A 113,241-nucleotide genomic window follows, 5' to 3' on the forward strand; every position below is an offset into this window, starting at 1 on the left:
ACGACCATAGAGCATTGGAACCACCTGATCCCATCCCGAACTCAGAAGTGAAACGATGCATCGCCGATGGTAGTGTGGGGTTTCCCCATGTGAGAGTAGGTCATCGTCAAGATTAAATTCCGAAACCCCATCTGCGAAAGCAGATGGGGTTTTGTTTTGGGCGGTCGAAAACCCAAAACCGACACTTGATCCCCTGACAAATTTGCACAGTTATTTCTGAACTAGACCACTAGAATAGGCACCTAACCTTTTTTAGAGTCCGAGCCCTATCTATGCCCGATCCGGTTGATGCCCTTGAGGTGTCGGATTTACCACTGGACGACCTGGTGGCATGCCACGAGTGCGACTTGCTGATGCGCAAGCCAGTGCTCGCCCTCGGCGAAAAAGCCCAATGCCCCCGTTGCGGTTACGAGCTGTATGCTCACCGCCACAATGTCGTTGAACGTAGCCTTGCCCTGGTACTTGCGGCACTGTTGCTGTACATCCCCGCGAACTTTTTACCCATCATGCAGCTCAATCTACTCGGGCAGTCCTCTGAAGACACCGTCTGGAGCGGCGTTGTTGGCCTTTTTGATACAGGCATGCAAGGCGTGGCTGTGGTGGTGTTCCTGTGCAGCATGGGCATTCCGTTGCTCAAGCTGCTCTGCCAGTTGGCAGTGTTGCTCAGCATCCGTTGGAACATCGGCCGCAGCTATGGACTGCTGCTGTACCGCATCTACCATCACATGAAGGATTGGGGGATGTTGGAGGTCTATTTGATGGGCGTGCTGGTGGCGATCGTAAAACTCGCCGACATGGCCTCCATCACAGTCGGACTGGGCCTGGTCTGTTTTGTCAGCCTACTAATGGTTCAAGTGTTGCTTGAGGTGGTGATGTCGCCCCACCAGATCTGGCAAGCGCTCTCAGGAGAGGACGATCATGCGGGCGATTGATGCAGGCATTCTGATTTGTACCGAATGTCATGAATTGAACAAACAAGACGCTGATTCGGATGAGCAGATCTGCACGCGTTGCGGTGCGCTGATCCATGCCCGCCGTCCCAACAGCCTCACACGCACCTGGGCGTTGCTGGTCACGGCAGCGATTTTGTATATCCCGGCTAACCTGCTGCCCATCATGACCATCAATTCCTTGGGGCAAGGTGATCCCAGTACCATCATGGCCGGTGTGATCCAACTGGTGCAGCACGGTATGTTCCCGATTGCGGCAGTCGTATTCATCGCCAGCATCCTAGTACCGACGTTCAAGTTGGTAGGCATAGGTCTGCTACTGTTCTCGGTGCAGCGTCGCCAACCGCTGTCCGCGCAACAACGCATTGTGATGTACCGCTTTATCGAATTCATCGGTCGCTGGTCCATGCTGGATATCTTCGTGATTGCCATCTTGGTGGCCGTTGTAAATTTTGGACGACTTGCCAGTGTCGAGGCCAATCTCGGTGCTGCAGCGTTCGCCAGTGTGGTGATCTTGACGATGCTTGCCGCAGTAACTTTTGATCCCCGACTGATTTGGGATAACACGGAGTCGGACGACGACCATGAGTGATTTGCCTAAAGCTAAAACCCGCCCGGCCTCCAATTGGTCGGCCATTTGGGTGCTGCCCCTGATTGCCCTGATCATTGGTGGCTGGCTGGGATGGCGTGCCTATTCCCAGCAGGGCATCGATATCCAAGTGCGCTTTGAAAGCGGCGAAGGTATCCAAGTCAACAAAACCGAAGTGGTCTACAAAGGTATGCCGGTGGGCAAGGTCAAGGCCCTGGCCCTGGACGACGAAGGTAATAATCGAGGGGTGATTGCCACCATCGAGATGAACAAGGACGTCGAGCAATACCTCAAGACCAATACCCGCTTCTGGTTGGTCAAACCCAGCGTCAGCCTTGCCGGCATCACCGGCCTGGAAACCCTGGTATCGGGTAACTACATCGCCGCCAGTCCAGGCGACGGTGAGCCCTCGCGCAAATTCAAGGCGCTCTCTGAAGAGCCACCCTTGTCCGACGCCAAGCCCGGTCTTCACCTGACCGTCAAGGCCGACCGTCTTGGCTCGCTCAACCGTGGCAGCCCGGTGTTCTATAAGCAGATACAGGTTGGGCAAGTCAAAAGCTACCTGCTTTCCGAGGACCAGAGCACCGTCGAAATCAAGGTCTATATCGAACCGACCTACGCCAGCCTGGTGCGCAAACACACCCGTTTCTGGAACGCCAGTGGCATCAGCATCGACGCCAACCTGTCCGGGTTGAAGGTGCGCAGCGAATCGCTCTCCAGCATCGTTGCTGGTGGCATCGCCTTCGCCACGCCCGAGAATCGCAAGGACAGCCCGCCGACCGATCCAAGCCTGCCTTTCCGGCTCTACGAAGATTTCGACGCCGCCGCCGCCGGGATCAAGGTGAAGGTTCAGCTGGCAGATTTCGAGGGGCTGCAGGCCGGGCGTACTCCGGTCATGTACAAGGGCATCCAAGTTGGCAGCCTGAAGACCCTGAAAATCAACCCGGATCTTTCCAGTGCCAATGCCGAACTGACACTCGACCCCTTGGCCGAGGATTACCTGGTTCAGGACACCCAGTTCTGGGTAGTCAAACCCTCTATCTCCCTGGCCGGCATCACTGGCCTTGAAGCCTTGGTCAAAGGCAACTACATCGCCATTCGCCCAGGTGACAAAGGCACTCCACCACAACGCGAGTACATCGCCCGCGCCAAAGCGCCACCGTTGGACCTGCGTTCACCGGGCCTGCACATGGTGCTGTTTACCGATAACCTCGGCTCCCTGGATGTCGGCAGCCCGGTTCTCTACAAACAGGTCAAGGTCGGCTCGGTGCAGAGCTACCAATTCTCGCGCAAGAACAAACAGTTGGTGATCGGCGTTCACATCGAGAAGGAATACGAAAATCTGGTCAACGGCTCGACGCGCTTCTGGAATGCCAGCGGTGTCACCCTGACCGGTGGGCTCACCGGTGGCATTCAGGTGAAAAGTGAATCCCTGGCCAGCTTGATGGCCGGCGGTATCGCGTTTGAAACCCCGCAACCGAACGTACCGCTGAAAAAACGCATTCCGCGTTTCCGTCTGTTTGCCGACCGAGACGCCGCCAACCAACATGGCACTCTGGTCACTATCAAAGTCGACCGCGCCGATGGCATGCGCCCTGGCACCCCGGTGCGCTTCAAGGGCCTGGACGTGGGCAAGATCGAAAGTGTCGACCTCAGTGCGGATATGCAGTCGGTAGTGCTCAGTGCACGTATCACCCAGGTAGCGGACCGCATTGCGCGCGTCGGCAGCCAGTTCTGGGTAGTCAAGCCTGAGCTGGGCCTGATGAAAACCTCCAACCTCGAAACCCTGGTTACCGGGCAATACATCGAAGTGCAGCCGGCTGCGAAAAACGCTGGCCCGCAAAAGAGCTTTGTCGCGCTGGACCAGCCTCCTGAAGCCGCCCACCAGGAAGCTGGCTTGAGCCTGACACTCAGCGCCGCACGCCGCGGTTCGCTCAAGGAAGGCGTACCGGTCACCTATCGCGAAGTTACCGTCGGCAAAGTAACAGGTTACGAGTTGGGCCAAACGGCGGACCGTGTACTCATCCATGTCCTGATCGAGCCCAAGTACGCACCCTTGGTACGCAGTGGCAGCCGCTTCTGGAACACCAGCGGTTTTGGCCTCGACTTCGGCCTGTTCAAAGGCGCCACCGTACGCACCGAATCGCTGGAAACCCTGGTTGCCGGCGGCATCGCCTTCGCCACCCCAGACGGCGAGCGCATGGGCAACGCCGCTCGGCCGCAGCAAACCTTCCCGCTGTTCGACAAGTTCGAAGATGAATGGCTCACTTGGGCGCCTAAGATTCCACTCGGTAAATAGACCGAGTCGCGGCCATCGCGGGCAAGCCCGGCTCCCACATTTGACTGCGTTCCTACAGGATAAACGCAGTTAGCTGTGGGAACGGCTTGCCCGCGAAGGCGCCGGCACAAACAACACAAAAAAAGGCCCTTGGATTCTCATCCAGGGGCCTTTTGCATTTCAGCGCAAAAACTCAGACCTCATCCAACTCCGGCTCATCCGCCTGCACATTCACCGTCGCCTTCACCGCATCATGACGACGGATATACTTCCAATCCGCCTCATCGATATAAATCCCGTTTGGCCCGCTACCGCCTTCCAGGTCGATCGCCACCTGGGCGGACACCTGCGGCTTCACACTGGCGAGGATCGGCACAAAGCCCAGCTGCAAGCTGGTTTCCAGCAACGCCGCCTGGTTCTTCTCATCGATATCCGCCGCCTCGTCGAGGTAGTACGGCAAGCGCACACGCCCGGCCTGGTCGCGGTCCATCAAGTGCAGCAACAAGTACATGTTGGTCAGCGCCTTGATGGTCATGGTGGTGCCGTTGGACGCCGCGCCATCAATGTCGGTATGGATCACGGGTTGGCCATGCACCTTGGTGATCTCGAAGGCCAGCTCGAACAGGTCCTTGAGGCCCAGCTGGTTATGGTTGGCAGCCACCAGGCGCGCGAGGTATTCCTTGGCTTCTTCGTTCTTGTTGTCCTGCTCGGCGCTCTGGCTGAGGTCGAACACCGACAGGGTCTCGCCCTCTTCGTATTGACCGGCACTGTGGATAATCTGGTCGATATGCTTGAGCGCTTCCTTGTTCGGTGCCAACACGATCCGGAAGCTCTGCAGGTTGGAGACCTGACGCTTGTTGATCTCGCGGTTGAACAACGCCAACTGGTGCTCAAGGCTGTCGTAGTCGCTGCGGATATTGCGCAGGGTACGCGCAATGTCAGTGACCGCCGCGCGACGTGCCTTGCCCAACGTCAACGCTTCATCGGTGCGATGCGCATACGCATTGATCAGCAGTTGCAGGCGACGCTCGACATCATCTTCACTGTCGAACTTGGCCACGCCCTTGAGGCGCACCTGCGCATACAACGCCTCGATCTGGCCATCGGCGCGCAGCAACCCTTGCCAGCTGTCCTGATAGTCGTTGAGCAGCGGCAGCAGGTTGTCCATGGAGTCGTCGACCGGGTCCATGAACGGTGTGCCGAACGGCAAGTCCGCCGGCAACAGCTGGCGACGGCGCAACGCGTCATCCAGCGTACGCTGTTTGGCTTCCATATCGCCGATCTGGCGGCCTACCAGTTGCAGCTTGGCCGACAGTTGCTGGACGCGCTCGGTGAACGCATCGCTGGAGCGTTTCAACTCATCTTGCGCCGCTTCCATCTGCGCCAGGTTTTCCAGCTTCTCGCCTTCTTCCGCGCTTAGGGTTTGTGCGCGGCGGAAGTCTTCGAGGGCCTTCTGTGCGTCAAGTACCTGCTGGTACAGCGCTTCGGTCTGGGTCTTGCTCGCGGCGCGGTCAGACGCGACAGCCTGCTGGGTTTTCAGCTGCTTGAGTTCTTTCTCCAGTCGCTCTTTCTGGTCGCGCAACGCAGCGCGATCCGCCAAAGCCTGTAAGGCCGGTGGTTCGATGTGCGAGATGTCGATGGACAGCCCCGGCACTTCAAAACGCTCGCCCTTGAAGCCATCCAGGATCTGCTCCAGGGATTTGACCCACTGGCCGTCCTCATCCAGCGTGATGCCATGCTCGCCCAACGGCAGGCTGAACAACGAGCTGTTGAACAGGCGCATCAGACGCTCGACATCCTGCTGTGAGAATTCTTCCCGCAGTTTGGCGTAGCTGTTGTTGTCGGCGTGGTCGAGCTGCTGCTTGACCGACTTCAAGCGCTTTTCCAGGTCGCGCAGACGCTCGTCTAAATCCTCGGCGCTGAACTGCCGCGACTGCGCGAGGGCGCCCGCCAATTCATCGTGAGCATCCTTGGCCGCCAGCAGCTGTTGCTCCAGTACTTTCACGTCATCCACGAGCGCAAAGCGATGCTTGAGCACCGACAGCTCGCCCAACCAACGCTGGATCCCGCTGATTTCCCGCTCCAGGCGCATCAGCTCCTGGGTGCCGCCACGTTGGTCGTTCTGCAGCGCATCCTGCTCATTGCGGTAGTGCTCGGCCTGGATCGTCAGCTCTTCTTTGCGCGCACTGGCGTAGTCCGACCAGGTGCCCAGCAACGAATCCAGCAGTGGCGACAGGCGATGCAATTTGCCGCGCAACACGTCGCGCTGGCGAACGCCATTGGACAGCGCTTCAACCAGCGGGCCGGCCGCTACCAGCGAGTTGTAGTCCTGCTCCATGCGTCGCACATCGCGGAAGGCTTCTTCGCACGCCGCGATGTAATCCACGCTGCCAGAACGCAGGCTGTGTTCAAACGCATCCAGAAACAGTTGCTTGAGCTTGGCCGCCGTGATTTCGCGCATGTGCAGCAGGTTGATAAACAGCGCGCGGAAGGTCTTCAGGCTCTGCTCGCTGGTGGATCGCAGCGGGATTAGCGTCAGGTCCAGCGGGATCGAGGTATGACCACCCACCAACAACCGGCGCAGTTCATCCGGCTTGAGTTCGTAGGCTTTCAGGCCTTCGCGTTCCAGGTTGGTGAACAGCTCTTTCTGACGCAGGCAGGTGTCGTTCTTCTGGTAGTGAGCCAGGTCCAGCTTACCGGCGTAGGCAAAGAACTGGTGCCCGAAACCGCCGCCAGGGCCGCGCCCGACCACGCCGATCACGTGCGGACCGTGGGGCAGGGAGACTTCCACGAGGATGTAGCTGGTGTCGGTCGCGAAGTAGAAGCGCCGCGATTGCTCCAGGGTGTACTTGCCGAAACTCATGTCTGACATGCGCGCCAGGATCGGGAACTGCAAGGCGTTGATCGACGCGGATTTACCCAGGTTGTTCGCGCCATACACCGACAGCGGTTCTTCCAGCGGGAACAAGCCCAGGCTGTAGCCGGCGGTGTTCAATAGGGCGAAGCGGCGGATGCCGTAGCGTTCCTTGCTCATGCGTCGGTCTCCTGTTCTTCGGCAATGGCACGTGCCAGGGCGTCTTCTTCGCTTTCATCCGCGAAGTCGCTCAAGTCGAGTGGGTCATCGGTTTTCAGCAATTTCTCATCGCTGTCTTCGTCGATGATCACCGGTGCCGGCAGCGGCAACACGCTGTGCACGCTGGCTGCGAGGTCGCGGTCTTGTTGCACCGACAGGCACACATCGAGGAAGCGGTGCATGGGCGGCAGGAAGCGATAAATGCCGTTGTCTTCGCTGGCAAAACCCAGCTGGGTCATACGGCGCATGATTTTCTCTTCGAGTTCTTCCTGGGTCTGCACCTCGGCCTGGATAAACAGGTCGCGGTACTTCTCCAGCAGCGACGGCAACTCATCACGGCCCAGGCTGCCACCATCCAGCACGGCAATCGGGTCGCGGCCCTGATCGGCCAGATGCTCGACGATGATGAAGGTGAACAACGCCAGGCGCTGGGCGGTCTTGTTCACCTGCGCACTGGCGATGGCCGAGTCCGGCACGAAGTAGTAGAAACCACGGGTATCGCACACCAGCTCAAAGCCCAGGGCCTTGAACAGCGTGCGGTACTGGTCCTGGAAATTCGACAGTTGTGCGTACAGCTCCGGGTCGCGGCGGCTGACGTGGTAACCCTTGAACAGCTCGCGAAAGATCGGTGCCAGCTGGGACAGTTCGGATAGATCAAGATGCATAAGGCGTGCTCGCAGAATTCTCGGCGGAGTCGGTGCTGGCCGGGAGCAGGGCGAATGAGCGCAGGCTGACCTGGTGCTCGTGTGTGTGGTAATCGCGGCGTTCCAGGCGTTCGCGCTTGAAGCGCTTTTCGCGCGAGAGGCGCGAGAACCAGTACAGCAATTCGTCGGTGGCGCCGTCCGGTTCCTGCTCCAGCAGCCAGGTCATCAGGTCCGGCATCGGCAGTGCGTCTTCGCAGCGCTCGAGCATTTCCTTGACCGTGCGCGGTGCCCGCTGGGCGTCGCCCTTGTGGGATTTGTGCGCCTTGGGGAACCGCGCCGGCTTCGGCTCGAAGTTCGCCAGGGCATACACATAGGCCTCGACCTGGCTGGCACTGCCGAGGAAGGTGCTTTGCGGCCGGGTAAACATCGGCATCGCCGCCTGTGGCACCGCGTCCAGGCCTTTACGTCGGATGGCCGACAAGGCCAACGCCGCGCCACGGGTCACAGCATTATGCCGGCGCGCTTCTTCGCGCAGCGGCAGTAGCAGCTCGCGGGCATGACGCAGGGTCAGCTGGGCGCTGGTCTGCATCTCGAGGATGCGCGCGTGGGTGCGCAGCAGCATGTCGTCGTCCACCAGGTGGCCGAGGCGCTGCTGCTCGGTGAGCATGCGCAGCAGCACGTTCTCCACCTTGCGCACGCCTTGCTCGAAGGCGCCGTCGGCGTTCACCAGTTGGATCATCGGTTCGACGTATTCGTCCCAGGTCGCCAGGACTTCGGCGTAACGCTGGCGTAACGGAATCTGCCGGTCGCTGGTCTTGGCGCGGTCGGCCACGGCGGCGAGGGCCTGTTCGTCGTTGGCGAGTTTTTTCAACACGTCGCGCACGCGCATGTCGAGCAGGCGCAGCTGGCGGGCCAGGTCGTGGCCATCACGGATGTCGAAGGCGTCCTGGATATAACCGGCCAGGCGCTCGAGGTGGCGCAGGTAGGCTTCGATTTCCAGGCACAGGCCAAGCCGGTGCTCCTTGCGAAGATACGCCAGGAAGTCGTGGATCTGCGCGTTGAGCTCGAAACGGTTCGGGCTCTTGGCGACAGGCACCAGGATATCCAGGCGAATCCACACGTCCAGCAGGCTGGTGATGTCCTGGGGCGTGCTGTCCAGTTGTTGGGCCGCCAATTGCGCGCGCAGTTCGCTCAGGCTCAGGGTGCCTTGGTCGAAGTGTTCGCACAGTGGCTCAAGCAGGGCCCAGTGTTCGGCGAGGGCGCGCAAGACGCGCTTGGGTTCGATCATCGGAATGGCCGGCTGGTTGGCGATTAAAAGTCGCGATTGTACTGCATCGGGCGCGGGATTTATCCACAGCCGGTCAGTGTGCAGTGGGCGATTGTTGCCGAACAGCGGTAGAATCCCCGCTCTTTAGTTATCCACAAGTGGCCGAGCTGTGCTTATCGAGTCCCGACGTCGCGCTTACTTGACCGCCATGCAGGTGGTCAACTGGCTGCCCCGCACCGAACTGCCGTTTGCCGCGCCGTCGCGGCCCGAGCTGTTGCAGGCGCCTGAGCCCTATGAGGCGTTCGAGTCGTCGGGGGAGGAGGCGGCTGCACCGGTGGCGGTGGTCAAACCCACTCCGGAATCGCGCCCGGCCGTCGAACGGGCGAAGATCGAAGTGCCGCGCCCTTCGCCGGTGGTCAAGGCGGCCAAGGTGGTCGAGGAGGCCGCCCCGGTGGTCAAGGCCCCGGTGGTGCCGCCGCCGCGTTTCGCCCTGCAATTGCTGCGGGCCGGGCGCTGCCTGCTGCTGGTGGAGTTGCCGACCGGCGAACGCTTCCAGACCCGCGACCCCGCCTACATGCTGCTTAAGGACATGCTGCGCGCCGCCGGCCTGCCCGACAGCCCGCAAATCGTCGGCGACCCCGTACGTTGGCCGCTGCTGGTGCGTGGCACCATGGACCAGGGCCCGGAAGCCGCGCGGGACTTTGTGCAAGGCTTCGTCTCGGCACGCCTGGAAGACGAACCCTGTGTGTGCCTGTGGCTGATCGGCCTGCCCGCCGTGCGCTTTGCCGGTGAAGCCAATGCCGAAGCCTGGTACCGCGAGCTGCAGGTCGACAGCCTGGGCACGGTGTGGGCCCTGCCGGGCCTGGAATTATTAATGGAAGAGCCACAGCGTAAGGCTGATGTCTGGCAAGCCATGCGCCGGCTGATGGCGCGCTGGAAAACAACCGATGAGTGAGGCTTTATCCTTCCGCCCGATGACCGAGGCTGACCTCGACGCCGTGCTGAAAATCGAATACGCGGCGTTCAGCCACCCCTGGACCCGTGGGATCTTTCTCGACGGGCTGGGCAAGTACCAGATCTGGCTGATGTTCGAAGGTGAGCAGCAGGTGGGCCACGGCGTGGTGCAGATCATCCTGGATGAAGCGCATTTGCTGAACATCACCGTGAAGCCAGAAAACCAGGGCCGTGGCCTCGGCCTGGCGCTGCTGGAGCACCTGATGTCCCGCGCGTATGCCGCCAATGCGCGGGAATGCTTCCTGGAAGTGCGCGACAGCAATACCGGCGCGTTTCGTCTTTATGAACGATATGGCTTCAATGAAATCGGCCGTCGGCGCGACTACTACCCCGCCGTGGGTGGCCGCGAAGATGCGGTCGTGATGGCCTGCACCTTGGTCGACTAAGTCACAAAAACCACTGTGGGAGCGGGCTTGCTCCCGATGGCAGGCTGTCAGTCAATGCAGGTGTCGACTGATCCACCGCTATCGGGAGCAAGCCCCCTCCCACATTTGGATCTACGGTATGTCAGCGGTTGCCGTCGACGGGGTCGATATCCGCCAGCTCCGCCTCATCCAACCCATTCCCGCCGCCAATCTCATCCTCATCCACGATGCTCAAATCCCAGTCGGCCGGTTCACTTTCGCCGGCTTCCTGGGCATCCCGCGCACCGTCTTCATGGATCAGCGTTTCGGGGCTCATGTCATCGTCGGTCGATTCATGATCATCCGTCGAAGCGCCGGTCATCCCGGCCTCTCGCACCCGTTCGTCGGGCATCAAGTGCTCGCGCTCGCGGCGCGGGATCTCATCGCCGATCTCTGCGGTCGGTTGCTTATCGTCAAAATCCAGCTCGCGCATCGAACCCATGCGATCTTCGTTGTCATCAATGGGTTCGGGCTGGGTAGCGCCGTAGGGACGTCGTGATTCAGTCATGGCCAATCCTCATACTGTGGGGCTTATAGTGTGTGGACAGGCTCGGCTCCCCAAAGATTCAAGCTAATTTGCGTGCGGCGTGACCTGGACGAGGGGTTGTCAGTCACAAAACTGCGCATCATTCCTGAGGCTTTCCCTGATGAACGAACTACAAGACCTGCTTGATAACAACGAACGCTGGGCGGATGCGATCAAACAGGAAGATCCCGAATTCTTCGCCAAGCTCGCCCGCCAGCAAACCCCGGAATACCTGTGGATCGGCTGTTCCGATGCCCGCGTACCAGCCAACGAAATCGTCGGCATGCTGCCGGGTGATCTGTTCGTGCACCGTAACGTTGCGAACGTGGTGCTGCACACCGACCTCAACTGCCTGTCGGTGATCCAGTACGCGGTGGACGTGCTCAAGGTCAAACACATCCTCGTCACCGGCCACTACGGCTGCGGCGGCGTACGCGCCTCGATGCAAGACCGCCAGTTCGGCCTGATCGACGGCTGGCTGCGCACCATTCGTGACCTTTACTACGAAAACCGCGACGTGTTGGCCCAATTGCCTACCGAAGAAGAGCGCGTAGACCGCATGTGCGAGCTGAATGTGATCCAGCAAGTGGCTAACGTCGGCCACACCAGCATTGTGCAAAACGCCTGGCATCGCGGGCAGAGCCTGTCGATTCATGGCTGCATCTACGGCATCAAGGATGGCCGTTGGAAGAGCTTGAACACCACCATCAGTGGTTTCGAGCAGTTGCCGCCGCAGTATCGCCTGCGTCCGCTGGGCGAAGCCTAAGGGCGTTTGCGCTCGCGCCACCGGGTCATGAACGCTTGTCCCTCGGCGTTCAATGGCTCATCGCGACCGGTGACCCAGCCTCGGCAGTTCAGCTCGCGGCATTGGCAAGCGAACTGCCGGAACAGCACGTCTTCGGTGCTGGCGTAATCCATGGTCAGGAGGTCGCCGGCGAGGATCTCATGCAGGGTCCAGACCTCCAGGTAATGCAGGTCGAGAAACACGTTCGGTTCGCAGGAATGAGAGAGCAGGCCAGTGAACCAACAGTCATAGAGGTGCAGGCGGGATGACAACTGCAAAGTATGCAGGCGTCGTTCACTGAGGGCATAGCCGGAGATCTTGGCGATGCAGACGCGACTATCGAAGGCGACTTGCGCTTTGATACCGGCGCCCATGCCATCGACTGCGTGCACCACTTCGAAGTGTTTCGTCGAAGGGTAGCCCTTTCCCAGTGTGGAGTTGAAGGGGTAAAGGCACTCGCTTGCAGTGGTTTTAGCCTTTTCCATGGCTTGAGTTTTCATAACTCTCCTGGTTCAGGCTGCATCGACCTGCGGGTGGTGGCTGACTACCAGTCTTGCAGCGGATGGGTGCGGCTCAAGACTCGCTCAACATGGATCCGATTTCTACTGTCAATGTTGACAGTAGAAATCGGTTATTTGTGTACCGGCTACAGTGCCGGGGCTGCGATGGCTGGAGCAGGGGCGGCGCTTTTCAGCTGCTTCAACTGGGCTTTTATGGCCGGGGTGGCACATTTCGCGTTGGCTTCTTCCGGGGACAGGTTGCGCACCGAGGTATAAAACAACTCACAGGTTTGCTCCTTGCGCGTGACTTGCCAGGTATTTATGCACGCCTTGAGCAGCACGTTCGCATCACTCGCCGGTTTTTGGCCCATCCCGGCCTGCCAGCACGCGGCGCTCAGATCCTGGCCCATCACCTTCAGACCGGCTTCGTCGGCCTTCTGCTCGTTGCCGTCGTAGGTGTCGGGGCTGGCTGCATACCAGATGTAACTCGGGTGGTTGGCGCCCAACACCGAGACGGTTTTGCCGGCGGCCGGGCTGATCTGCGCCAGGCCCAGCACTGCCACGCTCTGCCCGTATTGTTGTTTGATCCAGCTGCGCACCGGCGCGCCGAACGCCACCATCGGCAAAGCGCCTTTGGCGGGCAGGCTCAGTTCTTGAACCATGCGCGTCTGGTAATCGGTGAAGTAGCTGTAGACGTTTTCCAAGTCCTTGCCCGCATTGGAAGGCGCGGCGATGGGCGCGATATCGATGATGGTCTGGTACGCCGGGGTTTCGGTCGCCGGGATGCCATTATCCGTGAGCAGGGTGGCCCAGCGGTCGGTGGTGGCCGATTCGAGGTAATCCTGGGCTTGAGTCAGCGAGTAGTCCGGCGGGAAATGCAGCAGCTCGATGCTTTTACGGTTTTCCAAGGCCATGCCCAGTGGCAGGAACAAGTACCAGTTGTAGGCCCACTTGCCGTCGCTGTTGAGGTTGCTGGCACCTTGATAGGCCAGGTCTGCGGTATTGAGCAACGTGGTCAGGGGCTGGCCATAACTGTCAGGCACACCGCTGAAGGTCGCCGATACCTGCCCGTCATGGGTCTTGACGCTGACTTTCGCCCGGCTGTAGCCATCCCGTTGCAGGCTCTGGTTCAGATAGTGCTCGGCAGTCTGCTCCAGCGTCCATGGCCGAAAGCAGATCACATTGCAGTTGTTGGGGAAGGCAAACAGTTGGGTTACGCGCTGAGTGCTGCCCAGCGGTACCTCGATATCGGCCTGTACGACCGCACTCGCCATCAGTGCGGCCAGGGTGAAGCACAACCTGGTCGGTTTAAACATTGTTGTTTCCTTGTCAGCGAAAGCCCGTCTGCGCGGGGTGAAAGCCCACCTCCACACAGTAGCGGCTGACCAGGGAAACCGCGTGCTAAATCAGCCGCTGTGTCGCTATTGGATAAGAAAACCTACAGGTTGAACTGTAAGGCGTTGCTTAAGTCCCCCATCGGTTTCTGGCCGCGGGCGATCATTGCGTCATCACGTTGCTTAAGGCCGTCCAGGGTCTCCAGCTGAAACACCCGGGTGATCAGCCGCAGAATCGACGCCGTGTCGTACACCGTATGGTCCACCGTGCCTTTGCGCGCGAACGGTGACACCACGATCGCTGGCACCCGCGTACCCGGCCCCCAACGGTCGCCCTTGGGCGGCGCGACGTGGTCCCACCAGCCACCGTTTTCATCGACGGTCACCACCACCACCATGTTTTTCCACTGCGGGCTCTCTTGCAGCACTTTCAAGGCGCGCGCGATATGACGGTCGCCCGAGGCTACGTCGGCATAGCCCGCGTGCATGTTCAAGTTGCCCTGGGGTTTGTAGAAGGTCACGGCGGGCAGTTTGCCGGCCTCGGCATCGGCAAAGAACCGGTTGGTGTTCGATTCATCCCCCAAACCGCCATCGCGCAGGCGTTTGTCACGCTCGGCGCGGTTTTCCGGGCCCTGCTGCTTGAAGTAGTTGAACGGCTGATGGTGGTACTGGAAGTTCGGAATCTTCGGGATGCCGCCCGAATCCTTGAATTGGTCCAGGGTCGCTTGCCACGCACCGGCGTACCAGGCCCAATCGACATTCTTTTTCGACAGCTTGTCACCGATGTGTTCGTGGGTTTGCGGCACCAGCACGTTAGGCAGATCGGCCTTTGCGTAATCCGGGTTTTCCGGGTCGCGGATCCAGGTCGGCCAATAGGGCGGGGCCAGGGTATTCACACCGTAACCATCCGGGGTCAGGGCGCTCGGACCGAACTGCGGCGGACCGGTCATAGCGCTGGCCGGGGATTTGTCCAGCGGCTTGAGACGCGGGTCGGTGGGGTCATCGCTCTGCAGCGTGGCGATCTGCGCCTTGGCTACCGATTGCGCGGCATTCGGGTAAAACGGCGCGGTGGCGCTGATCAGGTATTGATGGTTGAGGAACGAGCCACCAAACGCGCCCTGGAAGAAGTTATCGCAGAGTACAAACTCCTTGGCCACGTCCCACAGGCGCAGGGAATAACGGCTCTGGGCGTAATGGCCCATCACCAGGCCGCCTGAGTCTGCCCAGGCGACAAAACCGTCGTTCTTGCCGCCGTTGATCTGCATCTGGTTCTGATAGAACACGTGCCACAGGTCACGCGTGACCAGGCTCAAAGGCAGGTCTTCGGCATTCGGGCCCTTGAGGGCAAATGGCGCGTTGGGCAGGTTTTCCTGGAATTGCACTTCGCTGGGGTAGGTCACCCCGTCCACCGTTTGCGGGCCGACCTGCAACACGCCGCCCCAGGCCGGAGGCAGGGTGGTCAGCACACTGCCGTCGCGGTCGCGTTGCTGTGTATCGGCAGCGGAAAGCGCCGACAGTGGTTTCTCCACACCAGGGAAATCTGCAAACAGGTTGTTGAAACTGCGGTTCTCGGCATAGATCACCACCACGGTTTTCACCTGGTCGTGCAACGCCTTGTCCAGCTCTTGTGGCGTGAGCGGTCGCGCCACCGGTTTACCCGGTGCCTCGCTGGTATTGCCGCAGGCACTCAAGGTCGCGCCGACCCCCAACACCGCCGCGCCCCCGAGGAAACGCCGACGGCTGGTGTCCACCGACGGTTGCGTTACGGAATCGGGGGAAAGGCGGTCTTCGTGATCGTCACTCATTGCGCGGGAGTCCTGGCGAGATGTTGCAAGATATTTCGCAGGACGGTAGCAACGCAATGTGACGGAACGAAGACAGTGATTTGAACCAGAGGGTCACAGCAGGCGCAGTGCCAGCTGGCTGCCCGCCCGCAAGTACTCCACCTGGGCCGTCACCGCATCTTTGACAATGGCCTCACCCGTATCGGTCAGCCTGGCCTTTTTTGCATCGATCACACTGGTCTGCAACAGCTGCATGGCCACGTCGATGGATTTCTGGAAGGCGGTCACGTTGTTATGCAGGCCGAACTCTTCGATAACCGAGGCCATGCGGCGATCGGCGTCGTCTCGCAGGGTCCTGTATTCAGTGAATGAAACGTTGTCGTCCTGATAAATATCAGTGATCAACGTTTCCAGTGATTTGGAAAGGGGCGTCATCGGATCTCCTGGGTGTTAAGTGAGTAGGTGTCCGAGTCAGGTTAATCAAAGGTTTGGGTGGAGGGAGTCAGGGGTTGTCGTCGTCTGGAGTAGGACAACCCCACGCATTACATCAGAAGGAGCTTTTAGGGCATCACAGGCGGCAAATACTTCAACGTCGTCCCCAACGCCCACAGCAGGAACAACACCAGCGGCGTGTGCACCAGCAACTGCACGAAGGAAAACCCGATCAAATCCCGCGCCTTCAACCCCAGCACCCCCAGCAACGGCAGCATATAGAACGGGTTGATCAGGTTCGGCAGCGCCTCGGCGGCGTTGTAGATCTGCACTGCCCAGCCCAGGTGGTATTGCAGGTCATTGGCCACTTGCATCACGTAAGGCGCTTCGATAATCCACTTGCCGCCGCCCGACGGGATAAAGAAGCCCAGTACCGCCGAGTACACGCCCATCAGCAGTGCATAAGTGTCGTGGGAGGCGATGGAGGTGAAGAAGGTCGAGATATGGTGCGCCAGGGTCTGGCCGTCGCCACCCTTGACCACGGTCATCAGCGCCGCGATGGAGCCGTACAGCGGAAACTGGATCAGCACGCCGGTGGTGGTCGGCACCGCGCGTGCCACCGCGTCGAGGAAACTGCGCGGACGCCAGTGCAGCAGGGCGCCGGTCATGATGAACAGGAAGTTATAGGTGTTCAGCCCCGAGATCGCACTGATCGCTGGCTTGGTCGAGAACTCATGGAACAGCCAGCCCGCCGCCAGCACCGCCAGCAGGATGGTCAGCAGCGGGCTGTGTTCCAGCCATTCACCTGGACGTGTGGGGGCTTGCAGCTTGGGCAGGTTGAACGCCGGGTCGACGCCGCAGGCCTTGGCATCGCGGGCGCTGTTCGGGCCGGGTGCGGTGGCGTAGGCGATGATCAGCGACACCACGATCAACGCCAGCAACAGCACGCCGGATTGCCACAGGAAGATAGTGTCCGTGAACGGGATCACCCCGGTGATCGACAGAATCGATGGCGGCAGGCTGGCCGGGTTGGCCTGCAACTGTGCGGCCGACGACGACAGCCCCAACGCCCACACCGCGCCAAGCCCCAGGTAAGCCGCAGCCCCGGCCGCGCGATAATCCATGCGCAAATCCGTACGACGCGCCAGCGCCCGCACCAACAAACCGCCAAACACCAGGGACAGGCCCCAGTTGAGCAAGGACGCGACCATCGAGATCAACGCCACCCAGGCCACGGCGGAGCGGCCGTTCTTCGGGATACGCGCCAGGCGGTCTATCAGTTTTACCGCCGGCGGCGAACTGGCCACGACATAACCACCAATCACCACAAAGGCCATCTGCATGGTAAACGGGATAAGGCTCCAGAACCCATCGCCAAAAGCCTTGGCGGCTTCGGTCGGTGCGGCGCCCATGCCCAGGGTCGCCACGGCGACGATGATCACGGCGAGCGCGGCAAATACCCAGGAGTCGGGAAACCAGCGTTCGGCGAAGTTGGAACAGCGCAGGGCAAATCGGGCATAGCGGCTTTCTTCGATAGCATCGGCCACGAGTCTTTCCTCTTGTCTTTATTATGGTGTTGGCAGTTTTACGGCATGTTCCGCTACGGCCATTGATATGGGAATGCAGTTATCTTCATCGATCCATGAGGAAAACAAATATATCTGCCGTGATTGCCATCATCCTGCTCACCTCATAACCTGCACGCCATTTTGTTTGTCTGCCGAGCCTTCATATGACTGCCACCTTTCCCCTACAGGCGCAGCGTTTTTCCCGCTCCGACTACAAAACCCTGGGCCTGGCCGCCCTGGGCGGTGCCCTGGAAATCTACGATTTCATCATCTTCGTGTTTTTCGCGCTGACCTTGAGCCAACTGTTCTTCCCGCCGGAAATGCCCGAGTGGCTGCGCCTGCTGCAAAGTTTTGGCATCTTCGTCACCGGCTACCTGGCCCGCCCGCTGGGCGGCATCCTGATGGCGCACTTTGCCGATCACCTGGGGCGCAAGCGCGTGTTCAGCCTGAGCATCCTGATGATGGCCTTGCCCTGCCTGCTGATCGGGATCATGCCCACCTATGCACACATCGGTTATTTCGCACCGCTGATCCTGCTGGCGCTGCGCGTGCTGCAAGGCGCAGCAGTGGGGGGTGAAGTGCCCAGCGCCTGGACCTTCGTTGCCGAACACGCTCCCGCCCCTCATCGCGGCTACGCCCTGGGCTTCCTGCAAGCCGGCCTGACCTTCGGCTACCTGCTCGGCGCGCTCACCGCGACCTTGCTGGCGCAAGTCTTCACCCCGGCCGAAATCCTCGACTACGCCTGGCGCTTCCCCTTCCTGCTCGGCGGGGTATTCGGCGTGATCGGCGTGTGGCTGCGCCGCTGGCTCAATGAGACCCCGGTGTTCCTCGAAATGCAGGCCCGCCGCCAGGCGGCCGCAGAGCTGCCTTTGCGCACCGTGCTTCGCGACCACCGCGCCGTCCTGCTACCCGCGATGATCCTCACCTGCGTGCTCACCTCGGCGGTGGTCGTCCTCGTGGTCATCACCCCCACCATGATGCAAAAAACCTTCGGCATGAGCCCCAGCCACACCTTCGCCTTGAGCGCCTTGGGCATCGTGTTCCTGAATATCGGCTGCGTACTGGCCGGCCTGCTGGTAGACCGCATCGGCGCCTGGCGCGCGGTGCTGGTCTACAGCCTGCTATTGCCGTTAGGGATTGGCATTCTGTACGCCAGCTTGATCAACGGCGGCGTCTGGCTGGGCGCGGCGTATGCCGTCGCAGGCTTGAGTTGCGGCGTGGTGGGCGCGGTGCCGTCGGTGATGGTCGGCCTGTTTCCGGCGCAGGTGCGGGTGTCGGGGATTTCCTTTACCTACAACATTGCCTACGCGCTGTGGGCAAGTACGACGCCGTTGATGTTGATTGCACTGATGCCGACCAGCCCCTGGATTTGCGTGATTTACTGCGTGGTGATGGGGGCGGTGGGCGTGGTGAGTGTGGGGCTGTTTGGTAAGCGCCACACCTTGGCAGCCTAGTTTTAAGTCAAGAAGTGCCACATCAGCAACGTACCGATCAAGCCCACGACGGACACAATCGTCTGCAATACCGACCACACCCAGATCGTCTGCTTCAACTGCAAGCCAAAGTACTCACGCACCATCCAGAACCCGGCATCGTTGACGTGGCAGAAGAACACCGAGCCGGCGCCAATCGCCAGGGCCACCAACGAGCTTTGCGTCGCCGCTAACCCCGCCATCATCGGCGCGAGGATGCCTGCGGTCGTGGTGGTGGCGACGGTGGCCGAGCCGGTGGCCTGGCGCAGCGCTACGGCGATCAACCAGGCCAGCAGCAGATACGGCATGTGCGCGCCTTCGGCGACCTTGCTGATGGTCTGGCTGACGCCGGCGTCCAGCAGGGTTTGCTTGAGGCCGCCGCCGGCGCCGATGGTCAACAGCAACACGGCGATGGGGGCGAGGGCTTTGCGCAGAGTGTTGCCGACCTCGGCACGCGGCATGCCGGCGGCCCAGCCCAGGCAGATCACGGCGGCGATCACGGCCAGGCCGAGGGCGATCAGCGGTTCGCCGAGGAACTTCAAGGTCAGGCCGACCGTGCTTTCGGCCGGCAGCGCGACCTTGGCCAAGGTGCTGCCCAGCATCAGAATCACCGGCAACAGAATGATCAGCAACGACACACCAAAGCTCGGCTGGCGCGGCGCTTTGGGCGGTGCGCTGAACAGCGCGCCGATGTCGGCCGGCTCATCCACATGCAGGCGCTTGGACAGCCAGTTGCCGTAGAGCGGGCCAGCGAGGATCACCGCCGGCACCGCCAGGCAGAAGCCCAGCAACATGGTCAGGCCCAGGTCGGCGTGCAACGCGCCAACCGCAATCAGCGGCCCCGGATGCGGTGGCATCAGGGCGTGCAGGGTGGTCATGCCGGCCAGCGCCGGAATGGCGATTTTCAGCAGCGGCTGGTTCGAACGTTTGGCCATCACAAAGATGATTGGCACCATCATCACCAGGCCCACTTCAAAAAACAGCGGCAAGCCGATCACCATGGCCACCAGCGCCATCACCCACGGCAGTGACTTACCCTTGCCCAGTCCTAGCAGGGTGGTGGCTATGCGGTCGGCCGCGCCGGATTCCGCCATCAACGCGCCGAGCATGGAACCCAGGGCAATGATGATCCCCGCTTCACCGAGGATCGCCCCGGCGCCTTTGCTGAACGCCTTGGCCACTTCTTCCGGCGGCAAGCCGGCGCCGACACCGGCGATGAAGGTGCCGATCAGGATCGACAGGAAGGGCGGCAGTTTGGTCGCGCTGATCAGCACAATGATGCTGGCGATGGCCAGCAGTACGCAGAGCATAAGGCGGGTGTCGTGAACCATCCACGCGGCAGTCGATAACTCCAAAACGGGACTCCTTATCGAACAGGTTGGGAAAATTGTTTCTTTTTGTTTCCTGTTCGAAAAGCATACCTGATACAACTGTGCCAGAGCGTTCAAGCGCACTTTTGGTGCATTTAAAGGTAACAATGGCTTGGCGTGCAGATGACAATTTTGCAACCCATGCCGATGGATCCGGCCTATCGCTCTATGATCCTCGTGCCCCTGCGTAAGAGCCCGCTCGCCGGCAAGGCCCACGAGAACATTTACCACCACGAGGATTTTCCATGAGCGCAGGACACAACCACGCCAAGGTACGCGCCGGTCACGAGCGTCTGTTATGGCTCGCCCTGGGCCTGACCGGCAGTTTCATGGTTGCCGAGGTCATCGGTGCATTTATCACCGGCAGCCTGGCGCTGTTGTCCGATGCCGCGCACATGATGACCGACGCCCTGGCCCTGGGCATTTCCCTGGTGGCAATCCAGGTGGCCAAGCGTGCCGCAGACCGCAAGCGCACCTTCGGCTATGCGCGTTTCGAAATCCTTGCCGCGGCGTTCAATGCGCTGCTGTTGTTCGTCGTTGCGTTCTACATTCTCTACGAGGCGTATCAGCGGCTGCAGGCGCCCGCCGAGATACAGTCCACCGGCATGCTGGTGATTGCCGTACTGGGGCTGATCGTCAACCTGATTTCCATGCGCCTGCTGAGCGCCGCCAGTGGTGAAAGCCTGAATGTGAAGGGCGCATACCTGGAGGTCTGGAGCGATATACTCGGTTCCATCGGCGTGATCATCGCGGCGCTGGTGATCCTGTACACAGGCTGGGGCTGGGTCGACTCGCTGGTCGCCGCGGCCATTGGTTTCTGGGTGTTGCCACGCACGTGGACGTTGCTCAAGGAAAGCATGAACGTGCTGCTGCAAGGCGTGCCGGACGGCATTGACATCGAACAGGTGGAGCAGGCTATTCGCGGTGTGCGTGGGGTCAAGGATGTACACGACCTGCATATCTGGGCGCTCACCAGTGGCAAGAATGTGCTGAGCACCCATCTGGTGGCGGATTCGGCGCTCGGCACGGAACAACAAATCCTCGTCCAAGTGACGGAACTGCTGCATGAGAAATTCGATATTTCCCATGCGACCATCCAGGTCGAAGGTGCCGGCTTTGCGCATGACGAACATGACGAGGTGCATGCCTGATCCTGGCTAACGGATTTGTAATGTTCTGCACACCGCTCTGATAAGTACCGAAAGCTACAGTGCCCCGGCTTGGATTTATCCGCCATTTCATGGGCCTGGAACTCTCGTTATGCCAATTCGCGCAAGAACATTTCTGTGGTCGATCGTCGTGTTTCTGGCGACGGCACAAGGGGTCGGTGCACAAACCCTGACCCTCGATGCGGCCCTGCAAACCGCCTTTGCCAACAACCCTGACCTGGCGGCCGCGCAATGGGAAATCGACATTGCACAGGGCGGCCGCCAGCAGGCGGGGTTGATCCCGAATCCGGTGGCCTCCTGGGATGCCGAAGACACCCGTCGTAACTCCCGCACCACCACCGTTAAGCTCAGCCAGACCCTGGAACTGGGCGGCAAGCGCGGTGCGCGCATCGACGTTGCCACCCTAGCCCAGAACGCCGCCGCGCTGACGTTGGAACAGCGCCGCAACACCCTGCGCGCCGAAGTCATCGACAACTACTACGGCGCGCTTCGCGCCCAGGAACGCCTCGACCTGGCGCAGCGGTCCATGGCCGTGGCCGAACGCGGACTGGCCGTCGCCAACGGTCGTGTCACCGCTGGCAAAACCTCGCCGGTGGAAGCGACCCGCGCGCAGGTGCAGTTGTCGGAAATGCGCCTGGAATTGAACCGCGCTCAGATAGGCCTCACCGATGCTTATCGCCGCCTTGCCGCGAGTACCGGCAACGCCGTGCCGGACTTCCAAGTCGTTGCCACACACACCCAATCCACGCCTGCCTTGCCGCCCGCTACCCAATTGTTGGCGCACCTCGAACAAACCGCTGAACTGCGCCTGGCCGAACTGAACATCCTGCAAAACGAAGCCAGCGTCGGCCTGGAAAAAGCCCAGCGTATTCCCGACCTCGACGTGTCCATCGGCAGCCAATACGACGCCAGCGTGCGTGAGCGCGTGAACCTGGTGGGGGTGTCGATGCCGATCCCGCTGTTCAACCGCAATCAGGGCAATGTGCTGGCGGCCACGCGCCGCGCCGATCAGGCCCGCGACCTGCGCAACGCCGCCGAACTGCGCCTGCGCACCGAAACCCGTCAGGCCCTCGACTTGTGGCAAACCGCGAATACCGAAGTGCGCGCCTTCAACCAGCAGATCCTGCCCGCCGCGCAAGAGGCGGTGGACAGCGCCACCCGTGGCTTTGAGATGGGCAAGTTCAGTTTCCTCGACGTGCTCGACGCCCAGCGCACCCTGATCGCGGCCCGCACCCAGTACCTCACGGCCACCGCCCAGGCCACCGACGCCTGGGTGCGTATCGAACGAATTTACGGCGACCTCGCCCGGTTTTGATTTTTCCTGGAGTCCCCTATGAACAACACCCACGGCGTGGCGCTTGCCGTCGCCTTGAGCCTGATGCTGTGCAGCTTTGCTAAGGCCGAGGAAGAAGAAGGCGAACTGGAACTCACCGAGCAGCAGATTCAGGCCGCCGGCATTCAGGTCGCCCAGGCTCAACCGCGGTCTATCAGCACGTTGCTGGTGCTGCCGGGAGAAGTGCGTTTCGACGAAGACCGTACCTCCCACATCGTGCCGCGTGCGGCGGGCGTGGTGGAGTCGGTCAAGGTCAACCTCGGCCAGTCGGTGAAGAAAGGGGAGCTGTTGGCGGTGATCGCCAGCCAGCAGATTTCCGATCAACGCAGTGAGTTGGCCGCCAGTGAGCGGCGCGTCGAACTGGCCCGCACCACCTTCCAGCGAGAGCGGCAGTTGTGGCAGGACAAGATTTCTGCCGAGCAAGATTACCTGCTGGCGCGCCAAGCGCTGCAAGAAGCCGAAATCGCCCTGAACAACGCCCGCCAAAAGATGACCGCATTAAGCGGCAGCGCCGTACTGGTCGGCGGCAATCGCTACGAACTGCGTGCGCCCTTCGCCGGCGTCGTGGTGGAAAAACACCTGGGCGTCGGCGAAGTGGTGAGCGAGACCAGTAATGCCTTCACCCTCTCGGACCTGTCCCAGGTGTGGGTGACCTTTGGTGTATTTCCCAAGGACTTGAACAAGGTACGCGTCGGCAAGCCGGTCAACGTCAGCTCCACCGAAATGGGCACCGAGGTGCTCGGCACCGTGGCCTATGTCGGCAACCTGCTCGGCGAGCAGACACGCACCGCCACTGTGCGCGTGAGTGTGCCCAACCCCGATGACGCCTGGCGGCCTGGCCTATTTGTCAGCGTACAACTGGCCACCGACACGTTCCAGGCCAAGGTTACCGTGCCCCAGGAGGCGATCCAGACCGTCGAGGACAAACCCTCGGTATTCGTGCGCACCGAGCACGGTTTTGTCACCCGTCACCTGGAACTCGGCGCGAGCGAAAACGGCTACGTCGAAGTGCGCCAGGGCCTCGATGCCGGGGCGCAGGTGGCCACGGTTGGCAGCTTCATCCTCAAGTCCGAACTGGGCAAAGGCTCGGCCGAGCACGCCCATTGATCCTGCGAGTGATTTCCCATGTTTGAGCGCCTTATCCAATTTGCCATCGAGCAGCGCATCATCGTGCTGCTGGCGGTGCTGTTGATGGCCGGTGTCGGCATCGCCAGCTATCAGAAGTTGCCCATCGACGCGGTGCCCGACATCACCAACGTGCAGGTGCAGATCAACTCGGCGGCGGCCGGGTTTTCACCGTTGGAAACCGAGCAGCGCATCACCTTTCCCATCGAAACCGCCATGGCCGGTTTGCCCGGCATGCAGCAGACCCGCTCGCTGTCGCGCTCCGGTTTGTCCCAGGTGACGGTAATTTTCAAGGACGGCACCGACCTTTTTTTCGCCCGGCAATTGGTCAACGAGCGTCTTCAGGTGGCGCGCGAGCAATTGCCCGCCGGCATTGAAACCGCCATGGGGCCTATTTCCACCGGCCTCGGGGAAATTTTCCTATGGACCGTGGAAGCCAAGGACGGCGCGCTCAAGGACGATGGCACGCCCTACACCCCGACCGATCTGCGGGTCATCCAGGACTGGATCATCAAGCCGCAACTGCGCAACGTGCCGGGTGTGGCCGAGATCAACACCATCGGCGGCTTTGCCAAGGAATACCAGATTGCGCCCGACCCCAAGCGCCTGGCCGCCTACAACCTGACTTTGAATGACTTGGTCACGGCGCTGGAGCGTAACAACGCCAACGTGGGCGCGGGCTACATCGAGCGCAGCGGTGAGCAATTACTGATCCGTGCGCCCGGGCAGTTGGCGTCCATCGATGACATCGCCAACATCGTCATCACCAGCTCGGACGGCACGCCGATCCGCGTGCGCAATGTGGCGCAGGTCGACATCGGCCGTGAGATGCGTACCGGCGCTGCCACGGAAAATGGCCGCGAAGTGGTGCTGGGCACGGTGTTCATGTTGATTGGCGAAAACAGCCGCAGCGTGTCCCAGGCCGTGGCGAAAAAACTTGAAGAGATCAACCGCTCGCTGCCCGAAGGCGTCGTCGCGGTCACCGTCTACGACCGCACCAACTTGGTCGAAAAAGCCATCGCCACCGTGAAGAAAAACCTCTTCGAAGGTGCGCTGCTGGTGGTGGCGGTGCTGTTCCTGTTCCTCGGTAATATCCGCGCTGCGCTGATCACCGCGATGGTGATTCCGCTGGCGATGTTGTTCACCTTTACCGGCATGTTCACCAACAAGGTCAGCGCCAACCTGATGAGCCTCGGCGCGCTGGACTTCGGCATTATCGTCGACGGCGCGGTGGTGATCGTCGAGAACGCGATTCGTCGCCTCGCGCATGCGCAACAGCGTCATGGCCGCCTGCTGACCCGCAGCGAGCGCCTGCATGAAGTCTTCGCCGCCGCCAAGGAAGCGCGGCGGGCGCTGATCTTCGGGCAACTGATCATCATGGTGGTGTACCTGCCGATCTTCGCCCTCACCGGGGTGGCCGGGAAGATGTTCCACCCGATGGCGTTTACCGTGGTGATTGCCTTGTTGGGCGCAATGATTCTGTCGGTGACCTTCGTGCCGGCGGCGATTGCGCTGTTTGTGACCGGCAAGGTCAAAGAAGACGAAAACTTCGTCATGCGCAGCGCACGCCGGGTCTATGCGCCGGTGCTCGATTGGGTGATGGCGCGCCGGCCGCTGGTGTTCGGCTTGGCCGTGTTGACCATTGTCGCCTCGGGCGTTGTCGCCAGCCGCATGGGCAGCGAATTTATTCCCAGCCTCAGCGAAGGTGATTTTGCCCAGCAAGCCTTGCGTGTGCCAGGCACCAGCCTGACGCAGTCGGTGCAGATGCAGCAGCAACTGGAAAAAACCTTGATGGCCCAGGTGCCGGAAATCGAGCGGGTATTCGCGCGTACCGGTACCGCGGAAATTGCCTCCGACCCGATGCCGCCGAACATTTCCGACAGCTACGTGATGCTCAAGCCCAAGGACCAATGGCCCGATCCGGACAAGTCCCGCGAGACCCTCATCGCCGACATCCAGCGCGCCAGTGCGATTGTGCCGGGCAGTGCGTACGAGTTGTCGCAACCGATCCAATTACGTTTCAACGAGCTGATCTCCGGGGTGCGCAGCGATGTGGCGGTGAAGGTGTTCGGCGACGATATGGACGTGCTCAACAAGACCGCCGGTGAAATCGCCGAGACCCTGCAAAAGCTCAGCGGCGCCTCGGAGGTCAAGGTTGAACAAACCTCCGGCCTGCCGGTGCTGACCATCAATATCGACCGCGACAAGGCCGCGCGTTTTGGCCTGAATGTGGGCGATGTGCAGGACACCATTGCCGTCGCTGTCGGCGGGCGCCAGGCCGGTACGTTGTACGAAGGTGATCGACGTTTTGACATGGTTGTGCGTTTGTCCGACGCGCTGCGCACCGATATCGATGGGCTGTCACGGCTGTTGGTTCCGGTGCCGGGTAACGCGTCTGGCCAGCTGGGTTTTATCGCCTTGTCCCAGGTCGCCAGCCTGGACCTGGTGCTCGGCCCGAACCAGATCAGCCGCGAGAACGGCAAGCGCCTGGTGATCGTCAGTGCCAACGTGCGTGGGCGGGATATCGGCTCATTTGTGGAGGAAGCCGAGGCGGCGTTGATTGCCCAGGTGAAGGTGCCGGCGGGTTACTGGACCACCTGGGGCGGCCAATTCGAACAATTGAAAGAAGCGTCCGAACGCTTGCGCATCGTGGTGCCGGTGGCGTTGCTGCTGGTGTTCGGGCTGCTGTTCATGATGTTCAACAACCTCAAGGACGGCTTGTTGGTGTTTACCGGGATTCCGTTCGCCTTGACCGGTGGGATCATGGCGCTGTGGCTGCGGGATATTCCGCTGTCGATCTCGGCGGGGGTCGGCTTTATTGCCTTGTCCGGCGTGGCGGTGCTGAACGGCCTGGTGATGATCGCCTTCATCCGCAACCTGCGCGAGGAGGGGCGTTCGTTGTCGATGGCGATCAACGAAGGCGCGTTGACCCGGCTGCGTCCGGTGCTGATGACGGCGTTGGTGGCGTCCCTCGGGTTTATCCCCATGGCACTCGCCACCGGCACCGGCGCCGAAGTGCAGCGGCCGCTGGCGACGGTGGTGATCGGCGGGATTATTTCGTCTACGTTGCTGACCTTGCTGGTGTTGCCGGCGTTGTATCAGTGGGCCCATCGCAAGGAAGAGGAAACACCAGGCGGAACCGCGTAAAACGGCCCGGCTGGCTGCTGACGTCGGCGTGCCCCTGATGCAGGTGCATGATCGACTGCACAATCGCCAGCCCCAGGCCGGTGCCGCCTTCGGCCCGGGTGCGGCTGCTGTCGGCGCGATAAAAGCGCTCGAACAGGTGCGGCAGATGATGGGCTTCGATACCGCGCCCCGGATTGCCCACCGACAGCGACACACTCTGGTCGTAGCGTTCCACCAGCAGCAATACGCTGGAGGCACTCGGGGTATGGCGAATGGCATTGGACAGCAGGTTGGAAATGGCGCGCTGGATCATCAGGCGGTCCCCCGTTACCCAGGCATCGCCGCGCAGGCTCAGGGTGACGTGTTTGTCCTCGGCGCTGAGGGCGAACAACGCCATCACCCGCTGCGCTTCCTGTGCCAACGACACCGGGGCAAACTCGGCCCGCGCCGCCGGGTGGCTGACCTGAGCCAGGAACAACATGTCGGAGACCATCCGCGACAGGCGCTCCATTTCCTCGGTACAGGATTCCAGGCTGGCCTTGTATTCCTCCGAGGGCCGTTCACGGGACAGGGTCACCTGCGCCTTGCCCATCAGGTTGGTCAACGGTGCGCGCAGCTCGTGGGCGAGGTCGTCGGAGAACTGCGACAGTTGCTGCACGCCGGCATCGAGCCGGTGCAGCATGAAGTTGATACCCTGGGCCAATTCGCCCAGCTCCTTGGGCAAGTTGTCCAGCTCCAGGCGATGGGTCAGGTCCTGGGTGCTGACCTTGGCCGCCACGCGGCTGAACTGCTGCAGCGGCGCGAGCCCGCGTTGCACCAGCCACCACGCGCCCATGCCGATCAGGATCAGCAGCATCGGCAGAACGATCACCGTGGAGCGCAGGTAGGCACTGAGTAACGCTTCATCGTCGGAGCGGTCCAGCGACAGCAACACACGCACGTTTTCGCCACTGCTCAGCGGCATCAGGCGGGTGGCGCTGAGGATGCGATTGCCTTGGCCGTCGACCCAGTTCAAGTACGCCAGGGTGTTGCTGGCGGGCACGTCCAACAACAGCGGCTGCTGCGGTTTGGCACCGACACTCAGCAGCACCGGCGCATCCGGTCGTGCGCCGATGATGGTCAGGTAGATGTTGTCGTGGCCCATCACCAGGTCCAGCAGCGAATGGGGGCGGTCGCTGATGTCGTGGGCGTCGAGGCCCTGGCCGAGGCTGTGCTCCAACTGCTCCATTTTGTTTTCCAGGCCTTTGCGCGCGAGCTTGTCCAGCTCGTGGGTCAGGGCCAGGTACGCCAGGGTCGCCAACAGCACGACGAGGCCGGCGCCCATCAGGCTGACCGTCAACCCCAGGCGCATCGACAGGCTGCTGGTCCTCATGGGCGCGCCTCCAGCACGTAACCCACGCCGCGAATGGTGTGGATCAACTTCACCTCGCTCTGGTCATCGACCTTGCCCCGCAGGCGGCTGATCGAGACTTCCACGACGTTGGTGTCGCAGTCGAAGTTCATGTCCCACACCAGCGAAATAATCTGCGTGCGGGTCATCACTTCACCGGCCTGGCGCATCAGCACGTGCAGCAGCGCGAATTCCTTGGTGGTCAGGTCGATCCGGCGGTCGCCGCGATAGGCGCGATGCCGGCGCGGGTCCAGTTCCAGGTCCGAGACGCGCAGGACGTCCGGCACTGGGATGTGTTCGCTGCGTCGCAACAGGGTGCGCACTCGGGCCAGCAGCTCGGGAAACTCGAAGGGTTTGACCAGGTAGTCATCGGCGCCCATGTCCAGGCCCTTGATCTTGTCGGCCAGCCGGCCGCGCGCGGTCAGCATCATCACGCGCTGGTTGCCGTCGCGGCGCAGTTGTTCCAGCACTTCCCAGCCGTCGGTGTTGGGCAAGTTGACATCCAGGATCACCAATTCGTAGCGGTGTTGCCGGGCCAGGTGCAGGCCATCAATACCGCTGGCCGCGCAATCGACGACATAACCGCTTTCGGTCAAGCCTTGCTGCAGGTAGTCGGCGGTTTTCTGCTCGTCCTCAACCACAAGGATACGCATGGGGGGTTACCTTCAAAGAAAACGGAAAGGGGGCATGGCCTCATAGCGAGGCTGGGTAGGCTGTAGGAAAATTCTGAACCGTGAAGTAGCTTTAGGGTCAAGCCACGTCAGGCGGGTGCGACGATTCGTCACTGAGTCGGCGCACAAAAAAAACGCCCCGTCCGGGGCGCAAAAATTCATCTCTGTTCCAAAGGAGCTACACAAAAGCCGCAGAGATGAGATGTGTTCGGTGTGCAGTGTAAAAAGTGCAACTTAACGAGAAGGTGAGGCCGATATTACAGTTCTGACAGACTTCAACCTGTGAACAGATGTAGGCCATCGGCAAGTGAATGTAAGCGCTGTGCCTTAGAGCACCGCCATTGGATACTCGACAATCAATCGAACTTCTTCCAGGTCCGACTCAAATGCACTGGAGCGCACTGTGGCCTGGCGAAGTCGCAGCGATAAGTCCTTTAAGTTGCCAGCCTGTACGACATATTTGGCCTCGATATCCCGCTCCCAGCGGCGCTGATCGGTGAGTGGATCACCTGCCGCATCGCGACGCATGTACACCGCGTTGGCGTTGCTGTAGTCGGCGCCAGTGCCTTTGCCATAGCGGGTCATGAACGACAGGCCGGGGATGCCGAACGCCTGCATGTCCAGGTCGTAGCGCACCATCCACGAACGTTCCTTGGGCGAGTTGAAGTCGCTGTACTGGATCGAGTTGTTCAGGAAGATCGAGTCCGACTGGCGCAGGTAATCGAAGTCGTCATCGCCGTTGTTGCGCTGGTGTGATACGGCCAGGCTGTGGGCGCCGACCTTCACCCCAAGCCTTGCGCTCCAGATGTTGTTGTCGAATTCACCCAGGCGTTTCTTACCTTCGTCCACGGCTTTGTAGTAGTTGAAGTCGCCGAACAGCGAGACGTCTTCATTCAGCGGATAACTGGCGGCGCTGCCGAAGTAGTACTGGTCCCAGGCATCCTTCAGGCGGCTGCTGTAGAGGCTGACACTGAGGTGTTTGTTGACGCTGTAATCACCGCCGAAATAGCCGACCCAGGGCGAGTCGACCTGCCCCGCGTAAAAGGTCGCAAAGCCTTTGTTCATGCCGCTTTCGGTCGGTTGGCTCATGCCGCTCAAGCGTCCACCCTGCAGGGTCAGGCCCTCCAGGCTGGTGTTTTGTGCGGTCACGCCACGAAAGCTTTCCGGCAAGACGCGCGAATCGCCGTAAGCCACCACCGGGGTCAGCGGGAATACGTCGCCGGCCTTGATCACGGTATCCAGCACACGCAATTTCGCGGCGCCGCCGAATTTGCTGTAGTTGTCCTCGGGGTGGTTTTCGCTGTCCACTGGTAGAACGCCGAACGAACCCTTGCCGCCGCTGCGACCGGTGCCCGAGTCGAGTTTTACCCCGACCATGGCGAACGCATCCAGGCCGAATCCTACGGTGCCTTGGGTAAAGCCGGATTCGAACTTGCCGATCAATCCCTGGGCCCAGGCTTCGGAATAGCCATTGCCGGTGGGACTGGACTGGCCCTTGCGGTCATCGCGGTTGAAGTAAAAATTACGCGCCAGCACGTTGAAGCTGCTGCCTTCGATAAAACCTTCGGGTTTGTCTTCCACGGCCACGGCGGCCAGGGGCAAGGCGGCGCACAGTGAAAGGGGAAGGCTGAAGTGACAGATACGCATGGTTTGCTCCTCGGTAATGGCAGTTATCAGCTTCTTATGAGCGGGCGTTCTTATTGATCTGGCCCGGGCTGATAGTTGCAAACCGTGGATAACGATGAAGTGGCAAGAACATTACAATTCTGGAAGCTCACGCGTATCTAACAAATAAGTAATGTTCTGGTGAAGGTGGCGTCAGGGTCCGCTGGTTAGTCTCGGCACTTAACGATCAGTCGAGGAACTAACCATGAACTTTTATACCGTTGGCCTGGGTGTGTTAACTGCAATCTTGTCGTTCGGCGCATTGGCCGAAGGTGGGGGCGACCGTACGTTTGCGCTGATGATGGAGCGCAATCAAAAAGCCATGGCCGACTACGCGGCCAAGAAAGGCAAGCCGGCACCTGAGGTACAGGCCTATCGCTATGGCATGGCGCTGGACATCGCCAAGGTGGTCAATGTCACGCCGCCGATCCGCTCGTGCAACCCGGTGCCGTCGCGCATGACCTATGAAGACTCCAGCGGCAAGCTCAATACCCTTGAGTATCAAGTGATGGGTGTGTGCCGAAATAACGGCAGTTGATGGATCCAAAAATATAGTTGGGGCCGGGGCTCAAGCCCTCTTAAGAAAATCCTGGAAGCGCCGATGCAGGTCAGATTCATCTCCCCCCATTTGGTCATCGGTGCCCCATGTTTAACACCCGTTTGAAGCAGGAGCTGTCGGCTCTTCGCGAAGAATTGTCCAGCTTGGATCAGGTCAAGGAGAGCCTGGAAAGTGAAATGCTGTGCCTGACGCTGGACGCCGAAGGCCGGGTGGAGTGGGCGAATGCCAACTTCCTGCAGGAATTGGCCTACCAGAGTGGCCAACTGTTGGGGCGCGCGATTGAAGACCTGGTGCCGACGCATGTGCGCCAGGATGAATACCAGCTGCGCTTCAAGAACGCCCTGCTGCGCGGTGAGCATTTCGCCGGCACCGTGCGCCTGATGCGTGGCAATGGCCAGGAAGCCTGGCTGCGCTCGATTGTGCAACCGGTGCGCAGTTCCGATGGGCGCATCAAGCATTTTTCGATGTATTCCAGCGACCTCACCCGCACCATCGAGGCCTCCCGCGAGCATGAAAACCTCATGAACGCATTGGTGCGCTCTACGGCCGTGATCGAGTTCGACCTGAACGGCCACGTGCTGACCGCCAATGACCGTTTTCTCGGCGGCATGGGTTACAGCCTGGCGCAGATCCAGGGCAAACATCACCGGATATTCTGCGAGCCGGAGGAATACAACAGCACCGAGTACCAGGACTTCTGGAAACGCCTGAACGCCGGTGAGTTCGTCGCGGCGCGCTTCAAGCGGGTCGACAGCCATGGCCGTGTGGTGTGGCTGGAAGCGACCTACAACCCGGTGCTGGACGCCAATGACCGGCTGTACAAAGTGGTCAAGTTCGCCACGGTGATCACCGACCAGGTCAACCAGGAACAGGCGGTCGCCGAAGCGGCGAGCATTGCCTACAGCACCTCGCTGCAAACCGACAATAGCGCCCAGCGTGGTACCACTGTGGTGACCCAGGCCGTGGATGTGATGCGCGACCTGGCCAGGCACATGCAACAGGCCGGTGACGGCATCGAGGCGCTGAACGCTCAGTCTCAAGTGATCGGCAGCATCGTCAAGACCATCAGCGGTATTGCCGAGCAGACCAACCTGCTAGCGCTCAACGCTGCCATCGAAGCGGCGCGCGCCGGTGAGCAGGGCCGTGGTTTTGCGGTGGTGGCCGATGAAGTGCGGCAGTTGGCATCGCGGACCAGCAAGGCGACCGAAGAGATCGTCGGCGTGGTACGTCAGAACCAGGACATGGCCCGTGAGGCGGTGGCCCTGATGACCGACGGCCGCCTGCAAGCCGAGCAAGGCCTGGCCCTGGCCGCCGAAGCGGGCACGGTGATCGTGGAAATCCAGGACGGCGCCCAAAAGGTGGTCAGCGCAGTCGGGCAGTTTGCCAACCAACTGTCCACCTGACCCGTGGGGCGCTTGCTTGAGGTTGCGTAGGTTTTTTCCGCGCCGAAAGCCGCCTGCGCTGTTGTGCTCCTGATGCCCTGCGCAGCCCGCACTGAGCGCATTTCACGTCGGGATTTCAGCGCCCGAGCATCTTCACCCAACGCGACGGTGGCATGCCGTAGGTGCTGCGAAATTGCCGGGTCATGTGGCTTTGGTCGGTGAAGCCGGCGGTCAACGCCGCGTCCACCAGCGATTGGCCCTGGGCGAGCAGGCTGCGCACCAGGTCCAAGCGGCGCATGGTCAGGTAGCGGTAGGGGCTGGTGCCGAACAGCAAGCGAAAATCCCGTGACAAGGCCCAGCGGTCGCGGCCGGCGTGGTCGGCCATTTCATCCAGGGTGATGCTGCGGCCCAAGGCGCTGTGGATAAATTCCCTGGCGCGTTCGGCGGCGACGTAATCGAAGGCCTTGCGGCTGACGATCCCACCCGAGACGTTGCTGAGCGCGTGGGCCAGGTCGAACAGGGCGTCCTGCTCCTGCAACGGGTCGAGAGGGTTATCCAGGTTCTGCAGCAGCACTTCGCTGGCACGAAACAGCCTGGGGTCCGTGGAGAGGCCACTGGGGATAAACGGCAACGGCTTGCCGCCGAGGATCTGCTGGATCAGCGACGGCTCTACGTAAATCATCCGGTACTTGAAGCCCTCGTCACTGCCGGCGTGACCATCATGGGTTTCATCGGGGTGCAGCACCATGGTCATGCCGGGCAGGCTGTGGATCATGTCGCCGCGATAGTGAAAGCTTTGCACGCCAGTCAAGGTCCGCCCGATGGCGTAGGTGTCATGGCGATGCGGGTCGAAGGCGAAACCGGCAAAGTACGCCTCGATACGGTCCAGGCCACTGGCATGCGGGGCGCGGTGCAGCCAGTCGAGGGTGGCGGTGGGTTTGCCCATGGTGACTTGTCACAAAAAAGAGGTGGGAACACGTTAACTGAGTCTGCACCCCTTGTCTGCCGGGGTCTTGTACGATTGTGCAGGGCGGGGGCGGGGCCCATGATCGCCGTTCCTGCCTTGTGCTGATGGACCTGCCGCCCATGGAATTCCTCAACACCGCGCAATTGGCTCGACCGCTTTGCTGGGGGTTGCTACGTGCTGTTCGGTGCACATTTGGTAGCGAATCGCTGACGGCCCGTGGTAAGAAGCCTTACTTTCAACAGTGAGGCCGATCATGAGCAAGGTGCGGGTAGGTATTATTTTTGGTGGCCGTTCGGCGGAGCATGAAGTCTCGTTGCAATCGGCGCGCAATATTGTCGATGCGCTCGACCGTACGCGCTTCGAGCCGGTGCTGATCGGTATCGACAAGGCCGGCCACTGGCACCTCAACGACACCTCGAACTTCCTGCTCAACCAGGAAAATCCGGCCCTGATTGCGCTCAACCAGTCCAATCGCGAACTGGCTGTCGTGCCCGGCAAGGCCAGCCAGCAACTGGTGGAAACCTCAGGCACGGGCCTGTTGGAACATGTCGATGTGATCTTCCCCATCGTCCACGGCACCCTCGGCGAAGACGGCTGCCTGCAAGGACTGTTGCGCATGGCTGACCTGCCTTTCGTCGGCTCCGACGTACTTGGCTCGGCGGTGTGCATGGACAAGGACATCAGCAAGCGCTTGCTGCGCGATGCAGGCATCGCCGTTACCCCGTTTATCACGCTGACCCGCAGCAATGCCGCGCGCACGTCCTTCGATACGGCGGTGAACACGCTCGGCCTGCCGATGTTCGTCAAACCGGCCAACCAAGGTTCGTCTGTAGGCGTGAGTAAAGTCGGCACCGAAGCCGAGTACCACGCTGCCGTTGAACTGGCCCTGGGCTTTGATGAAAAGGTGTTGGTTGAGTCCGCCGTAAAGGGCCGTGAAATCGAATGCGCCGTGTTGGGCAATGAGCACCCCATCGCCAGCGGGTGTGGTGAGATCGTGGTGAGCAGCGGTTTCTATTCCTACGACAGCAAATATATCGACGACCAGGCCGCCCAAGTGGTGGTGCCGGCCGCTATCAGCCATGACGCCAGCGAGCGCATTCGTGGACTGGCCATTGAGGCGTTCGAGGTGCTGGGCTGTTCCGGTTTGGCGCGGGTCGACGTGTTTCTCACCGACGACGGCAACGTGCTGATCAACGAAATCAACTCACTGCCCGGCTTCACCCGTATCAGCATGTACCCCAAGCTGTGGCAGGCAGCGGGCATGAGCTACAGTGAACTGGTGAGCCGCTTGATCGAGCTGGCGCTGGAACGGCATGCGGGGCGCAAGGGGTTGAAGATCAGTCGCTGAACCACCCCGGGGGCCATGTAGTGAGCGGGCTTGCCCCGCGCTGGGCTGCGAAGCAGCCCTAAAACCATCCCCCTCAAATTTTCCTGACCCACCTCAGCGGTCCTCCTAGGGCTGCTTCGCACCCCAGCGCGGGGCAAGCCCGCTCACTACATGCTCAGTCGCCGACTGCTTCGCCTTCACGTCGAGGGTCGGCGCCGCCGCTCAGCGACACCTTGCCTTGGGCATCCCGCGTGCGGACGATGGCCTGTATGCCGCTGGTCATATCGATCTCGCTGAGCATATGGCCCTTGTCCTTGAGTGCCTGCTTCAACGCTGGGCTGAACATACCGGTTTCCAGCTCGGTCGCACCGTTGCGACTGCCGAAATTGGGCAGGCTGATCGCGGCTTGGGGGTCGAGTTTCCAGTCGAGCATTGCCACCAGGGACTTACTCACGTACTCGATGATTTGTGAGCCGCCGGGAGAGCCTACCGTGGCCAGTAATTCGCCGCTTTTGCGGTCGAACACCAGGGTCGGTGCCATGGCCGAACGCGGGCGCTTACCGGGCTCCACACGGTTGGCAACACGTTGGCCGTCCTCTTCGGGGATGAACGAAAAGTCAGTCATCTGGTTGTTGAGCAAAAAGCCCTGGACCATGACGTGGGAGCCAAACGCGGCTTCCACCGTCGTGGTCATCGAGACGGCCCCGCCCTGGTCATCCACCGCCACCACTTGCGACGTGGAGATGCGCAGCGGCGAACGGTCCGGCGCGTACGCCACCTGGATGCCTTCAGGCGTGCCCGGCTTGGCGATGCCCATGCTGCGCTCGCTGATCAAGGCGGCCCGTTTGGCCAGGTAGTCCGGGGCGACCAGGCCAGCGACGGGCACGGGGACAAAGTCCGAGTCGGCCATATAAAGCGCGCGATCAGCGAAGGCCAGGCGACCGGCTTCGGCGAGCAGGTGCACGGCTTCGGGTGTGGGTTCCAGGCCTGCGGGTGATGGGCTTTTCACGGGTTGCATCGCGGCGATGGCCAGGCTTGGATCCTGGGCTTGCAGTGCTTGCAAGGTACCCAGGATTTGCGCGATGGCGACCCCGCCCGAGGACGGTGGTGGCATGCCACAGACTTTCCATTGCTGGTAGTCAGTACACAGCGGCGTGCGTTCCTTGGCGGTGTAGCCCTTCAGATCCGCCACGGACAGGCTGCCCGCATTGCGATGACGCTGCACCTTGCTGGCGATCTCCTCAGCGATCGAACCGTGGTACAGCGCGTCCGGTCCTTCCTTGGCGATGCGTTTGAACACCTCGGCCAACGCCGGGTTTTTCAACAGCGTACCGGTGGCTTTCGGCGTGCCGTCGGCATTCAAAAAGTACGCCGCCATTTCGGGCGATTGCGCGATGTAGCGGTCGGCCGCGATCAAACTGTGCAGGCGTGCAGAGATGGCGAAGCCGTTTTCCGACAGCCGGATTGCCGGTTCGAACAGCTTGGCCCATTGCAACTGGCCCGTCTTCTTGTGTGCCATCTCGAGTGCACGTAGTACCCCAGGCGTACCGACTGAGCGCCCGCCCACCTGTGCGTCGGGAAACGCCATCGGCTTGCCGTCGGCCTTCAGGAACAACCGCTCGGTCGCCCCGGCCGGTGCGGTTTCACGGCCGTCATACGCATGCACGCTTTCGCCGTCCCACAGCATGATGAACGCGCCGCCGCCGATGCCGGATGATTGCGGCTCTACCAGCGTCAGCACCGCCTGCATCGCAATCGCCGCATCAATCGCCGAACCGCCCTGGCGCAACATCTCGCGCCCCGCCTCGGCGGCCAGGGGGTTGGCCGCTGCTGCCATATGGCGCTCGGCGTGTTGGGCCGTCAGGTCGGTGCGATAGCCGGAACCCAGCTCGGGTGCCGGCGGCTGTTCGTTGACGGGGGAATGGCAGGCAGTGAGCGCGAGGGCTGCGGCAATCACTGACAGTTGACGGCGGGAAATTGAAAACACGCGCTGAACTCCGTTCATTTTGAGAATGATCTGTTGTCCTTGGGGACTGCGTTTTACCGGTAAATCGTGCCGTGCGGGTTGGCTCCGTGTGGCGGGAAATCACCCGCGTACAGGTGAACGGTCTGTTCGAGTGCATGAAGCTGCCGTCGTGATTAGTCACACGTGGAACCAAATAAAGCCGGGGCCCACTAGACAGCTGTGATTGATTTCGTTCGGGAGCACTACCATGCACATAGAACTCGACCCTCTTAAGAAATTACAGCACGACCTTAGCAAGTTTTTGCCGAGGTGGAGCCAGGAGTCCCACCCGCGCAGCCCCCCGCCATTGTTGCCGAACATGTCGCTGAACCACTATCGAACGCTGCAACCGACCTCGATGCAGTTCTATGTCGGTCTCAAAGACGGGAAGGTACAGGCTGATACGACCCTGGCAGGGCGTGATATCGCCCATCACCTCAACCAGCCGAATAAACATTATGTGACCGACGGTCCTTCTGCCGCTGGCAGCCAGACCTTGCGGATGAAGGATGAGCGCCAGTATCTGTTTCATATTCAGTCCACGCCGGCGGTTGCTGCGGTGTTCAAAAGCAGTCTTCCTGATGCTTGCGGCGGTGCCGTCGATAGCCCCGGTCGTGCTCATATCGGGAGTGTCAGCGCTGTTCAAACGACTGTAGAGGGCCAGCAGTTCCGTCTGGAGGGCGGGCGACTGTTTCGCTTTGAACCCCTCACGTTGTCCTGGACGCCCGACACGGATGCCCGTGCATTCAGCCGTATTGGCCTGACGAAAGAAGGGCAGTTGCTGAAGACCCCCGAGGGGTTTGCAGACAGCAGCGCGCAAGGGCGCATGACGGCGCTGCTGAGTCAGTCCCAGCAGGGTTCGTGCGTGCATCTTCAGGGCGTTGGCGCGCAGGTCCTGCACCCCGTCGATGAGGCTGGATTAGCTGTGCAGCTCACGCGTATTGGGGTGTCGGGAAGCACGTTGTACGGCGCTACCTCGGACGGTGAGTGCGTCTTTGCAGACCTGCGCACGGCGCAGGGTCACGCGCTGCCGATGGTCCCGCAACCGGTCGACTCGCTGGAGCGGGCGTTGAAGGGGGCCGTCAGTGTGGAAGGTTTCTTTCATGATGACGCGGGGCAACTCAATGCCCAGGTTCGCGACGCACGCCAGCAATTGCACAGCGTACCCTTGAGTGAGGGCAACGCACTCAGCCCGCAATGGAACCTCAGCGATGTGTTGGTCAAGGGGATCGAGAAAGGTCTGCCGCTGCCCGGCCTGCAGGCGCTGGCGGCGGCGGTTGATCTCGGGCAACGGGGCAAGGTTGCGCTGGATGCCGGCAGTCTGCTGACGTGGGATGACGCGGCCCAACGCTGGGAAAACGCGGCCCAACCGGATCTCGAGCATCTGGAGCGGGGGTTGGATGGTCGCGCCTATGTACTGCAAGACGGGCAGTTGAAAGCGGTGGCCATCAGTAAAGTGCGCGACCCGTTGATTGAAGGGGCCAGCCATGATCTGGCGGCTCTTCCTGCGCCGCGCCCGCACGTCTCCCTGGACGAGGTACTCGCGGGGGATAGCCACCGGCGCGTGACGGGATTCGCCGTGGCGGATGGCCGTAATTTTGTCACCGTGGACCAGGATAACCAGCTTCAGGTCCATCAAGACGGGGTCTCCAGGCCGTTGCCCCTGTCCCCGCCGATTGACATAAAGACACTGGCGTTGGATCACGAGGGCAATCTTTATGCGCACACCCGGGGTGGCGAGTTGTTCAAGGCGGATCATCAAGCCTGGCAAGGCAATACCGCGATTGCGCAAAGTTGGCGCAAGGTTGAACTCCCGGATCGACACCCTTTGGAGTCGCTGCGGATGGGCGCCGATAAGCACTTGGTGGGCGGTTGGAATAAGCAGCTCCACCGACTGGATACGGCCACCGCCAGTGCGATGGAGTGGGGCCCGGTGTTATCGACCACCCCGGCACCGTCACTGGCCGACAAGTTGGCGGGCATGCAGGTGCGTGCACCGTTTTCCGGCGGTGCGCTGACGGTAAGCAGCAACGTCATGGGGCAAACGCGGGAGGGCATGCCGCTCAAGCGCGATTTTTTCCAAGGGGTCAAGGCGCACTTCCACCCTTTGCAATCGCTCAGCCAAATGGGTAGGGATATACAGCAACACTTCAAAGGCCGGCGGGGGCTGGAGCCGGTCTATGCGGACGGTAAGCGCTTGCACGACCAGCTCCAGCCCCTGGCCCAGAGCAAGCCGGTGCCAACTGATCTGGAGGCGCGGCTCACGTCCCTGAGCGGGCCGGGGCCGCGGCAGGCAGTGGCCGGGCAGATCCGCGACGCACTGACCACGGTCGAAAAAAGCAGCCAGTCCAGCGCTCGCCGCCTGGGGGATACACACGGGGTCGCGTTTGACCCTCGGCCCACATTGAGCAGGGCGACGATTAACCCTGGTTCAACGCTGCATCAGCTGTATGAGGCGTTCAAGCGGGTCTCTCCGTCGGCGGAAAAGTCGACCGCTGTGATGTTGGCCAACTTTGAGGGACAGAACCTTGCGCTTCCCGCTTGGCAGCCAGGACGCAAGCGCGACCTGGACCATCCCTCGGCACTTATCGAGGGCGACCTGATTCATCATGCGAACACGCTCAAGCAATTGGCGGACCTGGCTCAAGCGCTTGACGGTATGTCAGGTCATAGCCCAACTGCCCTGGCGCGTATTGAAACGTCGCTGAACGACATCATGCAGGCGTTTAAAGACAGCCCTGTACACACAATGGCCAGCCAGGGTATCGCCAGTTACGGTCAGGCGGAGTCGCTGTACGGTAACTTCAAATTGTTGGCCAAGGACCTTGGAACACCAGGATCGGCTCTTCACTGGCATCTCTCGGGCCTGTTGGGGATGCCCTCCGATGCGTCCATCAAGGAGGCAATGACCCAGCAGGTACAGCAACTGGGCAGTGGCCAGGCACTTGCGCCTAGCCGCACCCAAGGTAAAAGCCTGGGGTTGATGGTGACGGGGATAAAGCCCATGGCATCCGTGGAGTTTTTTTTGGGAGCCTCCAAGTCTCACACCCACGGCGTGAGTATCAGCCGTACCGACAAAGGTGCTCGGGTTGAGATCAGTGCGGACGATATGCGGCGACTCGCCGGTTCGGTGGGCTGGGGGCAGACACTAGGCACCCGGCCGGGGCCGGTGGGTCCTGGTTTCAGGGTCGCTGGGGAACTGACCGCGGCGGTGGCCAAGACCACCGGGGCGAGCATCGAATTTGACGTCAAGGAGGCAGATTTTGGCAAGATGATGTCGATCCTGACCGGCGAGAAGGGCACGGTCTACGACTTGCTGGCGCTGGGTGACGAGCACGCTGCCGGCACGAGTTCGAAGCTCAGTGGTGATGTAAGCCTGGACGCGCTCGCGCAATTGCGCTTGATATACAGCCCGCAGGAAAACATCGCCGAGCTGGACTCAGTGATTCGCGCCGGCATCGGTTGGGTGGGCAACCTCAATCTCGCGCATGCGGACAAGAGTCAGTCCACCACGCACACCGCAACGGGCGCCAGCCAATCGACGTCAACCAGTGCGCAACTACTCAGGCAGGGCGGCATGGGGGCCAATTTCGCGCCGGTCAATGTATTGACGTTTGGCAATCTCGAAAGCGGTGGGCCGAGCGTGGTTGGGTTTGCGTTGCCGGAGCTCTCGGTCATGGTGAAGTTTGATCGGGGGGAATCGCAGGCCTTCAGCTTTACTTTCAAGCATCCGGAGCCGGTCACTCAGTCGCAGATTGATGACCTCAAACGCAGCGTCTCGGCCTATTCGTCGACCTTCAAGCATGATTTGGCGGGCATTGATCAGTCGGGCACTACAGCGGATCAACAGTTGGCTACAGTGCAGCGATTTCTCGCGGCCCATCCGCCCATGGCGACCAAGCCGGACGCTTACCATGCCATCAGCCAGTCGCTGGATAAGTTGATGACCCAGCAAGACCTGGTGAAAAACGGGCTGCGCCAACTGGCGTCGGTCGAGTCCTCCGTCACACGCGTGGGGCTACGCGACGATGGGCGTCATGCCTGGCTGGATGATGTGGCGCCGGCCAATAAAGCGGCCATTGAACAGTGGTTAAAGGACGACCCTCAACTTGCCCGGGTGATCAATCAGTTGCAGCACGGTGAGGGCACCTCGGTGAAGCTCGGCATGGAGCTCAAGCCGCAGGTCCTGCGCACGATAGAGCGTCGCCATCTTGCCGGTGACAATACCGAGCCGCTGATCCGGCAGGCCCTGAGTGATCGTCGCAACCTGCGGGTTAAAAGCATGAGCCTGAGCTACACCGCCACCCAGTCCCATGGCATGTCCATACCCGCCGGGGCGAATCTCAGCTTTTCCAGCAGTGCCGGCTTGAGTTACACCCAGAAGCGTGTGAATGCTGACCTTGAATACGGAGTGGACCCCGATAAACCGTTGCGAATGAACCTGAACGATACGTTGGACAGCTTGCCCAGGCATGACCTGACCATTGACTTGGCAGACCAGCGCGTGAGGACACAAAAACCAGCAGTGATCTGAATCACCTCCTCTCTACGGCGGCACCGGCACTTTTCACGAGGCATAAAAAAACGGCTTACCTTTCGGTAAGCCGTTTTTAGTACTTGGTGGCTACACAGGGACTTGAACCCCGGACCCCAGCATTATGAATGCTATGCTCTAACCAACTGAGCTATGTAGCCAAGTGGCGCGCATTATTCGCGTAGAACGGGAATGCGTCAAGTATTTATTTTGAGTTTTTATCTGCGCTTTCAACTGTTTAAGCGAAATCACGGGTTCGGACGACGAGTGGTTCGCGATTCACCCTGTCGCGTACCAGAAAAGCCTGATCGCGTTGGGCAGATATCCCTGCCGCCCAACGCGTGGCCTGACGTTAAGGAAACTTCGGGTTTTGAGTGGCGCGTTTGAGCTGTTCGCGCGCCCTTGATAGGCGCGAGCGGACGGTGCCGATAGGAATGTCCAGTGCGTCAGCGGTGTCCTGGTAGCTGCCGTCGGTTTCCAGTGAGGCGTAGAGCGTCTTGCGCATTTCGATTGGCAGGTGGTCGATGGCACTCAGGGTTTTTTCCAGGCGCCGGTTGATTTCAAACTCCCAATCCAGGTTGTGGTTATCCTCTTGGCCATGCCAGAGCGACTCGTCAAATTCGCAATGCACCGGCTTGGCGTACAGGCGCCTGAAGTGGTTGCGTATGAGGTTTTGCGCGATGCCGCACATCCACGTGCTGAGCGTGGCATTCCCGCTGAAGCGCTCGCGGTTGCGCCAGGCTTCCAGGTAGGTCAATTGCAGAAGATCGTCTGCATCTTCGGGGTTGAGTACGCGTTTGTGAATGAAACGCCGAAGTTTTTTTTGTTGGTCGTCTGTCAGGTGATGCATGAATTGAGGCGAGCTGCCAACGAGGTGCGCTAAGGCTTCAATAGGGATATTCATGGTTTTTTCCTTGGTGTAGACGCAGTCGAAAGGGTGTCGACGGGAACCCCTTTTGCACTGGCTGTGCCAAAGAAAATTTTTTATTAACGTATTGATTTATATAAATAAATATCTTGTATTGATGCGATTTTGTGCAGCGCCTTGCATAGACCATTGAAGGCTTGTGCAAGTCTTTTCAAAATGGCCGTGCAATCGTCTATTGATGGAACCGCATGGTCGGGTCTTGCCACACAGGGAAACACTCTTCCTGTTCGGGCCTGTCCATGAAAGTTGAATTTTCCCCCGATGTGCAACCGGTCCAACAGCTGGATCAGCCTGCTGTCATCCAGTCCTCCGTTCCTGCGCCCGTCAAGGGCATGGATGAACTCGCTTTGCTGTTCAACCAGGAAGTGGACACTAACAGTCGCACGTTGGGTGAGAGGAAGATTGGCGTGCGCGTACTCCCATCCGAGCAGCTTGCGCATATCTATGATCAGTTGGGCCATCCAGCCCAGGCGACCCTGGCAAGTTTTTCACGTCGCATCCGCTGGCAATTGCTGCAGCAACCGAATGTCGACAAATTGCTGGAACTCGCGGGCGGGGACCCGGCACGCGCGTTTGTGGTGCTCAAGTATGTGGCGGCCCAGGCGGACACCGAGGTGCGCCCGTCGGAAGCGGCCTTGGCGCGTGATGCGATTGCCAAGTTGGAGGTCCGTTACAAAGGGGAAATCCAGGCGGGCCTGAACATTGCCGTGGCGTTGCAGGCGGCCTCTGTCGACCCTCAGGAGCGCCAGGCGCTACGCACGCTCTACTATGCCAGTGTGGTCACACGTCAATCGTTGGCGACGATGATGCATGCGCTGCTGGGCGTGTACGGCGGCGACCGGTTTGCCGACGGGCTGAAGGTGATGCGAAAGGCCTTGGCGGACGATATCGCGGCCAAGGTGTCGTCAATGCCGACACCTCTGTTGCGTACTTTGCTACTGGGCCTGCAAAGCTGTGGGCAGTTGAGCGGGGTGCTGGCGGGGTGTCACGCGCTGCTTCAGCGCCTGGGCATCGATCATGACGCTGTGGGTCTGCTGCAGCGCCTGTTGGGTTTCGCCGGCAGCGGCATTTCGACTGCCGAAATCCTAAGGTTTGGGGATGATTTTGGTGGGGCGTCGGAACGCCAGAAATTGTTGTCTCTGAATGCGCTTTACCCCTTGGTCCAGCAATTGCCATTGGCGTTGTGGCTCGATAGCCGAGTACGTGAAGAAACCCTGCGTGGCTTCCTGGCAGTGATGGGAGAAATGGAGCGGATTGCGCGTGGTCCTGCACGTTTTCCCGATGAGCTGGGGCCCCTGGCGTGACTGCGCTTTCGGCCATCAACCGGTTTTTGCTCAAGGTAGCGCAGCGCGCCGAAGTGCTGGGCGCCGTGGTGGTGATGGCCATCGTATTCATCTTCATCGTGCCGCTGCCTACCTGGCTGGTGGACATTCTGATTGCGCTCAATATCTGCATTTCGTGCCTGTTGATCGTATTGGCGCTGTACCTGCCGGGCCCCCTGGCATTCTCGTCGTTCCCCTCGATTCTGCTGTTGACCACCATGTTTCGCCTGGCGCTGTCGATTGCGACAACGCGCCTGATCCTGTTGGAACAGGATGCCGGTGACATCGTCGAGGCCTTTGGCAATTTCGTGGTCGGCGGCAACCTGGCGGTGGGGATGGTGATCTTTCTGATCCTGACCCTGGTCAACTTCCTGGTGATCACCAAAGGCTCGGAGCGGGTGGCCGAAGTGGCGGCGCGTTTCAGCCTGGATGCGATGCCCGGCAAGCAGATGTCCATCGACAGCGACTTGCGCGCCGGTTTGATTGACGGCATGCAAGCCAGGGACAAGCGGGAGCAGTTGTCCCGTGAGAGCCAGTTGTTCGGTGCCATGGACGGGGCGATGAAGTTCGTCAAGGGCGACGCTATCGCCGGCTTGATCATCGTCGTGGTCAACCTGTTGGGCGGTTTCTCCACGGGCATGTTCCAGCACGGTTTGAGCGCCGCCGACTCGATGGCGCTGTACTCGGTGCTGACCATTGGTGACGGCCTGATTGCGCAGATCCCGGCGCTGCTGATCTCCCTCACTGCCGGCATGATCATCACCCGTGTGGCGCCGGATGGGCGCAAGGGCGTCAGCAATATAGGGGCCGAAATTGCCCGGCAGATGACCAGCGAACCCAAGAGCTGGATGATCGCTTCGGTAGGGATGCTTGCCTTTGCCGCAGTACCCGGCATGCCTACCGGGGTGTTTATCCTGATAGCGCTGATCACCGGCAGCTTGGGGTATTACCTGGCGCGTCAGCGCCAGCGGCAAGAGCAGCCGGAAGCTGAAGTCGCCGACGTGGTGCGTCCCGAAGAGAACGGTCGTGAGGACTTGCGTGGGTTTGATCCATCGAGGCCCTACCTGTTGCAGTTCTCCCCAGCGCTGCGGGGGACGCCTGAGGTGGCTGATCTTGTGCACTCGATTCGCCAGGCGCGAAATGCGCTGGTCGCGAACATTGGCCTGACACTGCCACCGTTCGAGGTGGAACTTGATGACTCGCTGGCCGACGAGGAAATGCGCTTCTGTGTGCATGAGGTACCGATGGTCAAGGCGTCGGTGGTCAACCTCGTGGCGGTTGAGCGTAAGGCGCTGACGGTTGAGCCTGAACACGGCATACCGGGGCTGGCAGAGCGCGATGAACAACATTGGGTCTGGTTACCGCTGGGCGATCCGCTGCTCGATGATCCGCAGTTGGAGCGCTTCACCGCCGCGAGCCTGATTGTTGAGCGCATGAAGCAGGCCATGATGCTCAGCGGGCCGCAGTTCCTGGGAATTCAGGAGAGCAAGTCAATCCTCAGTTGGCTGGAGCACAACCAGCCGGAATTGGTCCAGGAGCTGCAGCGGATCATGCCGCTGTCACGTTTTTCGGCGGTGTTGCAACGCCTGGCCAGCGAGGGTGTGCCGTTGCGCGCGGTGCGGCTGATTGTCGAGTCGCTGATCGAGTACGGTCAGCATGAGCGTGAACCGGACGCGTTGGCCGACTATGCGCGCATTGCGCTCAAGGCGCAGATCTACCATCAGTACAGCGAAGCCGACGGCCTGCATGCCTGGTTACTGTCGCCGCAGGCGGAAAACATCCTGCGTGAGGCTCTACGCCAGACCCAGACTGGGGTGTTCTTTGCACTCGACGACGAACACAGCGCGGCGTTGGTCAACTTGCTCAATCAAGCCTTTTCGGTGCGCCCCAAACTCAAGAGCGTGATGCTCGTCGCGCAGGACTTGCGCAGCCCTTTGCGTACGTTGTTGCTGGAAGAATTCAACCACGTACCGGTGCTGTCTTTCGCCGAGCTGGGCAGTACCTCCAAGGTCAAAGTGCTGGGGCGCTTCGACCTTGGCCAGGACGAGTTGATGCGCGGGGCGGTGGCATGAGCGCTGGACGATGTCCCGCAGGGAGGGCGCGATGATGTTTGAGTTGCGAGTGCTCGATGGGCTGCATCAGGGCGCTGCGTTGCCCTTGTTTGGGGAGCAGTGGAGCATCGGTGCCCACATCGATGCTGACCTGGTGCTGAACGATCCGGGTATCGCCGAGCACCATGCGTGGCTGAGATTCATCGACTCGAACTGGTCAGTGCAGGCCGAGGCAGGACTGTTGCATGGGGCTGATGGTCAGTTACTGGCACAGATCGCACGCTTGGCGCCGAACGTCACATTTTCGGTGGGAGGCGTGCGGCTGTGTGTCACCTCGGCCGATCAACCCTGGCCCCAGGCGCCGGCCCCTGCACCGGTAGCGTCGTCCCAGGTCAATGACCCGGCGCGGGTACTTAAGTTATCGACCATCACGCACTCGCAGCAAAAACGCCTGATTACCTTGGTATTGGTGGTGACGGCCATCTTCATCGTGGTGGGGATGGCCTCCACTGGAGAGCCTGAGGCCCAGGCTTCCTTGATGCCGCCGGTTGTTCAGAAACAGGAACTGGCCTCGCCGTTCGAAGTGCGCCAACAGTTGTTGAAGATGCTCGGCGAGCGTGAATTGAGCCAGCGCGTCAATTTGCAGGTCATCAATGGGCAGGTCGCGCTCAGTGGGGATGTCTCACAGGATGATGTCGAACTGGTCGCGCGCATGCTCAACCGTTTTGGCGAGCAATTTGACAGCGCGGTGCCGGTGATCAGCCGTGTGCGCGTACGGGATGGGGCGTTGCCGTTCAAGATTGTGCAGATCGTGGGTGGGCCCAATGGCCATGTGGTCCTGGAGGAGGGCAGTCGGCTGTTTGTCGGGGATGAAGTGGATGGCCTGCGCCTGGTGCTGATCGACAACAGCAAAGTGGTTTTTGACGGCGTACAGCGTTATGAGGTGCGCTGGTGAACGCGCAACTGCAAGCGCGTCTCGACGCCTGGCAGCAGCGCCAGGCCCAGTCGCTGGCGACCTTCGCGCCCGTGACGATGCGGGGCCGCATCCAGCGCGTAAATGGCATGTTGTTGCAGTGTCGACTCCCCCAGGCGCGTATCGGTGATTTATGCCGTGTGGAGAAAAAGCCGGGCGACTATATGCTCGCAGAGATCATTGGTTTCGATCAGCAGGATGCTGTGCTCAGTGCGCTGGGCAACCTGGAAGGGGTCCAGGTGGGCGCCGGCGTCGAGCGCCTCGGGGTCGCGCATCGGGTGCAGGTCAGCGAGGCACTGCTGGGCCAGGTGCTGGATGGTTTCGGGCGGCCGATCTCGGGCGAAGGTCCCGGTGCGTTTGTCGAGGCCGACTTGCCGGACACCAGCGCGGTGTTGTGTGAGGCGCCGTTGCCCACCGAGCGGCCACGGATCCACCGCGCGCTGGCCACTGGGGTGCGTTCCATCGATGGCCTGTTGACGCTGGGCGAAGGCCAGCGCGTGGGCCTGTTCGCCGGGGCCGGTTGCGGCAAGACCACCCTGTTGGCCGAGATCGCCCGTAACGTGGAGTGTGATGTCATCGTGTTCGGCCTGATCGGCGAGCGGGGGCGCGAGCTGCGTGAGTTTCTCGACCACGAGCTGGATGAGCAACTGCGTTCCAAAGCGGTGCTGGTGTGTGCCACCTCCGATCGTTCCAGCATGGAACGAGCGCGTGCCGCGTTCACGGCGACGGCGTTGGCTGAGGGTTATCGGCGCAAGGGCCTGCGCGTGTTGCTGCTGATCGACTCCCTGACCCGTTTCGCCAGGGCCCAGCGCGAAATCGGCCTGGCCGCCGGTGAGCCCCTGGGCCGTGGGGGGCTGCCGCCGTCGGTGTACAGCCTGTTGCCGCGGTTGGTCGAGCGCGCCGGGTTGACCCGTGACGGCGTGATCACGGCGATCTACACCGTGCTGATCGAGCAGGACTCAATGAACGACCCGGTGGCCGATGAAGTGCGCTCGCTGCTCGACGGCCATATCGTACTGTCCCGTAAGTTGGCCGAGCGTGGGCACTATCCCGCGGTGGATGTGCTGGCGAGCCTGTCGCGGATTTTGAGCAACGTCGCCCAGCCCGAGGATATTCAGGCGGGTACGGCGTTGCGACGCTTGTTGTCGGCCTATCAGCAGATCGAGCTGATGCTCAAGCTGGGGGAATACCAGCCAGGGAGTGATGCCTTGACCGACCTGGCTGTGGACAGTCGCCAGGCTGTCGATGGTTTCTTGCGCCAGGACTTGCGTGAGCCTGTACCGATGGCCGCGACGCTTGCGCAACTCAAGGAGCTGACCACCTATGTCCCATTCTGATGTGCTGCTCAGTGAAGTGGAGACGCTAAGGCGCCTGCGCCGGCACCGTGCGGATCGGGCCGAGCGCGCCCTGCGTGAGGCTAAGCGTGCCCAGCAGGCCCTGCTTGCGAATATCCAGCAGGCCCAGGATGCGCTTGAGCACACTCGGCAAGAGGAGGCCCTGCAAAGTGCTCGGTTGCTCAGCCAGCACCAGGGGCAGGTACTGACCTTGAAAGCCCTGAAGTCCTGGGGCGGCCAGGAGCGTTCCTTGTCTGCCAATACCCGGCGGGACATGGGGCAGTTGGAGGCCTTGCAGGGGCAGCGCGAAGAGAAGCAAACCCGCGTCGGCACAGCCCAGAAACAGGTCACTGAGTGCCTGCGGCAGGTGGAAAAACTTCAGGAGCTATCCCTTTTATTGGCGCAGGAGCCGACATGACCCAGGTTTCAGATAAACCCGCTGAACGTCCACGCCGACGTGATCCGCGAGAGGAGCGAGAACCCGGGGGCGCAGATGGGGTGCCGGCGGAGCTGACGCGGTTGTTTGCCCAGTGCTGGGCCGCTGACGATGAGGGCTCAGGGGCGCAGGCGTCCCTGTTCGGAACCCGGGCGTCGGGCGATGCCGTCATGATCGAGGCGCTTGCCGAGCAACTGGCGCCGCGTCTGCAGGCCGCGCCCCAGTGGCCGCTCAAGGCGGTCTTGTACTTGCCCCGCCTGGGGCGGATCAACGCCAGTGTGCGCCGCGAACAAGGTGCCTGGAGTATCGACCTGGAGGCGGAGGAAGCTGCGACGGCGCGTTGGTTAAGCGGCGTGCGGCAACAGTGTGAGGATCGGTTTGCGGCCACGCTGGGTCAGCCGGTCAGCCTGCATCTGCCCACTGTCGGCTGCGCATGATAGTGCCGCTGCTGACAGTGCCTTTGGTTAAGAGCAGCACGGTTGCCGCGCGACGTCGACTGGGCCGTGGCCTGAGCCTGGCGTTTCAGGTGGCCGGGCAGGGTGGCCAGTTGCGGCTCGAGCCTGGGCGTGCCCCCGCAAGAGGCGAAGCGGTGTGCTTCGAAACGGTGTGTGGCGTGCTGGCGCTCGCCGAAGCCGGTCCGTTGCTCAGCCTGCTGGGCGAGTGCCCTGTGACGTTGGCCCCCTCCGGCAACGATCCGGATTCCTGGTTCTGGGAGCTGTTCCAGCTTCACCTGAGTCCTCAGGTGCGAGCCTTGTTGGGCTATGTGCGATTGCTGGAGACCGACCGACCCAAGGCGTTTGGCTGCCGACTCAGTGTGACCCTGGGGCAAACCCGGGTCGAGGGGTATGTGTGGCTGAGCCCGGAGAGTTTCCTGGCGTTGTGCGATGCCGGCCCGTGGCGTGGCCGCGCCGGGCCGATGCCCGCGTCGTTTCGACTGGCTATCGCGGTGACCCTTGGGCGTTTGCAGTTACCGATCGCGCAAGCACGCAGCCTGCGGGTCGGTGATGTGCTGGTGCTTGAGCAGAGCTTTTTTCTAGCCCAGGGCAATGGCTACGTACAGGTTGGCACACACCGATTGCATGGGTGCATTGACGATGACAGTGGGCCGTTGTGCCTGACCCTTACTTCAATCGAGGAGACGTCTGTGGACGAAGAATTCATAGCCCCCCACTACGCCGGGGAAGAAGACGATGAACCCGTGACGGACGTATTCGGTCACGAGCCATTTGATGAACTGAGCATGGCGCTGAACGTACGCTGCGGCACGTTGAACCTCACCCTGGGCGAGTTGCGCAACCTCGCGCCGGGCGCGGTGCTGGGCATTGCCGGCTACGCACCGGGCATGGCGGGCCTCTATTACGGTGATCGGCCTATTGGCCAGGGACAGTTGGTGGAAGTCGACGGGCGCCTGGGTTTGCAGTTGTCGCGCGTGATGTTCGGTCGATGACATTTCAGGGGGTAGACCCCCTCATCCTCGCGCTATTCATTGGCGCGTTGTCGTTGATGCCTATGCTGTTGATCATCTGCACATCCTTCTTGAAGATTGTCATTGTGCTGATGATCACCCGCAACGCTATCGGTGTGCAGCAGGTGCCGCCGAGCATGGCCATCAATGGCATCGCGTTGGCTGCCACGCTGTTTATCATGGCGCCGGTCGGTTACGAGATTGCCGAGAGCGTCAAGGTTGCGCCCCTGGACACGAGCAGCGTGAAGATGTTCCTGCAGACGGGGCGTGAGGCGATCCAACCATTGTGTGCCTTCATGCTGCGCAACGTGGACCCGGATGTGCTTACGCATCTGTTGGAAAATACCGCGCGCCTGTGGCCCGCGAAAATGGCCCAGGAGGTACAGCGCGAAGACCTGATCCTGCTGATCCCAGCGTTTGTTCTGTCGCAACTGCAGGCGGGCTTCGAGATCGGCTTCTTGATCTACATCCCCTTCATCGTCATCGATCTTATTGTCTCCAACCTGCTGCTGGCGTTGGGCATGCAAATGGTCTCGCCGATGACCATTTCCCTCCCGCTCAAACTGCTGTTGTTCGTGATGGTGTCCGGCTGGTCGCGTCTGCTCGACAGCCTGTTCCTTTCCTATCTTTGAGGGGCTTATGGAACCGATTGTGCTGTTCAAGCAGGGCATGTTGCTGGTGGTGGTGCTGTCGGCGCCACCGTTGATTGTGGCAGTGGTGGTGGGGGTGATGACGTCGCTGGTGCAGGCGCTGATGCAGATACAGGACCAGACGCTGCCCTTTGGTATCAAGTTGGTGGCGGTGGGTATCACGTTGGTCATGACCGGGCGCTGGATTGGCGTGGAGTTGATCCAGCTGATCAATCTGACCTTCGACATGATCGGCCGCTCGGCCCTGAATTGAGGTATCGCCAGTGCTGCTATACCTCGAGTTTCTACCCAGCCTGCTCATCGGCATGGCGCGTATCTACCCCTGCGCCCTGCTGGTGGCCGCGTTCTGTTTTCAACATATACGCGGCAGGCTCCGGGGCACCATTGTGATGGTCATGGCGCTGCTGCCTGCACCGGGTATTCATGCGGCCTTGGAGGGGCAGGACTACTCGGCGCTGATACTGGCCGCGCTGGTGCTTAAGGAGATGGCGCTGGGGTTGCTGCTGGGGGTACTGCTGTCGATGCCGTTCTGGATGTTCGAGTCAGTGGGGGCGCTGCTGGATAACCAACGCGGCGCTCTGGCTGGCGGTCAGCTAAACCCCTCGTTGGGGCCGGATGCGACGCCGATTGGACATTTGTTCAAGCAACTGGCGATTTTCCTGCTGATGGTGAGCCTGGGGTTGGGCACGTTGACCCAGGTGATCTGGGACAGCTACCTGATCTGGCCTCCCACCGCATGGTTCCCGCTGCCGGCGGCGAATGGCATGAGCGTGTTCATCGACCTGTTGGGTGACACCTTCACGCACATGTTGCTCTACGCCGCGCCCTTTATCGCGGTGTTGCTGTTGCTCGAATTCGGTATCGCGCTGCTGGGCGTCTACAGTCAGCAATTGCAGGTCAGCACGCTGGCGCCACCGGTCAAAAGCCTGGCGGGTATCGGCATCCTTCTTCTCTACTTTGCGCTGCTGCAGGACCTGATCGTCGGGCGCATGAGCCTGCTGGGCGACCTGAGACACTCACTCGGGCTATTGATCAAGGTTGCAATCCCATGAGTGACTCGGGCGAAAAAAAGCACCCCGCGTCAGCCAAGAAACTGCGTGACCAGCGCAAAAAAGGCCAGGTCGCCCAAAGCCAGGACGTTGCAAAGCTGCTGGCATTGACGGCCATCAGCGAGATCGCTTTGTTCACCGCCGAGACCAGCCTGCAACGTTTCCAGCAACTGATGCTACTGCCGTTGTCACGCCTGACCCAGCCCTTTGCACGAGCGCTGGAAGAAGTGCTGTTTGAGGGGATGACAGTGTTTTTTTCGTTCGCCCTGTTGATGGTCGGGGTGGCGATTACCACGAAGCTGATCAGCAGTTGGATGCAGTTCGGGTTGCTGTTCGCTCCCGAGACGCTGAAGCTGGATTTCAATCGCCTCAATCCTATCAGCCAAGTCAAGCAGATGTTCTCTGCCCAGCAGTTGATGAGCCTGCTGATGAGCATTGCGAAGGCCTGCCTGATTGCTTCGATTCTGTATGTAGTGATCTGGCCCTCATTGGGTACGCTGATCAACCTGGCCACCAGCGATCTGCAAAGTTACATCCTGGCGTTGATTGCGCTGTTTCGTCACTTGCTGCATGTCTGCCTCGGTATGCTGCTGGTGCTGGCGCTTATCGACCTGATCATGGTGAGGCACTTTTTCGCCAAGCGCATGCGCATGACCCAGGTGGAGGTGGTCAAGGAGTACAAAGACATGGAGGGTGACCCCCACGTCAAAGGGCAGCGGCGTTCGCTGGCGTATCAATTGGCCCAGGAAGAACCCAAGGTCAAGCTGCCCAAGCTGGAGGAGTCCGACATGCTGGTGGTCAACCCGACGCACTTTGCTGTTGCCCTGTATTACCGTCCCGGTAAAACGCCGCTGCCGATGCTGGTGAGCAAAGGTACCGACGATGAAGCGCGCACATTGATCCGCCGCGCCAAGGCGGCCGATGTGCCGGTGATCCAATGTGTATGGCTGGCGCGCACGCTCCACACGAACAAGCTGGGCGCAAGCATCCCTCGCGAGACCTTGCAGGCGGTGGCGCTGATCTACCGCACCTTGCGCGAGCTTGATGATGAGGCCAAACGCGAAACCCTGGAGTTGCCGGAGCTTGAACGGCGCTGATCAGCGGATCGAACCAGTATTCAAGGCTTGCAGGCCGGCCAGTGACAGCATCCGGCTGAGGATCCTGTCGAGCGCGCTGTTGGAGGCAGGCAGTGCATGCCAGATCACCAGGGCGTACTGGGCGTCGAGGTAAACAAAACAGCCATCGAACGCCCGTGCGTGCTCACAGCGAAGCTCCAATACCCGCTGCAATTGCCCGGTCTGCAGCGCTTCGCGAGCAACTTGCAGGGCGAGTCCCGGGCGATCTCCAGCGTGCAGTGCGCTTACCTTGATACCGGGCGCGAGCGGCAGGTGAGCAGCAGTGCCGCTCACCAGGTTGTCCAGAAATACCTTGCGTTGATCGTCGGGCATTTACGAGGACCTCACCGTTCCAGCGATACCGTCTGGTAATCCGCACGTTCGCCGGCGGGGCCCGGCTCAACGCGCATTTGCGGCGGCCACCAGATCACCATCTTGTCCTTGGTCGATTGTGGGCGTGAGCACGAGTCTCCCTTACAGGTGGGGGTGCAGCCGGCGACGAGCAGTGCCGCGCCGATCAGCATGACGCACAGTACAGGGTGTTTCATGGCGTGGCCTTCTGAGTGGGAGTGATCAAGGAGGGGCGGGGCACACTGAGGTGTTCATCCTTCACCACGGGGCGCATGGCAATAAACACCTCGGCTTCTTCACCCGGCTTTAACCAGGCACGCGGCCACACGGTGACCGCCAGGGTCTGCGAGTTGCTGCATTCCTTTTCATCGATACGCACATTGCGTTTGAACTGGTTGCGCAGTACCACGACCGCCACGTTGTATTCAGGGCCGGCGTACCACTGGCTGCGTTCGGTATTCAGCGCCAGCAAGTCACGGGTGTTGCACAAGGTGTTCAGCCCCAGCGGCATCGGCGCGGCGTTGAACGCTTTGGGCACTTCCCCACTGACCAGGCGGGCCAGCGTAGTGATGATGTCACTGCGTTTGATCACAGGCTGATGCGGCGAATAGCGCCTGGCCAGTGGTGTGAGGGCCGCTTGTAACTCAGCCTGGTCGTCCTGTGGCAAGTAGCGCGATGGGTCGTCCTGGTCGCCGATGACGCGGGGTGTCAGGATAAACAAGCGTTCACGGCGATTGTTGTGGCGTTCTGTCGAAGAGAACAGCGCCTTGCCCAGCAACGGAATATCCCCCAGCAGCGGAATCTTCTTTTGCTGGTCGGAACTGTCTGTGACATGGAAGCCACCCACTACCAGCGAACGCTTCTCCTGCATCACGGCCTGGGTGCTGACCTTGCCCCGGCGAACGTCGGGGTGATTGGGGTCTCGCTCGGGATTGGTTTCGTCGAAATTACCGTCTTCGATATCGACGACCAAATGGATCTGGTGAACGCCGCGGCCCGTCGTTACCCGGGGAACCACTTGGAGGCTGGTGCCCACCGTGACAGGCAAAATGGTTGCGTAATCTCTACCGGGGGTGATGTATTGGGTGCGGTTGAAGTCGATCACCGCCGGCTGGTTTTCCAGGGTGAGCACCGAAGGGTTGGAGACCATGGTTGCCAGGCCCTTGGCCTCCAGTGCGCGGATGTCGGCGTAAAAACGATCACGGTTTTCAATCGAAACTTGCGACGAGGTGCCAGGTGCCATGTTGACGCCTCCGCGGAAGCGACTGTTCTGGAAACCCCAGTTCACCCCGAATTCACGCAATTGCGTACGTTCGATATCGAGAATGATTGCGTCGATTTCGATCAACTTGCGCGCGACGTCGAGTTGAGTGATCAGGTCGCGGTACATGGCCTGGCGTTCCGGCAGGTCATAGATCAGCACAGCGTTATTGCGCACATCGGCTTCGACGCGGATCCGGCTCTTGGAGACCGGGGCGCGTGGCGTGACTGTCGGACCCGTGTCCAATTGTCCTGCGTTGCCATTTGCACCGAGCATTTGGCCCAGTAACGGATTGCCCAGCCGAGGTACATTGGGGGTTAGAGGGGACGGCTGGGATGAATCGGGTTGGCTCATCCCCGTTAGCGTCGAGGCTGAGCGGGGCTCCAAGAGTCCCCGCAAAATGTTCGCGACGCCGGGGACAATGAGCTTTTCACCGCGGTAGTCCACTTTGCGGTCTGCGGCATTGGCGAACTTGAGTGGGAAGCTGAGCACGCTCTGTTTTTCATCCGCCGAGCGGCGTTTGCTGCTGAACTGTTTGATCTGTTCGATGTAGGTTTTGGGGCCGGAGACCAGTACGACACCGTCTTCAGGCAATTCGCCCCAGCCGAAACGACTATCAAGCAGGCCGATATCGGTCAGCGCCTGCTTGAGGTCGCTGATGGTCTCCGAAGAAACCTCCAGGCGCGCGGACTCTTGCTGGTCCAGCGTGCTGATGAACAGGGTGTTGTTGTAGAGATACCACTGAAAACGGTGCTCAACGCCGAGTCTATCCAGCATGGATTGCGGGGTGTTCGCGCGGATCTTGCCGTTGACGTCGCCCTCCAGCAGCCCCTCGATTTGCAGTTGCGTGCCGAAGGTCCGGGCAAAGTCTTCGAGCACTTCGCGTAGCGGTTTGTGCTCGGCCTCATACGCGTAGGCGGTGTTTTTCCATTCGGCGGGGATGGCGGCGACGGACGGATGCACCGGGGTCAGCAAACAGGCAAATGCAATCAGGCATCGCCAATCGGCACGGCGGGATGACGTTTCAGGCCGTTTCATGCGCAAGCTGCTGCGCTTGTTGATCTTGTTATGCATAGGGGCTTCCCTGATTAGTGCAACAACGAACGTAGCGAGGTCGGTTTGAGTTGATGGGCCGGCTTATTCAGGCGCGCAACGGTGGCGCGCCAGGTATCGCGTTGGTTGAGCAGGGACTCCATACAGCGCTGCAGATGCTGCTCGTCCTGTGGGTTATGCACGCAATGAGTCAGCCAGAGTTCACCACTGGCTGGGGCTTGAGCGAGAGCACCTTGAAAGTGAGCGAGGCTGATTGCCCCCAGGCGCATCCAAGTCATCAGCATTGATTTGTCCGGGGGGTGTTGAGTCAGTTGAACACTTAGCACCAGGGTGTCCGAGCAGTGACGTAGGACAATTTCGTCATTGTTCTCGAATAATCTGAATTCCCCGGCGCCACTCATCAAGTACGCCGCAAACCATTCTTTCAATTTACGGCACGCTATCCAGGCCGGATTTGAGTAGCATGTGCTTCACTCGATTTTGCTCTTGCACGATATATTCTGAGGTGCGGTGTTGCTTTAGCAGGGTAAAAAATAATTCGACATCTTCCTCTGATCCAGAGTTGTTTTCTGCCGCGTAGTTGTAGTCTCTTTTAACGAGCCTTGCATCGCTTAGAACTCTATCTTTGAAACCTTCTAAATATTTCATGGAAATTTCCTCTGACGGTATATTCCTTCTTGGTTTGTATTTCCAAATGGTTCCATTGAGAGCCATTTATATTTCATTAAATGTGCTTCAGCTCCGTTCATCCGAAGGGCTGCCATCGGTTTTCATCAGCGCATTAACCATGGAGATCCAGTCAATACGAAAATCGCTCTCTTCTGTGTTCAATAGGAGCGTTTGAGGGGCGAGGGTGTTTTCCGTGCGCAGCGTCCAATGATGACTACCGACACTGTCAAGGCATCGCCTCACCGTCTCAAGTTCATGTGGGTTACAAACCAGCGTTGCCTTGATTGCAGGAACGTGGCATGCGAGTAGTTGCTTGATCAGTGCGTTAATACGTTGCGGGGCAGGTGTTTCTTCAAGCAAGAGGTAAATAGTCTGGTTGGCAATTGAAGTGGCATATTCCTCGAGGTTGTCACACAAGGACTGGCGGTCGACTTCCCAGCGTTTGAGTTGGGCATTGGCACGTTGCCATATTTCAAGCCCCGCTTTTTCAAGCATGCCTTCCTGTTGTTCTTTCGCCGCCCTCAGTAATTGCCTGGCCTCCGCCTTCGCCCGCTCTACTACGTCACCGGCTTGGGTGTAACTTGCCAGGGTTTCGCAGGAGATAAGGCTTCCCGGCACGGTCGGCGTTCCACCGGGTGAGGTGATTGTGCGTCGACATAACATTGTTAATCTCCCGGCGCCCATGAATCAGGAACGCTACTGTTGTCGTTTATTGCGCCTATACGCCACACCACGGCATGCCAGAGCGTATCGAGACGGCTCTGCGAGCCATTGAGCGTCAGTGGCTTTTCTTCCAAATCAAGTACGCGTCGTCGAGGAAAGCGCAGCCTGATCCTCTGCCAGGTCGCAGGGGGGATCCAGGCGCGTAGCAATTGCAACGGATCGTTATCAGGCTGCACGATATCAAGGGGTAGCGCCTTGGACAGTCTGTTACACCACAGGTGATGATGTTCCTCTAAAGGGGTTGCATAGGCAGGTCGGCAGATGCCGTCGATCAGCGCAAGTCCCAGGTCAAGCTGGTCTGCTGAAGCAGTTGCCAGTTGAAGCAATGCGGGGTCGGGCATTGAAGGCAGGCAGGGAGTGACGCCGTAATGTGTCGCCGTTACTACTTGCCCGCTGCGATGAAGTTCTACAAGCGCTGCATAGTTATTTGTACTTTTCCAGTCTTCATGCGCATATAACCAGGGGGCCGCCCACCATTGGGCCCATGAAAGATTACTCATTGCTTGAATGAGCAGGCACGTCCAGGGAGGGCCCCTGTGTTTGAGCCGGTAAGACAGACTCCTGCATACCCCGTTGCTTTCGCTTTTGCCAGAACATGCCTGCCGTAATCATCAGCACTAAGGCAAGCAGCGAGACAGTCAGACTGGTTCGCCAAAAGCCGAGGTCATCTCCCGGAACCAGAAACGGCCCGAAGTAAGCCAGACGTTGTTGTTCCAGATAAGCTGTCGCCGGCACGAATACGACAGTCAGTTTTTGTGGGTTATCGACCGCCGTGGCCATCCCCGGAATACTACTTGCAACCATCCGGCGAACACGTGCCCTGATGTTGTCGGGATCAAGCCGCGGATCATGTTTGATAAACACCGACGCAGAAGCGGGTTGTACCGGCTCACCCGGAGCAACACGCTCGGGCAGTACCACATGCACGCGGGCCACGATAACGCCGTCAATGTTCGATAACGTTGTTTCCAGTTCCTGGGACAATGCATAGATATAGCGCGCTCTTTCTTCAAGCGGCGTGGAAATAACGCCTTCTTTACGAAAGGTGCCGCCCAACGTCGCGCGTGCCGCTCTAGGGAGCCCTACAGCCTCCAGCGTTCGTACGGCGCGCGCAATATCGGTTGCATTGACGACCACGATAACGCCATCTTTTGCGGGAACTTTAGTGGCGCGGATATGTTTGTCAGCCAGCTCCGCTACAACTTCGTTGGCTTCCTGTTCGGTTAGCTGGCGATGTAGTTCGACCCGTTCACTGCAGGCCTGCAGCGTGAACGAGAAGCCTATAATTAATAAGATAAGTCGCAGGCGATTCATTTTAACCTACTGAAGGCTGCTGATTTTATCAATGCATTGAGCCGTTTTACCGACACTTTTTGACAGCATTTGCTGGAGCAACAGTGCGTCAGAAAGCTGGCCCGGATATTTCCGAGCTTCCTCAAGCTTATTCGGACTGCTCAATGCACGCAGGCTTTTGGTCATCCGGTCTGTCACGGTGCTTAGTTTACCTACGGCCTCGGAAAGTAAGCTCGGTGTGCTTGGGAGACTTACTCTCAGGTTCGGGCGTGACGGTGGGGCCATGGCTGAGTTGAAAAAGTTCACATCCGTACTTGAGGAGAGGCTCTCAGGTAGAGTGGAAGTTTCAGTAAAGTAGTTGACTTCAGAAGATTTTATAATGGCTATCATTATATGGCCCTGTTACGCACAGTTAAACATCGCATTGTTCATTGTTGCTGGTGGTAAGGTTTGCTCCTTTTGTTAAAGTAACCTTCTCGCACAGGATGTCGGGAAGGTTACTAGGGGTTTAACCGGTCATACTTGAAGCTTATCGGATGCTGCCTTTATGCCAGCGGTGTTTTGGTTCTCCGCACTCTTAAATGCGTTTTTTACGCCGTCCGCACGCTTTTTCGCCTCTGCGGCCTCAAAGCCAGCATCAGCGTCTTGAGCGGACATACCGCCACTGCCGTAACCGCCCGAATAAGGTGAATAGGATGATCCGCTAGGAATAGTCATAGTGTTTCTCCGTGTATAACGTTAATTTTGCTGGGCTTAGCAAAACTTCAAGTCTTGTACAAAAAGTAGAGCCGTCCCGTGATTTATGTGGTTCAAGAAATTTATACGTTCCATGTATTTCTGGATGCTCTGTTTGGAGAAATGTAACCACTTATGCTGGGCGCTGGTTGATGGGGGCACTCTCAGTTCAGTGATACCCCCAGGTGCTTAATCCGGTGATAGAGCGTTCTCTTGGCAACACCCAGTTCTATTGCCGCCGTGTCAACACAGTGGCTGTTTTGACGAAGAGACGCTTCAATCAGCGACTTCTCCACCTGATGCAAACGGGCCTTCAGGTTCATTACTATTTCTTGGTGGGTTATCACGGTCGCGCAGAGCGGCGGCAGCCCCAATACGAAGCGCTTCGCCGTGGAGCGTAATTCGCGGACATTGCCCTTCCAGGTGTGGCACAGCAACTGTTGTAACAACTGCTTGCTGGGAGGCAGGGGGACGGGGAGTTTGAAGTGATCAGCCTCCTGCTCAATCATGTCCAGGAACATCGGTATGATGCGCTCTCGCCGATCTCGCAACGCTGGCAGCTGAATGCTGACGACATTCAAGCGAAAGTACAGGTCGCGTCGGAAAGTGCCTTGCTCGACCATCTCATCCAGGGCGTGCTGGGCAGATGCGATCACGCGCATGTCCACCGGGATAAATCGTGTCGAACCCAAACGCTCCACCCCACGGCATTCCAATACGCGTAATAGCTTGGCTTGCAGCGTCAGCGGCATGCTGTCGATTTCATCGAGGTATAAGGTGCCCAGATGGGCCGCTTCAACGAATCCGGCCCGGGACTGCAGGGCGCCCGTATAGGCGCCACTGTTTACGCCGAACAATTGACTTTCGGCAAGGCTTTCAGGGATGGCGGCGCAATTAACGGCAATGAAGTTTCCTTTGCGACGGGACAGGTGGTGTATACGTTGCGCCAAGGTATCTTTACCGGTGCCGGTTTCTCCCAGTAAAAGAATATCTATATCGAGAGCGGCCGTGTTGTTTACAGTCGATTCGATGCTCGGACAATCAGAAAAAGTTATACCCGTTATAAGCCTGTTCTGGCTGAGCGTCGACATAGTGGTGTGCTCCGATGCGGTGGCCACTGTATGAGGGCATATCTCCATATGTGCTCAGTTAAACAGGATTTTTTTATATTGTCATGATCCCCTTAGGTCTTCAGATGCAATGAAAAACGCAAGGAGGGGGTGATTAAGTAAGTTTTAAGTGTTGGGCAGTGCAGTTGGCGGTATTTTATGTAAGAGGAGTCTTAATTTTGTAGGGAATAGTTTTAATAAGGTGGCTTTTTATTGATATTTTATGAGGAGGGGCTTTAGCTGATACTGGTTAAAATGTATGAGTAAATATCTCACTCATGAATTCTTTCGTATTGAACTGGGGAGGGCTATGCGAGCTGTTTTTAATGAGGACCGTTCACGTCTAAACGCTTGACGAGGATCAAGCGCCCACAAAAAAGCCGATGCACTGCATCGGCTTTTTTATTCGCGGTATAAACCGCAGTTAACGTTTACACGTTAAAACGGAAGTGCATCACATCGCCATCTTTAACAATGTATTCCTTACCTTCCAAACGCCATTTACCCGCTTCCTTGGCACCGGCTTCACCCTTGAACTGGATAAAGTCGTTGTAGGCGATTACTTCGGCGCGGATAAAGCCCTTTTCGAAGTCGGTGTGGATCACACCGGCGGCCTGTGGCGCAGTAGCGCCGACCTTGACGGTCCAGGCGCGGACTTCTTCGACACCGGCGGTGAAGTAGGTTTGCAGGTGCAGCATCTCGTAACCGGCGCGGATTACACGGTTCAGGCCAGGCTCTGTCAGACCCAGGGCCTCAAGGAACATGTCCTTTTCTTCGCCATCATCCAGCTCGGCAATTTCCGCCTCGATCTTGTTGCACACCGGCACCACGATCGCGCCTTCCTCGTCGGCGATGGCCTTGACCACGTCGAGCAATGGGTTGTTTTCGAAGCCGTCTTCAGCGACGTTGGCGATGTACATGACTGGTTTGGTGGTCAGCAGATGGAAGCCTTTGATCACCGCTTTTTCATCGGTATTCATGCTCTTCATCAGGCTGCGTGCTGGTTTGCCCAAGGTGAAGTGAGCGATCAACTGCTCCAGCAGGCCTTTCTGGACCACTGCGTCCTTGTCGCCGCCCTTAGCGTTACGCGCGACTTTTTGCAGTTGCTTTTCGCAGCTGTCGAGGTCGGCGAAGATCAGTTCGAGGTCGATGATCTCGATGTCGCGTTTCGGGTCGACGCTGTTGGAGACGTGAATCACGTTTTCGTCTTCAAAGCAGCGGACCACGTGGGCGATCGCATCGGTTTCACGGATGTTGGCCAGGAACTTATTGCCCAGGCCTTCACCTTTCGACGCGCCGGCTACCAGGCCCGCGATGTCGACGAATTCCATGGTGGTCGGCAGGATGCGCTTGGGATTGACGATCGCCGCCAGTTCCTGCAGGCGCGGGTCCGGCATGGCCACGATGCCGCTGTTGGGCTCGATGGTGCAGAAGGGGAAGTTCTCCGCTGCAATACCGGACTTGGTCAGGGCGTTGAACAGGGTGGATTTGCCGACGTTGGGCAGGCCGACGATGCCGCAATTGAATCCCATGGTGTTTCCCCTCGGTAAGAGTCAGGCCTTCTGGCTGTGCAGGTTTTTCATCGCGCGGTTCCATTCACCGGCGAAGATATCCGGCAGCACGCCGAGGGCAAAATCGATGCTGGCATCGAGTTTTTCCTGTTCGGCGCGTGGCGCACGACCCAGGACGAAATTTGAAACCATACTGGCAACGCCTGGGTGGCCAATGCCGAGCCGCAGACGGTAGAAATTATTCTGATTACCCAGCTGCGCGATGATGTCGCGCAGGCCATTGTGCCCGCCATGCCCGCCGCCCAGCTTGAGCTTGGCTACACCGGGTGGCAGGTCCAGTTCGTCATGGGCCACCAGGATTTCCTCGGGTTTGATCCGGAAGAAGCCCGCAAGCGCTGCGACAGCCTGGCCGCTGCGGTTCATGTAGGTGGTGGGAATCAGCAGACGAACGTCCTGACCCTGATGCGAGAAGCGTCCGGTCAGGCCAAAATACTTGCGATCGGCCACCAGGTTTATACCCTGGGCGTGGGCGATGCGCTCAACAAAAAGGGCCCCCGCGTTATGCCGGGTCTGTTCGTATTCGGCGCCTGGATTTCCCAGGCCAACGATCAGTTTAATGGCAGTCACGACAGGGGCCCTTCCTTTGGAGTTGTGGATAACATCGCCGCAACCTGCGTGCGGCGAAAGTGGACGACATTACATCATTTACTCAAGAGTAAACGCCGCGTTATCGCCCGCTTTCTCGCTACGTTCCGGTCCGCGATGTTTCCTCAAGCTCCGACGTCACAGAGAGTATTACTCTGCAGCGGTTTCGCCTTCTTCATCTTCAGCTACAACACGTGGCGCGTGGACGTTGGCAACAGCCTTGTCGTCGTTGTGAGCCAGTGCAACGAACTCAACGCCTTTAGGGGCCTTGAGGTCGGACAAGTGAATGATGGTGCCGATTTCAGCGGCCGACAGGTCGACTTCGATGAACTCAGGCAGATCTTTCGGCAGGCAGGTTACTTCCAGCTCGGTAGCAGTGTGGGAAACAACGCCGCCTTTCTTGACCGGAGCGTCTTCACCAACAAAGTGCACAGGCACGATAGCGGTCAGTTTCTGGCCAGCAACAACGCGAACGAAGTCAGCGTGCATGATGAACTGCTTGGACGGGTGACGCTGCATCGCTTTAACGATGACGTTCTGCTTGGTGCCGTCGACGTTCAGTTCGATAACGTGGCTGTAGGCAGCTTCGTTTTCGAACAGTTTGGCGATTTCCTTGGACAGGATGGTCACGGATTCAGCAGGCTTGTTACCACCGTATACAACGGCTGGGATGTTGGCGGCGTGACGCAGGCGGCGGCTCGCACCTTTCCCCAGGTCAGTACGCGCTTGGGCGTTCAGAGTAAAGTCATTCATGTTGTATCTCCAAAATAGCCATCATCGAGCGGCGTTTGCGACCAGCGCCAGACTCGACATGGGCAAAAAAGCCCCGCCCCAACAACATGTCGGGGCGGGGCGCTTTTCGTCAGTGAGATGGACCGAAGGTTTGACCCTTAACGGAACATCGCGCTGATCGATTCTTCATTGCTGATGCGGCGAACCGCCTCGGCAACAACCGGTGCGATATCCAATTGACGGATACGCGAACAGGCTTGAGCAGCAGCGGACAACGGGATGGTGTTGGTCACCACCAGTTCGTCCAGCATGGAATTTTCGATGTTCTCGATCGCTCGGCCAGACAACACAGGGTGTGTGCAGTAGGCGAAGACTTTAGCGGCACCGTGCTCTTTCAAGGCTTTCGCCGCGTGGCACAGGGTGCCGGCGGTGTCGACCATGTCATCAACCAGAATACAGGTACGCCCTTCGACATCACCGATGATATGCATCACTTCAGAGTGATTGGCTTTCTCGCGGCGTTTGTCGATGATCCCGAGGTCCACGCCCAAGGATTTGGCAACGGCCCGTGCACGCACGACGCCACCAATGTCCGGGGACACGATCATCAGGTTTTCAAAGCGCTGGTCTTCGATGTCATCCACCAATACGGGGGAGCCGTAGATGTTATCTACCGGAATATCGAAGAACCCCTGGATTTGGTCAGCGTGCAGGTCAACCGTGAGAACACGGTCGATGCCTACCACGGTCAGCATGTCAGCAACGACTTTCGCGCTGATAGCCACACGTGCGGAGCGCGGACGGCGATCCTGACGGGCATAACCAAAGTAAGGGATTACAGCTGTGATTCGAGTCGCTGAGGAGCGGCGGAAGGCATCAGCCATCACGACGAGTTCCATCAGGTTATCGTTGGTCGGAGCGCAAGTCGGCTGAATAATGAAAACGTCTTTACCGCGAACGTTTTCATTGATCTCGGCTGTAATTTCGCCGTCGGAAAATTTACCGACAGAGATGTCACCGAGAGGGATATGCAGCTGACGTACGACACGTCGAGCCAGATCGGGGTTGGCGTTCCCCGTAAAGACCATCATCTTGGACACGCGCAGTACCTAGAGGCTGAGGGTAACCTGGATGAGTATAGGAAAATGGCAGGGGCGGCTGGATTCGAACCAACGCATGGCAGGATCAAAACCTGCTGCCTTACCGCTTGGCGACGCCCCTGTATCTGTTGCAACGAGTGCCTAACACTCGGTTCCTTTAGAGCAGACTTTGCAGCTTGCGATGCAACATCGAAACGTTGCTTCCCTTTGCTACAAACCCTGTAAGGGTCTCTGTAAGAAGGGCCGAGACTTTATCAGCTTCAGCTTTGCTTGGGAAGCCCCCAAACACACAACTTCCAGTTCCGGTTAATTTTGCTTCGGTAAATTTACCTAACAAATTCAAAGCGTTACGTACCTCTGGATAACGCCTTGCTACAACCGGTAAGCAGTCATTTCGACTGTTTCCCTTGGGAACGGGGCGCACTTTAATGGGAGGAGAGTTACGTGTCAACAGCGGATCTGAAAAAATTTCTGCTGTACTTACAGATACTTGCGGAACAAGCACGACATACCACGGCTCTTCGGGGTATTCCGGGGTGAGTTTTTCGCCCACACCCTCGGCGAAAGCGGCGTGCCCGCGCACGAAAACCGGGACGTCGGCGCCCAGCGTCAGGCCCAGCGCAGCCAGGCGATCATCGTCCCAGCCCAGGCGCCACAAGTGGTTCAGGCCCAGCAAAGTCGTCGCGGCATTCGAGCTGCCGCCACCGATACCGCCGCCCATGGGCAGGATTTTATCGATCCAGATATCGATGCCGAGCGGGCAACCGGATTGCGCCTGAAGTTTTTTCGCCGCCTTCACAATCAGGTTGCTGTCGTGAGGTACGCCTTCGAATTCGGTATGCAGCTGGATCACGCCATCGTCGCGCACGGCGAAGGTCAGCTCATCGCCGTAGTCGAGAAATTGAAACAGCGTCTGCAGTTCGTGATAGCCGTCTTCACGGCGACCCAGAATGTGCAGCATCAGGTTGAGTTTGGCCGGGGAGGGCAGGGTCAATGTTTGTACCGACACGTTATTGCCCCAGTTTGCGCGGTTGCCAGTCCTTGATCACCAGCGTGACATCAAGGTCGGGGCCGTGCAGCTTGATGCGCTCGGGCAGCCAATAACCGCTTTGTTCCACATAGCTCAAATACTCGACCTGCCAGCCATCCTGCTCCAGCGTCGCCAAGCGGCTATCGCCGTTCAGGCTCAGGCGACTCTTGCTGTCCGGTGCGGGTAAGCCGCGTACCCACCAGACCAGATGAGACACCGGCAGCTTCCAACCAATCTGTTGCTCAAGCAGTTCTTCCGGCGAGGTGGCTTCGTAGCGACCCTGGTTGGCTACTTCAAGGCTGACGTGTCCCGGTCGACCGGTCAGGCGCGCCGCGCCACGGCCCAGGGGCCCCGACAGGCGAATATCGTAGTAGTCCTGGCGTTGCAGCCAGAACAAGGTACCGCTGCCGGAGTCCTTGGGGGCGCGGACGCCGACTTTGCCTTCAATCTGCCAGCCATCAATGCTGCTGAGCTGGTCCTTGTGTTGCTGCCATTGCGCCGGGTTGCCCTGGCCTTCGACGGATTCACGGGAACCGAAGCCTGCGCAACCGGCGAGCAGGGCAATGAAGCTGAAAACGATAACGTGGCGCAAGAACATAAGCTTAAAGGGTCTCGGATCCGGTCAGGCGCTTGATGGTGCCGCGCAGGATAGGGCTTTCGGGTTGTTCCTTGAGGAATTTTTCCCAGATTTGGCGTGCTTCGCGCTGCTTGCCATTGGCCCACAGCACTTCACCCAAGTGGGCGGCAACTTCCTGGTCGGGAAAGCGCTCCAGTGCCAGGCGCAGCAGGCGTTCAGCTTCGTCCAGGTTGCCCAGGCGGTAATTCACCCAGCCCAGGCTATCGAGTACGGCAGGGTCTTCCGGGTTGAGCTTATGGGCTTGTTCGATCAGCACCTTGGCTTCGGCGTAGCGCGTCGTGCGGTCAGACAAGGTGTAGCCCAGGGCGTTGAGGGCCATGGCATTGTCCGGGTCGCGCTTGATGATCAGGCGCAGGTCTTTTTCCATCTGCGCCAGGTCATTGCGTTTTTCGGCCTGCATGGCGCGGGTGTACAGCAGGTTCAAATCGTCAGGGAACTGCAGCAAGGCTTGTTGCAGCAGTTTCCAGGCACGCTCGCCCTGTTTGTTGGCCGACAAGGTCTCGGCCTGGATCAGGTACAGCTGGATCGCGTAGTCAGGTTCGGCATCCCGCGCAGCGGCCAGGCGTTTTTCCGCCTCGTCGGTACGGCCGTTGCTCATCAGGATATCGGCCTGGCGCAATTGGGCCGGCAGGTAATCGTTGCCGGGGCCGACTTGTGCGTATTCGAGCAGGGCAGCTTGTGGGTCGTTGCGTTCTTCAGCGATACGGCCGAGGTTCAGGTGGGCCGAGTCCACATGGCTTTCGCGCTGGATCAGCTCTTCCAGATACCCCTTGGCCTCGTCCCAGGCCTTGGCTTCCAGGCATACCAGTGCCAGGGAATAACGCAACTCGTCGTCGTCCGGGTATTGCTGGACCAGGTTGGCGAACTGCACTTTGGCGTCCTCCATGCGGTCCTGTTCCACCAGCATGCGGGCGTAAGTCAGGCGCAGGCGCTTGTCGTCCGGATACTTCTTGATATTTTTTTCCAGCAGAGGAATCGCTTCCTTGCCGCGATTGAGGTTCTGCAGCAAGCGTGCGCGCAGCAGGATCGGGGCGATTTCGCCTTCTTCCGGCGGGTTCTGCTCGAGCAGCTTCAGGGCTGCGTCGGCTTCGTCGTCCTGTTGCAGCAGCAGTGCCTTGCCGAACACCAGTTGGCTGTTCTTCGGATGTTTTTGCAGCAAGCGGTCGAAACTCTTCATCAGGCCATTGCGCGTGTCCTGGTCGGTGTCGGCAGCCGACAGCGCGAGGAAGTCGAAATGGGTGTCGCCCTTGCCCTGCAGGACTTTCTCCATATAGACCATGGAGTCGTCATAGCGCCCGGCGCGCGCCAGCTGAATCGCTGCCGCCCGTTGTGCTTCCAGATCGTCCGGGGCGTTTTTCGCCCAGATCAGCGACGTGTCCAGCGCAGCCTGGTCGGCGCCCAAGTATTCGGCGATGCGGAAAGCCCGCTCGGAAATGCCCGGATCCTGGGTGTTGATGGCCTGGGTCACGTAGTTATCCAGCGCAATGTCGAAGCGATTGCGTTGGCCGGCCAGCTCCGCGGTCAGCAGGCTGTACACCGTTTCTTCACTGAACGAGGAATAAACCTTGGGCTTTTCAGGGGCGGGGGTGCTGTCTTCCACCGGCGGGGTACCGTCCGGCGACACGGGTGCCATGGCCTGGCAGCCGCTGAGGAAGACAAAAGCAAGGAGCAACGCGGAGGATCTATTCATATAGGAAGAGGACGACTAACCTGCGGTCGGATCATCATGACACAAGCCTTCGGCCAAACATAACCGAGTCTCAATGGGTGCCTTTATAGACACAAGGCATTAGGACAATAGACGACGGTGGTTGTTCTGAATCTTTCGAAGTAGGACAATTGTCGGCTTCCCGACATCATCAGCGATATTGAATGGCCTTCCTCGCACTCGGTATTAACCACAAGACTGCCTCCGTAGACGTGCGCGAGCGCGTGGCGTTTACGCCAGAGCAGTTGGTTGAGGCCCTGCAGCAGCTCTGCCGGCTCACCGACAGTCGCGAAGCAGCGATCCTTTCGACCTGCAATCGCAGTGAGCTTTATATAGAACAGGAACATCTTTCAGCGGATGTGGTGTTGCGCTGGCTGGCCGATTATCACCATTTGGACCTCGATGACCTGCGCGCGAGCGCTTATGTGCACGAAGACGATGCGGCAGTTCGTCACATGATGCGCGTGGCGTCCGGTCTCGATTCGCTGGTGTTGGGCGAGCCGCAGATCCTTGGCCAGATGAAGTCCGCCTACGCCGTGGCGCGTGAGGCCGGCACCGTCGGCCCGCTGCTGGGTCGCCTGTTCCAGGCCACGTTCAACTCCGCCAAGCAGGTGCGTACCGACACCGCCATCGGCGAAAACCCGGTGTCCGTAGCGTTCGCTGCGGTCAGTCTGGCCAAACAGATTTTCAGTGACTTGCAACGTAGCCAGGCCCTGCTCATCGGCGCCGGCGAGACCATCACCCTGGTCGCCCGCCACCTGCATGACCTGGGGGTGAAGCGCATCGTGGTGGCCAACCGTACCCTGGAGCGTGCCAGCATCCTCGCCGAGCAGTTCGGCGCACATGCCGTGCTGCTGGCAGATATCCCGGCCGAATTGGTGCGCAGCGATATTGTGATCAGTTCCACCGCCAGCCAGTTGCCGATTCTTGGCAAAGGCGCGGTCGAAAGCGCGTTGAAGCTGCGCAAGCACAAACCCATCTTTATGGTGGATATTGCCGTTCCGCGCGATATCGAGCCCGAAGTCGGCGAGTTGGACGACGTTTACCTCTATAGCGTCGACGATTTGCACGAAGTGGTCGCCGAAAACCTCAAGAGCCGCCAGGGTGCAGCCCAGGCCGCTGAAGAAATGGTCAGCGCCGGCGCAGACGACTTCATGGTGCGCCTACGTGAGTTGGCCGCAGTGGACGTGCTCAAGGCGTATCGTCAGCAAGGCGAGCGTCTGCGCGACGAGGAGTTGCTCAAGGCCCAGCGCTTGCTGGCCAACGGCAGCAGCGCTGAAGACGTGCTGATGCAACTGGCCCGAGGCCTTACCAACAAGTTGCTCCACGCGCCCAGCGTACAATTGAAAAAGCTTACCGCCGAAGGCCGCCTCGATGCGCTGGCCATGGCCCAGGAACTCTTTGCCCTCGGTGAGGGCGCGTCAGATAGCTCTTCGGATAAAAAACTGCAATGAAAGCGTCACTGCTCAATAAACTGGACGTGCTCCAGGACCGTTTCGAAGAACTGACCGCGCTGCTCGGCGATGGTGAGGTCATCTCCGATCAGGCCAAGTTCCGTGCCTATTCGAAGGAATACGCCGAAGTTGAGCCGATTGTGGCGACCTACAAACACCTGACCAAAGTGCAGGCCGACCTTGAAGGTGCCCAGGCACTGCTCAAGGACAGCGACCCGGACATGCGCGAAATGGCCGTGGAAGAAGTCCGCGAAGCCAAGGAAAAACTGGCCGAGCTGGAAGGCGACCTGCAGCGCATGCTGCTGCCCAAGGACCCGAATGACGGGCGCAACGTGTTCCTCGAAATCCGTGCCGGCACCGGCGGCGACGAGGCAGCGATTTTCTCCGGCGACCTGTTCCGCATGTATTCGCGGTATGCCGAGCGTCGCGGCTGGCGTGTCGAGATCCTGTCCGAGAATGAAGGCGAGCACGGCGGCTATAAAGAGGTTATCGCGCGGGTCGAAGGCGACAACGTCTACGGCAAGCTCAAGTTCGAGTCCGGCGCGCACCGCGTGCAGCGGGTTCCGGCGACCGAGTCCCAAGGCCGAATCCACACCTCGGCGTGCACCGTCGCGGTGTTGCCCGAGCCGGACGAACAGGAAGCGATCGAGATCAACCCGGCCGACTTGCGTGTCGACACTTACCGCTCGTCGGGCGCTGGCGGTCAGCACGTTAACAAGACCGACTCGGCGATCCGTATCACCCACTTGCCGTCGGGCATTGTGGTGGAGTGTCAGGAAGAACGTTCCCAGCACAAGAACCGTGCGCGGGCCATGTCTTGGCTGTCGGCCAAGCTCAACGACCAACAGACCAGCGCCGCCGCCAATGCAATTGCCAGCGAGCGCAAGTTGCTGGTGGGCTCGGGCGACCGCTCCGAGCGCATCCGTACCTATAACTTTGCCCAGGGCCGGGTCACCGACCACCGGGTCAACCTCACGCTTTATTCCCTGGACGAGATCCTCGCCGGTGGCGTGGACGCGGTGATCGAACCGTTGCTTGCCGAATATCAAGCGGATCAGTTGGCGGCGATAGGTGAATAAATGACCATTATTGCCAGCCTGCTGCGCGCCGCCGACCTGCCCGACTCGCCTACCGCGCGCCTGGATGCCGAGTTGTTGTTGGCGGCGGCGTTGGGTAAATCCCGCAGCTACCTGCACACCTGGCCCGAGAAAATCGTCAGCAGCGAAGACGCGCTGACGTTCGCCGGCTACCTGCAGCGCCGTCGCGGCGGCGAACCGGTCGCCTATATCCTCGGCCAGCAGGGCTTCTGGAAGCTGGACCTGGAGGTCGCGCCGCATACGCTGATCCCGCGTCCGGACACCGAACTGCTGGTGGAAGCGGCCTTGGAATTGTTGCCGGCCACGCCCGCCAAGGTCCTCGACCTGGGCACCGGCAGCGGCGCCATCGCCTTGGCCCTGGCCAGTGAACGGCCAGCCTGGCAGGTCACCGCCGTCGACCGTGTGCTGGAGGCCGTGGCCCTGGCCGAACGCAATCGCCAGCGCCTGCACCTTAATAACGCGACGGTGCTGAACAGCCATTGGTTCAGCGCGCTGCCAGGTCATACTTATGACCTGATCATCAGCAACCCGCCGTACATCGCCGCCAACGACCCGCACCTGGTGGCGGGCGACGTGCGTTTTGAGCCGGCCAGCGCACTGGTGGCCGGTCATGATGGTTTGGACGACTTGCGCCTGATCATCAAAGAAGCCCCCGCTCACCTGAATGCCGGCGGACGACTGCTGCTGGAGCATGGTTACGACCAAGCCCCGGCCGTGCGAGACCTGCTATTGAGTGAAGGCTTTGAAGAGGTCCACAGCCGCATCGACCTCGGCGGTCACGAGCGCATTACCCTGGGGCGTCGCCCGTGCTGACCGACCAGGAGCTGTTGCGCTATAGCCGACAGATTCTGTTGCAGCATGTCGACATCGACGGCCAATTGCGCCTGAAAAATGCCCGTGCGTTGATCGTCGGCCTCGGTGGCCTGGGTGCACCGGTTGCGTTGTACCTGGCGGCGGCCGGTGTGGGCGAGTTGCATCTGGCGGACTTCGATACGGTCGACCTGACCAACCTGCAGCGCCAGATCATCCATGACACCGACAGCGTCGGGCAGGCCAAGGTCGACTCGGCCCTGCGTCGCCTGACCGCCATCAACCCGGAAATCACACTGGTCGCCCATCGCACCGCGCTGGATGCCGATTCCCTGACCGCCGCAGTAGAAGCGGTGGACGTGGTGCTCGATTGCAGCGACAACTTTTCCACCCGTGAAGCGGTGAATGCCGCCTGCGTCGCCGCTGGCAAGCCGTTGATCAGCGGCGCGGCGATTCGCCTTGAAGGGCAGTTGTCGGTGTTCGACCCGCGCCGCGCCGAAAGCCCGTGCTACCACTGTTTATATGGGCATGGCAGCGATACCGAACTGACCTGCAGCGAAGCCGGCGTGGTGGGCCCGCTGGTAGGGCTGGTCGGTAGCCTGCAAGCGTTGGAGGCCCTGAAACTGCTGGTCGGTTTCGGCGAACCCTTGGTCGGCCGCTTGTTGCTCATCGATGCCTTGACCACGCGGTTTCGCGAGTTGCGCGTCAAGCGTGACCCCGGTTGCAGTGTGTGCGGGACGCAACATGGTTAAGGACGCGCCAATCGGTGTGTTCGATTCCGGTGTCGGCGGGTTGACCGTGCTGGACGAAATCCAGCAGCTTTTGCCCCATGAATCGCTGCTGTACGTGGCCGATTGCGGGCACATCCCCTACGGCGAGAAAAGCCCGGCGTTTATTCTCGAGCGTTCGCGGCGGGTGGCGGCGTTTTTCCGTGAGCAAGGCGCCAAGGCCTTTGTGATTGCCTGTAATACCGCCACCGTCGCCGCTGTCGCCGACCTGCGGCTGGATTTTCCCGATTGGCCGCTGGTGGGCATGGAGCCTGCCGTCAAACCTGCCGCCGCGGCTACTCGCAGTGGTGTGGTCGGGGTGCTTGCCACCACCGGTACGCTGCAAAGCGCCAAGTTCGCCGCCTTGCTCGACCGTTTCGCTACCGACGTGAAGGTCGTCACCCAGCCGTGCCCTGGCCTGGTCGAGCTGATTGAAAGCGGAGACTTGAACAGCCCGGCCCTACGCCAGTTGTTACAGCGGTACATCGAGCCGCTGCTCAGCGCCGGTTGCGACACCATCATCCTCGGCTGCACCCACTATCCCTTCCTCAAGCCGCTCCTCGCGCAGATGCTGCCCCCTAGCATCATCCTCATCGACACCGGCGCCGCCGTGGCCCGTCAGCTCAAGCGTCTGCTCGGCGAGCGCGACCTGCTGGCCGTTGGCAGCCCTGAACCTGCACAGTTCTGGACCAGCGGCGATGTGTATCACCTAAGAAATATCCTACCGACACTATGGAAATATCCGGGCGTTGTGCGAAGCTTTGGTGCGTGAAAATTTCGTGAAATTCCGGCGTTAATCACTGGAACTTCTGACTACACGCCAGCTTCTATAGCGAGATAGCCTGTAAAAAACCATATAACTTCGTTCGGAAAGGATGTTTCTTATGAAGCGCTTGTTCTGTTTGGCTGCGATTGCGGCCGTTGTAGTGGGGCACTCTGTTTCGGCACAGGCCGCTGGCCTGGAATTGGGGGTGGGGAGCACCAGCGATTCGACCATGACCTATCGGCTGGGGCTGACATCGGACTGGGATAAAAGCTGGTGGCAGAGCGATACCGGTCGATTGACCGGCTACTGGAGCGGCGCCTACACCTATTGGGACGGTGACAAGCGTGCCAGCGCCAGCAGCCTGTCGTTCTCGCCGGTATTTGTGTACGAATTTGCCGGCGAATCGGTGAAGCCTTATATCGAAGCCGGGATCGGGGTGGCGGTGTTCTCGCGCACCAAGCTGGAAGACAACAACATCGGCCAGGCTTTCCAGTTCGAAGATCGCCTGGGCTTCGGCCTGCGCTTTGCCGGCGGGCATGAAGTGGGCATCCGTGCCACGCATTACTCCAATGCGGGGATCAGCAGCAATAACGACGGGGTAGAGAGCTACTCGTTGCACTACACCTTGCCGTTGTAACCCTTCAGGACACTGAAAAAACCATGTGGGAGGGGGCAAGCCCCCTCCCACAGTTGATTGCCACAATCTTCAGCATCAGCGGTAGGCGGTAGCGATACCCTGTCGCTCTTCCAGGCACTCGGGCGCGCCCATCTCGAACTCCCGGCAAATCAGCGGACGTCGCTCGTAGATCGTACACATCATCGTGTCCCGATCCAGCGCCGCGCACCAGCCGTCGTCCAGGCGCAGCATCACTTCGCCGCCCCAATCATCGGTGTCGATATAGCGCTCCGGTACGCCCGTATCGGTGATCAGCATGACTTCCAGCTGACAGCAGCAGGCCGCACACGTCGAGCAAGTGACGACGGGTTCGGTGATTTGGGTATGCGGGATGTTAGTCATAGGCGCGCAGTGTAAGGCAAGCGGGTGGCCCACGTGTGAAGCGACTGACGGACGTCAGCGCGCCAACCGGTGCAGCCCCACGAATACCGCGGCCCACAGCAGCGCCAGCACGGCCATCGTGGGCGCGAGGCCGAAACCAAACTGCACCCCCGCCAACTGGCTGCCGGCATAGTAAGAGAGCGGGCCGCCCAAGGCGCCCAATACCGCCGCACGCCACCAGGGGCGGGCGCTCCAGGCCAGGCAATGGCGCAGCGTGGTCGCCAGCAACGCCCACAGCAGGATCAACCAGAAAGGAATCAGCGGGCCCGGCTCGGTGAATTGAAACACCCCCAGCGTGCGCAATGCGGTATCCAGTAGCGTGCCCAAGACCGTAACGCTGAGGATCAGCCTGCCGTCTTCAGCCCACGAACTTATCCACAGCAGATGAACCGCCAGCACGGCCAGTCCTACCAGTAACCACCGGCTGTCACCGCCGAGCACGCAGGCAAACCAGCCGCACTGGAAGAGTGCGGCATTGGCCAGCGTCTTAAGCACTGAAACGCCCGAGCAGCGGCGGGTTGATCGCCGATGGCTTGGCCAGCAGCAATTGCGCCGTGCCGATCGTGCGCTCCATAAAGCCGCCTTCGCAGTAGCACAGGTAAAACTCCCACAGACGCAGGAAGTATTCGTCGTAGCCTAATTCTGTGAGGCGGCCGTGGGCGCGGCGAAAATTCTCATGCCACAAGCGCAAGGTGCGCGCGTAATGCAGGCCGAAATCCTCCATGTGCAACAGGTTCATATCGGTATCGCGGCTGACGATGTGCAGCATGTTCTGCACGCAGGGCAGGGCGCCGCCGGGAAAGATATAGCGCTGGATAAAATCCACACTGCGCTTGGCCTGTTCAAAGCGCTGCTCACGAATGGTGATGGCTTGCAGCAACATCAGCCCGTCATTCTTGAGCAAGTGCGCGCATTGCTTGAAGTAGGTTGGCAGGAAGCGATGCCCCACTGCCTCGATCATCTCGATGGACACCAGCTTGTCGTACTGGCCGGTCAGGTCGCGGTAATCCTTCAGCAGCAGCGTGACCTGGCTTTGCAGCCCCAGGGCCGCGATGCGTTGCTCGGTGTAGGCGAACTGTTCCTTGGACAGGGTCGTGGTGGTGACCTTGCAGCCGTAATGTTGCGCCGCGTACAGCGCCATGCTGCCCCAGCCGGTGCCGATTTCGAGTAAATGATCGGTGGGCTTGAGCGCGAGCTTTTGGCAGATGCGTTCCAGTTTGTTCAGTTGCGCCTGCTCCAGGGTGTCCTCAGCAGTTAGAAACTGCGCCGCCGAGTACATCATGGTGGGGTCGAGAAACTCTTCGAACAGGTCATTACCCAGGTCGTAGTGGGCGGCGATGTTTTTCTGCGAGCCCTTGCGCGTGTTGCGGTTGAGCCAGTGCAAGCCCTGGGTGAACGGCCGAGCCAGGCGCGCGAGGCCACCTTCCATCGCGTCGAGCACGTCCAGGTTGCTGACCATCACGCGCACCACGGCGGTCAGGTCCGGACTGGTCCAATAACCGTGGATAAATGCTTCACCGGCACCGATGGAGCCGTTGGCCGCCACCAGGCCCCACACGGCTGAATCGAGCACTTGGATCTCTCCCAGCAAGTGCGCTTCCCGTGCGCCGAATACTTGCCGCTCGCCATCCTCGATCACCACCAACTGGCCATGGCGCAATTGGCTGAGTTGGCGCAGCACGCCTTTGCGCAATAGCGCAGTGGTCATGCCATTGACGTTCAGGCGATTGCCCTTGACCGATAAGCTAGGGGATTTCATGGCGGCGATCCTTGGTATACCCGACTGCGGTGCGTGAGGCGCCATCGGCGGCCTGATGGGAAAAAATCGGTGTGCGTTTGAGTAACAGGCGCGTGGCTTGCCAATAGATGGCCAGGCAGGTCTTGGCGGTCATCCACGGAAAGCGCCACAGGTAGCGGTGCAGGCTGGCGCGGTTGAGCGTTTCTTTTTGCAGGCTCAAGGTCGCGTCGAAGACCTTTTGCGTGCCCTGCCAATCGGCCATGTGCACGCCGAGTTTGGCGGCGGGTGGGCTGAAGCTCATGCGGTATTCCAGGTCGCGCGGCAAGAACGGCGACACATGGAAGGCCTTGGCCACGGCGAAATGCTGATGCTCATCCGCACTCAAGGCCTGGGCCGGCAGCACATAGTGATAGCGCTCGCGCCACGGGGTGTTGGTCACTTCACACAGGATCGCGGCCAGACGTCCGTCGGCCTCGAAGCAGTAGAAGAAACTCACGGGGTTAAAAGCCAGGCCCCAACTGCGAGCCTGGGTCAGTAGGCAGATAACGCCCTGGGGTGTACGCCCCAGTGCCTTGCCGACTTCCTGGCGCACGGCATCGCTCAAGCTCATGCCGGTGCGCGTGAATTCACGCAGGTAGTCCTGCTGGCGAAAACCGAAGGGCGCCAAACGGCTGCGCCCCGCCAGAGGTGAAAGCTCGAGCACTTGCTGCTCTTCGCTCAGGTCCAGGTACAGCAGGCCGATGCGGTAGCGAAAGGCATGGGCCTTGGGCGTAAACCGGCGATGGGCTATCCAGCCACTGTACAGGGCGCTGTTCACAGGGTTTCTCCAAAGGCTTCGGCCACGCGCAAGGCGCTGACCACGCCGTCTTCGTGGAAACCGTTGGCCCAGTAGGCGCCACAGTAGAAGGTGTTACGCACGCCAGACACGTCCTCCCAACGACCTTGGGCCGCCACCGCTGCCAGGCTGTATTGCGGGTGGGCGTAGGTGTAGCGGGCCAGGACCTTAAGCGGGTTGATCATCGACGTCTGGTTCAGGCTCACGCAAAAGGTGGTGGCGCTGTCGATGCCTTGCAGGATGTTCATGTCGTAAGTCACCGCCGCCTGCGTGTGCGTGTTGCCGGTCAGGCGATAGTTCCAGCTGGCCCAGGCCAGCTTGCGGTCGGGCAGCAGGCGGGTATCGGTGTGCAGCACCACGTCGTTGTCGGCGTAGGGCATTGCGCCGAGGATCTCCCGTTCGGCCTGGCTGGGGTCCGCGAGCAAGGCCAATGCTTGGTCGCTGTGGCAGGCGAAGACCACACGGTCAAAGGTTTCGCTGCCGGCAGGGCTGTGGATAATCACGCCGTCGTCCGTACGCTCAACTTGATGCACGGGGCAATTGAGGCGGATGTGTTCGCGAAAGCGGCGGGTCAGCGGTTCGATGTAGCGGCTTGAGCCACCTTCGATCACGCACCACTGTGGGCGATTACTCACCGAGAGCAAGCCGTGGTTCTTGAAGAAGCGCACAAAGAACTGCAAGGGGAACCCGAGCATGTCGGCCAATGACATCGACCAGATCGCCGCGCCCATCGGCACGATGTAGTGGCGGATAAACCGCTCGCCGTAATGCCCGGCCGTGAGGTAATCGCCCAGGGTCATCTCGGCGCTGATGCGTTGTTCCTGCAGGTCCAGCGGTGCCTGGCGGTTGAAACGCAGGATATCGCGCAACATGCCCCAGAACCCCGGCGACAAGATATTGCGACGCTGGGCAAACAAGCTGTTGAGGTTATTGCCGTTGTACTCGAACCGGGTGTTCTCGTCGCACACCGAAAAGCTCATTTCGGTGGGTTTGAACGTTACCCCGATTTGCCCCAGCAGGCGCATGAAGTTGGGGTAGGTCCAGTCGTTGAACACGATGAAACCGGTGTCTACCGCATAGCTTTTACCCTCGACGGTCACGTTGACCGTGTGGGTATGCCCGCCGATGCGGTCGCCCGCTTCGAACACCGTGATGTCATGACGGCGACTGAGCAGGTAGGCACTGGTGAGGCCGGCGATGCCGCTACCGATGATGGCGATCTTCACAGGTCGTCCTTTTTCGGCGGTGGGCTGCGCAACATGCGTTTGCCGATGATCAGTTGTGCGCGGTTTGGCAGTTTCGACAGCGGCCAGAGGGTGGCGATAAACAGGGCCGGAAAGGCAATTTCCAGCGGACGTTTATCCAGCTTGGCGAAGATATGCCGCGCGGCTTTGTCCGCCGACCAACTGAGCGGCATCGGGAAATCATTGCGTTCGGTCAGTGGCGTGTCGACGAAGCCTGGGCTGATCACGGTCACGTCGATATTTTCTGGCGACAGGCTGATGCGCAAGGATTCGAACAGGTAACGCAAGCCGGCCTTCGAGGCGCCATAGGCTTCGGCGCGCGGCATTGGCAGGTAGGTCACGGCGCTGGCGACGCCCACCAGGTGCGGCGTTGATCCTGCGCGCAACAGCGGCAGGGCGGCTTCGATGCAATAGCTGCTGGCCAACAGGTTGGTGCGCACCACGTGCTCGATGATTGATGAGTCAAACTGCCGTGCGTCCACATATTCACAGGTGCCGGCATTCAGGATCACGGTGTCCAGCGCGCCCCAGGCCCTGCCGATCTGTTCACCGATCTCGCGCACGGTCTGGCTGTCGGTCAGGTCGCCCGCCACCACCAGTACTTGGCCGGGATAGCGTTGCGCGAGCGCCTCCAAAGGCCCTTTCGTGCGCGAGCTCAGCGCCACATGGGCGCCGCTGTTGAGCAGTTCCACGGCCAGCGAGGCACCGATGCCACTGCTGGCACCGGTCAGCCAATAACGACGGGGGAGTACTGCGCTCATCCCACTCTCCTTTTCAGCCAACCGACGACTCTGCCCAGCACGGGCAAGTGCTCGTACAACAGAGCGCCAGCATCGAAATAATCACGGTGGCGGTACACCTTGTCTCGCCACATCAGGTGCGAGCAGCCTTCCACCCGGATGACCTTGCCGTTGGCCAGGCGCGGGTGGCAAAAGCTCATTTTCCAGCGCAGGTAACCTTCACCTTCGGCCACTTGGTCGAAACCGTGGAAGTCGAAACGCAACTGGCTGACATTCCCGTACAGCTCCGCGAAGTAGCGATGCAGGGCAGGCAGGCCATGCACTTCGTGCAAGGGGTCGGTGAAGGCGATGTCTTGGCTGTACAGGCTGTCCAGCAGGTGCAGGTTGTGTTTGTCCAGCGTGGCAAAGGCCTGGGCGAAGCGGCGCAGGAAGTCACTCATATTCGCCCCCTGCGGCCTGGCGCGAGGGCAGGCTGCGGAAGGCGGCCAAGGCACGTTCGCGGGATTTTTTCAGGTCGACAATCGAGCGCGGGTAGTCCGCCACGCCGAACAAACCACCGGCGGCTTCGGGGTTGTGTACTTCCTTTTTGTTCAGCGCGGCCAGTTCCGGCAGCCAGTGCTTGATGAACACGCCGTCACTGTCGAACTTTTCCGATTGGCTCAACGGGCTGAAAATCCGGAAGTACGGCGCCGAGTCGGTGCCGGTGGACGAACTCCACTGCCAGCCACCGTTATTGGCCGCCAGGTCGCCGTCGATCAGGTGGCGCATAAAGAAGCGCTCGCCCTCGCGCCAGTCGATCAGCAGGTTCTTGGTCAGGAACATCGCCACCACCATGCGCAGGCGGTTGTGCATCCAGCCGGTTTCCAGCAGTTGGCGCATGGCGGCGTCGATAATCGGCAGGCCGGTGCGCGCTTCCTGCCAGGCCGCGAGGTCTTTGGGCGCATTGCGCCAGGCCACGGCTTCGGTTTCGGGGCGGAACGCGCGGTGGCGCGAGACCCGTGGGTAGCCCACCAGAATGTGCTTGTAGAACTCGCGCCAGAGCAATTCGTTGATCCAGGTAATGGCGCCCATGTCGCCGCTTTCGAACTCGCCGCCGTTGGTTTGCAGCGCGGCGTGCAGGCACTGGCGCGGCGAAACCACACCCGCCGCGAGGTACGCCGAGAGCTGACTGGTGCCGGGCTTGGCGGGGAAGTCGCGCTCGTCCTTGTAGTAGCTGATTTGCTGGTCGGCAAAGGCATCGAGACGCCGACGTGCTTCGTCCTCACCCGCCGGCCACAAGGCTCGCAGCGCTTGGCTGGGGGGCTCGAAACCTTCGACGGTTGTCGGTATCGGATCGCTTTTCAGCGTGAGCGCGGCCTGAGCCTTTGGCGCTGCGACGATGCGTGGCAGGGCGCTGTGCAAGCGGCTGTAGCAGACCTTGCGAAACTGGCTGAACACCTGGAAATAAGTACCGGTCTTGGTCAGCACGCTGCCGGGCTGGAAGAACAGTTGGTCCAGGTAGCTGTGGAAGCTGACACCTTGCGCTTCCAATGCCTTGGACACGGCCGCATCGCGACGGCTTTCGTGGATGCCGTATTCCTCGTTGACGTGCACCGACTCAACCGACAGTTCCTGGCACAGTTGGCTCAGTACGCGGGGCGCCTGGTCCCAGGTGGCTGCGGTGCGGATCAGCAGGGGAATGTTCAGCTCGCCCAGGGTGGCGCTCAGCGCGTGCAGGTTGCGCAGCCAGAAATCCACTTTGCACGGCGCATCGTCGTGGGCCAGCCACTGCTCGGGCGTGATCAGGTAAACAGCCGCGATCGGGCCCCGCTGGCTCGCGGCGGCCAGGGCGGTGTTGTCGTGTAGGCGCAGGTCGGTGCGCAGCCAGATCAGATGCATTTAAACAAGTCCACGCTGGATCAGTAGCTGGTGGGCCGCCAATGGCTCTTCGGCGACGAGCAACTCAGGGATGTCATGGGTTAATACGGCCATCTCGGCCTGGTGGATGCATACCGTTGGTCCGACGATCAACTTTGGGCAACTGATGCCGCTCAGAAGTTTTGCGAATGCCGACAAATGGAGCGCCTTGCTTGAATACAGCAGCACGGCGCGCGGTTGCAGATGTTCCACCGCCAGAGCCAGTTCACCCGGGGGCAGCGGCCAGTCGAAGACTTCTACCGGGCAGTCGGCACTGCTCGCCAGCCAGGCGCTCAGCCACAGATGCGGCTCCAGCGGCAGGTCAGATTGATTCACCAGCAGCAATGGCGCGCCGTGCAACTGGCGGTTGTTGTGGTAGATACGCGCACCGAACTTGCTGCGCAGCCAGGACAGGAAGAACACCCGCTCCATCTGCGCGCCGAATTGACCCTGCCAACGCTGTTCCAGCTCTTGCAGCAGTGGCATCAGCAGTTGCTCGCACAAGGTGCGTGGCGGGTACAGCGCCATGGCCTGGTTGAACGCGTCGTCGACGCGGCGTTCGGCCAATTCGCTGATGGCGTGCACCAGTGTCTGGCGCAGGGTGTGCCATTCGTTTTCCACCGTATCGGGGACGGTCAGGGCCGAGTCGATCAGGCCTTTGACCTGGCTGACCGGTACGCCGCGATTGAGCCAGGTGAGAATGGTGTAGATACGTTGGACATGCTCGGCGCTGAACAACCGATGGCCCTTGGGCGTGCGCTGCGGCACGATCAGGCCGTAGCGGCGTTCCCAGGCGCGCAGTGTCACGGCGTTGACGCCGGTCTGGCGCGCCACTTCGCGGATCGGCAGCCAGCCGTCTTGGAGGGCTTGGGCGATGTCTTCGCCGGGTTCGTCTAGCAGGGCAGCTTTCATGGTCTAGATCGCATTTCGCAGGCTTAGGTTTTCCGGATGCGGTTGCAGGTACGCCTGCTGCGCGATGTAGCGATCCGGGTGTTGGCGAAAGTGGTGTTTGAGCAGGGTCAACGGCACCACCAATGGCACGATGCCGTGACGGTATTGGCCGATGACGGTTTGCATTTCCTGCTTGTCGTCGGCGCTGATGGCCTGCTTGAGATAGCCGCTGATGTGTTGAAGCACGTTGGTGTGGGTGCCACGGGTGGCGCACTTGGTCAGGCCGGTCATCAGGTCGCTGAAATAACAACTGGCCAATTCATCGAGGTTGGCGCCCTTGGTCATGCTGCCCAGCAGGTGGCCGAGGCTTTTGTAATGCGCGGGGCTGTGGGCCATCAACAAGTATTTGTAGCGCGAATGAAAGGCCAGCAGGCGGTGGCGGGTCAGGCCTTCGGCGAGCAATTGCTGCCAACTGGCGTACACGAACACGCGGGTCAGGAAGTTTTCACGCAGCACGGGGTCATTCAGCCGGCCATCTTCTTCCACCGGCAGGTTGGGGTGGCGTGCACAAAAGGCCTGGGCGTAGATACCGCGTCCGCCGCCGTCGACCGGGGTGCCGTTTTCGCGGTACACCTTGACCCGCACCAGGCCACAGGACGGCGACTTCTGCATAAAAATGTAACCGCACAGGTCAGCGTGTTCCGCGGCCATCTGCTGGCCGTAATCATCCAAAGGCTGGGTGACGTTCAGCTCGCGGTTCACCGTGCCGACGGCTTGCGGGTGGGCGGGGTCGCCCACCAGGCGGATAGGTTCACGCGGGATGCCCAGGCCAATGGCGACTTCGGGGCACAACGGCACGAAGTCGAAATAGTCGGCGAGGGTCTGGCTGCACAGCAGGGATTGTTTATGGCCACCGTTGAAACGCACGTTCTCGCCCAGCAGGCAGGCGCTGACGCCGATCTTCGGTTTGGTGGTGCTGGACATAAACCCATCCTCTGCAAGATTCCTGTACAAGATTTAAATCTTGTACAACTAAATCTCATCATAGGTTCGACGCTGTACAAGTCAAATTATTTGTACAAGTTTATGCGCGGGCTATTTCCAGCCGATTTTCCACGCGTCGACATCTTGCAGGGTTTGCCAGGGCAGGCGTTCGCTGCGGAGGGTCATGACGGCTTGCAGTTCGATTTCCAGCACGGTGCCTTCATCGTCGCGAAACAGCTCTGTGACCAGAAAGTGTTTTTCTTTGTTTCGGGGGCGCGCTGCTGTCCACTTCGACAGCAGCAATTTTGCGGGATTGATACGGTTCATTGCAGGTGTTCGATCAAGCGTCGCGCGGCTTCCTGGCCGCTGAGCCATGCACCTTCCACGCGGCCCGACAGGCACCAGTCGCCACACACATACAGGCCCAGGTCGGCATCGGCCAGCACGCCGAACTCGTGGCTGCTTGACGGTCGCGCATAGAGCCAGCGGTGCGCCAGGCTGAACGACGGCGCGGGCATGGCGCTGTGCAGCAGTTCGGCGAAGGCGCCGTGCAGGTGCTCGATCACCGCCTCCTTGGACAGGTCCAGATGGGCCTTGCTCCATGCGCTGGTGGCATGCAGCACCCAGGTATCGAGGGCGGTGTCGCGCCCCGGTTTGCTGCGATTGCGCGCGAGCCAGTCGAGGGGGCTGTCTTGTACAAAGCAGCCCTCCATGGGCGTATCCAGGGGTTTATCGAACGCCAAGGCGATGGCCCAGGTCGGGTCCATCTTAACGCCGGCGGCGGCACTCGCCAGCTTGGGCGCGGCAGCCAGCAGGGCAGTGGCCTGGGGCGCCGGGGTGGCGATGATGACGTGGCTGAAGGGACCATGGTTTTCGCTGTCTGCATCCAGCAGGTTCCAGTGTTGTTTGCCCTGGAACACTTCGGTGATGCGGCACCCGAACTCCACCGGCAGGTCATCGAGCAGGGCCCGGGTGATCGCGCTCATGCGCGGCGTGCCGACCCAGCGGATTTGTTCATCGGGGGAGGGTGTGAGCTGGCCGGATTTGAAGTTATACAGCTGGGGCTTCCATTGCTCGGCCCAGCCATTGCTTTGCCAACGCTGCACTTCGTTGACGAAGCGCCGGTCGCGGGCGGTGAAGTATTGCGCGCCCATGTCCAGGGAGCCGGCATCGCTGCGCTTGCTGGACATGCGGCCACCGCTGCCGCGGCTTTTATCGAAGAGTTGTACAACCTGCCCCGCGTCTCGTAACGCTCGGGCGGCGGAGAGACCGGCGATGCCGGTGCCGATGATCGCGATGGGAACAGTCATGGGAGGCCTCGTTTTACCGTTGGGTACAGACTACGCCGACACCAATAGCTGTACAATATTGTTTTTTGGTATAAGTTTTGGCTTACCTGTTCTTACGGCGTGACCTATGGTTAAAGCAGAGGCTTAATCCAACGTCATGCCCGTTCAAATGATCCCTGCTTATAAAATAGACCAGTGATGGGCGGCGAACGTTACATGAGGAAGATCCCATGCACATTTTGCTGACCGGCGGTACTGGCCTGATCGGCCGTCAACTCTGCAAGCACTGGCTTGCCCACGGCCATCGCTTGACGGTGTGGAGTCGTCATCCGGACCAGGTCGCCAAACTGTGCGGCGAGCAGGTGTCGGGTGTTGCCAGCCTGCAAGAGGTTATCGGCCCGGTCGACGCGGTCATTAATCTTGCGGGCGCGCCGATCGCCGACCGCCCATGGACCCATAAACGCAAGGCGCTGTTGTGGAGCAGCCGTATCAGCCTCACGGAAACCTTGCTGGCTTGGCTTGAAACCCTCGCGCAAAAACCCGCGGTGTTGATCTCCGGTTCGGCGGTGGGTTGGTACGGCGACGGCGGCGAGCGCGAGTTGACCGAAGCCAGCGGCCCGGTACAGGACGATTTCCCCAGCCAGCTGTGCATCGCCTGGGAAGAAACCGCCCAGCGCGCCGAAGCCCTGGGGATCCGCGTAGTGCTGGTGCGTACCGGCTTGGTGCTGGCGGCCGAGGGCGGCTTTTTGTCGCGTCTGTTGCTGCCGTTCAAACTGGGGCTGGGCGGGCCGATCGGCAAGGGTCGGCAGTGGATGCCGTGGGTGCATATCAAGGATCAAATCGGCCTGATTGATTTTCTTCTGCACAAGCCTGACGCCAGCGGTCCTTATAATGCCTGCGCGCCACACCCGGTGCGCAATCGCGAGTTTGCGAAAACCCTGGGCCAGGTGCTGCACCGTCCGGCGTTCATGCCGATGCCGGCCTTTGCGTTGAGGGTAGGCCTGGGCGAGTTGTCCGGCCTGTTGCTGGGTGGGCAGAAGGCGGTGCCCGAACGGTTGCTGGCCGCCGGTTTCACTTTCCAGTTCACTGAGTTGCGTGCGGCCCTGGACGAATTGTCCAGCCGCCTCTAGAGATAGGATGTTGCATGACGGATCACGCGTTGTTACTGGTCAACCTGGGCTCACCGGCGTCCACTTCGGTGGCCGATGTGCGCAGCTACCTCAATCAGTTCCTGATGGACCCTTATGTGATCGACCTGCCGTGGCCGGTGCGGCGCTTGCTGGTGTCGCTGATCTTGATCAAGCGCCCCGAGCAGTCGGCGCACGCCTACGCCTCCATCTGGTGGGACGAGGGCTCGCCGTTGGTGGTGCTCAGTCGGCGCCTGCAGCAGCAGATGACCGCGCAGTGGACCCAAGGCCCGGTGGAATTGGCGATGCGCTACGGCGAGCCGTCGATTGAAAGCGTGCTGACCCGCCTCGCCACCCAGGGCATCCGTAACGTCACCTTGGCGCCGCTGTACCCGCAATTTGCCGACAGCACTGTGACCACGGTGATCGAAGAAGCCAAGCGCGTGGTGCGCGACAAAAAGCTCGATGTGCAGTTCTCGATCCTGCAGCCGTTCTACGATCAACCGGAGTATCTCGACGCACTGGTCGCGAGCGCGCGGCCTTATGTTGAGCAGGATTACGACCACCTGCTGCTGAGTTTCCACGGCTTGCCTGAGCGCCACCTGACCAAGCTCGACCCTACCGGCCAGCATTGCTTCAAGGATGCCGACTGTTGCAAGAACGCGTCCGCCGAGGTGCTCAAGACGTGCTATCGCGCGCAGTGTTTCAGCGTCGCTCGCGACTTCGCCGAGCGCATGGGGCTGCCGGAAGGTAAATGGTCAGTGGCCTTCCAATCGCGGCTGGGCCGCGCCAAGTGGATCGAACCCTACACCGAAGCGCGCCTGGAGGCCTTGGCCCAGCAAGGCGTGAAAAAGCTGCTGGTGATGTGCCCGGCGTTTGTCGCCGATTGCATCGAGACGCTGGAGGAGATTGGCGATCGCGGGCTGGAGCAGTTCCGCGAAGCGGGAGGCGAGGAGCTGGTGTTGGTGCCGTGCCTGAATGATGACCCGCAGTGGGCGAAGGCGCTCAATACGCTGTGCGAACGTGCACCGACGGCGCTGTAACCGAACCACGTGAAGATCGAAGTGTGGGAGGGGCTTGCCCCTCCCACCTGTTGGTTGCGTTACAGGCTTAGGGTCAGGCTGACCGTGAGGTTGCGCGGTTCACCAGGGTTGATCCAGTAATTGCTGTAGGACCGCTCGTAGTACTTTTCATCAAACAGGTTGTTGAGGTTCAGGCCCACGGTGACATTCTGCGTGGCCTTGTAATGGGCCAGCAGATCGACCGTGTGGTAAGCCGGCAGCTCGAAACGCGTGCCGGCCTCGCCGGAGCGATCCCCCACGTAAGTGAACGCCGCGCCCAGGTCTGAGCCGCGCAACACACCATCCTGGAATTCATACACGCCCAGCAGACTGCCACTGCGCTTGGCCACGCCGAGAATCCGGCTGCCGGCGGGAATGGCTTTATCGCCCTTGGTCACTTCGGCGTCGATGTACGCAAACGCGCCGATCACGCGCACGGCCTCCGTCACTTGCCCTGTCAGTTGCAGGTCGAAGCCTTGGCTGCGTGCCTTGCCCATGGCGCGGCTGGTGTTGGTGGCCGGGTCCAGCGCGAGCACGTTTTCCTTTTCGATATGGAACGCGGCGAGGGTGGCGCTGAGGCGGTCGTCGAACAGCTCGCTTTTGATCCCCACTTCATAACCCACGCCTTCTTCCGGTTTGAAGGTTTTGCCGTTGGCGTCCAGACCGCTGTTGGGTTTGAACGAGGTGGAGGCGTTGGCGAACACCCCGACTTGTGGGGTGAGCTGGTAAAGCAGACCGGCACGTTGGGTCAGCGCGTCGTGGGTTTGCCGGCTCTTGGCGTGGTTGCGCGCGAAGTCATCGGTGCTTTGCTCGAAATGCTCAAAGCGCGCGCCGACCATGCCGCGCAGGCGGTCGGTGAAAATGATCTGGTCTTGCAGGTTCAGCGCCTGGCTTTTGGTCTGCTCGAAGAAGTCGGTGCCGGAGCGTGTGCCGTTGGGTTTGGGCTGGCCGTAGACGGGGTTGTAGAGGTCGATGGGGTAGCGGCTGCCGCCGATAGCCGTGACACGTTCTTTCTTGCGGTAGTCCTCGTATTCGGTGCCGATCAGCAGCTCATGCTGCCAACTGCCGATGTCGAACAGGCCGCGCAGTTCCAACTGGGTAATGCTGTCGTGCCAGCCCATGGAGCGTTCACGGTAGCGCCGGTCGAGGGTGTGACCGTCGGCATTCAGCGCACGGTTTTCCGAGGCGTCGCCCCACAGGCTGCCTTGTTTGTAGTGGCTGGCGAGGCGCAGTTTCCAGGCGTCGTTGAGGTGATGTTCGAGGGTGGCCTGGATACGGTTGTTGTGGTTGTCGATGTCACCGTCGTTCGGCTCGCCAAGGAAAGTTGAGCGCGAGACGCCCGGGGCGTCGACAACGCCGCGATCGAAGGTGGAGCTGTGGCGAACGAATTCGCTCTCCACCAGCAGGCGGGTGTCCGGGTCCAACTGCCAACTGAACGAGGGGGCGACGAATACCCGCTTGCTCTGCACGTGGTCGCGGAAGCTGTGGTTGTCTTCCACCGCCAGGTTGACCCGCGACAGCACGTTGCCTTCGCCGTCCAGCGGGGTGTTGACGTCAACGGCAGTGCGATAGCGGTCCCAACTGCCGGCGCTGGTTTGCACGGTGTTGAAGGCTTCCGGTTGGGGCTTCTTGGTGACGATATTCACGGTGCCGCCAGGATCTCCCCGGCCATACAGGCTGGCGGCGGGGCCCTTGAGCACTTCGATGCGTTCGATATTCGCCGCGTCAGGTGTACTCGGGTAGCCACGGTTGGCGCTGAACCCATCCTGGTAGAACTCTGAGGTCGTAAAGCCGCGCACGCTGTATTCGTAGAGGGTGAGGCCGCCGAAGTTGTTTTGTTTGGACACGCCACCGGCAAATTCCAGGGCGCGTTCCACATTGGTGCTGCCCAGGTCCTTGAGCACCGTGGCAGGAATCACACTGATGGACTGTGGGATATCGCGCAGGGCGGTGTCGGTTTTTGTCGCGCTGGCGGAACGGGTCGCGCGGTAGCCTTTGACCGGACCCGTGGCGGACTCATAGGCGTCGGTGGTGACGCTGATGGTGTCGAGTTCCACGGTGTTTTCTTCGGCGAAGGCGGGATCGAGCAGCAAGCCCAAGGCCAGGCCAGCCAAGGGGGCGATTCTTCGAGACGGCATGATAGAGCGTTCCAATAGCGATATTGAAACAATATAACATGACCAATGAGAATGAATTGCTTTGAAATATAAACTTACAGGTACCCGCGAACGGGTACCTGTATCAGGCCGCTTATTCCTCTTCCTTGACCGGAGCCGGCGGTGGGCGAAGGCCGATTTCCGCCAGCAGCTTGATCTCTTTACCGTTGCGCATCACCTGGATCGCCACCTTGTCGGTTGGCTTGATCCGCGCCACCTGGTTCATCGACTTGCGGCCATCGCCGGCCGGTTCGCCATTGATGCTGAGGATCACATCCCCCAGCTGCAGGCCGGCTTTCTGCGCCGGGCCGTCGCGGAAGATCCCGGCGACCACGATGCCGGGGCGTCCGGTCAAGCCGAAGGACTCGGCAAGTTCCTTGGTCAACGGCTGCACTTCAATCCCCAGCCAGCCACGAATCACCTGGCCGTGCTCGATGATCGACTTCATCACTTCCATCGCGAGCTTCACCGGGATCGCAAACCCGATGCCTTGGGAGCCGCCGGACTTGGAGAAAATCGCCGTGTTGATACCGGTCAGGTTGCCATTGGCATCCACCAGCGCGCCGCCGGAGTTGCCCGGGTTGATCGCCGCGTCGGTCTGGATGAAGTCTTCGTAGCTGTTGAGGCCCAACTGGTTACGCCCGGTGGCGCTGATGATCCCCATGGTCACGGTCTGGCCCACCCCGAACGGGTTGCCGATAGCCAGTGCCACATCGCCCACCCGCAAGCCATCGGAACGGCCGAGGGTGATGGACGGCAGGTTTTTCAAATCGATCTTCAAGACGGCGAGGTCGGTTTCCGGGTCGCTGCCCACCACACGGGCCAGGGTTTCGCGACCGTCACGCAGCGCCACCACAATCTGGTCGGCGCCGGTGGTCACATGGTTATTGGTGAGGATGTAGCCTTCGGGGCTCATGATCACCCCGGAACCCAGGCTGGACTCCATGCGCCGCTGCTTGGGCCCGTTATCACCGAAGTACCGGCGGAACTGCGGGTCTTCAAACAGGGGATGGGCCGGTTTGTTGATGACCTTGGTGGTATACAGGTTCACCACGGCGGGTGCGGCGATCACTACCGCGTCCGCGTACGTCACCGGGCCTTGCACCACCGCGCTGGTCTGCGGTGCCTGTTGCAGGTTCACATCAAGGCTGGGTAGACCCACCAGCTCCGGGAAACGCTGAATAATCAGCATCGCGATCAGCACGCCAGCCAACAATGGCCATCCAAAAAAACGCAGCGCCTTGAGCATCAAGTAAGTCCTGACAGGTTGCAGGGGGCGGGAGAGCGCCCATAATGTCGCGCATTATACGAGGCTGCGACGCCTGCGAACGGGATATTTAGGAGTCTTTTATGGCCGTCCCCCTTACCACCCTCGTCGAGGAAGCAGACCGCTACCTCGGCAGTGCAAAAATTGCCGATTATTGCCCCAATGGCTTGCAAGTCGAAGGGCGCCCGCAAGTGATGCGCATCGTCAGCGGCGTGACCGCCAGCCAAGCCCTGCTGGACGCGGCCGTCGAGGCCCAGGCCGACCTGATCCTGGTGCACCACGGTTATTTCTGGAAGGGCGAAAACCCCTGCATTACCGGCATGAAGCAGCGCCGCCTGAAGACGCTGCTCAAGCACGACATCAGCCTGTTGGCCTACCACCTGCCGCTGGACCTGCACCCCGACGTCGGCAACAACGTGCAACTCGCTCGCCAGCTGGACATCACCGTCGAAGGCCCGTTGGACCCGAGCAACCCTAAAATCGTCGGCCTGGTCGGCTCCCTTGCCGAGCCCCTGTCGCCCCGCGACTTCGCCCGCCGCGTGCAGGACGTCATGGGGCGCGAGCCGCTGCTGATCGAAGGCAGCGAGATGATCCGTCGCGTCGGTTGGTGCACCGGCGGTGGCCAGGGCTACATCGACGATGCGATTGCGGCCGGTGTCGACCTGTTCCTCAGCGGCGAGGCTTCCGAGCAGACCTTCCACAGCGCCCGCGAAAACGACATCAGCTTCATCGCAGCCGGTCACCATGCCACTGAGCGCTACGGCGTACAGGCGCTGGGCGATTACCTGGCACGGCGCTTCGCCCTTGAGCACCTGTTCATCGATTGCCCCAACCCGATTTGAGGGCCAAACCTGGGGGCATATTCATATACCGTTTCGATCTAGCTGGCGCCCTGAATAGAAGCAGGTGCTGTGCTAGCATGCCCCGCTCGAACACGGCCCGCTGGCCGTCCATAAGATCGTTTTTCCGTGAGTAACCATGGTCGACAAACTGACGCATCTGAAACAGCTGGAGGCGGAAAGCATCCACATCATCCGCGAGGTCGCCGCCGAGTTCGATAACCCGGTGATGCTCTACTCGATCGGTAAAGACTCCGCCGTGATGCTGCACCTGGCGCGCAAGGCCTTTTTCCCGGGCAAATTGCCGTTCCCAGTGATGCACGTCGACACCCGCTGGAAATTCCAGGAGATGTACACGTTCCGCGACAAAATGGTCGAAGAGCTGGGCCTGGACCTGATTACCCACGTCAACCCGGACGGCGTGGCGCAGGGCATTAACCCGTTCACCCACGGCAGCGCCAAGCACACCGATATCATGAAGACCGAAGGCCTTAAGCAGGCCCTGGACAAACATGGTTTCGACGCAGCCTTTGGCGGTGCCCGTCGCGATGAAGAGAAATCCCGCGCCAAAGAGCGCGTGTACTCGTTCCGCGACAGCAAGCACCGCTGGGACCCGAAAAACCAGCGCCCCGAGCTGTGGAACGTCTACAACGGCAACGTCAACAAGGGTGAGTCCATCCGCGTGTTCCCGCTGTCCAACTGGACCGAGCTGGACATCTGGCAGTACATCTACCTGGAAGGCATCCCGATCGTACCGCTGTACTTCGCCGCCGAACGCGACGTGATTGAGAAGAACGGTACGTTGATCATGATCGACGACGACCGCATCCTCGAGCACCTGTCCGACGAAGACAAAGCCCGTATCGTCAAAAAGAAAGTCCGTTTCCGTACCCTTGGCTGCTACCCGTTGACGGGCGCGGTGGAGTCCGAAGCCGAGACGCTGACGGACATCATTCAGGAAATGCTCCTGACGCGAACTTCCGAGCGCCAGGGCCGTGTCATCGACCACGATGGCGCCGGCTCAATGGAAGATAAAAAACGTCAAGGCTATTTCTAAGGGGCTGTCATGTCGCATCAATCTGATTTGATCAGCGAGGACATCCTCGCCTACCTGGGCCAGCACGAGCGCAAGGAAATGTTGCGCTTCCTGACCTGTGGCAACGTCGACGACGGCAAGAGCACCCTGATCGGGCGCCTGCTGCACGACTCCAAGATGATCTACGAAGATCACCTGGAAGCCATCACCCGCGATTCGAAAAAATCCGGTACCACCGGTGACGATATCGACCTGGCCTTGCTGGTCGACGGGCTTCAGGCCGAGCGTGAGCAAGGCATCACCATCGATGTCGCCTACCGCTACTTCTCCACCGCCAAGCGCAAATTCATCATCGCCGACACCCCCGGCCATGAGCAGTACACCCGCAACATGGCCACCGGTGCGTCCACCTGTGACCTGGCGATCATCCTGATCGACGCCCGCTACGGTGTGCAGACCCAGACCCGTCGCCACAGCTTTATCGCCTCGTTGCTGGGCATCAAACACATCGTGGTGGCCGTCAACAAGATGGACATCAATGGCTTCGACCAAAGCGTATTCGAGCAGATCAAGGCCGATTACCTGAAGTTCGCCGACGGTATCGCCTTCAAGCCGAGCACCCTGGCGTTCGTGCCGATGTCGGCGCTCAAGGGCGACAACGTGGTGAACAAGAGCGAGCGTTCGCCCTGGTACACCGGGCAGTCGCTGATGGAGATCCTGGAAACCGTCGAGATCGCCAACGACCGCAACTACACCGACCTGCGTTTCCCTGTGCAGTACGTCAACCGTCCGAACCTGAACTTCCGTGGTTTTGCCGGCACCCTGGCCAGCGGCATCGTGCATAAGGGCGACGAAGTCGTGGTGCTGCCGTCGGGCAAGAGCAGCCGCGTCAAATCCATCGTCACCTTTGAAGGTGAGTTGGAGCACGCAGGCCCCGGCCAGGCCGTGACCCTGACCATGGAAGACGAGATCGACATCTCCCGTGGCGATCTGCTGGTGCATGCCGACAATGTGCCGCAAGTGACCGACGCCTTCGACGCCATGCTGGTGTGGATGGCCGAAGAACCGATGCTGCCGGGCAAGAAATACGACATCAAACGCGCCACCAGCTACGTGCCGGGTTCCATCACCAGCATCGTGCACCGTGTGGATGTGAACACCCTGGCCGAAGGTCCGGCGAGTTCGCTGCAGTTGAACGAGATCGGCCGGGTCAAGGTCAGCCTCGACGCGGCCATCGCCCTGGACGGCTATGACAGTAACCGCACCACGGGCGCGTTCATTGTCATCGACCGTCTGACTAATGGCACTGTGGCTGCGGGCATGATCATCGCGCCGCCGGTCACTCACGGCAGCTCGGCGCAGCACGGCAAGTTGGCCCACGTGGCCACCGAAGAGCGCGCCCTGCGCTTCGGTCAGCAACCGGCCACCGTGTTGTTCAGCGGCCTGTCCGGCGCGGGCAAGAGCACCTTGGCCTACGCGGTCGAGCGTAAGCTGTTCGACATGGGCCGCGCGGTGTTCGTGCTGGATGGCCAGAACCTGCGTCATGACCTGAACAAGGGCTTGCCGCAGGACCGTGCCGGGCGTACCGAGAACTGGCGTCGTGCCGCTCACGTGGCGCGCCAGTTCAACGAAGCGGGCCTGCTGACCCTGGCTGCGTTTGTGGCACCGGATGCCGAAGGTCGTGAACAGGCCAAGGCGCTGATCGGCGGCGAACGTCTGCTGACGGTCTACGTGCAAGCATCGCCGCTGGTGTGCGCCGAGCGTGACCCGCAAGGCTTGTACGCCGCTGGTGGGGATAACATCCCTGGCGAATCCTTCCCGTACGACGTGCCGTTGAATGCCGACCTGGTGATCGACACCCAGGCCCTGTCGTTGGAAGAGAGTGTCAAGCAAGTGCTGGAGCTGTTGCGTCAGCGCGGCGCGATCTAAACCTCGCGGCCACAAAAAAGCCCGCCACCGAGTGATCGGTGGCGGGCTTTTTACATGCTGGAGATCGGGCTCGGTCAAGTGTGGGAGGGGGCTTGCTCCCGATAGCGGTGTATCAGTAACAGCTGTACTGGCTGACACGCCGCCATCGGGAGCAAGCCCCCTCCCACAGGGTGATCATCGTTTGCCTGGGAATTCTGTGTGCAGTTTCTCCAGCAAGTGATCCTTGTCTTCCCATAGCTTGTTGATCCACCCCTGGAACGCCAACCGATACTCCCCATCCTGCTCATAATTCTTGCCGATAAACTCGGCCGGAATCTGCACCTCTTCGAACTGCACCACCACGTCCTTCACATTGCCACACAGCAAATCCCAATACCCTGGACGCCCGGCCGGGTAGTGGATGGTCACGTTCACCAGTGACTTCAATTGCTCACCCATGGCATCCAGCACAAACGCTATACCGCCAGCCTTAGGCTTGAGCAGGTAGCGAAACGGCGAATTCTGCTGGGCGTGTTTGCCCGGTGTAAACCGGGTGCCTTCAGCAAAGTTGAAGATACCCACAGGGTTGTCGCGAAACTTCGCACAGGTCTTGCGGGTAGTTTCCAGGTCTTTGCCTTTCTTCTCCGGGTGCTTTTCCAGGTAAGCCTTGGTATAGCGCTTCATAAAAGGGAAGCCCAGCGCCCACCACGCCAGGCCAATCACCGGCACCCAGATCAGCTCCTGCTTGAGGAAAAATTTCAACGGGCGAATCCGGCGGTTCAGCACGTATTGCAGCACCATGATGTCGACCCAGCTTTGGTGGTTGCTGGTCACCAGGTACGAGTGCTGATAGTCCAGTCCTTCAAGCCCGGTCAGGTGCCAGCGGGTGCGGCGTATCAGGTTCATCCAGCCCTTGTTGTTGGTCACCCACGCCTCATGGGTGTGGTTCATCAGCCATTCGCTGAAGCGCTTGGCGAACGGCAGCGCCTTGAACAGCGCCACGATAAACAGGAACGAACAGAGCAGGATCGTATTCAGCGCCAGCAACAGCGAAGCAATCACCCCGCGCACGGCGGCAGGTAGAAAATCCAGCATTTAGATATCCATAGGTCGGTTGGCGGCTTGGATCGCAGTCAGTGCGATGGTGTACACGATGTCATCCACCTGGGCGCCACGCGGTAGGTCGTTGACCGGTTTGCGTAGGCCCTGGAGCATTGGCCCCAGGCTCACGCAATCGGCGCTGCGCTGCACGGCCTTGTGGGTGGTGTTGCCAGTGTTCAGGTCGGGGAACACAAACACCGTGGCCTTGCCCGCCACCAGGCTGTTGGGCGCCAGTTGCCGGGCGACCGTCTCGTTGGCGGCGGCGTCGTATTGCAGCGGGCCGTCGATCAGCAGCGAGCTTTGTTGTTCGTGGGCGAGCAGGGTGGCTTCGCGGACTTTTTCCACTTCCTCGCCGCTGGCCGAATCGCCGCTGGAGTAGCTGATCATTGCCACGCGCGGAGTGATGCCGAACGCGGCCGCCGAGTCGGCGCTTTGCAGGGCGATTTCCGCCAGTTCGGCGGCGCTCGGGTGTGGGTTCATCACGCAATCGCCGTACACCAGCACCTGCTCGGGGAACAGCATGAAGAACACCGACGATACCAGCGTGCAGCCGGGAGCGGTCTTGATCAACTGCAGGGCAGGGCGGATGGTGTTGGCGGTGGAGTGAATGACGCCGGAGACCAGGCCATCCACTTCATCCAGGGCGAGCATCATGGTGGCGATCACCACGGTGTCTTCCAATTGCTGCTCGGCCATCGGCGCGTTGAGGCTCTTGCTCTTGCGCAAGGCGACCATCGGCTCGACGTAACGCTGGCGAATCAGGTCCGGGTCGAGGATCTCCAGGCCTTCGGGCAGTTCGATACCCTGGGCGCGGGCGACCGCTTCCACGTCCGCAGGCTTGGCCAGCAGCACGCAACGGGCAATGCCCCGCGCCTGGCAGATGGCGGCGGCTTGCACGGTCAGCGGCTCGCTGCCTTCGGGCAATACGATACGTTTGTTGGCCGCCTGGGCGCGTTGGATCAGCTGGTAGCGGAACACCGCGGGTGACAGGCGCATTTCCCGTGGCGTGCCGCAGCGTTGGTGCAGCCAGCGGGCATCGAGGTGGCTGGCGACGAAGTCAGTGATGATCTCCGCGCGCTCGCGGTCATCAATCGGGATTTCTTTGTTGAGGCTGTTGAGCTGGTTAGCGGTGTCGTAGGAGCCGGTGCTCACCGACAGCACCGGCAGCCCGGCCTGGAACGCGCCGCGACACAGGTCCATGATGCGCGGGTCGGGCAGGGTGTCGCTGGTCAGTAGCAAGCCGGCCAGGGGCACGCCGTTGATCGCGGCCAGGCTGACGGCGAGGATGATGTCGTCGCGGTCGCCGGGCGTCACCACCAGCACGCCAGGCTTGAGCAACTCCACGGTATTACGCATGGTGCGGGCGCAGATGATGATTTTGGTCATGCGCCGGGTTTCGTAGTCGCCAGCGTTGAGAATCTGGGCGCCCATCAGGTCGGCCACATCGCGGGTGCGCGGTGCATTGAGTTCCGGCTGGTAGGGAATGCAGCCGAGCAGGCGGAAGTCGCCGCTGCGCAACAGCGGCGAATGCTCTTTGAGGCGTGCCGAGAAGGCTTCCATGCTTTCTTCGGTGCGCACCTTGTTAAGAATCACACCGAGTACTTTCGGGTCCTTTGGGCCGCCGAACAGTTGTGCCTGCAATTCCACGCGGCCGGACAGTTCGGTGAGCACTTCGTTTTCCGGGGCGGACACCAGGATCACTTCCGCATCCAGGCTCTTGGCCAGGTGCAGGTTGACCCGCGCCGCATAGCTGGCGTTGCGCGTGGGCACCATGCCTTCGACGATCAGCACGTCCTTACCCACCGCGGCTTGCTGGTACAGCGTGATGATTTCTTCGAGCAGTTCGTCGAGTTGGCCGTCGCCGAGCATGCGCTCTACGTGAGCCAGGCCCAGGGGCTGAGGCGGCTTGAGGCCGTGGGTGCGCGCCACCAGTTCGGTGGAACGCTCAGGGCCGGTATCGCCGGGATGCGGCTGGGCAATCGGCTTGAAGAAACCGACTTTCAGCCCGGCCCGTTCAAGGGTGCGCACCAGCCCAAGGCTGATGGAGGTCAGACCCACACCAAAATCGGTGGGCGCGATAAAAAAAGTTTGCATGCGAATTCTCTGAAGGTGCATGGCTTCGGTGAGGTTCTATGTTTGAACATCTACCGGGAATCAGGCGCCAAGGTTATCGTTATTCGCGCGCTTGCGCACACCAGCCGCAGGCAAAGGGTAGGCCTATTTTTTCAAGGCGTTGCACGGGGTCGAGCACCCAGGCGCGTGCCTGCCAGGGTGGCTGGTGGCGTAGATGCTGGGTGTGGCCGCAGGACAGCTCGGCGACCCAGTGCTGGTCGGCGTCCTGGCGGAATCCGAGGATGAAGGAGGCCGTTGATCGGTCCCGTCCGTCCGGGTTCTGTTCGCTTTCGGGCAAATCCTTGTTTAGACTTGTCCGTTCTTCATTCTTATGCAAAAGGTCTCGCCCCATGACGATCGCCGCTAACAAGGCTGTCTCCATCGACTATACCCTGACCAACGACGCTGGTGAGGTCATCGACAGCTCCGCCGGCGGCGCGCCGCTGGTCTACCTGCAAGGCGCAGGTAACATCATCCCAGGCCTGGAGAAGGCGCTGGAAGGCAAACAAGTGGGTGATGAGCTGACTGTGGCCGTAGAACCTGAAGATGCCTATGGCGAGTACTCGGCCGAACTGGTCAGCACCCTGAGCCGCAGCATGTTTGAAGGCGTTGACGAGCTGGAAGTCGGCATGCAGTTCCACGCCTCCGCGCCGGACGGCCAAATGCAGATCGTCACCATCCGCGACCTGGACGGCGATGACGTGACCGTTGACGGCAACCACCCGCTGGCTGGCCAGCGCCTGAACTTCCAAGTGAAGATCGTTGCCATCCGCGACGCTTCCCAGGAAGAAGTGGCTCACGGCCACGTGCACGGCGAAGGCGGTCATCACCATTGATCGCGGTTTGATCAATAGGTAACAAAAACGCCCCGACTGGTTCGGGGCGTTTTTTTTGCGCTTGAAAAAATGTGGGAGGGGGCTTGCCCCCGATTGCAGTGTGTCAGTCAGTACATCCTTTACTGACCCACCGTCATCGGGGGCAAGCCCCCTCCCACAACAAAAATGCCCCGGACCTTTCGGTACGGGGCATTTCTTAACTGTTGCACAACCTGGGCTGCGCGGCAGTTGTTACCACTTAGGCTGCAGCAGGAACGCTCAGAGCCTTGATGTGGCCATTCAGGCGGCTCTTATGGCGAGCGGCCTTGTTCTTGTGGATGATGCCTTTATCGGCCATACGGTCGATAACCGGCACTGCCAGAACGTAAGCAGCTTGGGCTTTTTCAGCGTCTTTGGTGTCGATGGCTTTAACTACATTCTTGATGTAGGTACGAACCATGGAACGCAGGCTGGCGTTGTGGCTGCGACGCTTCTCAGCCTGTTTTGCACGTTTTTTGGCGGAAGGTGTGTTGGCCACCGTCGAGCTCCTCGAAAGACTTTTTAGGAAATAGCAAACAAAATAGGCCGCGAATCATGCCGATGACTTGATGGGTTGTCAAGAGCGGCTGATGCGAACTGCTGAGTGGTCGATCTGAAGAGGCGGGTGATTTATTTCCGGCGCTTGACCTGTAAACTCGCGAGCTTTGGCTCTGTGCTGTTGCAGGCGCGCAGTATCGCATAAGTAGGCGCTTAGTTCGCCTGCTCTTTATCTATAGGCGCAAACTCTTTCAATGAATCTGCTCAAATCGTTGGCTGCCGTCAGCTCTATCACGATGATCTCCCGGGTTTTGGGGTTTGTGCGTGACACCCTGCTGGCGCGCATTTTTGGCGCCAGCATGGCCACGGATGCCTTCTTTATTGCATTTAAATTGCCCAACCTGCTGCGGCGGATCTTCGCCGAAGGCGCGTTTTCCCAGGCATTCGTGCCGATCCTGGCCGAATACAAGACCCAGCAGGGCGAGGAGGCGACCCGCACGTTTATTGCCTACGTCTCGGGCCTGCTGACCCTGGTGCTGATGCTGGTGACCGTCCTCGGCATGCTCGCCGCGCCCTGGGTGATCTGGGCCACGGCCCCCGGTTTTGCCAATACGCCGGAAAAATTCGCACTGACCACTGATCTGTTGCGCGTGACCTTTCCTTATATATTGCTGATCTCCTTGTCATCCCTGGCCGGGGCGATCCTCAATACCTGGAACCGTTTCTCGGTGCCGGCGTTTGTGCCGACGCTGCTGAACGTCAGCATGATCATCTTCGCGCTGTTCCTTACGCCGTATTTCGATCCGCCGGTAATGGCGCTGGGCTGGGCCGTACTGGCTGGCGGCCTGGCGCAATTGCTCTACCAACTGCCACATCTAAAAAAGATCGGCATGCTTGTACTGCCGCGCCTGAATCTCAAGGACACCGGCGTGTGGCGTGTCATGCGCAATATGCTGCCGGCGATCCTCGGCGTGTCGGTCAGCCAGATTTCGCTGATCATTAACACGGCGTTCGCTTCGCTGCTGGTGTCAGGCTCGGTGTCATGGATGTACTACGCCGACCGCCTGATGGAGTTGCCGTCCGGCGTGCTTGGCGTGGCACTGGGCACGATCCTGCTGCCGACCCTGGCGCGCACCTATGCCAGCAAAGACCGTCAGGAATACTCACGCATCCTCGATTGGGGCCTGCGCCTATGTTTTGTACTGGTGCTGCCGTGTGCGCTGGCGCTTGGGATCCTGGCCGAGCCGTTGACCGTGTCGCTGTTCCAATACGGCCAATTCGATGCCCATGACGCCTTGATGACGCAGCACGCGCTGGTCGCTTATTCCGTCGGTCTGCTCGGCATTATCGTGATCAAAGTGCTGGCCCCCGGCTTCTATGCCCAGCAAAACATCCGTACGCCGGTCAAAATCGCGATTTTCACGCTGATCGTCACGCAACTGCTCAACCTGGTGTTTATCGGTCCTTTGGCCCACGCCGGCCTGGCCCTGGCCATCAGTGCCGGTGCGTGCATCAACGCCGGGCTGTTGTTCTACCAACTGCGCAAACAGCACATGTTCCAGCCTCAGCCAGGCTGGGGGATGTTCACCCTCAAGCTGTTGGTGGCGGTGGGCGCGATGTCGGCAGTGTTGCTTGGCCTGATGCATTTCATGCCCGCCTGGGACGAAGGCCATATGCTGGAGCGCTTCCTGCGCCTTGGCGTGCTGGTAGTCGCCGGTGTGGTGGTGTACTTCGGGATGTTGCTGCTGCAAGGCTTCCGCCTGCGCGATTTCAATCGCAAGTCACTGAGCTAGAGAGTTTGCCGCGATAAAACCGTTGTTTTATCGATTCGATCCATTTGGCCTGTGCTGTTGCCTGTCGTCCGAGGCCGGGTGTGGTTATAATCGACCACTTTATGAGCAAGAAGCGCGTTATGCAGCTGGTTCGAGGTCTCCACAACCTGCGCCCCGAGCATCGGGGCTGCGTCGCCACTATTGGCAACTTTGACGGTGTTCACCGTGGCCACCAGGCTATCCTGGCCAGGCTGCGCGAGCGTGCGGTCGAGTTGGGCGTGCCCAGCTGCGTGGTGATTTTCGAACCGCAGCCGCGGGAATACTTCACGCCCGAGACAGCGCCGGCCCGGCTCGCACGTCTCAGAGACAAGCTGCAACTGCTGGCTGAAGAGGGTGTAGACCGCGTTCTCTGCCTGGCTTTTAACCAGCGTTTGCAAAGCCTGAGCGCTGCCGAGTTCGTCGACCGCATCCTCGTCGATGGCCTGGGTGTGCAGCATTTGGAGGTCGGTGACGACTTCCGCTTTGGTTGCGACCGCGTCGGGGATTTCGATTTCCTGCAGCATGCCGGCGTGAACCAGGGGTTTACCGTCGAAGCCGCGCAAACCGTCGAACTGGACGGCCTGCGCGTGAGCAGTACCCAGGTGCGTAACGCCCTGGCCGCTGCCGACTTCGCCTTGGCCGAGCGGTTGCTCGGCCGCCCGTTCCGCATTGCCGGACGGGTCCTGCACGGCCAGAAGCTGGCGCGCCAATTGGGCACGCCAACCGCCAACGTGCAACTCAAGCGCCGCCGTGTGCCGCTGACCGGGGTTTACCTGGTGAGCGTCGACATCGACGGCCAATCGTGGCCGGGAGTCGCCAATATAGGCGTCAGGCCCACGGTTGCAGGTGATGGCAAGGCCCACCTGGAAGTGCATCTGTTGGATTTTGCCGGTGATCTGTATGACCGGCGTTTGACGGTGGTTTTCCACCAGAAGCTGCGTGAAGAGCAGCGTTTCGCCTCCCTTGAGGCGTTGAAAACGGCGATCAATGCGGATGTCGCCGCCGCCCGTGCACTAGCCGCACCTAGCGCCCATCGCTAACCGAAGAGCCTTAAATGACCGACTATAAAGCCACGCTAAACCTTCCGGACACCGCCTTCCCAATGAAGGCCGGCCTGCCACAGCGCGAACCGCAGATCCTGCAGCGCTGGGACAGTATTGGCCTGTACGGAAAGTTGCGCGAGATTGGCAAGGATCGTCCGAAATTCGTCCTGCACGACGGCCCTCCTTATGCCAACGGCACGATTCACATCGGTCATGCGCTGAACAAGATTCTCAAGGACATGATCCTGCGCTCGAAGACCCTGTCGGGCTTCGACGCGCCGTATGTTCCGGGTTGGGACTGCCACGGCCTGCCGATCGAACACAAAGTCGAAGTGACCTACGGCAAGAACCTGGGCGCGGATAAAACCCGCGAGCTGTGCCGCGCCTACGCCACTGAGCAGATCGAAGGGCAGAAGTCCGAATTCATCCGCCTCGGCGTGTTGGGCGAGTGGGATAACCCCTACAAGACCATGAACTTCAAGAACGAGGCCGGTGAAATCCGTGCCTTGGCCGAAATCGTCAAAGGCGGTTTTGTGTTCAAGGGCCTAAAGCCCGTGAACTGGTGCTTCGACTGCGGTTCGGCCCTGGCCGAAGCGGAAGTCGAGTACGAAGACAAGAAGTCCTCGACCATCGACGTGGCCTTCCCGGTTGCCGACGACGCCAAGCTGGCCGAGGCCTTTGGCCTGGCAAGCTTGAGCAAGCCGGCGGCCATCGTGATCTGGACCACCACCCCGTGGACCATCCCGGCCAACCAAGCGCTGAACGTGCACCCGGAATTCACCTACGCCCTGGTGGACGTCGGTGATCGCCTGCTGGTGCTGGCCGAGGAAATGGTCGAGGCCTGCCTGGCTCGCTATGAATTGCAAGGTTCGGTGATTGCGACCACCACCGGCTCCGCGCTGGAACTGGTCAACTTCCGTCACCCGTTCTATGACCGTCTGTCGCCGGTGTACCTGGCGGACTACGTTGAACTGGGCGCCGGCACCGGTATCGTTCACTCCGCGCCAGCTTATGGCGTGGACGACTTCGTGACCTGCAAAGCCTACGGCATGGTCAACGATGACATCCTGAACCCGGTGCAGAGCAATGGTGTGTACGCACCGTCGCTGGAATTCTTCGGTGGCCAATTCATCTTCAAGGCCAATGATTCGATCATCGACAAGTTGTCGGAAGTCGGTTCGCTGTTGCACACCGAAACCATCAAGCACAGCTACATGCACTGCTGGCGTCACAAGACCCCGCTGATCTATCGCGCCACCGCGCAGTGGTTTATCGGCATGGACAAAGAACCGACCAGTGGCGACACCCTGCGTGTACGCTCGCTCAAGGCCATCGAAGACACCCAGTTTGTCCCGGCCTGGGGCCAGGCGCGCCTGCACTCGATGATCGCCAACCGTCCGGACTGGTGCATCTCCCGCCAGCGTAACTGGGGCGTGCCGATCCCGTTCTTCCTGAACAAGGAAAGCGGCGAGTTGCATCCACGTACCGTTGAGCTGATGGAAGAAGTGGCCCAGCGCGTTGAACTGGAAGGCATCGAAGCCTGGTTCAAAATGGACGCTGCCGAGCTGCTGGGCGATGAAGCGCCGCAGTACGACAAGATCAGCGACACCCTCGACGTATGGTTCGACTCGGGTACCACTCATTGGCACGTGCTGCGCGGCTCGCACCCGATGGGTCACGAAACCGGCCCGCGTGCCGACCTGTACCTGGAAGGCTCCGACCAACACCGTGGCTGGTTCCACTCGTCGCTGCTGACCGGTTGCGCCATCGACAACCACGCGCCGTACCGCGAACTGCTGACCCACGGCTTCACCGTCGACGAGACGGGCCGCAAGATGTCCAAGTCGCTGAAGAACGTGATCGAGCCGAAAAAGATCAACGACACCCTGGGCGCCGACATCATGCGTCTGTGGGTCGCCTCGACCGATTACTCGGGCGAAATCGCCGTGTCCGACCAGATCCTTGCTCGTAGCGCCGATGCCTACCGTCGTATCCGTAATACCGCACGCTTCCTGCTGTCGAACCTGACCGGTTTCAACCCGGCCACCGACATCCTGCCGGCCGAGGACATGCTCGCCCTGGACCGTTGGGCCGTGGACCGTACCCTGTTGCTGCAGCGTGAGTTGCAGGAAAACTACGGCGAATACCGTTTCTGGAACGTGTACTCGAAGATCCACAACTTCTGCGTGCAGGAGCTGGGTGGCTTCTACCTCGACATCATCAAGGACCGCCAGTACACCACCGGCGCCAACAGCAAGGCGCGCCGTTCGGCGCAGACCGCGCTGTACCACATCTCCGAAGCGCTGGTGCGCTGGATCGCGCCGATCCTGGCCTTCACCGCCGACGAACTGTGGGAATACCTGCCGGGCGAGCGTAACGAGTCGGTGATGCTCAACACCTGGTACGAAGGCCTGACCGAACTGCCGGCCGACTTCGAGCTGGGCCGCGAGTACTGGGAAGGCGTGATGGCTGTCAAAGTCGCGGTGAACAAGGAGCTGGAAGTACAGCGTGCGGCCAAGGCCGTCGGTGGCAACCTGCAAGCCGAAGTCACCCTGTTCGCCGAGGAAGGCCTGACTGCCGACCTGGCCAAGCTGAGCAACGAGCTGCGCTTCGTGCTGATCACCTCCACCGCGAGCCTGGCACCCTTTGCCCAGGCCCCGGCGGATGCGGTGGCGACCGAAGTGCCGGGCCTCAAGCTCAAAGTGGTCAAGTCGGCCTTCCCTAAGTGCGCCCGTTGCTGGCACTGCCGCGAAGATGTCGGCGTGAACCCTGAGCATCCGGAAATCTGTGGTCGTTGTGTCGACAACATCTCGGGTGCTGGTGAGGTTCGTCACTATGCCTAACGCTTCCAGCCGTTTCGGACGTTTGGGCCTGCTCGTACTGAGCGTGCTGGTCCTGGTCATCGACCAGGTCAGCAAGGCTCATTTCGAGGGTTCCCTGGAGATGTTCCAGCAAATCGTGGTGATCCCGGATTACTTCAGCTGGACCCTGGCCTACAACACCGGCGCCGCTTTCAGCTTTTTGGCTGACGGCGGTGGCTGGCAGCGCTGGTTGTTCGCTGTGATTGCCTTGGTGGTCAGTGCGGTGCTGGTGGTGTGGCTCAAGCGCCTTGGTCGCGATGACACTTGGCTGGCCGTTGCCCTGGCACTGGTGCTCGGCGGCGCGCTGGGCAACCTGTACGACCGCATTGCCTTGGGCCATGTGATCGACTTCATTCTGGTGCATTGGCAGAACCGCCATTACTTCCCGGCGTTCAACTTTGCCGACAGCGCCATCACCGTCGGTGCAATCATGCTGGCGTTGGATATGTTCAAAAGCAAGAAAACCGGAGAGACCGTCAATGACTGATCAGGTATTGGCTGAGCAACGTATCGGCCAGAACACGGAAGTCACTTTGCATTTTGCATTGCGCCTTGAGAATGGCGACACGGTCGACAGCACGTTCGACAAAGCCCCGGCGACCTTCAAGGTCGGTGATGGCAACCTGCTGCCGGGTTTCGAAGCGGCCCTGTTCGGCTTCAAGGCGGGCGACAAGCGCACCTTGCAGATCCTGCCGGAAAACGCCTTTGGCCAGCCCAACCCGCAAAACGTGCAGATCATCCCGCGTTCGCAGTTCCAGGACATGGACTTGTCGGAAGGCCTGCTGGTGATCTTCAACGATGCGGCGAATACCGAGCTGCCCGGTGTGGTGAAAACCTTCGATGACGCGCAAGTGACCATCGACTTCAACCACCCGTTGGCCGGTAAAACCTTGACGTTCGACGTTGAAATCATCGACGTTAAAGCGATCTGATCAACGACGCAGTTCAGAAAATGTGGGAGGGGGCTTGCCCCCCGATAGCTGGGTGTCAGTCAGTGCATCTGTGACTGACCCACCGCCATCGGGGGCAAGCCCCCTCCCACCTTTGATCTTCATTGTCAGTTGGGTTAGCGTCACGCCTGACCCAAAACGGCTGCAAGACACGAGGCACAGCATGCAAATCAAACTCGCCAACCCCCGTGGCTTCTGCGCTGGCGTGGACCGGGCGATTGAAATCGTCAACCGCGCCCTGGAAGTCTTCGGGCCGCCGATTTATGTGCGCCATGAAGTCGTCCACAATAAATTCGTGGTCGAAGACCTGCGCGCCCGCGGCGCCATCTTTGTCGAAGAGCTGGACCAGGTGCCGGATGACGTTATCGTCATTTTCAGCGCCCACGGTGTGTCCCAGGCAGTGCGTACCGAAGCGGCAGGCCGTGGCCTGAAAGTCTTCGATGCCACCTGCCCACTGGTCACCAAGGTCCATATCGAGGTCGCACGCTACAGCCGTGACGGTCGCGAGTGCATCCTGATCGGCCACGCCGGCCACCCGGAAGTCGAAGGCACCATGGGCCAGTACGACGCCAGCAATGGCGGCGCCATTTACTTGGTGGAAGACGAAAAAGACGTCGCCAACCTGCAGGTGCAGAACCCCGAGCGCCTGGCATTCGTGACCCAGACCACCCTGTCCATGGACGACACCAGCCGCGTGATCGACGCGCTGCGCAGTCGCTTCCCGGCCATCGGCGGGCCGCGCAAGGACGATATTTGCTACGCCACCCAGAACCGACAGGACGCGGTCAAGCAACTGGCCGATGAATGCGATGTGGTCCTCGTTGTCGGCAGCCCCAACAGCTCCAACTCCAACCGCCTGCGTGAGTTGGCTGAGCGCATGGCAACACCTGCGTACCTGATCGACGGCGCTGAAGACATGCAGCGCAGCTGGTTCGATGGGGTCGAGCGTATCGGCATCACGGCAGGCGCTTCGGCCCCCGAAGTGCTGGTGCGCGGTGTTATCCAGCAACTGCACGCCTGGGGGGCGACCGGTGCTGATGAACTGGCCGGTCGCGAGGAGAACATCACGTTCTCCATGCCCAAGGAGCTGCGGGTTCGCTCATTGCTCTGAGTGCCCGGCTGCCGGATTGATTCCGGCACAGCGCCTGCTCGGCACTGTCGCTGCGCAGGCTGATCCGCCCGCTGGGCGCCAGCACGATCTGATGCAGGCTCTGCGCCTGCTCCCTGGCGCACACATGCACAGTGCCGGCACGGAATCCGCCGCCTGAAAATATCGGCTCGCCCAGGCCGCTGAAGCGAACCTGGCTCTTGAGCGGTCCATTGCCCACGATCGGACCCCGCCCACTGTCTTGGCGCTCCAGCAGCACCGGGTTGTCATCGTCCAAGTGGCCGCGTCCGCTGACGTCCACGATTACCCGCCAACCCAGGCTCCAATCATCTTCCAATGCGTGAATGACCACCGGACGGTTGCGTGCGACGGCCTCGGCGCGTGCGTAGCGTAGCCCGCCGGCCAAGGATTGCGCCGCACTGTATCGCTGCTGTGATTCCAACAGGCTCTTGAAGCTGGGCACTGCCAGGTTGGCCAGGATGCCACTCACGATCAGTCCGAGCAGCAGTTCGATCAGGGTGAAGCCTCGTTGCTGCATGTGTCATCCCTCCGTGGATGTGGGTGCAGCCCTAGGTATAGCGCTCAAGCGATAGCGTTGAATGATGGCCTTTATGTCCAAAGTATTTCCCTTTGTTCCTGGAGCAGCGCAGGCGAAAAACCGGCGCTAGTCTTGGGCCGCACAGCAGGTTTCACCTGCTCTTTTTCGGACCTCGACACGGATGACGACGGTAATGCTTGTCTGCACGAACACCTGTTTGCCCCACGCCTTAACCCGGCAACAAACCGGCATGACGCTGATCGAGGTGCTGGTCTCGGTACTGATTCTGGCCATCGGCCTGCTGGGCGCGGCGGTGATCCAGCTCAATGCGCTCAAATACACGGACAGTTCCAGAATGACCAGCCAGGCCAGTTTCATTGCCTACGACATGCTCGACCGAATCCGCGCCAATGCCGCCGCCGATTACACGTGGGGCCGAGCTGAGCGTGCGCTGGCCAATACCGCTACCGCCAACGTGCGCGACCTGGACCTGCACGATTTCGAGGCCAATATTCTCGGATTTGCCGGGGAGAGCGCCAAAGGCTCGGTGTCGGTCAGTGGGCGTGAGGTGGTCGTCAGTATCAGCTGGGACGACAGTCGAGGCACAAACAGGCCGGGTGCCCGGGAAACCTTCACCCTGACCAGCCGCATAGGCGATGAGCCGGCGGTGGCGCAGTGAGGCGGCGTGCTCGAGGTTTCAGCCTGGTGGAGTTGCTGCTGGCTCTGGCCTTGGGGTTGGTGCTGGTCCTCGGTGTCAGCCAGGTGGCGATCAACTCCAGCACCACCCACGCCAGCCAGCAGGCCGCTCTGTTGCTGCAGGATGATGCGCGGTTTGTGCTGGGTAAGTTGCTCCAGGATATCCGTCAGGCGGGCATGTTTGGCTGTTTGGCCACCGGGTTTATCGAGAATGCTCCACCGGCTTTTGATCGGCCGGTCAGCTGGAGTGTCGGGGGGGATTCACAATCGCTGACGCTGGTGACCACGGATGTCGGCGATGGCAATGGTAAGCCGGACTGGATGGTGTTGTCCGATTGCACCGGGACCGCCCAGGCCTATACCGGAAACGCCCCCGCGCCTGCCCCCGGACAGATCCGTTTTGCACTGCGTCAGCTGACCTACACCTTCGAAGCGGGCCAATTGAAGGTCAGCACGCCTGCCTCGCCCGCCAAGGCGGTACTGGTGGATAACGTGCAGGCGTTCGATCTCAGTTTTGGCGTGGCCGCCAAGCCCACCTCGATGGAGGTGGAGCGCTACGACGCCAGGCCGGCCGACGCGTCGCTGATACGCAGTGTGCGCATCCTGATGACCCTGCAAGACCCGGGCGGCCGGGTCAAAGATCAAACCTACAGCGTCGTGGCGGCGCTGCGTAACCGTGTGGGGTAGGGCGGCCATGGTGCTCACAAAGGCGATTCGTTTCCGCCAGGCCGGCATGGTGCTGCTGATCAGCCTGGTGTTCCTGTTGCTGTTGTCGCTGATCGGTTTGTCATCGATGCAGGGCGCGGTCATTCAGCAAAAGATCACGGGCAGCCTCTGGCACCGTAATCAGTCGCTGCAAAGTGCCGAGAGTGGCTTGAGGCGCGGAGAGTCAGCGATACAACAGTCATTTTCGACACTGCCCTTGTGCCGGTCGATTGTCACCTGTGCGCCACCGCAGGCGGCCTTTTCGGTGCTTGCGCCCGGAGTGGACCCTGGTTCGGGCGTCACCTGGGTTGCGCTGACAGGCGGTCTGTACGGCATTCAATTCCTGGGGCCGGCTGTAGGGCTGGCGCACCTGCCACCGCAAACGCCGGCGGCGGTGTATCGAGTGACGGCAGTCGGGCTAAGCGGCCAATTGCGCACAGTATTGGAGAGCGTCTACGCGCGGACAGAACAGGAGGGCAATTCGCGTTTTCGGCGAGTGGCATGGCGACAACTTCAATAGACGCACATAAGGAGCAATTGGAATGGGCATGGACAGCCAAGGCTTTACCCTGATCGAGCTACTCATCGCCGTGGCGATCACCGCGGTCGTGGCCGGGATTGCTTACCCTGGGTATACCGGCCATCTCAAAAAGGTGTATCGCGCTGAGATCGTCGCGCTATTGACCGAGCAGGCTCACTACCTGGAGCGATTTTATGCGAGGAACGGCACTTTTATTGACGCAAGCAGCGTCAGTGGGGGCAATGATCGCTATAGAATCACCGCTGCATTGAACCCCCAGGATTTTCAGCTGCTGGCCACGCCGGTCGTCGATTCGGTGATGGCCGGTGACCCTTGCGGCGACTACGGTCTGACCGGCACGGGCGCGCGGACGAATCCGGGCGCGGCACCTGACATGTCCCGCAAGCTGTGCTGGGGGCAATGATGAGGGTTCTGGATGATTGGGCGCCGGGCGCGCTTGTTCCTATTTATCGGCTGGATCAAATGATGGCTAAGCAACAGCAAGTGGTGATTGTCGGTGGCGGAGTCATCGGCTTGTTGACGGCGTTCAACCTGGCCACCCAAGGGCAGGCGGTTGTGCTGCTGGAGCGCGCGGGATTGGGGCAGGAGTCATCCTGGGCCGGTGGTGGCATCGTCTCGCCCTTGTATCCGTGGCGCTATAGCCCGGCGGTCACGGCGCTGGCCCATTGGTCACAGGATTTCTATCCACAGCTGGCGGAGCACTTGTTTGCTGCGACGGGTGTCGACCCAGAGGTGCACACCACAGGGCTGTACTGGCTGGACCTGGACGACGAAGCCGAAGCCCTGGCCTGGGCGGCACGGGAAGGCCGTCCCCTGAGTAAAGTGGACATCTCGGCCGCCCATGACGCCGTTCCGGTGCTGGGTGGCGGGTATTCCCAGGCGATCTATATGGCCAACGTCGCCAATGTGCGCAACCCGCGCTTGGTCAAATCCCTCAAGGCAGCGCTGCTGGCGTTACCCGGCGTGACCCTTCATGAGCAGTGCGAAGTGACCGGGTTTGTCGTGGACGCCGGTAACGTGGTGGGTGTGAACACGGCGCAGGGCCCGGTTCTCGGCGACCAAGTAGTACTGGCGGCGGGAGCCTGGAGCGGTGAGTTGCTTGGCACCCTGGGTTTGTCGCTTCCGGTGGAGCCAGTCAAAGGCCAGATGATTCTGTACAAATGCGCCTCGGACTTCCTGTCAAGCATGGTGCTGGCCAAGGGGCGTTATGCAATCCCTCGGCGTGACGGGCATATCCTGATCGGCAGTACTCTGGAGCATGAAGGTTTCGATAAGACGCCCACCGACAAGGCGCTTGAAAGCCTCAAGGCGTCAGCGGTGGAGTTGATTCCCGCGCTGGCGGACGCCGAAGTCGTCGGGCATTGGGCCGGATTGCGCCCCGGTTCGCCGGAGGGCATTCCTTACATCGGCCCGGTGCCGGGCTTCAAGGGGTTGTGGCTCAACTGCGGGCATTACCGCAACGGCCTGGTGCTCGCGCCAGCGTCCTGCCAGTTGTTTGCCGATTTGCTGCTGATGCGTGCGCCGATCATCGACCCGGCGCCTTATGCACCCGAAGGTCGGATCAACGCTGGATAGACTTCGGCCCTTGCTCCAGGTGCGCCTGGGTGCAATACCACTCCTGGCGTGAGCTCAAGGCGCGATCCTGCGGCAAGTGCACGCCGCAGTGGGCGCAGCGCACCATCAGGGCAGCGCCAGGTTCACTGGAGCGTTGCTGTTTAGCGGCCGGGCTTTTGAATTTGCGCCAGAACCATACTGCGGCGGCAATGACGGCAATCCAGAACAATAAACGAAGCATGATGGGCAGTTTCTCGACGAGGAATGCGCCAGTTTAGCCAAGGACGTGTCAGGCGCACAGCGCAATAATACCGTCCACAAAAAAGGAGCCTCGAAAGGCTCCTTTTTGATGACGCAGGGTGCAATCAGTCGAACACACCGAAGGTCATGTAGCTGAACCACGAGCGGTCCTGGTTGTTGCCCTGGGCTTGTGGCTCTTCCTCTTCGATTACGTCGCCGTTCTCGTCGTGGGGCTTGAGCTCCGAAGGAATGGCTTCCTTGGCGTCCTGGAACTGCTTGATCACGTCCTGGTTGGCGCGGGTTTCGCCCGGCGGCAGCGGTGGACGGGACTCGATCAGGCCCAGGGTGTACTTGCTCAGCCACGAACGGTTGTCGGCTTCAGCAACCTGAGGCACGAACTGGCCGTCTTTCAGGCTTGGGTGGTCCGGGTAGTTGAGCTTGAGGGTTTCCAGGCTGGTGCTGGCCAGCTCGTCCAGGTGCAGACGCTGGTAAGCCTCGGTCATCACGGCCAGGCCGTCACCCACGGAAGGGGTTTCCTGGAAGTTTTCGACAACATAACGGCCACGGTTGGCGGCTGCTACGTAGGCCTGACGCGTCAGGTAGTAGTGGGCCACGTGGATCTCGTAGGACGCCAGCAGGTTGCGCAGGTAGATCATGCGCTGCTTGGCGTCCGGCGCGTAGCGGCTGTTGGGGTAGCGGCTGGTCAGCTGGGCGAACTCGTTGTAGGAGTCGCGGGCAGCGCCTGGGTCACGCTTGGTCATGTCCAGCGGCAGGAAGCGCGCCAGCAGGCCGACGTCCTGGTCGAACGAAGTCAGGCCCTTCATGTAGTAGGCGTAGTCGACGTTCGGGTGCTGCGGATGCAGGCGGATGAAACGCTCGGCGGCGGACTTGGCGGCTTCCGGCTCGGCGTTCTTGTAGTTGGCGTAGATCAGTTCGAGCTGGGCCTGGTCGGCATAACGCCCGAACGGATAGCGCGACTCCAGTGCCTTCAGCTTCGCTGTGGCGCTGGTGTAGCTATTGTTGTCCAGGTCTTTCTGAGCCAGTTGGTACAACTCGACTTCGCTCAGGTTTTCGTCGACGACGTCCTTTGTTGACGAGCAAGCAGCAGTCATGGCGAGGATGGCGATCAGCAGCAGGTGTTTCACTTGCATGGCGGCTTGCGTCCCTATGACGGCCGCTGTCTTGGGCGGGGCCGTCCTGTTATGATGAGCGCCCCGTTGAAAGCCTCGGGGCAAAAGACGCCGTATTTAACCACAAGCGCGCAGCCGAAACCAAAGGCTACGCCACGCCTAGTCTGAGCATGTCCGATAAAATTGAACTTCGCGCAGAGGTGCCGTCCGAATTGGGCGGCCAACGCCTCGATCAAGTCGCCGCACAATTATTCGCTGAGCACTCGCGCTCGCGCCTTTCCGCCTGGATCAAAGACGGCCGCCTGACTGTGGATGGAGCGGTTATCCGCCCGCGAGACATAGTCCATGGTGGTGCGATTCTTGAGCTGACTGCCGAGCAGGAAGCCCAGGGAGAATGGGTCGCCCAAGACATCGAGCTGGATATCGTCTATGAAGACGACGACATCCTGGTCATCAACAAACCCGCAGGCCTGGTGGTTCACCCGGCGGCCGGGCACGCTGATGGCACCTTGCTCAATGCCCTGTTGCACCATGTGCCGGACATCATCAACGTCCCGCGCTGCGGCATCGTGCACCGTCTGGACAAGGACACCACCGGCTTGATGGTGGTGGCCAAGACCATTCAGGCTCAGACGCAGTTGGTCACACAATTGCAGAGCCGCAGCGTCAGCCGGATCTACGAATGCATCGTGATCGGCGTGGTGGTGGCGGGTGGCAAGATCAACGCGCCAATCGGTCGTCACGGCCAGCAGCGCCAGCGTATGGCGGTGATGGAGGGCGGCAAGCAGGCCGTGAGCCACTACCGTGTGCTCGAGCGTTTCCGCTCCCACACCCATGTGCGGGTCAAGCTGGAGACCGGGCGTACCCACCAGATTCGCGTCCATATGGCGCATATCAACTTCCCGTTGGTCGGTGATCCGGCCTACGGCGGGCGCTTCCGTATTCCACCGGCGGCCAGCGCAACTATGGTTGAGTCGTTGAAAACCTTCCCGCGCCAGGCACTGCACGCACGCTTCTTGGAGCTGGACCATCCGACGAGCGGTAAGCGGATGAGCTGGGAATCGCCTCTGCCGGACGATCTGGTCTGGTTGTTGTCGTTGCTCAAGCAGGATCGCGAGGCGTTTGTCGGGTGAGTGACTGGCTGATACCTGACTGGCCCGCACCGGCCCAGGTCAAAGCCTGCGTCACTACGCGTGCGGGCGGCGTCAGCCTGGCGCCGTTCGACAGCCTCAACCTGGGCGATCATGTCGAGGACAGCCTGGAGGCCGTCCTTGAAAATCGCCGTCGTCTGACCGATGTATTCGACATACAGCCTGCCTGGTTGCGCCAAGTCCACGGAGTCACCGTGGTTGAGGCCGATCCGTCGCGCACCGCCGAAGCGGATGGCAGCTGGACCAGCACCCCCGGCATCGCCTGCACCTCCATGACCGCCGATTGCCTGCCTGCGTTGTTCTGCAACCGTGCTGGTACCCGTGTGGCTGCTGCTCATGCCGGTTGGCGTGGGCTGGCGGCGGGCGTCCTGGAAGCGGCGTTCGAAAGCCTCGATGCCCAGCCTGATGAGGTATTGGTCTGGCTCGGCCCAGCGATTGGTCCGCAAGCTTTTGAAGTCGGCCCGGAAGTGCGTGAAGCCTTCATGCAGCAACTGCCGGCCACCGCCGAAGCCTTTGTGCCCAGCCGCAACACCGGCAAGTTCATGGCCGACATCTATAAGCTCGCCCGTTTGCGCCTCGCCGCGCGCGGTGTCACGGCTGTTTATGGTGGTGGGTTCTGCACGGTGACCGACCCGCGCTTCTTTTCCTACCGGCGCAGCCCCCGCACCGGACGTTTCGCCTCGCTTATCTGGCTTGAACGCTAGACTCTCTTGACCTGGGTCAAACCCGGTCCATATCGACCATCGCTCGCTTGAATCTTGCAGAATCCTCCCCATCTATAGGGGTATCTGGCAGGTTTCTTCATTCAGGATGTTTTATAGCTCCGGCCTGCTCAAAAGGAAGGTGACTAATGCGTATTGATCGTTTAACCAGCAAATTGCAGTTGGCACTGTCTGACTCTCAATCCTTGGCGGTGGGCCTCGACCACCCGGCCATTGAGCCTGCGCACTTGATGCAGGCGCTTCTGGAGCAGCAAGGTGGTTCTATCAAACCCTTGCTGATGCAGGTGGGCTTTGACGTCAACAGCCTGCGCAAGGAGTTGAGCAAAGAGCTCGACCAACTGCCGAAAATCCAAAATCCTACCGGCGACGTGAATATGTCGCAGGATCTGGCGCGCCTGCTTAACCAGGCAGACCGCCTGGCCCAGCAGAAAGGTGACCAGTTCATCTCCAGTGAACTGGTGCTGCTCGCGGCCATGGACGAGAACAGCAAGCTCGGCAAGTTGTTGCTGGGTCAGGGCGTGAGCAAGAAAGCACTGGAAAACGCCATCAACAACCTGCGTGGCGGCGATGCGGTGAACGACCCCAACCACGAGGAGTCGCGCCAGGCCTTGGATAAATACACCGTTGACCTGACCAAGCGCGCCGAAGAGGGCAAGCTTGACCCGGTGATCGGCCGTGACGATGAAATCCGTCGCACCATCCAAGTGCTGCAACGTCGTACCAAGAACAACCCGGTATTGATCGGTGAGCCTGGCGTGGGTAAAACCGCGATTGCCGAAGGTCTAGCCCAGCGCATCATCAACGGTGAAGTGCCGGACGGCCTCAAAGGCAAGCGCCTGCTGTCCCTGGACATGGGGTCGTTGATCGCCGGTGCCAAGTTCCGTGGCGAGTTCGAAGAACGCCTGAAATCCCTGCTCAATGAGCTGTCGAAGCAGGAAGGGCAGATCATTCTGTTTATCGACGAACTGCACACCATGGTCGGCGCCGGTAAAGGCGAAGGTTCGATGGACGCCGGTAACATGCTCAAGCCCGCGTTGGCGCGCGGTGAGTTGCACTGCGTCGGTGCGACCACGCTCAACGAATACCGCCAGTACATTGAAAAGGACGCGGCCCTTGAGCGTCGCTTCCAGAAAGTGCTGGTGGAAGAGCCAAGCGAAGAAGACACCATCGCCATCCTGCGTGGCCTGAAAGAGCGTTATGAGGTCCACCACAAGGTGGCGATCACCGACGGCGCGATCATTGCGGCGGCCAAATTGAGCCATCGCTATATCACTGACCGTCAGTTGCCCGACAAGGCCATCGACTTGATTGACGAAGCGGCCAGCCGTATCCGCATGGAAATCGACTCCAAGCCGGAAGTGCTCGACCGTCTGGACCGGCGCCTGATTCAACTGAAAGTTGAGTCCCAGGCCCTGAAGAAAGAAGAAGACGACGCGGCGAAGAAACGCCTGGAAAAACTCCAGGAAGAAATCGTCCGTCTGGAACGTGAGTATTCGGACCTGGAAGAAATCTGGACCTCGGAAAAAGCCGAAGTACAGGGCT

105 protein-coding genes, 2 tRNA genes, 1 rRNA gene and 3 pseudogenes (1 of these 111 only partly in view) are annotated in these 113,241 nt (G+C 60.4%); 55 read left to right on the forward strand and 56 right to left on the reverse strand.

Going from position 1 to position 113,241, the window contains the following annotated elements:
• The 4 genes from rrf to QCBJ_RS20720 form a co-directional block, all read left to right on the forward strand.
• Window positions 1–112 (forward strand): 5S ribosomal RNA (rrf, locus tag QCBJ_RS20705); the annotation flags it as partial.
• Between the two features lie 160 nt (window positions 113–272).
• Window positions 273–932 (forward strand): paraquat-inducible protein A, encoded by a 660-nt coding sequence (locus tag QCBJ_RS20710; RefSeq protein ID WP_012722055.1) that lies wholly within the window; start codon window positions 273–275, stop codon window positions 930–932.
• Window positions 919–1,542: a paraquat-inducible protein A gene (locus tag QCBJ_RS20715; RefSeq protein WP_012722056.1), complete on the forward strand. Its 624-nt coding sequence runs from the start codon at window positions 919–921 to the stop codon at window positions 1,540–1,542. The genes QCBJ_RS20710 and QCBJ_RS20715 overlap by 14 nt, the downstream gene beginning before the upstream one ends.
• Window positions 1,535–3,838 carry a PqiB family protein gene (locus tag QCBJ_RS20720; RefSeq protein ID WP_012722057.1) on the forward strand — a complete coding sequence of 768 codons (2,304 nt, stop codon included), beginning with the start codon at window positions 1,535–1,537 and terminating at the stop codon, window positions 3,836–3,838. Before QCBJ_RS20715 ends, QCBJ_RS20720 begins: the two co-directional genes overlap by 8 nt.
• Before the next feature lie 172 nt (window positions 3,839–4,010).
• On the opposite strand, the gene mksF is transcribed toward QCBJ_RS20720, so the two are convergent.
• The 3 genes from mksF to mksB are packed head-to-tail and all read right to left on the reverse strand — an operon-like array spanning window position 4,011 to window position 8,822.
• Complete coding sequence (gene mksF / locus QCBJ_RS20725; protein WP_012722058.1) at window positions 4,011–6,851, reverse strand: Mks condensin complex protein MksF; 2,841 nt, start codon at window positions 6,849–6,851, stop codon at window positions 4,011–4,013.
• Complete coding sequence (gene mksE, locus QCBJ_RS20730) at window positions 6,848–7,555, reverse strand: Mks condensin complex protein MksE (RefSeq protein ID WP_012722059.1); 708 nt, start codon at window positions 7,553–7,555, stop codon at window positions 6,848–6,850. Before mksE ends, mksF begins: the two co-directional genes overlap by 4 nt.
• Window positions 7,545–8,822, reverse strand: coding sequence for an Mks condensin complex protein MksB (mksB, locus tag QCBJ_RS20735; protein WP_012722060.1), 1,278 nt, complete (start codon window positions 8,820–8,822; stop codon window positions 7,545–7,547). Before mksB ends, mksE begins: the two co-directional genes overlap by 11 nt.
• Window positions 8,823–9,009: 187 nt before the next feature.
• On the opposite strand from mksB, the gene QCBJ_RS20740 reads away from it, so the two are divergent.
• Together QCBJ_RS20740 and rimI are read left to right on the forward strand one after the other, a co-directional pair.
• On the forward strand, window positions 9,010–9,756 hold the full coding sequence (locus QCBJ_RS20740; RefSeq protein ID WP_052308614.1) for a hypothetical protein: 747 nt from the start codon (window positions 9,010–9,012) through the stop codon (window positions 9,754–9,756).
• Window positions 9,749–10,201, forward strand: coding sequence for a ribosomal protein S18-alanine N-acetyltransferase (gene rimI, locus QCBJ_RS20745; protein WP_003188286.1), 453 nt, complete (start codon window positions 9,749–9,751; stop codon window positions 10,199–10,201). The genes QCBJ_RS20740 and rimI overlap by 8 nt, the downstream gene beginning before the upstream one ends.
• Window positions 10,202–10,322: 121 nt before the next feature.
• Here rimI and QCBJ_RS20750 read toward each other — a convergent pair whose 3' ends face one another.
• On the reverse strand, window positions 10,323–10,727 hold the full coding sequence (locus QCBJ_RS20750; protein ID WP_093542352.1) for a serine kinase/phosphatase: 405 nt from the start codon (window positions 10,725–10,727) through the stop codon (window positions 10,323–10,325).
• Window positions 10,728–10,866: 139 nt separating this feature from the next.
• Here QCBJ_RS20750 and can point away from each other — a divergent pair, with 139 nt between their 5' ends.
• On the forward strand, window positions 10,867–11,511 hold the full coding sequence (gene can / locus QCBJ_RS20755) for a carbonate dehydratase (RefSeq protein ID WP_003188288.1): 645 nt from the start codon (window positions 10,867–10,869) through the stop codon (window positions 11,509–11,511).
• On the opposite strand, the gene QCBJ_RS20760 is transcribed toward can, so the two are convergent.
• From QCBJ_RS20760 to QCBJ_RS20780, 5 genes are all read right to left on the reverse strand, one after another.
• The gene (locus QCBJ_RS20760) at window positions 11,508–12,029 is read right to left on the reverse strand and encodes a hypothetical protein (protein ID WP_064054670.1); all 522 of its coding nucleotides are present in this window, start codon (window positions 12,027–12,029) and stop codon (window positions 11,508–11,510) included. The genes can and QCBJ_RS20760 overlap by 4 nt on opposite strands.
• Before the next feature lie 146 nt (window positions 12,030–12,175).
• Window positions 12,176–13,345: a hypothetical protein gene (locus QCBJ_RS20765; protein WP_102061525.1), complete on the reverse strand. Its 1,170-nt coding sequence runs from the start codon at window positions 13,343–13,345 to the stop codon at window positions 12,176–12,178.
• A gap of 122 nt (window positions 13,346–13,467) precedes the next feature.
• Window positions 13,468–15,168 (reverse strand): acid phosphatase, encoded by a 1,701-nt coding sequence (gene acpA, locus QCBJ_RS20770; protein WP_102061526.1) that lies wholly within the window; start codon window positions 15,166–15,168, stop codon window positions 13,468–13,470.
• Window positions 15,169–15,261: 93 nt separating this feature from the next.
• Window positions 15,262–15,582 carry a hypothetical protein gene (locus QCBJ_RS20775; RefSeq protein ID WP_012722066.1) on the reverse strand — a complete coding sequence of 107 codons (321 nt, stop codon included), beginning with the start codon at window positions 15,580–15,582 and terminating at the stop codon, window positions 15,262–15,264.
• A 125-nt stretch (window positions 15,583–15,707) separates the two neighbouring features.
• Window positions 15,708–17,126 (reverse strand): short-chain fatty acid transporter, encoded by a 1,419-nt coding sequence (locus QCBJ_RS20780; protein ID WP_046034146.1) that lies wholly within the window; start codon window positions 17,124–17,126, stop codon window positions 15,708–15,710.
• Window positions 17,127–17,311: 185 nt separating this feature from the next.
• Between QCBJ_RS20780 and QCBJ_RS20785 the strand changes: the two genes are divergently transcribed.
• Window positions 17,312–18,601 (forward strand): MFS transporter, encoded by a 1,290-nt coding sequence (locus QCBJ_RS20785; RefSeq protein WP_102061527.1) that lies wholly within the window; start codon window positions 17,312–17,314, stop codon window positions 18,599–18,601.
• 2 nt (window positions 18,602–18,603) lie between these two features.
• Here QCBJ_RS20785 and QCBJ_RS20790 read toward each other — a convergent pair whose 3' ends face one another.
• Window positions 18,604–19,974, reverse strand: a complete 1,371-nt coding sequence (locus tag QCBJ_RS20790) for a gluconate:H+ symporter (RefSeq protein WP_043204738.1) — start codon at window positions 19,972–19,974, stop codon at window positions 18,604–18,606.
• 260 nt (window positions 19,975–20,234) lie between these two features.
• Between QCBJ_RS20790 and QCBJ_RS20795 the strand changes: the two genes are divergently transcribed.
• From QCBJ_RS20795 to QCBJ_RS20810, 4 genes are all read left to right on the forward strand, one after another.
• Window positions 20,235–21,140, forward strand: coding sequence for a cation diffusion facilitator family transporter (locus QCBJ_RS20795; RefSeq protein WP_102061528.1), 906 nt, complete (start codon window positions 20,235–20,237; stop codon window positions 21,138–21,140).
• 109 nt (window positions 21,141–21,249) lie between these two features.
• Window positions 21,250–22,473 (forward strand): TolC family protein, encoded by a 1,224-nt coding sequence (locus tag QCBJ_RS20800; protein WP_145994237.1) that lies wholly within the window; start codon window positions 21,250–21,252, stop codon window positions 22,471–22,473.
• Window positions 22,474–22,491: 18 nt separating this feature from the next.
• On the forward strand, window positions 22,492–23,598 hold the full coding sequence (locus tag QCBJ_RS20805) for an efflux RND transporter periplasmic adaptor subunit (RefSeq protein ID WP_102061529.1): 1,107 nt from the start codon (window positions 22,492–22,494) through the stop codon (window positions 23,596–23,598).
• Between the two features lie 18 nt (window positions 23,599–23,616).
• A complete protein-coding gene (locus QCBJ_RS20810) occupies window positions 23,617–26,763 on the forward strand; it encodes a CusA/CzcA family heavy metal efflux RND transporter (protein WP_064054679.1) in 3,147 nt (1,048 codons plus the stop codon).
• On the opposite strand, the gene QCBJ_RS20815 is transcribed toward QCBJ_RS20810, so the two are convergent.
• From QCBJ_RS20815 to QCBJ_RS20825, 3 genes are all read right to left on the reverse strand, one after another.
• A complete protein-coding gene (locus QCBJ_RS20815; RefSeq protein ID WP_102061530.1) occupies window positions 26,678–28,114 on the reverse strand; it encodes a heavy metal sensor histidine kinase in 1,437 nt (478 codons plus the stop codon). The genes QCBJ_RS20810 and QCBJ_RS20815 overlap by 86 nt on opposite strands.
• A complete protein-coding gene (locus tag QCBJ_RS20820) occupies window positions 28,111–28,785 on the reverse strand; it encodes a heavy metal response regulator transcription factor (RefSeq protein WP_012722077.1) in 675 nt (224 codons plus the stop codon). The genes QCBJ_RS20815 and QCBJ_RS20820 overlap by 4 nt, the downstream gene beginning before the upstream one ends.
• Before the next feature lie 345 nt (window positions 28,786–29,130).
• On the reverse strand, window positions 29,131–30,450 hold the full coding sequence (locus tag QCBJ_RS20825; protein WP_102061531.1) for an OprD family porin: 1,320 nt from the start codon (window positions 30,448–30,450) through the stop codon (window positions 29,131–29,133).
• Window positions 30,451–30,673: 223 nt separating this feature from the next.
• On the opposite strand from QCBJ_RS20825, the gene QCBJ_RS20830 reads away from it, so the two are divergent.
• The 3 genes and pseudogenes from QCBJ_RS20830 to QCBJ_RS30825 all read left to right on the forward strand — a co-directional run.
• Complete coding sequence (locus QCBJ_RS20830) at window positions 30,674–31,006, forward strand: DUF2790 domain-containing protein (RefSeq protein WP_046034137.1); 333 nt, start codon at window positions 30,674–30,676, stop codon at window positions 31,004–31,006.
• Window positions 31,007–31,203: 197 nt separating this feature from the next.
• Window positions 31,204–31,890: pseudogene (locus QCBJ_RS30820) on the forward strand (PAS domain-containing protein); the annotation flags it as partial.
• 108 nt (window positions 31,891–31,998) lie between these two features.
• Window positions 31,999–32,430: pseudogene (locus tag QCBJ_RS30825) on the forward strand (methyl-accepting chemotaxis protein); the annotation flags it as partial.
• Between the two features lie 115 nt (window positions 32,431–32,545).
• Here the strand turns inward: QCBJ_RS30825 and QCBJ_RS20840 are convergent.
• The gene (locus QCBJ_RS20840; protein ID WP_012722081.1) at window positions 32,546–33,355 is read right to left on the reverse strand and encodes an AraC family ligand binding domain-containing protein; all 810 of its coding nucleotides are present in this window, start codon (window positions 33,353–33,355) and stop codon (window positions 32,546–32,548) included.
• A gap of 150 nt (window positions 33,356–33,505) precedes the next feature.
• Between QCBJ_RS20840 and QCBJ_RS20845 the strand changes: the two are divergent.
• Window positions 33,506–33,586: pseudogene (locus tag QCBJ_RS20845) on the forward strand (lysine transporter LysE); the annotation flags it as partial.
• Window positions 33,587–33,629: 43 nt separating this feature from the next.
• Window positions 33,630–34,724, forward strand: a complete 1,095-nt coding sequence (gene ddlA / locus QCBJ_RS20850; RefSeq protein WP_046034134.1) for a D-alanine--D-alanine ligase — start codon at window positions 33,630–33,632, stop codon at window positions 34,722–34,724.
• A gap of 154 nt (window positions 34,725–34,878) precedes the next feature.
• Here ddlA and ggt read toward each other — a convergent pair whose 3' ends face one another.
• Window positions 34,879–36,708: a gamma-glutamyltransferase gene (gene ggt, locus QCBJ_RS20855; protein ID WP_102061533.1), complete on the reverse strand. Its 1,830-nt coding sequence runs from the start codon at window positions 36,706–36,708 to the stop codon at window positions 34,879–34,881.
• 208 nt (window positions 36,709–36,916) lie between these two features.
• On the opposite strand from ggt, the gene QCBJ_RS20860 reads away from it, so the two are divergent.
• Entirely contained in the window at window positions 36,917–41,242 is a 4,326-nt protein-coding gene (locus QCBJ_RS20860) for an AvrE-family type 3 secretion system effector (protein ID WP_102061534.1), read from the forward strand.
• A gap of 84 nt (window positions 41,243–41,326) precedes the next feature.
• Here QCBJ_RS20860 and QCBJ_RS20865 read toward each other — a convergent pair.
• Together QCBJ_RS20865 and QCBJ_RS20870 are read right to left on the reverse strand one after the other, a co-directional pair.
• Window positions 41,327–41,403, reverse strand: a tRNA-Met gene (locus QCBJ_RS20865).
• Window positions 41,404–41,594: 191 nt separating this feature from the next.
• Window positions 41,595–42,146, reverse strand: coding sequence for an RNA polymerase sigma factor (locus QCBJ_RS20870; RefSeq protein ID WP_102061535.1), 552 nt, complete (start codon window positions 42,144–42,146; stop codon window positions 41,595–41,597).
• Between the two features lie 263 nt (window positions 42,147–42,409).
• Between QCBJ_RS20870 and QCBJ_RS20875 the strand changes: the two genes are divergently transcribed.
• From QCBJ_RS20875 to sctU, 11 genes are read left to right on the forward strand one after another with little or no spacing between them, the layout of a single operon-like run.
• Window positions 42,410–43,474, forward strand: coding sequence for a TyeA family type III secretion system gatekeeper subunit (locus QCBJ_RS20875; RefSeq protein WP_102061536.1), 1,065 nt, complete (start codon window positions 42,410–42,412; stop codon window positions 43,472–43,474).
• Window positions 43,471–45,564 carry a type III secretion system export apparatus subunit SctV gene (gene sctV / locus QCBJ_RS20880; protein ID WP_046034129.1) on the forward strand — a complete coding sequence of 698 codons (2,094 nt, stop codon included), beginning with the start codon at window positions 43,471–43,473 and terminating at the stop codon, window positions 45,562–45,564. Before QCBJ_RS20875 ends, sctV begins: the two co-directional genes overlap by 4 nt.
• A gap of 34 nt (window positions 45,565–45,598) precedes the next feature.
• Window positions 45,599–46,498, forward strand: coding sequence for an FHA domain-containing protein (locus QCBJ_RS20885; RefSeq protein ID WP_102061821.1), 900 nt, complete (start codon window positions 45,599–45,601; stop codon window positions 46,496–46,498).
• Window positions 46,495–47,853 carry a FliI/YscN family ATPase gene (locus tag QCBJ_RS20890; RefSeq protein ID WP_102061537.1) on the forward strand — a complete coding sequence of 453 codons (1,359 nt, stop codon included), beginning with the start codon at window positions 46,495–46,497 and terminating at the stop codon, window positions 47,851–47,853. The genes QCBJ_RS20885 and QCBJ_RS20890 overlap by 4 nt, the downstream gene beginning before the upstream one ends.
• Complete coding sequence (locus QCBJ_RS20895) at window positions 47,840–48,268, forward strand: YscO family type III secretion system apparatus protein (protein WP_012722086.1); 429 nt, start codon at window positions 47,840–47,842, stop codon at window positions 48,266–48,268. Before QCBJ_RS20890 ends, QCBJ_RS20895 begins: the two co-directional genes overlap by 14 nt.
• Window positions 48,265–48,723: a type III secretion system HrpP C-terminal domain-containing protein gene (locus QCBJ_RS20900; RefSeq protein WP_102061538.1), complete on the forward strand. Its 459-nt coding sequence runs from the start codon at window positions 48,265–48,267 to the stop codon at window positions 48,721–48,723. The genes QCBJ_RS20895 and QCBJ_RS20900 overlap by 4 nt, the downstream gene beginning before the upstream one ends.
• Complete coding sequence (locus QCBJ_RS20905) at window positions 48,720–49,733, forward strand: FliM/FliN family flagellar motor switch protein (protein WP_046034125.1); 1,014 nt, start codon at window positions 48,720–48,722, stop codon at window positions 49,731–49,733. Before QCBJ_RS20900 ends, QCBJ_RS20905 begins: the two co-directional genes overlap by 4 nt.
• A complete protein-coding gene (gene sctR / locus QCBJ_RS20910) occupies window positions 49,730–50,383 on the forward strand; it encodes a type III secretion system export apparatus subunit SctR (protein ID WP_102061539.1) in 654 nt (217 codons plus the stop codon). The genes QCBJ_RS20905 and sctR overlap by 4 nt, the downstream gene beginning before the upstream one ends.
• A gap of 7 nt (window positions 50,384–50,390) precedes the next feature.
• On the forward strand, window positions 50,391–50,654 hold the full coding sequence (gene sctS, locus QCBJ_RS20915) for a type III secretion system export apparatus subunit SctS (RefSeq protein ID WP_102061540.1): 264 nt from the start codon (window positions 50,391–50,393) through the stop codon (window positions 50,652–50,654).
• Between the two features lie 10 nt (window positions 50,655–50,664).
• The gene (gene sctT / locus QCBJ_RS20920) at window positions 50,665–51,453 is read left to right on the forward strand and encodes a type III secretion system export apparatus subunit SctT (protein ID WP_102061541.1); all 789 of its coding nucleotides are present in this window, start codon (window positions 50,665–50,667) and stop codon (window positions 51,451–51,453) included.
• On the forward strand, window positions 51,450–52,547 hold the full coding sequence (gene sctU / locus QCBJ_RS20925; protein ID WP_102061542.1) for a type III secretion system export apparatus subunit SctU: 1,098 nt from the start codon (window positions 51,450–51,452) through the stop codon (window positions 52,545–52,547). The genes sctT and sctU overlap by 4 nt, the downstream gene beginning before the upstream one ends.
• Here the strand turns inward: sctU and QCBJ_RS20930 are convergent, their stop codons facing one another.
• From QCBJ_RS20930 to QCBJ_RS21015, 18 genes are all read right to left on the reverse strand, one after another.
• Window positions 52,548–52,898, reverse strand: coding sequence for a transcriptional regulator (locus tag QCBJ_RS20930; RefSeq protein WP_102061543.1), 351 nt, complete (start codon window positions 52,896–52,898; stop codon window positions 52,548–52,550).
• Between the two features lie 11 nt (window positions 52,899–52,909).
• Entirely contained in the window at window positions 52,910–53,113 is a 204-nt protein-coding gene (hrpT, locus tag QCBJ_RS20935; protein ID WP_012722094.1) for an HrpT family type III secretion system protein, read from the reverse strand.
• A complete protein-coding gene (gene sctC, locus QCBJ_RS20940; RefSeq protein WP_102061544.1) occupies window positions 53,110–55,251 on the reverse strand; it encodes a type III secretion system outer membrane ring subunit SctC in 2,142 nt (713 codons plus the stop codon). The genes hrpT and sctC overlap by 4 nt, the downstream gene beginning before the upstream one ends.
• 14 nt (window positions 55,252–55,265) lie before the next feature.
• Complete coding sequence (locus QCBJ_RS20945) at window positions 55,266–55,514, reverse strand: hypothetical protein (RefSeq protein WP_224795894.1); 249 nt, start codon at window positions 55,512–55,514, stop codon at window positions 55,266–55,268.
• Between the two features lie 145 nt (window positions 55,515–55,659).
• Window positions 55,660–55,878: a hypothetical protein gene (locus QCBJ_RS20950; protein ID WP_102061545.1), complete on the reverse strand. Its 219-nt coding sequence runs from the start codon at window positions 55,876–55,878 to the stop codon at window positions 55,660–55,662.
• A gap of 87 nt (window positions 55,879–55,965) precedes the next feature.
• A complete protein-coding gene (sctL, locus tag QCBJ_RS20955) occupies window positions 55,966–56,562 on the reverse strand; it encodes a type III secretion system stator protein SctL (protein ID WP_102061546.1) in 597 nt (198 codons plus the stop codon).
• 2 nt (window positions 56,563–56,564) lie between these two features.
• A complete protein-coding gene (locus QCBJ_RS20960) occupies window positions 56,565–57,122 on the reverse strand; it encodes a type III secretion protein (protein ID WP_102061547.1) in 558 nt (185 codons plus the stop codon).
• The gene (gene sctJ / locus QCBJ_RS20965; protein WP_102061548.1) at window positions 57,115–57,936 is read right to left on the reverse strand and encodes a type III secretion system inner membrane ring lipoprotein SctJ; all 822 of its coding nucleotides are present in this window, start codon (window positions 57,934–57,936) and stop codon (window positions 57,115–57,117) included. The genes QCBJ_RS20960 and sctJ overlap by 8 nt, the downstream gene beginning before the upstream one ends.
• A 495-nt stretch (window positions 57,937–58,431) precedes the next feature.
• Window positions 58,432–58,632 carry a hypothetical protein gene (locus tag QCBJ_RS30055; RefSeq protein WP_145994238.1) on the reverse strand — a complete coding sequence of 67 codons (201 nt, stop codon included), beginning with the start codon at window positions 58,630–58,632 and terminating at the stop codon, window positions 58,432–58,434.
• A 182-nt stretch (window positions 58,633–58,814) separates the two neighbouring features.
• The gene (locus QCBJ_RS20975) at window positions 58,815–59,741 is read right to left on the reverse strand and encodes a sigma 54-interacting transcriptional regulator (RefSeq protein ID WP_102061823.1); all 927 of its coding nucleotides are present in this window, start codon (window positions 59,739–59,741) and stop codon (window positions 58,815–58,817) included.
• Between the two features lie 449 nt (window positions 59,742–60,190).
• Complete coding sequence (gene ychF / locus QCBJ_RS20980) at window positions 60,191–61,291, reverse strand: redox-regulated ATPase YchF (RefSeq protein WP_012722103.1); 1,101 nt, start codon at window positions 61,289–61,291, stop codon at window positions 60,191–60,193.
• Window positions 61,292–61,312: 21 nt separating this feature from the next.
• Entirely contained in the window at window positions 61,313–61,897 is a 585-nt protein-coding gene (gene pth, locus QCBJ_RS20985; protein ID WP_003188350.1) for an aminoacyl-tRNA hydrolase, read from the reverse strand.
• A 168-nt stretch (window positions 61,898–62,065) separates the two neighbouring features.
• Window positions 62,066–62,668 (reverse strand): 50S ribosomal protein L25/general stress protein Ctc, encoded by a 603-nt coding sequence (locus QCBJ_RS20990; RefSeq protein ID WP_012722105.1) that lies wholly within the window; start codon window positions 62,666–62,668, stop codon window positions 62,066–62,068.
• A 137-nt stretch (window positions 62,669–62,805) separates the two neighbouring features.
• Complete coding sequence (locus tag QCBJ_RS20995; RefSeq protein WP_003208392.1) at window positions 62,806–63,747, reverse strand: ribose-phosphate pyrophosphokinase; 942 nt, start codon at window positions 63,745–63,747, stop codon at window positions 62,806–62,808.
• 46 nt (window positions 63,748–63,793) lie between these two features.
• Window positions 63,794–63,868, reverse strand: a tRNA-Gln gene (locus QCBJ_RS21000).
• A gap of 36 nt (window positions 63,869–63,904) precedes the next feature.
• A complete protein-coding gene (gene ispE / locus QCBJ_RS21005; RefSeq protein ID WP_093542288.1) occupies window positions 63,905–64,756 on the reverse strand; it encodes a 4-(cytidine 5'-diphospho)-2-C-methyl-D-erythritol kinase in 852 nt (283 codons plus the stop codon).
• 1 nt (window position 64,757) lies between these two features.
• The gene (lolB, locus tag QCBJ_RS21010; protein WP_046034119.1) at window positions 64,758–65,375 is read right to left on the reverse strand and encodes a lipoprotein insertase outer membrane protein LolB; all 618 of its coding nucleotides are present in this window, start codon (window positions 65,373–65,375) and stop codon (window positions 64,758–64,760) included.
• Window positions 65,376–65,379: 4 nt separating this feature from the next.
• Complete coding sequence (locus QCBJ_RS21015; RefSeq protein ID WP_064054701.1) at window positions 65,380–67,104, reverse strand: tetratricopeptide repeat protein; 1,725 nt, start codon at window positions 67,102–67,104, stop codon at window positions 65,380–65,382.
• A 182-nt stretch (window positions 67,105–67,286) separates the two neighbouring features.
• Here QCBJ_RS21015 and hemA point away from each other — a divergent pair, with 182 nt between their 5' ends.
• The 6 genes from hemA (at window position 67,287) to QCBJ_RS21045 (ending at window position 72,653) form a co-directional block, all read left to right on the forward strand.
• On the forward strand, window positions 67,287–68,576 hold the full coding sequence (hemA, locus tag QCBJ_RS21020; RefSeq protein WP_046034117.1) for a glutamyl-tRNA reductase: 1,290 nt from the start codon (window positions 67,287–67,289) through the stop codon (window positions 68,574–68,576).
• Complete coding sequence (prfA, locus tag QCBJ_RS21025) at window positions 68,573–69,655, forward strand: peptide chain release factor 1 (protein WP_012722110.1); 1,083 nt, start codon at window positions 68,573–68,575, stop codon at window positions 69,653–69,655. The genes hemA and prfA overlap by 4 nt, the downstream gene beginning before the upstream one ends.
• The gene (gene prmC / locus QCBJ_RS21030) at window positions 69,656–70,486 is read left to right on the forward strand and encodes a peptide chain release factor N(5)-glutamine methyltransferase (RefSeq protein WP_046034116.1); all 831 of its coding nucleotides are present in this window, start codon (window positions 69,656–69,658) and stop codon (window positions 70,484–70,486) included.
• Complete coding sequence (locus QCBJ_RS21035; RefSeq protein WP_093542279.1) at window positions 70,480–71,235, forward strand: molybdopterin-synthase adenylyltransferase MoeB; 756 nt, start codon at window positions 70,480–70,482, stop codon at window positions 71,233–71,235. Before prmC ends, QCBJ_RS21035 begins: the two co-directional genes overlap by 7 nt.
• Window positions 71,228–72,022: a glutamate racemase gene (murI, locus tag QCBJ_RS21040; RefSeq protein ID WP_012722113.1), complete on the forward strand. Its 795-nt coding sequence runs from the start codon at window positions 71,228–71,230 to the stop codon at window positions 72,020–72,022. Before QCBJ_RS21035 ends, murI begins: the two co-directional genes overlap by 8 nt.
• A gap of 112 nt (window positions 72,023–72,134) precedes the next feature.
• The gene (locus QCBJ_RS21045) at window positions 72,135–72,653 is read left to right on the forward strand and encodes an acyloxyacyl hydrolase (RefSeq protein ID WP_043204758.1); all 519 of its coding nucleotides are present in this window, start codon (window positions 72,135–72,137) and stop codon (window positions 72,651–72,653) included.
• A gap of 75 nt (window positions 72,654–72,728) precedes the next feature.
• On the opposite strand, the gene QCBJ_RS21050 is transcribed toward QCBJ_RS21045, so the two are convergent.
• The 12 genes from QCBJ_RS21050 to QCBJ_RS21105 form a co-directional block, all read right to left on the reverse strand.
• Complete coding sequence (locus tag QCBJ_RS21050; protein WP_043204759.1) at window positions 72,729–73,034, reverse strand: YkgJ family cysteine cluster protein; 306 nt, start codon at window positions 73,032–73,034, stop codon at window positions 72,729–72,731.
• A gap of 54 nt (window positions 73,035–73,088) precedes the next feature.
• Window positions 73,089–73,568: a DUF2878 domain-containing protein gene (locus tag QCBJ_RS21055; RefSeq protein WP_102061550.1), complete on the reverse strand. Its 480-nt coding sequence runs from the start codon at window positions 73,566–73,568 to the stop codon at window positions 73,089–73,091.
• Entirely contained in the window at window positions 73,561–74,832 is a 1,272-nt protein-coding gene (locus tag QCBJ_RS21060) for a cyclopropane-fatty-acyl-phospholipid synthase family protein (protein ID WP_012722117.1), read from the reverse strand. The genes QCBJ_RS21055 and QCBJ_RS21060 overlap by 8 nt, the downstream gene beginning before the upstream one ends.
• On the reverse strand, window positions 74,819–75,628 hold the full coding sequence (locus QCBJ_RS21065; protein WP_102061551.1) for a DUF1365 domain-containing protein: 810 nt from the start codon (window positions 75,626–75,628) through the stop codon (window positions 74,819–74,821). The genes QCBJ_RS21060 and QCBJ_RS21065 overlap by 14 nt, the downstream gene beginning before the upstream one ends.
• Window positions 75,625–76,872: an NAD(P)/FAD-dependent oxidoreductase gene (locus QCBJ_RS21070; RefSeq protein WP_093542263.1), complete on the reverse strand. Its 1,248-nt coding sequence runs from the start codon at window positions 76,870–76,872 to the stop codon at window positions 75,625–75,627. The genes QCBJ_RS21065 and QCBJ_RS21070 overlap by 4 nt, the downstream gene beginning before the upstream one ends.
• A complete protein-coding gene (locus tag QCBJ_RS21075) occupies window positions 76,869–77,651 on the reverse strand; it encodes an SDR family oxidoreductase (protein WP_102061552.1) in 783 nt (260 codons plus the stop codon). The genes QCBJ_RS21070 and QCBJ_RS21075 overlap by 4 nt, the downstream gene beginning before the upstream one ends.
• On the reverse strand, window positions 77,648–78,070 hold the full coding sequence (locus QCBJ_RS21080; protein ID WP_012722121.1) for a nuclear transport factor 2 family protein: 423 nt from the start codon (window positions 78,068–78,070) through the stop codon (window positions 77,648–77,650). The genes QCBJ_RS21075 and QCBJ_RS21080 overlap by 4 nt, the downstream gene beginning before the upstream one ends.
• Window positions 78,063–79,508 carry a deoxyribodipyrimidine photo-lyase gene (gene phrB, locus QCBJ_RS21085; protein ID WP_046034109.1) on the reverse strand — a complete coding sequence of 482 codons (1,446 nt, stop codon included), beginning with the start codon at window positions 79,506–79,508 and terminating at the stop codon, window positions 78,063–78,065. Before phrB ends, QCBJ_RS21080 begins: the two co-directional genes overlap by 8 nt.
• Entirely contained in the window at window positions 79,509–80,438 is a 930-nt protein-coding gene (locus QCBJ_RS21090) for a MerR family transcriptional regulator (RefSeq protein WP_102061553.1), read from the reverse strand. It abuts the gene before it with no gap.
• A 3-nt stretch (window positions 80,439–80,441) separates the two neighbouring features.
• A complete protein-coding gene (locus QCBJ_RS21095; protein ID WP_102061554.1) occupies window positions 80,442–81,401 on the reverse strand; it encodes a DUF523 and DUF1722 domain-containing protein in 960 nt (319 codons plus the stop codon).
• A gap of 111 nt (window positions 81,402–81,512) precedes the next feature.
• Window positions 81,513–81,728 carry a TIGR02450 family Trp-rich protein gene (locus tag QCBJ_RS21100; protein WP_012722125.1) on the reverse strand — a complete coding sequence of 72 codons (216 nt, stop codon included), beginning with the start codon at window positions 81,726–81,728 and terminating at the stop codon, window positions 81,513–81,515.
• Complete coding sequence (locus QCBJ_RS21105) at window positions 81,725–82,711, reverse strand: NAD(P)/FAD-dependent oxidoreductase (protein ID WP_102061555.1); 987 nt, start codon at window positions 82,709–82,711, stop codon at window positions 81,725–81,727. The genes QCBJ_RS21100 and QCBJ_RS21105 overlap by 4 nt, the downstream gene beginning before the upstream one ends.
• Window positions 82,712–82,920: 209 nt before the next feature.
• On the opposite strand from QCBJ_RS21105, the gene QCBJ_RS21110 reads away from it, so the two are divergent.
• Window positions 82,921–83,820, forward strand: coding sequence for a TIGR01777 family oxidoreductase (locus tag QCBJ_RS21110; RefSeq protein ID WP_102061556.1), 900 nt, complete (start codon window positions 82,921–82,923; stop codon window positions 83,818–83,820).
• A gap of 14 nt (window positions 83,821–83,834) precedes the next feature.
• Complete coding sequence (gene hemH, locus QCBJ_RS21115) at window positions 83,835–84,860, forward strand: ferrochelatase (protein ID WP_012722128.1); 1,026 nt, start codon at window positions 83,835–83,837, stop codon at window positions 84,858–84,860.
• 59 nt (window positions 84,861–84,919) lie between these two features.
• On the opposite strand, the gene QCBJ_RS21120 is transcribed toward hemH, so the two are convergent.
• Window positions 84,920–87,016 (reverse strand): TonB-dependent siderophore receptor, encoded by a 2,097-nt coding sequence (locus tag QCBJ_RS21120; RefSeq protein WP_102061557.1) that lies wholly within the window; start codon window positions 87,014–87,016, stop codon window positions 84,920–84,922.
• 112 nt (window positions 87,017–87,128) lie between these two features.
• Window positions 87,129–88,283 carry a Do family serine endopeptidase AlgW gene (gene algW / locus QCBJ_RS21125; protein ID WP_012722130.1) on the reverse strand — a complete coding sequence of 385 codons (1,155 nt, stop codon included), beginning with the start codon at window positions 88,281–88,283 and terminating at the stop codon, window positions 87,129–87,131.
• A gap of 101 nt (window positions 88,284–88,384) precedes the next feature.
• Between algW and QCBJ_RS21130 the strand changes: the two genes are divergently transcribed.
• The 3 genes from QCBJ_RS21130 to cysN all read left to right on the forward strand — a co-directional run bounded on the left by QCBJ_RS21130 (window position 88,385) and on the right by cysN (window position 92,105).
• Window positions 88,385–89,143, forward strand: a complete 759-nt coding sequence (locus QCBJ_RS21130) for a Nif3-like dinuclear metal center hexameric protein (protein WP_012722131.1) — start codon at window positions 88,385–88,387, stop codon at window positions 89,141–89,143.
• A 136-nt stretch (window positions 89,144–89,279) separates the two neighbouring features.
• Window positions 89,280–90,197: a sulfate adenylyltransferase subunit CysD gene (gene cysD, locus QCBJ_RS21135; RefSeq protein WP_012722132.1), complete on the forward strand. Its 918-nt coding sequence runs from the start codon at window positions 89,280–89,282 to the stop codon at window positions 90,195–90,197.
• Between the two features lie 9 nt (window positions 90,198–90,206).
• A complete protein-coding gene (gene cysN, locus QCBJ_RS21140; protein ID WP_102061558.1) occupies window positions 90,207–92,105 on the forward strand; it encodes a sulfate adenylyltransferase subunit CysN in 1,899 nt (632 codons plus the stop codon).
• Window positions 92,106–92,279: 174 nt separating this feature from the next.
• On the opposite strand, the gene QCBJ_RS21145 is transcribed toward cysN, so the two are convergent.
• The 3 genes from QCBJ_RS21145 to QCBJ_RS21155 all read right to left on the reverse strand — a co-directional run bounded on the left by QCBJ_RS21145 (window position 92,280) and on the right by QCBJ_RS21155 (window position 95,649).
• The gene (locus QCBJ_RS21145) at window positions 92,280–93,179 is read right to left on the reverse strand and encodes an acyltransferase (protein WP_102061559.1); all 900 of its coding nucleotides are present in this window, start codon (window positions 93,177–93,179) and stop codon (window positions 92,280–92,282) included.
• Window positions 93,180–95,279: a phosphate acetyltransferase gene (gene pta / locus QCBJ_RS21150; protein WP_012722135.1), complete on the reverse strand. Its 2,100-nt coding sequence runs from the start codon at window positions 95,277–95,279 to the stop codon at window positions 93,180–93,182. It lies immediately after the preceding gene.
• 79 nt (window positions 95,280–95,358) lie between these two features.
• Window positions 95,359–95,649 (reverse strand): DUF3565 domain-containing protein, encoded by a 291-nt coding sequence (locus QCBJ_RS21155; RefSeq protein WP_102061560.1) that lies wholly within the window; start codon window positions 95,647–95,649, stop codon window positions 95,359–95,361.
• Between QCBJ_RS21155 and QCBJ_RS21160 the strand changes: the two genes are divergently transcribed.
• On the forward strand, window positions 95,648–96,133 hold the full coding sequence (locus QCBJ_RS21160; protein ID WP_012722137.1) for a peptidylprolyl isomerase: 486 nt from the start codon (window positions 95,648–95,650) through the stop codon (window positions 96,131–96,133). The genes QCBJ_RS21155 and QCBJ_RS21160 overlap by 2 nt on opposite strands.
• Before the next feature lie 238 nt (window positions 96,134–96,371).
• On the opposite strand, the gene rpsT is transcribed toward QCBJ_RS21160, so the two are convergent.
• Window positions 96,372–96,650, reverse strand: coding sequence for a 30S ribosomal protein S20 (rpsT, locus tag QCBJ_RS21165; protein ID WP_003188401.1), 279 nt, complete (start codon window positions 96,648–96,650; stop codon window positions 96,372–96,374).
• 253 nt (window positions 96,651–96,903) lie between these two features.
• Between rpsT and murJ the strand changes: the two genes are divergently transcribed.
• From murJ to ispH, 6 genes are all read left to right on the forward strand, one after another.
• Window positions 96,904–98,442 (forward strand): murein biosynthesis integral membrane protein MurJ, encoded by a 1,539-nt coding sequence (gene murJ, locus QCBJ_RS21170; RefSeq protein ID WP_102061561.1) that lies wholly within the window; start codon window positions 96,904–96,906, stop codon window positions 98,440–98,442.
• A 119-nt stretch (window positions 98,443–98,561) separates the two neighbouring features.
• A complete protein-coding gene (gene ribF, locus QCBJ_RS21175) occupies window positions 98,562–99,500 on the forward strand; it encodes a bifunctional riboflavin kinase/FAD synthetase (RefSeq protein ID WP_010213269.1) in 939 nt (312 codons plus the stop codon).
• A gap of 14 nt (window positions 99,501–99,514) precedes the next feature.
• Window positions 99,515–102,346, forward strand: coding sequence for an isoleucine--tRNA ligase (ileS, locus tag QCBJ_RS21180; RefSeq protein WP_093542245.1), 2,832 nt, complete (start codon window positions 99,515–99,517; stop codon window positions 102,344–102,346).
• Window positions 102,339–102,851: a signal peptidase II gene (gene lspA, locus QCBJ_RS21185; RefSeq protein WP_012722140.1), complete on the forward strand. Its 513-nt coding sequence runs from the start codon at window positions 102,339–102,341 to the stop codon at window positions 102,849–102,851. Before ileS ends, lspA begins: the two co-directional genes overlap by 8 nt.
• 7 nt (window positions 102,852–102,858) lie before the next feature.
• Window positions 102,859–103,296 carry an FKBP-type peptidyl-prolyl cis-trans isomerase gene (fkpB, locus tag QCBJ_RS21190; RefSeq protein ID WP_173390393.1) on the forward strand — a complete coding sequence of 146 codons (438 nt, stop codon included), beginning with the start codon at window positions 102,859–102,861 and terminating at the stop codon, window positions 103,294–103,296.
• A gap of 181 nt (window positions 103,297–103,477) precedes the next feature.
• Entirely contained in the window at window positions 103,478–104,425 is a 948-nt protein-coding gene (ispH, locus tag QCBJ_RS21195; protein WP_012722142.1) for a 4-hydroxy-3-methylbut-2-enyl diphosphate reductase, read from the forward strand.
• Here the strand turns inward: ispH and QCBJ_RS21200 are convergent.
• Window positions 104,379–104,960: a GspH/FimT family pseudopilin gene (locus QCBJ_RS21200; RefSeq protein ID WP_102061562.1), complete on the reverse strand. Its 582-nt coding sequence runs from the start codon at window positions 104,958–104,960 to the stop codon at window positions 104,379–104,381. The genes ispH and QCBJ_RS21200 overlap by 47 nt on opposite strands.
• 193 nt (window positions 104,961–105,153) lie before the next feature.
• Between QCBJ_RS21200 and pilV the strand changes: the two genes are divergently transcribed.
• From pilV to thiO, 5 genes are all read left to right on the forward strand, one after another.
• Complete coding sequence (gene pilV / locus QCBJ_RS21205; protein ID WP_043204762.1) at window positions 105,154–105,639, forward strand: type IV pilus modification protein PilV; 486 nt, start codon at window positions 105,154–105,156, stop codon at window positions 105,637–105,639.
• Complete coding sequence (locus QCBJ_RS21210; protein WP_093542243.1) at window positions 105,636–106,343, forward strand: prepilin-type N-terminal cleavage/methylation domain-containing protein; 708 nt, start codon at window positions 105,636–105,638, stop codon at window positions 106,341–106,343. Before pilV ends, QCBJ_RS21210 begins: the two co-directional genes overlap by 4 nt.
• A 7-nt stretch (window positions 106,344–106,350) precedes the next feature.
• Entirely contained in the window at window positions 106,351–106,881 is a 531-nt protein-coding gene (locus QCBJ_RS21215; protein WP_102061824.1) for a PilX N-terminal domain-containing pilus assembly protein, read from the forward strand.
• Window positions 106,882–106,903: 22 nt separating this feature from the next.
• The gene (locus QCBJ_RS21220) at window positions 106,904–107,305 is read left to right on the forward strand and encodes a type IV pilin protein (RefSeq protein ID WP_012722147.1); all 402 of its coding nucleotides are present in this window, start codon (window positions 106,904–106,906) and stop codon (window positions 107,303–107,305) included.
• Between the two features lie 62 nt (window positions 107,306–107,367).
• Complete coding sequence (gene thiO, locus QCBJ_RS21225; protein ID WP_046034089.1) at window positions 107,368–108,477, forward strand: glycine oxidase ThiO; 1,110 nt, start codon at window positions 107,368–107,370, stop codon at window positions 108,475–108,477.
• On the opposite strand, the gene QCBJ_RS21230 is transcribed toward thiO, so the two are convergent.
• Entirely contained in the window at window positions 108,464–108,697 is a 234-nt protein-coding gene (locus QCBJ_RS21230; RefSeq protein WP_078046817.1) for a PP0621 family protein, read from the reverse strand. The genes thiO and QCBJ_RS21230 overlap by 14 nt on opposite strands.
• Window positions 108,698–108,821: 124 nt before the next feature.
• Entirely contained in the window at window positions 108,822–109,847 is a 1,026-nt protein-coding gene (locus QCBJ_RS21235; protein WP_012722150.1) for an outer membrane protein assembly factor BamD, read from the reverse strand.
• Between the two features lie 149 nt (window positions 109,848–109,996).
• Here QCBJ_RS21235 and rluD point away from each other — a divergent pair, with 149 nt between their 5' ends.
• The 3 genes from rluD to clpB all read left to right on the forward strand — a co-directional run.
• Complete coding sequence (gene rluD / locus QCBJ_RS21240) at window positions 109,997–110,959, forward strand: 23S rRNA pseudouridine(1911/1915/1917) synthase RluD (protein ID WP_010565584.1); 963 nt, start codon at window positions 109,997–109,999, stop codon at window positions 110,957–110,959.
• Entirely contained in the window at window positions 110,956–111,681 is a 726-nt protein-coding gene (gene pgeF, locus QCBJ_RS21245) for a peptidoglycan editing factor PgeF (protein WP_102061563.1), read from the forward strand. The genes rluD and pgeF overlap by 4 nt, the downstream gene beginning before the upstream one ends.
• A gap of 146 nt (window positions 111,682–111,827) precedes the next feature.
• On the forward strand, window positions 111,828–113,241 hold the 5' portion of the coding sequence (gene clpB / locus QCBJ_RS21250) for an ATP-dependent chaperone ClpB (RefSeq protein ID WP_012722152.1). Its footprint extends 1,151 nt past the window's final position; only the first 1,414 of its 2,565 coding nucleotides appear in the window; it begins with the start codon at window positions 111,828–111,830; the stop codon falls past the right edge of the window.

The organism is Pseudomonas sp. QC2 (assembly GCF_002859085.1).
Lineage (GTDB): Bacteria > Pseudomonadota > Gammaproteobacteria > Pseudomonadales > Pseudomonadaceae > Aquipseudomonas > Aquipseudomonas petroselini.

What these genes read in the sequence shown, in the direction of transcription:
- QCBJ_RS20760 (WP_064054670.1), bottom strand. Translation starts at nt 12,029, where the DNA reads ATGAAAACTCAAGCCATGGAAAAGGCTAAAACCACTGCAAGCGAGTGC.
- QCBJ_RS20905 (WP_046034125.1), top strand. Translation starts at nt 48,720, where the DNA reads ATGATAGTGCCGCTGCTGACAGTGCCTTTGGTTAAGAGCAGCACGGTT.
- QCBJ_RS20990 (WP_012722105.1), bottom strand. Translation starts at nt 62,668, where the DNA reads ATGAATGACTTTACTCTGAACGCCCAAGCGCGTACTGACCTGGGGAAA.
- QCBJ_RS20885 (WP_102061821.1), top strand. Translation starts at nt 45,599, where the DNA reads ATGTTTGAGTTGCGAGTGCTCGATGGGCTGCATCAGGGCGCTGCGTTG.
- QCBJ_RS20975 (WP_102061823.1), bottom strand. Translation starts at nt 59,741, where the DNA reads ATGTCGACGCTCAGCCAGAACAGGCTTATAACGGGTATAACTTTTTCT.
- QCBJ_RS21230 (WP_078046817.1), bottom strand. Translation starts at nt 108,697, where the DNA reads ATGCTTCGTTTATTGTTCTGGATTGCCGTCATTGCCGCCGCAGTATGG.
- lolB (WP_046034119.1), bottom strand. Translation starts at nt 65,375, where the DNA reads ATGTTCTTGCGCCACGTTATCGTTTTCAGCTTCATTGCCCTGCTCGCC.
- QCBJ_RS20870 (WP_102061535.1), bottom strand. Translation starts at nt 42,146, where the DNA reads ATGAATATCCCTATTGAAGCCTTAGCGCACCTCGTTGGCAGCTCGCCT.
- QCBJ_RS20825 (WP_102061531.1), bottom strand. Translation starts at nt 30,450, where the DNA reads ATGCGTATCTGTCACTTCAGCCTTCCCCTTTCACTGTGCGCCGCCTTG.
- QCBJ_RS20750 (WP_093542352.1), bottom strand. Translation starts at nt 10,727, where the DNA reads ATGACTGAATCACGACGTCCCTACGGCGCTACCCAGCCCGAACCCATT.
- hemA (WP_046034117.1), top strand. Translation starts at nt 67,287, where the DNA reads ATGGCCTTCCTCGCACTCGGTATTAACCACAAGACTGCCTCCGTAGAC.
- mksB (WP_012722060.1), bottom strand. Translation starts at nt 8,822, where the DNA reads ATGATCGAACCCAAGCGCGTCTTGCGCGCCCTCGCCGAACACTGGGCC.
- QCBJ_RS20860 (WP_102061534.1), top strand. Translation starts at nt 36,917, where the DNA reads ATGCACATAGAACTCGACCCTCTTAAGAAATTACAGCACGACCTTAGC.
- QCBJ_RS21060 (WP_012722117.1), bottom strand. Translation starts at nt 74,832, where the DNA reads ATGAAATCCCCTAGCTTATCGGTCAAGGGCAATCGCCTGAACGTCAAT.
- QCBJ_RS21145 (WP_102061559.1), bottom strand. Translation starts at nt 93,179, where the DNA reads ATGCTGGATTTTCTACCTGCCGCCGTGCGCGGGGTGATTGCTTCGCTG.
- ggt (WP_102061533.1), bottom strand. Translation starts at nt 36,708, where the DNA reads ATGAACGGAGTTCAGCGCGTGTTTTCAATTTCCCGCCGTCAACTGTCA.
- mksF (WP_012722058.1), bottom strand. Translation starts at nt 6,851, where the DNA reads ATGAGCAAGGAACGCTACGGCATCCGCCGCTTCGCCCTATTGAACACC.
- QCBJ_RS21120 (WP_102061557.1), bottom strand. Translation starts at nt 87,016, where the DNA reads ATGCCGTCTCGAAGAATCGCCCCCTTGGCTGGCCTGGCCTTGGGCTTG.
- QCBJ_RS21100 (WP_012722125.1), bottom strand. Translation starts at nt 81,728, where the DNA reads ATGAACCGTATCAATCCCGCAAAATTGCTGCTGTCGAAGTGGACAGCA.
- ddlA (WP_046034134.1), top strand. Translation starts at nt 33,630, where the DNA reads ATGAGCAAGGTGCGGGTAGGTATTATTTTTGGTGGCCGTTCGGCGGAG.
- QCBJ_RS21160 (WP_012722137.1), top strand. Translation starts at nt 95,648, where the DNA reads ATGACGATCGCCGCTAACAAGGCTGTCTCCATCGACTATACCCTGACC.
- QCBJ_RS20820 (WP_012722077.1), bottom strand. Translation starts at nt 28,785, where the DNA reads ATGCGTATCCTTGTGGTTGAGGACGAGCAGAAAACCGCCGACTACCTG.
- lspA (WP_012722140.1), top strand. Translation starts at nt 102,339, where the DNA reads ATGCCTAACGCTTCCAGCCGTTTCGGACGTTTGGGCCTGCTCGTACTG.
- QCBJ_RS21090 (WP_102061553.1), bottom strand. Translation starts at nt 80,438, where the DNA reads ATGAAAGCTGCCCTGCTAGACGAACCCGGCGAAGACATCGCCCAAGCC.
- sctC (WP_102061544.1), bottom strand. Translation starts at nt 55,251, where the DNA reads ATGCATAACAAGATCAACAAGCGCAGCAGCTTGCGCATGAAACGGCCT.
- QCBJ_RS20805 (WP_102061529.1), top strand. Translation starts at nt 22,492, where the DNA reads ATGAACAACACCCACGGCGTGGCGCTTGCCGTCGCCTTGAGCCTGATG.
- QCBJ_RS20945 (WP_224795894.1), bottom strand. Translation starts at nt 55,514, where the DNA reads ATGCTGATGACTTGGATGCGCCTGGGGGCAATCAGCCTCGCTCACTTT.
- sctS (WP_102061540.1), top strand. Translation starts at nt 50,391, where the DNA reads ATGGAACCGATTGTGCTGTTCAAGCAGGGCATGTTGCTGGTGGTGGTG.
- QCBJ_RS20765 (WP_102061525.1), bottom strand. Translation starts at nt 13,345, where the DNA reads ATGTTTAAACCGACCAGGTTGTGCTTCACCCTGGCCGCACTGATGGCG.
- sctL (WP_102061546.1), bottom strand. Translation starts at nt 56,562, where the DNA reads ATGTTATGTCGACGCACAATCACCTCACCCGGTGGAACGCCGACCGTG.
- QCBJ_RS21155 (WP_102061560.1), bottom strand. Translation starts at nt 95,649, where the DNA reads ATGGGGCGAGACCTTTTGCATAAGAATGAAGAACGGACAAGTCTAAAC.
- QCBJ_RS21045 (WP_043204758.1), top strand. Translation starts at nt 72,135, where the DNA reads ATGAAGCGCTTGTTCTGTTTGGCTGCGATTGCGGCCGTTGTAGTGGGG.
- QCBJ_RS21015 (WP_064054701.1), bottom strand. Translation starts at nt 67,104, where the DNA reads ATGAATAGATCCTCCGCGTTGCTCCTTGCTTTTGTCTTCCTCAGCGGC.
- QCBJ_RS21235 (WP_012722150.1), bottom strand. Translation starts at nt 109,847, where the DNA reads ATGCAAGTGAAACACCTGCTGCTGATCGCCATCCTCGCCATGACTGCT.
- QCBJ_RS20830 (WP_046034137.1), top strand. Translation starts at nt 30,674, where the DNA reads ATGAACTTTTATACCGTTGGCCTGGGTGTGTTAACTGCAATCTTGTCG.
- hemH (WP_012722128.1), top strand. Translation starts at nt 83,835, where the DNA reads ATGACGGATCACGCGTTGTTACTGGTCAACCTGGGCTCACCGGCGTCC.
- ispH (WP_012722142.1), top strand. Translation starts at nt 103,478, where the DNA reads ATGCAAATCAAACTCGCCAACCCCCGTGGCTTCTGCGCTGGCGTGGAC.
- sctJ (WP_102061548.1), bottom strand. Translation starts at nt 57,936, where the DNA reads ATGAATCGCCTGCGACTTATCTTATTAATTATAGGCTTCTCGTTCACG.
- QCBJ_RS20895 (WP_012722086.1), top strand. Translation starts at nt 47,840, where the DNA reads ATGTCCCATTCTGATGTGCTGCTCAGTGAAGTGGAGACGCTAAGGCGC.
- QCBJ_RS21200 (WP_102061562.1), bottom strand. Translation starts at nt 104,960, where the DNA reads ATGCAGCAACGAGGCTTCACCCTGATCGAACTGCTGCTCGGACTGATC.
- QCBJ_RS20795 (WP_102061528.1), top strand. Translation starts at nt 20,235, where the DNA reads ATGAGCGCAGGACACAACCACGCCAAGGTACGCGCCGGTCACGAGCGT.
- sctR (WP_102061539.1), top strand. Translation starts at nt 49,730, where the DNA reads ATGACATTTCAGGGGGTAGACCCCCTCATCCTCGCGCTATTCATTGGC.
- QCBJ_RS20775 (WP_012722066.1), bottom strand. Translation starts at nt 15,582, where the DNA reads ATGACGCCCCTTTCCAAATCACTGGAAACGTTGATCACTGATATTTAT.
- mksE (WP_012722059.1), bottom strand. Translation starts at nt 7,555, where the DNA reads ATGCATCTTGATCTATCCGAACTGTCCCAGCTGGCACCGATCTTTCGC.
- QCBJ_RS21220 (WP_012722147.1), top strand. Translation starts at nt 106,904, where the DNA reads ATGGGCATGGACAGCCAAGGCTTTACCCTGATCGAGCTACTCATCGCC.
- pta (WP_012722135.1), bottom strand. Translation starts at nt 95,279, where the DNA reads ATGCAAACTTTTTTTATCGCGCCCACCGATTTTGGTGTGGGTCTGACC.
- QCBJ_RS20875 (WP_102061536.1), top strand. Translation starts at nt 42,410, where the DNA reads ATGAAAGTTGAATTTTCCCCCGATGTGCAACCGGTCCAACAGCTGGAT.
- QCBJ_RS21215 (WP_102061824.1), top strand. Translation starts at nt 106,351, where the DNA reads ATGGTGCTCACAAAGGCGATTCGTTTCCGCCAGGCCGGCATGGTGCTG.
- QCBJ_RS21095 (WP_102061554.1), bottom strand. Translation starts at nt 81,401, where the DNA reads ATGTCCAGCACCACCAAACCGAAGATCGGCGTCAGCGCCTGCCTGCTG.
- QCBJ_RS20800 (WP_145994237.1), top strand. Translation starts at nt 21,250, where the DNA reads ATGCCAATTCGCGCAAGAACATTTCTGTGGTCGATCGTCGTGTTTCTG.
- QCBJ_RS20785 (WP_102061527.1), top strand. Translation starts at nt 17,312, where the DNA reads ATGACTGCCACCTTTCCCCTACAGGCGCAGCGTTTTTCCCGCTCCGAC.
- QCBJ_RS30055 (WP_145994238.1), bottom strand. Translation starts at nt 58,632, where the DNA reads ATGACTATTCCTAGCGGATCATCCTATTCACCTTATTCGGGCGGTTAC.
- QCBJ_RS20840 (WP_012722081.1), bottom strand. Translation starts at nt 33,355, where the DNA reads ATGGGCAAACCCACCGCCACCCTCGACTGGCTGCACCGCGCCCCGCAT.
- QCBJ_RS20710 (WP_012722055.1), top strand. Translation starts at nt 273, where the DNA reads ATGCCCGATCCGGTTGATGCCCTTGAGGTGTCGGATTTACCACTGGAC.
- QCBJ_RS20950 (WP_102061545.1), bottom strand. Translation starts at nt 55,878, where the DNA reads ATGAAATATTTAGAAGGTTTCAAAGATAGAGTTCTAAGCGATGCAAGG.
- QCBJ_RS20810 (WP_064054679.1), top strand. Translation starts at nt 23,617, where the DNA reads ATGTTTGAGCGCCTTATCCAATTTGCCATCGAGCAGCGCATCATCGTG.
- QCBJ_RS20740 (WP_052308614.1), top strand. Translation starts at nt 9,010, where the DNA reads ATGCAGGTGGTCAACTGGCTGCCCCGCACCGAACTGCCGTTTGCCGCG.
- pilV (WP_043204762.1), top strand. Translation starts at nt 105,154, where the DNA reads ATGCTTGTCTGCACGAACACCTGTTTGCCCCACGCCTTAACCCGGCAA.
- ileS (WP_093542245.1), top strand. Translation starts at nt 99,515, where the DNA reads ATGACCGACTATAAAGCCACGCTAAACCTTCCGGACACCGCCTTCCCA.
- QCBJ_RS21080 (WP_012722121.1), bottom strand. Translation starts at nt 78,070, where the DNA reads ATGAGTGACTTCCTGCGCCGCTTCGCCCAGGCCTTTGCCACGCTGGAC.
- QCBJ_RS20815 (WP_102061530.1), bottom strand. Translation starts at nt 28,114, where the DNA reads ATGAGGACCAGCAGCCTGTCGATGCGCCTGGGGTTGACGGTCAGCCTG.
- ribF (WP_010213269.1), top strand. Translation starts at nt 98,562, where the DNA reads ATGCAGCTGGTTCGAGGTCTCCACAACCTGCGCCCCGAGCATCGGGGC.
- prmC (WP_046034116.1), top strand. Translation starts at nt 69,656, where the DNA reads ATGACCATTATTGCCAGCCTGCTGCGCGCCGCCGACCTGCCCGACTCG.
- cysD (WP_012722132.1), top strand. Translation starts at nt 89,280, where the DNA reads ATGGTCGACAAACTGACGCATCTGAAACAGCTGGAGGCGGAAAGCATC.
- murI (WP_012722113.1), top strand. Translation starts at nt 71,228, where the DNA reads ATGGTTAAGGACGCGCCAATCGGTGTGTTCGATTCCGGTGTCGGCGGG.
- QCBJ_RS21110 (WP_102061556.1), top strand. Translation starts at nt 82,921, where the DNA reads ATGCACATTTTGCTGACCGGCGGTACTGGCCTGATCGGCCGTCAACTC.
- QCBJ_RS21050 (WP_043204759.1), bottom strand. Translation starts at nt 73,034, where the DNA reads ATGACTAACATCCCGCATACCCAAATCACCGAACCCGTCGTCACTTGC.
- QCBJ_RS20720 (WP_012722057.1), top strand. Translation starts at nt 1,535, where the DNA reads ATGAGTGATTTGCCTAAAGCTAAAACCCGCCCGGCCTCCAATTGGTCG.
- cysN (WP_102061558.1), top strand. Translation starts at nt 90,207, where the DNA reads ATGTCGCATCAATCTGATTTGATCAGCGAGGACATCCTCGCCTACCTG.
- can (WP_003188288.1), top strand. Translation starts at nt 10,867, where the DNA reads ATGAACGAACTACAAGACCTGCTTGATAACAACGAACGCTGGGCGGAT.
- prfA (WP_012722110.1), top strand. Translation starts at nt 68,573, where the DNA reads ATGAAAGCGTCACTGCTCAATAAACTGGACGTGCTCCAGGACCGTTTC.
- QCBJ_RS20715 (WP_012722056.1), top strand. Translation starts at nt 919, where the DNA reads ATGCGGGCGATTGATGCAGGCATTCTGATTTGTACCGAATGTCATGAA.
- ychF (WP_012722103.1), bottom strand. Translation starts at nt 61,291, where the DNA reads ATGGGATTCAATTGCGGCATCGTCGGCCTGCCCAACGTCGGCAAATCC.
- sctU (WP_102061542.1), top strand. Translation starts at nt 51,450, where the DNA reads ATGAGTGACTCGGGCGAAAAAAAGCACCCCGCGTCAGCCAAGAAACTG.
- phrB (WP_046034109.1), bottom strand. Translation starts at nt 79,508, where the DNA reads ATGCATCTGATCTGGCTGCGCACCGACCTGCGCCTACACGACAACACC.
- rimI (WP_003188286.1), top strand. Translation starts at nt 9,749, where the DNA reads ATGAGTGAGGCTTTATCCTTCCGCCCGATGACCGAGGCTGACCTCGAC.
- QCBJ_RS21130 (WP_012722131.1), top strand. Translation starts at nt 88,385, where the DNA reads ATGGCCGTCCCCCTTACCACCCTCGTCGAGGAAGCAGACCGCTACCTC.
- algW (WP_012722130.1), bottom strand. Translation starts at nt 88,283, where the DNA reads ATGCTCAAGGCGCTGCGTTTTTTTGGATGGCCATTGTTGGCTGGCGTG.
- QCBJ_RS20900 (WP_102061538.1), top strand. Translation starts at nt 48,265, where the DNA reads ATGACCCAGGTTTCAGATAAACCCGCTGAACGTCCACGCCGACGTGAT.
- thiO (WP_046034089.1), top strand. Translation starts at nt 107,368, where the DNA reads ATGGCTAAGCAACAGCAAGTGGTGATTGTCGGTGGCGGAGTCATCGGC.
- rluD (WP_010565584.1), top strand. Translation starts at nt 109,997, where the DNA reads ATGTCCGATAAAATTGAACTTCGCGCAGAGGTGCCGTCCGAATTGGGC.
- QCBJ_RS21105 (WP_102061555.1), bottom strand. Translation starts at nt 82,711, where the DNA reads ATGACTGTTCCCATCGCGATCATCGGCACCGGCATCGCCGGTCTCTCC.
- QCBJ_RS21075 (WP_102061552.1), bottom strand. Translation starts at nt 77,651, where the DNA reads ATGAGCGCAGTACTCCCCCGTCGTTATTGGCTGACCGGTGCCAGCAGT.
- murJ (WP_102061561.1), top strand. Translation starts at nt 96,904, where the DNA reads ATGAATCTGCTCAAATCGTTGGCTGCCGTCAGCTCTATCACGATGATC.
- QCBJ_RS20930 (WP_102061543.1), bottom strand. Translation starts at nt 52,898, where the DNA reads ATGCCCGACGATCAACGCAAGGTATTTCTGGACAACCTGGTGAGCGGC.
- hrpT (WP_012722094.1), bottom strand. Translation starts at nt 53,113, where the DNA reads ATGAAACACCCTGTACTGTGCGTCATGCTGATCGGCGCGGCACTGCTC.
- QCBJ_RS20960 (WP_102061547.1), bottom strand. Translation starts at nt 57,122, where the DNA reads ATGAGTAATCTTTCATGGGCCCAATGGTGGGCGGCCCCCTGGTTATAT.
- acpA (WP_102061526.1), bottom strand. Translation starts at nt 15,168, where the DNA reads ATGAGTGACGATCACGAAGACCGCCTTTCCCCCGATTCCGTAACGCAA.